We start from the raw sequence: 111,863 nt of genomic DNA, 5'->3' as shown, positions 1-111,863 counted from the left end.
CGCAGGGCATAGGCCGCGCCACCGCCTTCGAACTGGCGGCACTGGGTGCCAGCGTCACCCTGCTGTCGCGCTCGGCAGACACCCTGGCCGCCCTGGCCCGGGAACTGCCCGCCGGTCAGCCCGGCCAGTCCCATGAGCCCATCGCCGTGGACATGCTCGATACCGACGCGCTGGCCACCGCCGTGGCGCGCATCGTCGGCCTGCATGCCGTGCACGTGGTGGTGAACAACAGCGGTGGCCCGCCGCCGGGGCCGGCCTCCAGCGCCACCCCCGACGACTTCCTCACCGCCTTCCGCCAGCACCTGCTGGCCGCGCAGGTGGTGACCCGGGCCTGCCTGCCCGGCATGCGTGCCGCGCGCTACGGGCGCGTGGTCAATGTCATCTCCACGTCGGTCAAGGAACCGATCCCCAACCTGGGCGTGTCCAACACCGTGCGTGCCGCCGTGGCGGGCTGGGCCAAGACCTTGTCGTCGGAAGTGGCGCACGAGGGCATCACCGTCAACAACGTGCTGCCGGGTTACACGCGCACGCCCCGCCTTGAAGCCCTGGTCGAAGCCAGCTGCAAGGCGGGCCGCAGCCGGGAGGATGTGGAACGCGGCCTGCTGGCCAGCGTCCCGGCGGCGCGCTTCGGCGATCCGGCCGAGGTGGCGGCGGTGATCGCCTTCCTCGCCAGCCCGGCGGCCGGCTACGTCAACGGGGTCAGCCTGAGTGTCGATGGCGGGCGCACCCGCAGCCTCAACTGACGGCACGCATGATCGTCCTGGCCAACTTCATCGACGGCATATCGCGCGCACCCCACGGCGGGGCTTACCTCGATGTGGTCGATCCCGCCACGGGCACCGTGTTCGCCAGCTGCCCGGACTCCGACGCCACCGACGTCGCCGCCGCGGTGGCTGCGGCCGAACGCGCCGCACCGGGATGGGCTGCGACACCGGCCGATGTCCGCGCCGCCTGCCTGTCCCGCCTGGCCGACCTGGTCCAGCTGCGCCTGGATACCTTCGCCGCCGCGGAATCCCAGGACAGCGGCAAGCCCGTCGCCCTTGCCCGTTCGCTGGACATCCCCCGCGCCATCGCCAACCTGCGTTTCTTCGCCGCGGCCGCCACGCAGTGGAGCAGCGAGTCGCACGGCATGGCGCACGGCGCCATCAACTACACGCTGCGCCTGCCGCTCGGCGTGGTCGGCTGCATCAGCCCCTGGAACCTGCCGCTCTACCTCTTCACCTGGAAGATCGCGCCAGCGCTGGCCGCCGGCAACACGGTGGTGGCCAAGCCGTCGGAGGTGACGCCCTACACGGCGTGGCTGCTGGGCATGCTGGTCACGGAGGCGGGCTTTCCGCCGGGCGTGCTCAACATCGTGCAGGGCACAGGCGCCCGCGCGGGCGAGGCCATCGTCACGCACGAGGCGGTCAAGGCGGTGTCCTTCACCGGCAGCACGCGCACGGGCACGGCGATCGCCACGGCCGCGGCGGCCCGGTTGAAAAAAACGTCGCTGGAACTGGGCGGCAAGAACGCCACGCTGGTGTTCGACGATTTCGATATCACCGACGCGGCCATGGCCACGCTGGTGCGTTCCGGGTTCGCCAACCAGGGCGAGATCTGCCTCTGCGGTTCGCGCCTGCTGGTGCAGCGGGGCATCTACGAACGTTTCCGTGCGGCCTACCTCGATCGCGTCCAGGCCCTGCGTGTCGGCGACCCCGCGGATGACACCAGCGACCTGGGCGCACTCGTCTCTCGCGCGCATTTCGATAAGGTCATGGCGTGCATCGAGCGCGCCCGGGCCGATGGCGGGCAGGTGCTGTGCGGCGGCGATCGCGTTGCCATGGCCGGCCGCTGCGCCGCGGGCTGGTTCATCGCTCCCACCGTCATCGAAGGATTGCCTGCCGACGCGGCCGCCAACCAGGAGGAGATCTTCGGCCCGGTAGTGACGCTGCTGCCGTTCGACACGGAAGAAGAGGCGTTGGCGATCGCCAACGGCACGCCCTACGGCCTGGCCGCCTCGGTGTGGACCCGCGACGTATCGCGCGCCCATCGTGTCGCCGCCCGGCTGGATGTCGGCATCGTCTGGGTGAACTGCTGGATGCTGCGCGACCTGCGCACGCCATTCGGTGGCACCCGGCAATCCGGCATGGGCCGCGAGGGCGGCGTGGAAGCCATGCGTTTTTTCACCGAGGCCAGGAATGTCTGCATCGACCATGGGCACTGAGGTCATCCATACCGCGAACGCACCGGAACCGGTGGGCGCCTACCCGCATGCACGGCGCGTGGGGCCCCTGCTGTTCCTCTCCGGCATCGGCCCGCGCCGGCCCGACGACAACAGCATCCCGGGCAACGTCATGGATGCCGACGGACGGCTACTCCACTACGACATCGAAGCGCAGTGCCGCCAGGTGTTCGCCAACGTGCGCGCCGTGCTCGAGGCCAGCGGTGCCCGCTTCGAGGACCTGGTGGACGTCACGGTGTACCTCACCCACATGGCCGACGACTTCGCCACGTACAACCGGCTCTACGCGGAAGCGTTCGCCGGCGTGGACGCCTGCCGGACCACCGTGGAGGTGAACGCGCTGCCCACCCCTATCGCCATCGAACTCAAGTGTGTGGCGGCCGCGGTCAGCTGAGGCAGGCCTCGAGCATGTCGCCGATCAGCGTCTGCACGCCGGCGGCCTTGCGCGGAAGGTATTCGAACGAGTCTTCGTCCATGTAGTTGATCTGCGCGAGCTCCAGCTGGATCGCATCGATACCCTTGTCCGGACGCCCGTAGTGACGCGTGATATGGCCGCCCTTGAAGCGTCCGTTGACCGCGAAGCTGTACTCGTCCTGCGCCTGCAGCAACTCGACCACGCGTTGCTGCAACGCGGGCGAGCAACTGGCGCCGTCCGCCGTGCCCAGGTTGAAATCCGGCAGGCGGCCCTCGAACAGCATCGGCACCTCGCTGCGAATGGAGTGCCCTTCCCACAGCACCACGCGCCCGAACTGCTTGCGCAGCCGGGCGATCTCGTCGCCCAGGGCCTGGTGGTAAGGCTTCCACCAGCGGGTGACGCGATCCGCGATTTCCGCGGCATCCGGCTCCGCACCCGGCCGGTAGATCGGGCTGCCGTCGAACATCACCAACGGCGCCAGCCCGGTTTCGGTCTGGCCCGGATAAAGGGCGTGCCCATCCGACGGCCGGTTGAGGTCCACCACATAACGCGAGGCGAACGGCTTGATGATGCTCGCGCCCATGTTTCGGGCGAAGTCGTACAACTCGGCCACGTGCCAGTCCGTGTCCACCGATCGTCGGGCGCGGCGCTTCATCCGCGCACCGATGTCGTCGGGAATGGCGCTGCCGTTGTGCGGCAGGCTGATCAGGAGCGGCGCGTTGCCGCGATGCAGGGTGTACGGAATCATGGGGCCAGTGTAAACGCTCAACCGGGTACGCGGTCACCCATGGTTACCATCTCTTCCGCCGACGTGGGATGGATGGCCAGGGTGGCGTCGAAGTCGTCCTTGGTCGCGCCCATCTTGATCGCCACGGCAAAGCCCTGGAGGATTTCGTCGACGCCCGGGCCGAGCATCTGCAGGCCGACGATACGGGCATCCTCGCCCACGCAGATCAGCTTGAATCGCACCATCATCGGGCGCTGCGCCAGCGCCAGCTGCATGGGCACGAACGACTGCTTGTACAGCTGCACGTCGTCGCCGTACGCCGCGCGGGCCTGCTGCTCGGACATGCCGATGGTGCCGAGCGGCGGATGCGAGAAGACCACGCTGGGCACGTTGCGGTAATCCAGCCGCGCGTTCGGTTTGCCGCCGAACAGGCGGTCGGCCAGCTTGCGCCCCGCCGAGACGGCCACCGGTGTCAGCGCCAGCCGCTGGGTCACGTCGCCCACCGCATACACGCCGGGTATGGATGTGTTCTGGAAGTCGTCCACCTCGATGTGGCCCTGATCGTCCGTGTGCACGCCGATACGGTCGATGTCGAGCGAATGGGTATTCGCATGACGGCCGACGGCCCATATCAGCAGGTCGTACGGCCCGGGGTGGCTGCCCTGGTCGCAGTCCAGCATCAGCACGCCGTCCTTTTCGTGCACCGCGTCGATCTGGCACGTGTAGTGAATGCCGATGCCGTGCTTCTGCATCTCCTCGCCCAGCTGGTAGGACATCTCCTCGTCGAAGTCGCTCATCAGGCGGCCGCGGACATACAGGTCCACCTCGCTGCCCAGGGCGCGAAGCACGCCGGCCAGTTCCACGGCGATGTAACCGCCGCCGACGATGGCCGTGCGCTTCGGGCTTTCCCGCAGGCGGAAGAAACCGTCCGACGTGACGCCGCGATCGAAGCCGGGCTTGTCCAGCGTGTTCGGCGTGGAACCCGTGGCGATGACGATGTGCGGCGCCGTGAGTTCGCGCTCGCCGGCCAGGATGCGGTCCGCGGCAAGAAAGCGGCCGCGCTCGTGCACCAGGGTGACGTGCGCCTTGTCCAGCGACTGCCGGTAACTGCCATGGATACGCTCGATGTAGGCGTTGCGCCGGTCGATGAAACGCGGCCAGTCCAGGCGGCCCGGCGTTTCGTGGAAACCGTAGTCCACCGCGATGTACTGCGCCTCGGCCATCTGCGCCGCGAACCACATCGCCTTCTTCGGCACGCAGCCGGCGTTGACGCAGGTGCCGCCCAGGTCGGCCGGCTCCACCAATGCCACCCGGGCACCGTGTTTCCCCGCCCGGATGGCCGCCGCAAGGCCTCCCGAGCCGCCGCCGATGACGATGAGGTCGAAGGCTTCCACGGTCATACGGCACTCCATCAGGTCAAACCCGGAGGCTAGCCAGCCACCGGTGAAGATCGCGAATGAGCGCCAGCCTGTCCGCGAGATAAATTCGTGCGGTTTGGCAGGTATTCCGTGCAACCCCTTGATTTGTTAACCTCATGACCGCCTATTCTCTCAGGGGAACGATCCGTGGTGCCTGCCTTGCCCTCATCCTGTCGTCCGTGGCGCCTGTTCGGGCGGCTGACGCTAGCCGTGGGCATGAGCCTGATCGCCGCCTGCAGCAGCGCCCCGCCCAAGCGGTCCTCCTCGCAGCAACGCAATCCCGCATCGGCCGTGCCGCTGGCGAAGAACCTGGAGTGGTCGACGCGAGCCGCGGATGCGCCACCCGCCGACGCCGCCAACGATGTGCTGTTCCGTGCCATCGGGCTGGTCGGCACGCCCTACCGCTGGGGCGGCAACACCCCGCAGGGCGGTTTCGATTGCAGCGGCCTGATCAATTACATCTACCTGACATCGACGGGGCTACGCTTGCCCCGCACCTCGCAGGAGATGGCCGCGCTGGACAAGCCCAAGGTCGACGAATCCAGCCTGGCCAGTGGCGACCTGGTGTTCTTCGGTCGCGGCCACGTGACCCACGTCGGCGTGTATGTCGGCAAGGGCCGCTTCGTGCATGCGCCCAACTCCGGCGGCACCGTGCGCCTGGACGACCTGGACGGTTCGTACTGGAAACAGAATTTCGTCTACGGACGGCGCGTCCTCAACTGAACGAAACGCAACGGACATCGCATCATCACGCCAATTGAATTGTGTGCGATTTAATTGTGTGCTCTTATAACCCTCGTGGTCGGCCCGCCCGGCCTTCGCTTCCCTGACACGTCAAAGGACAACGCCATGAGCAACCTCTCGAAAGTGCAGAAGATCGTCTACACCGCCCACGCCAAAGTCGCCGGCGGCCGCGAAGGCCACGTTGAAAGCGACGACGGCCTGATCAAGCTCGACCTGCGCCTGCCGAAGGAAATGGGCGGCAACGGCGGCGGCAGCAACCCCGAGCAGCTTTTCGCCGCCGGTTATGCCGCATGCTTCGAAGGCGCCGTGCGCTTCGTCGCCGGCCAGAAGAAGGTCAAGGTGGACGATGCCTCGGTCGCCAGCAGTGTCGGTATCGGCCCGCGCGAAGGCTCCGGCTTTGCCGTGCAGGTCAAGCTCGAGGTAACCCTGCCGGGCGTCGACGACGCCGTGGCCCAAGAGATCGTCAAGACCGCGCACGAAGATGTCTGCCCCTATTCGCACGCCACCCGTGGCAATGTCGACGTGGACGTGTCGGTCAACGGCAAGCCGCTGGCGTAAGCGTCAGCCCGGCGACTTGATCGCCGGAAAACAGAACGGCGCCCCATGGGGCGCCGTTTTTTATGCCTGTGCCCCGGGGCTCAGTGCTCGCCGTCACCCTTGGGGTGCGCGTGGCCGTGGGTGATTTCTTCTTCCGTCGCGTCGCGCACGGTCTGCACATCGACGTGGAAGGTCAGGCGCTTGCCGGCCATGGGGTGGTTGAGGTCCACATCGACCACGCTGGAGCCGATCTTCTGCACCACCACCACGCGGTTGCCGCCTTCCTTCAGCGACAGCACGGTGGAATCGCCGACGGCCAGGCCCTTGCCCTGCTTCGGGAAATACTTCTTGGGCACGCGCTGGGTCATGCCTTCCTGGCGCGGGCCGTAGCCGTCTTCCGGCGCGATCTCGACGTCGAACGCGTCGCCTTCCGACTTGCCCTCGAGCCCGGCTTCCAGGCCCGGGATCAGCTGGCCATGGCCCAGCAGGATCCACAACGGCTCGCCGCCCTCGATCGAGCTTTCGACCTTCTCGCCGTCGACGGTAAGCGTGTAGTGGAACGAGATGACCTTGTCCTTGCCAGCCTGCATGTTGGTTTCTACCGGAGGAAAACGCGGCAGTTTACCGACCGGGACGGCCGTCGTCACGCGGCCCGCCCTTCCCGCCGAAGCCGACGCCCCGTGCCTCGGGGCCCAGCCAGGTCAGCAGGGCCAGCAACACGGCCACCACGGCGATCCAGGTGGACATGGCGAAAGCGAAGTCGCCGCCCCGCTGCCCCGCCAGCCAGGTCTGCGCGGTCGCGGTGATGGCGGCCAGCAGGTTGCCCATCTGGTAGGCGAAGCCCGGCAGGGTGCCACGAACGGCATCGGGCGACAGTTCGTTGAGGTGGGTGGGTACCACGCCCCAGGCCCCCTGGACCATCACCTGGATCAGGAAGGCGCCCAGGCCCAGCAGCAGCAACGAGCCGCCGTAGGTCCACAACGGAATCACCGGGAGCGCCAGCACCGCCGCGATGATGATCGCCCGCCGCCGGCCGATCCGCTCCGACAACGAACCGAAGGTGAGGCCGCCCACCAGGGCGCCTAAATTGAGCAGCGCGGTGAGCAGGAAGGCGGTACCCGAGCCGGCGGGAATCTTCAGCGTCTCCTGCACGAACGTGGGGTACATGTCCTGCGAGCCGTGGCTGAACATGTTGAACGCCGCCATCAGCAGCATGAGATAGACGAACAGCTTCCAGTGCCCGCGCATGGAGGCGAAGACACCCTCGCGCGCCTGCGACCGGCGTCCCTCCCACACCGGGGATTCGGGCACCTTGCGGCGGATATACAACACGAGGAATGCCGGCAGCGCGCCCACAATGAACAGGCCGCGCCAGCCGATGTGATCGACCAGCAGCCAGTTGACCAGCGCCGCGAGGAAGAAACCGCAGGGATAACCGCTCTGCAACAGGCCCGAGACGAGGCCTCGCGAGCGCGCCGGGATGGACTCCATGGCCAGCGACGCGCCGATGCCCCACTCCCCGCCCATGGCGATGCCGAACAGGAAGCGCAGGCCCAGCAGGACGCCGAGGCTGGGCGCGAAGGCGCAAGCCACCTCCAGCACCGAAAACAGCACTATGTCGAACATCAGTACGGGGCGACGACCGTAGCGGTCCGCGAGCCGGCCGAAGACCAGCGCACCGATGGGCCGGGCGGCCAGCGTAAGGAACAGGCCGTAGGTGACCTCCTGCTTGGGCACATTGAACTCGTGCGCCACGGCCAGGATCACGAAGGTCAGCAGGAAGTAGTCGAAGGCGTCCAGGGTCCAGCCGAGGAAACTGGCCAGCACCGTATGGCGCTGGGTGGCGTCCAGTTCGCGCAACGCGGCGGGAAGTGGCATCAGAATTTCCTCAAGACTCCGGGGCGGCGCCGAGGCTAGCACAGCGCACCGGATCGACAGGCAGGCCGGCGTCCTGCCCGCTAGACTGGAAGCGATGACCTGGGTGCGAGGCGCGGGACGGAACCGATGGTTTACCGGTGAAGTACACGACCTGCACATGCGCCGGGGCATCGTCCACAGCCCGCATCGGTCTCGATGCATCATCGACGGAGGGATTCATGAAGCACTCGCGTTTCATCGTTTCGATCGGCCTGGTCACGGCCCTGGCCGCCGGCGCCGTTTCCGCGCATCCCGCAACCGCACCGCAAACCGGCGACGACGCCCATGCGGCTCCGGCCTTCAGCGACCTGGACAAGGACGGCAAGGGCTACATCACGCGCAAGGACATGCCCAAGGATGTCGAAGCCCTCAAGACCCTGCGCGCCCATATCCAGGAGGCCGACACCAACCATGACGGCAAGGTGGACAAGAGCGAGTACGAGGCCTACATGAGCAAGAGCCCGACGCCCCAGCACTAGCGCTTCCCGCCGGGCACCTCGCGTGCCCGGCGTCTTTTTTCACGGACGGAGACGCCATGCATCCCGACACCCGGACCCGCCGCCGCATCGCCTCGCGCTTCAGCCGCTACGGCGACCGTATCTACATCCACGGCAAGCTGGCCAGCGATCCGGTATACGCCGCCGCCGCGCAGGCGATTCGCGGTCGGCCGCTGCCGTTGCTGGATATCGGCTGCGGGCTGGGCCTGCTGGGGCACTACCTGCACGCGTGCGATGTGCTCGAAGGTTACGTCGGCATCGACCACGACCCACGCAAGATCGCCAACGGCCGCGAAGCCGCGGAGCGAGCCGGACTGAGTGCGAGCATCGCGCTGCACGAGGCGGACGCCACGGCCAGCCAGTCGCTGCGCGGGCACGTGGCCATGCTGGACGTGCTGCACTACCTGCCCCGCGACCGTCAGGTCGACCTGCTCGGCTTTGCCGTGGATCACCTGGCCGACGACGGCGTGCTGATCCTGCGCAACGTCATCCGCGACGGCACCTGGCGCTACCGGGCCACGGTGCTGGAAGAAAAGTTCATCCATGCGGTCGGCTGGATTCCCGGCGGCGCGCAGTATTTCCCGACGGAATCGGATATCCGCGACGTGCTGGAGCCCCGCGGCATCCGTGTCGATTTCCGCCCGCTGTTCGGCCGCACGCCCTACAACAGCTACCTGATGACGGCCTCCCGCCAGGGTTGACCCGGGCGACGCCCATTGTGCGTCGCAATAAGGTATACTCACCCGGTCGAGAAGCGCTCCGACTCCCTTGCGGACCCCCGGCGCGGAGTTTTCTCCCGCCCGTTCCCCCACCCCCGGAAGCGCGCTCGACACCGGCCAGCCTGCTGTCTTCGTCATGGTTAGCGGCCGCCAATCCATAACTCGTAGCGCGGTTCCAGGGAACGCTCGAGTCAAGCAGGAGCTCCACCCCATGTCTTTTGATTCGCTGGGCCTTGCGCCCGCGTTGCTGCGTGCCCTTTCCGAAGCCGGCTACGAAAAACCGACGCCGATCCAGGCCGCCGCCATCCCGCAGGTCATCGCCGGCCACGACCTCATGGCCGCCGCGCAGACCGGCACCGGCAAGACCGCCGCGTTCGCCCTTCCCTTGCTGCAGCGCATCGCCAATGAAGTGCGCGGCGAGAAGGCCCGCCCCATCCGTGCACTGATCCTCACCCCCACCCGTGAGCTGGCCGCCCAGGTGCAGGACAACCTGCGCGACTACGGCAAGTACCTGCCCCTGTCCAGCACCGTCATCTTCGGCGGCGTCGGCATGGGCAACCAGCTGCACGCGCTGCGTCGCGGCGTCGACATCGTGGTGGCCACGCCGGGCCGCCTGCTCGACCACATGCAGCAGCGTTCTGTGAACCTGTCCAAGGTCGACGTGCTGGTGCTGGACGAGGCCGACCGCATGCTCGACATGGGCTTCCTGCCCGCGTTGAAGCGCATCCTGGCCGCCGTGCCGAAGGAGCGCCAGACGCTGCTGTTCTCGGCCACGTTCGCGCCCGAGATCAAGGCCCTGGCCCAGCAGTTCATGCGCAACCCGCGCGAGATCTCCACCGAACCGGCCAACACCGTCGCCAACACCGTGACGCACCGCGTGCATCCGGTGGACGCCGCCAAGAAGCGCGACCTGCTGCTGCACATCCTGTCGCAGGACAGCCGCCGCCAGACCCTGGTGTTCAGCCGCACCAAGCACGGCGCCGACAAGCTCGTGCGCCACCTGGAGCAGTCGGGCATCAAGTCGGCAGCCATCCACGGCAACAAGAGCCAGAACGCCCGCACCCGCGCGCTGTCCGACTTCAAGACCAACCGCATCACCGTGCTGGTCGCCACGGACATCGCCGCACGCGGTATCGACATCGACCAGCTGCCGGTGGTGATCAACTTCGACCTGCCCATGGTCGCGGAAGACTACGTGCACCGCATCGGTCGTACCGGCCGCGCCGGCTCCACGGGCGAGGCCATTTCGCTGGTCAGCCATGACGAATCCGGCCTGCTGCGCGATATCGGTCGCCTGCTCAAGTCCGACCTGGAAATCGTCAACGTGGCCGGTTACGAGCCCAGCACCCCGCTGCGCCTGGATGCCGGTGCACCGCGTCCGAAGCAGGGTGGCGGCCAGCAGCGCCAGCCGCGCGCACCGGGCTCCGGTGGCGGTGGCCAGGGTCGTGCCGCAAGCGGCAACGGCCAGTCGCGCCAGGGCGCCGGTGGCGGCAACGGTGGCGGTCGCCCGTCGTCGCATCGCCCGCATGGGCACTCGCCTGCCGGTACCGGTGAAAACACCGGCAACCACAAGCGTCGTCGCCAGGGTCGCGGTGGCCGTCCGGCCAGCAGCAACGCATAAGCATCGCTGCCACGCTGCGGCGTGATCGATGGGCCGCCCGGGCAACTCGCCCGGGCGGCCCATCGCGCTTCAGGGGTGTCGTCAGCCCTGGCTACGTATCCTGGCGGTGAGGACATGGTCCTCCCACACGCCGTCGATCTTCAGGTAGCGCCGCGCGTAACCTTCCTTCTCGAAGCCCAGCCGCGCCAGCAGTCGGCCGCTGCGCTCGTTGCGCGGCATGTGGTTGGCCATGATGCGATGGAAGTCCAGAGGGCCGAACCCGTAGCGGACCGCCGCGTCCAGCGCTTCGAACATCAGCCCCTGCCCCTCGTATTTCCGCGCGATGCCGTAACCGAGGTGACAGGCCTGGAACACGCCACGCACCACATTGGCGAAGGTGAAGCTGCCGATCATGTCGGACGCATCCGGCGTGAGTATCGCGAACGGATACCCGCGGTCGGCACGCGCCGCTTCCCCGCCGGCCTCGATGGCGGCACGGCACGCGTCCAGCGTGTAGTGCGAATCGCTGCGCAACGGTTCCCACGGCGCCAGGTGTTCGCGATTTTCCGCGCGATAGGTGCGCAATAACGCGGCGTCCTCCACGTCGAGCAATCGGATCACCGTGCGCGCGGTGCGCATCCGGATCGGCTCGTTCATGCGGACAAGGCTTTCGCGTGGTGACGCAGGTGATCTTCGACGAAGCTCTGGATGAAGTAGTAACTATGGTCGTAACCGGGGTGCATGCGCAGTTCGAGCTTCTGGCGCGCGTCCTCGCACGCGGCTTCGAAACGCTGCGGCTGCAACTGGCCGACCAGGAAGCCATCGGCCTCGCCCTGGTCGATCAGTATCCGGCCGTCGAAGTGCGCACCCGCGGCAACCAGTGCCGTGGCGTCGTATTTCGCCCAGGCCTTGCGATCGTTGCCGAGGTAGCGCGGAAACGCCTTCTCGCCCCACGGCACACTGGCCGGCGCGACGATCGGCGCGAAGGCGGAGACGGAGCGATAGCGCCCGGGATTGCGCAGTGCGACGGTCAATGCACCATGCCCGCCCATCGAGTGGCCGAAGATGCCCTGACGGCCCATGTCCAGGGCGAACCGCTCCGAAAGCACGCGCGGCAGCTCATCCACCACGTAGGTATACATGCGGAACCGCGAGGCCCACGGCTCTTCGGTAGCGTCGAGATAGAAGCCCGCGCCCTCACCGAACTCCCAGTCGCCGGTGGCACCGGGCAGACCCGTCTCACGCGGGCTGGTATCGGGCATGACCAGCGCGATGCCCAGTTCCGCGGCCACGCGCTGCGCACCGGCCTTGGTAGTAAACGTTTCCGCCGTGCAGGTCAGCCCCGCAAGAAAGTACAGGACCGGCACCGGCCCGTGTTCGGCGGCGGGAGGCAGGTAGACGGCGAAGCGCATGGGGCCGCCGCATGCGTCGGATATGTGGGAATAGAAGCCCTGGACGCCACCGAAGCACCGCTGTTCGGACACCGTTTCGACTGCCGACATGCCCTTCTCCTATCTGAAAGCTGACCGGGAAGTGTAACGCTGGCGTGACAAGTGGCCACATACCACAACGAACAGCGTCCATCGCTGCTACAATAACGCTACTGCCGGCGCGCGAATGTCGCCGTCGCGCCCCCTCTTCGAGGTCGCCATGTCATCCCCCGAAACAGACAACGCTCCGGCCCTGCCCGGTTTCAGCGCGCTCGCTCTCGACGCCAACGTCGTGCGCGCGCTGACCGAGGTAGGTTACGAGACCCCCTCTCCCATCCAGGCCGCCACCATCCCGGCCCTGCTCGAAGGCCGCGATGTCATCGGCCAGGCACAGACCGGCACCGGCAAGACGGCCGCGTTCGCGCTGCCCGTGCTGTCGCGCCTGGACCTGCGCGCCGGAAACAAGCCGCAGGCGCTGGTGCTCGCCCCCACGCGCGAGTTGGCCATCCAGGTGGCCGAGGCGTTCCAGAAGTACGCTACCTACCTGCCCGGCTTCCAGGTGCTGCCGATCTACGGCGGTCAGAGCTACGGCCCGCAGCTGCAGGGCCTGAAACGCGGCGCCCAGGTCCTGGTCGGTACGCCCGGGCGTGTCATCGACCACCTCGACAAGGGCACGCTGGATCTTTCCGCGCTGCGCTTCCTGGTGCTGGACGAAGCCGACGAAATGCTCCGCATGGGCTTCATCGACGATGTCGAAAAGCTCCTGCAGGCCACGCCGGAAGGTCGCCAGGTGGCGCTGTTCTCCGCGACCATGCCGGCGCCCATCCGCCGCATCGCGCAGACCTACCTGAAAGACCCGGTCGAAGTCACGATCAAGAACAAGACCACCACTGCGGCCAACATCCGCCAGCGTTACTGGTGGGTCAGCGGCGTGCACAAGCTGGACGCGCTCACCCGCATCCTCGAGGCCGAGAGCTTCGACGCCATGATCGTCTTCGCCCGCACCAAGTCGGCGACGGAAGAACTCGCCAGCAAGCTGCAGGCGCGCGGTTTCGCCGCCGCGGCGATCAACGGCGACATCGCGCAGGCCCAGCGTGAGCGCGTGATCGACCAGCTGAAGACCGGCAAGCTCGATATCCTCATCGCCACTGACGTCGCCGCGCGCGGCCTCGATGTCGAACGGATCAGCCACGTGCTGAACTACGACATCCCGCACGACACCGAGTCGTACGTGCACCGCATCGGCCGCACCGGTCGTGCCGGTCGCAGCGGCGAGGCGATCCTGTTCGTGACGCCGCGCGAGAAGAACCTGCTCCGCCAGATCGAGCGCGCCACGCGCCAGCCGATCGAGCAGATGCAGCTGCCGACCATCGAGGCGGTGAACGACACGCGCGTCAACAAGTTCAACCAGAAGATCTCCGACACGCTGGCGACGGGCGACCTCGGCTTCTTCCAGCAGATGGTCGAGAAGTTCGAGCAGGAGCACAACGTGCCGGCGATCGAGATCGCCGCCGCGCTGGCCAAGATCGCCCAGGGCGACCAGCCGCTGTTGCTCGAGCCGCCGGCCAAGCGCGAGTACACCGAGCGCCCGCCGCGTGATTTCGATCGCGAGCGTCCGCAGCGAGACTTCGACCGCGATCGCGGTCCGCGTGAAAGTGGTGGCGGTGACTTCAGCGACCGGCGCCCGGTCCGCGAGGGTATGCGCCAGCCGCGTCCGCACACCACGGAAGCGGGCAAGCGCACGTATCGCATCGAAGTGGGCCACGAGCACGGTGTGAAGCCCGGCAACATCGTCGGCGCCATTGCCAACGAGGGCGGCGTGGAAGCGAAGTTCATCGGCCGCGTGAGCATCCGCGACGATTACAGCCTGATCGACCTGCCGGACGGCATGCCCGCTGAGACCTTCACTCACCTCAAGAAGGTGTGGGTGGCTCAGCAGCAGCTGAAGATCGCCGAGTGGGACGGCAAGGAATCGCCACAGAGCAGCAGCGGTGGCGCCGGTGCCGGTGGCCCGGGCGGCGCATCGCGTCCGCCGTCGCGCGGCAACTTCCGCCCGTCGGGCAACCGCCCCAGCGGTGGACCCAGCGGTGGCAAGCCGCCACGCAAGAAACGCGATTCCTGATCGATGTGAAGAGGCCCCGGAAACGGGGCCTTTTTTTGTTGCGTTAGCGGCGTTGGAGCAAGAGCCGGCGGGTCGCCCCCTCGGTGCCACGCCTACGGCGACCCGCTAAGGAAGGGCCGCTGGCGCGGCCGTATTCTTATGGCCCTTCGGGCCCGGGTCGGGCTTCGCACAGGGGTTCTCGACTCGACATCCTGTCTCGCGAGAACGGCCGGCCGTCCTGGCCGGCCCCCTGCGGGCCTGATCTGTGCAAATCCCTCGCCTGCGGCTACCGGCACCGAGGGGGCGACCCGCCGGCTCTTCCGAAGACTGAGGCAGGTTGTGACGCGAGCGTCCGCAGACGTGCGGGGTATGGCGTCGCCGCTTCGTTGGCTTTTCGCCCACATCGTGGGCTCCTACCCCAAGGGTAGGCAGGTTGTTGCATATCCAACGCGTGATCTGCCGGCTTGGGGGTAGGAGCGCACGCACGTGCGCGAACCCTCAACGTATCTAAGGCGACCGATGCCATGCACACCAGGCAAGCGAGCGTTCCCAGCAACGAAGCGAAACCCAGCTCTTGGCTCTTCCCACACGCAACCTCACCGTTGGAAAGAGCCGGCGGGTGCCACCCTCGTGGCCGGTAGCCGAAGGCGAGGGATTCGAACGGACAAGGCCGCGCAGCGGGGCCGGCCAGGACGGCCGGCCATTTCCGCGAGACAGGATGTCGAGTCGGAAATCCCCGTTCGAAGCCCGACCCGGCCCGAAGGGCAATTAATAAACGGCCGCGCACGCGGCCCTTCATTGACGGGTCGCCGCAGGCGTGGCCACGAGGGTGGCACCCGCCGGCTCTTGCCCCGAAACGCTACACGAAATCCGCAGGCGTCAACGGCACCATCCCGTGCTTCAGCCTTGCCTTGTCGCACTGCGGGCTGGGCTGTCCGTTTTCCCACGCCGGTTGCAGGTCGTGACACGGGGAGGGACGAACTGCGTAGATACCGCAATGGGCCGCCACGCCCACCTCGCCCACCAGCGACCGGCACCGTGGCTCGTATGCATTGGTGCCGTGCATGTTCACCCTGTGCGGATCGAGGTGCTCCGTCAGCGCCGCCGGCACGATGCCGCCGGCGAGGTCGGTTTCCATCCAGTGGAACGCCACGCGATACGTGGCGCAGCACGCGCCGCAGAGCAGGCAGGGATGCGTCATGCGGAGGCGGTCAGAGCGGACCGGCGAACGTGTCGCACTGGGCCATGTCGCCCGAGGCCAGGCCGGTCTTGAACCAGTGCACGCGCTGCGCGGAGGTGCCGTGCGTGAACGAGTCGGGCACGACGCGGCCCTGCGCCTGTTCCTGCAAGGTGTCGTCGCCGATGGCGGTGGCCGCGTTGATCGCCGACTCGATGTCGCCGGCCTGTAGCCACTTCTGCCGCTGGTCGGAATGGTTGGCCCAGACGCCGGCGTAGCAGTCGGCTTGCAGTTCCTGGCGTACCGACAGGCCGGTGGCGCCTTCCATCGAGGCCCCACGACGCTTCGCGCCGTCGACCTTGTCGAACACGCCGGTGAGGTTCTGCACGTGGTGGCCGACCTCGTGCGCGATGACGTAGGCACGGGCGAAGTCGCCTGCCTCGTGGAAGCGCTGCTGCATGGTCTGGAAGAAACCGAGGTCGAGGTACACCTTGTGATCGGACGGGCAGTAGAACGGGCCGACGGCGGACGAGGCGGAGCCGCAGGCCGTGCGCACGCCGTCGCGGAACAGGACCAGCTTGGGCCGCTCGTACTGCTGCCCCTTCGCGGCGAAGATCTCGCCCCAGGTGTCTTCGGTCTCGCCGAGGATCGCCCGCACGAAGTCGGTCTGCGGATCGGCGGCCGAGGCTGCGTCGTCCACCGGGCGTGCCGGCTGCTGCTGGGTGGTCTGGCCGGTGCTGGCGCCCGGATCGCCCTGCCCGCCCAGAAGCGCGGTGGGGTCCTTGAAGAACACCATGCCGATGATCGCCAGCAGGATGATGCCGCCGATGCCCAGGCCGCGGCCGCCGAAACCGCCGCCACCGCCACTGCCGCGTCCGGCGTCTTCCACGTTGTCGCTTCTACGACCTTTCTGCCAAAGCATGCGGTGTCTCCTCCCATGGGGCGCCTCCAGCGAGACGCGGTCGGCATGATCGCATGGACGGTTGCCGGTAGACTCGCAGGTCATTCAGCCCACGGATCGCTTCATGACCAGCCAGCTACCCGCCGTCGTCACCCTGCTCACCCTGCTGCTCATGTTCTACACGGTCTGGACCGTCGGCATCGCACGCAAGCGCTACGGCATCAAGGCGCCGTCCATCTCGGGCGATCCCGCGTTCGAGCGCGCCTGGCGGGTGCAGATGAACACGCTGGAAAACGCCGTGATGTTCATCCCGGCGCTGTGGCTGGCGGCCCAGTACGTGGATCCGCTGTGGGCCGGCATCGCCGGTATGGTCTGGCTGGCCGGGCGCGTGTGGTACGCGGTGGCCTATGTGCGCGACGCCGCGCGCCGCGGCCCGGGCTACCTGGTGTCGATGATCGCCTGGGCGGCGCTCATGCTGATGGCGGCCGGCGGCATGGGCATGGCCATCATGGAGAACAACGCGTCGCCGCCGGTGGACGACGCGGCCGCAGGCTAAAGCCCCGGCTGCGGGCTAAGGCCTCAGGCCTCGTCCCGCGGTAGCGACAGCACCCGCACGCGCTGGATGCGCGCGCCGTCCATGGCGGTCACCTCGAAGTCGAAACCATCGACATCGAAGCGATCGCCGGCCGCTGGCAGGCGGCCCAGCTGGGACAGCACGAAGCCCGCCAGCGTGGAGAAATTGCCGTCGGCCGAGCCCGGCAGGCGGTGGCCCAGCAGGTGCTCCACGCGGCGTACGTCCAGGCTGGCGTCCAGCAGCCAGGCGCCGTCGGGCTCGCTGACCGCCGAGGGGTCGCCTTCGCGGCTCTCGTCGGGGAATTCGCCGGCGATCACTTCCAGCACGTCGGCCGGGGTGACCAGGCCGAGGATGCTGCCGTATTCGTCCACCACGAGTGCCATCTGCAGCGGCGCGCGGCGGAACTCGTCGATCAGGCGCAGCACGCTCAGCGATTCGAGCACCGTGATCGGCTTGCGCACGAAGTGCGAGGTTTCCAGGCGGCCGTGATCGGCCAGGCTGGCCAGCAGGTCGCGTGAGGACACCACGCCCACCAGCTGGTCGAGGTCGCCCTCGGCCACCAGCATCCAGTGGTGCGCCGACTCGCGGGCTTCCGTCAGCAGCGTGGTCAGGTCCTCGCCGGGGTCCACCCAGACGATCTCCGTACGCGGCGTCATGATGGAGCGCACCGGACGCTGGGAGAGGTCGAGCACGCCCTGCACCATCTCCAGCTCGTCCTTGCCGAACACCGGGGTGTCCGCGGCTTCGACGCCGGTGTCGTTCTTGCCGTTGTCCGGCTCGTCGTCGGAGCGGCCGCCGAGCAGGCGCAGCACGGCCTTGGCGGTGCGGTCGCGCATGGCGCGGCCGCCGACCAGCAGCGAGCGGTGGCGGTTGCGCCGCATCGTCTGGTTGAACACCTCGATCATGATCGAGAAGCCGATGGCCGCGTACAGGTACCCCTTGGGAATGTGGAACCCGAAGCCCTCGGCAATGAGGCTGAAGCCGATCATCAGCAGGAAGGACAGGCAAAGGATCACCACCGTCGGACGCGCGTTGACGAACGCGGTCAACGGCTTGCTGGCGGTGATCATCAGGGCCATGGCCACCACCACGCCGACCATCATGATCGACAGGTGATCCACCATGCCCACGGCGGTGATCACCGAATCCAGCGAGAAAACCGCGTCGAGGATGACGATCTGCGCCACCACCAGCCAGAAGCTGGCGCGACGACCGGACTTGCCTCCGTCGTCGTCGTCGGCCTCCAGGCGCTCGTGCAGCTCCAGCGTGGCCTTGAACAACAGGAAGCCGCCGCCGATCACCAGGATCAGGTCGCGCCAGGACAGGCCGAAGCCGTTCCAGTTGAACAGGGGGGTCGTCAGCGTCACCAGCCAGGACATGGCGGCCAGCAGGCACAGGCGCATGACCAGCGCGAGGCCCAGGCCCATCAGCCGCGCGTGGTCGCGCTGGCGGGCGGGAAGCTTGTCGGCGAGGATCGCGACAAAGACGAGGTTGTCGATACCGAGCACGATCTCCAGCACGATCAACGTGAGAAGACCCGCCCAGGCCGAAGGGTCGGCAAGCCAGTCGAATGCGAACATGGGTCGGCGCGGCGAAGCGCCCGGTTTCCTCCTGAAGGGACGAAATACTATACAGGTGCCACGTGACGGTCGACGCCACGCGCGCCGTTGCATTTGCCGCGGGGCCTCCGCTAGGGTGCCGCATGCCTCACGACCTACCCCTCGCCACACCTCCGCCCGTCCCGGTCGCCGCCCCTGTCCGCGCGCCCGGGCTGGTGGAGGCGATTCTCACGATCCTGGCCTACTTCGCCCTGCAAGTAGGCTTCGGCGTGGGGTTCAAACTCAGCACCGACCTGCTCGCCCGCTGGTTTCCGGACGCCATGCCGGATGCGCCGGACCGCATCATCCTGGTGGTGATGGCGACCGTGGCGCTGTCCACCTGGCTGGTCGTCCACGGCGTGCTGCGCCGCTGGGGTCCACTGGCGCGATCCGGCGACGCCCTCGGCCTCGGTTTCCGCGAGCCAGACGGCAAGTTCATCGCCATCGGCGCCGGGCTGGGCATCGCCGCGGCCATCCTCGGCGGGTTGCTCACCCAGTGGCTGGCGGGCGATCGCGCGGTCTCGCAGACCGTCACCGAGATCGCCGATAAAGCGCACCTGGGCATGCGCATGGCCCTGGTGCCTGTCGCCGTCCTGGTCGGGCCGCTGGTCGAAGAGGTGCTATTCCGTGGCGCGCTGCTGGCCCGCCTGCGCGTCCGCCTGGGCGACGGCTGGGCCATCGCGATATCCAGCGTGATCTTCGGCGCCGTGCACCTGCCCGACCTGGGCTGGCTCTGGTATGCCGTGCCCAACCTGATCCTGGTGGGCGTGTTCTGCGGGTGGCTGCGCGTTCGCAGCGGCTCGATCTGGCCGGCCTATGTGGCCCACGCGGCCAACAACGGCCTGGCCGTGATGGCGTGGTTTTCGGCCACCGCAGCGGGCTAGCAGGTCTCCAGCGCGGCCACGTGGCGCGCCAGCCGCGGGCTGGCGTAGCACTGCGACCCCACCGGGATCAGGCCGACGGCGTTGAACGCCTCGCGATAGAAACGGGCCGGCCGGCCGTGGAAGCCCACGCGATCGCCGCCGGGATCGTCCTCGCGCGTGTACACCTCGAGGAAGGCCAGGCCTTCGGTCATCTCGCCGATGCCGGTAAGCCCGGCACGGATCTCCGCCGGCTTGAGGTAGTGCAGTACGTCGGTGCACACGACCAGGTCGAAGCGGGTGTCGAAGCGCAGCTCGGCCAGCTGGCCGAAACGGGCCAGGCCGATCTGCCGGGAGCGGCCGTAGCGCGCCACGGCGTATTCGCTGGCTTCCAGGCCACGGTAGGCGATGCCCGGGCGCAACCGGCGCAGCACGGCGCGCCAGGGCGCCTCGCCGCAGCCCACGTCCAGCACGTTGCGCACCGGCCGACCCAGATAGAACTCCGCCTGGCCCAGCACCATCGACACCTTGCGGGTCAGTTCGGCGGGGGAGCGCACGGCGTGCTCCGCGCTGCGGTACCACTTGTCGAAATAGGCCTGGTCGTAGGTCTTGCTCATGCGCCGCACGCCACCGTAAAACCGCCATGGTAGCGGGCCGTACACCCGGGGCATACATCGATCGCCGCAGCATCGGGGTTCTTTGTTGCGAGGACCAGCCCATGCCCCTTATCCAGCTCCGTATCACCGGCGACCGCGACATCTTCGACGATGTGATGAACGCCATCCACGGCATCGACCGGGTCGAGCGGGTCGAGGAAATCGACGACCTGATGATGGGCGTTCGGGACGATTCCAGCTCCAGCGAGTTATCCGACGATGTCTCGTCGCGTACGTACGTGCTCGAGGTCGAGGTGCCGAACGACAAGGTCGGCGAAGAAGTGCGCAGCGTGGCCGAAGAGACCGCCGGAACGCGCGAGGCGGCCATCGAATTCGTCGATCCGGACGAAAGCGAAATCTGAACCGACCCGTGAATGCTGCATTTTCTTGCGGCATTCATGCGTAAACCCCTTGAAAGGGTCGCCGTTCTAAGGTGTTGCACGCACCGAGAACGGAGGTTCCATGCGATCGCTCGCTATCGCTACCCTGCTGGCCCTGACCGCCCTGCCCGCCGCCGCGCGTGATGCGCCGCTTTCCAGAGACGACGTGGCGTGGCTGAATCGCGTCACCTTCGGCGTGGATTCGGCCACCGTGGCGCGCTACCGCGAGCTGGGCAGGCGACGCTTCCTCGACGAACAGCTGCACCCCACGACCCAGGGCCTGCCTGAGGCGGTACGCGCCCAGATCGCCGCCTACGACGTGATGAAGGCGCCGCTGCCCCTGCGCATGGCGCAGCTTCGCCAACGCTACCAGTACATCAAGGCGATGCCCGACGGCGACGCCAAGGCCGAAGCGAAGAAAGAGGTACAGAAGGAAGGCAACCAGTACGCCCAGCAGGCACAGGCGATCGAACTGCTGCGCGCGGTATACGACGAGAACCAGCTGCGTGAGCAGATGGTCTGGTTCTGGCTTAACCACTTCAGCGTGTTCCAGGCCAAGGACCGCGTACGCTGGCTGGTGGCCAGCTACGAAGAAGACACCATCCGCCCGCATGCGCTGGGCAAGTTCCGCGACCTGGTCATGGCCACGCTGCGCAGCCCGGCCATGCTGGAATACCTGGACAACGCGCAGAACGCGCGCGACAAAATCAACGAGAACTACGCGCGCGAACTGATGGAACTGCATACGCTGGGCGTAGGCTCCGGCTATACGCAGGACGATGTGCAGAACCTGGCCCACGTGCTCACCGGCGTGGGCATCGACAACGACGGGCAGCCGCGGAAGATCCGCCCGGCTTTGCAGGCCTACTATGCCAAGGACGGCCTGTTCGAGTTCAATCCCAACCGCCACGATTTCAGCGACCAGCATTTGCTCGGGCAGACCCTGGCAGGCGGCGGCATGGACGAGGTGGAGAAAGCGGTCGACCTGATCGTCAGCCAGCCGGCATGCGCGACGTTCGTGTCCACCAAGCTGGCCAAGTACTTCGTCTCAGACAACCCGCCGCCGTCACTGGTCGAGGCCATGGCCAGGACCTTCCACCGCACCGACGGCGACATCGCGGCGGTAATGCAGACGATGCTCGAATCGAAGGAGTTCACCGCCTCGCTGGGCAAGCGCTACAAGGACCCGACCCAGTTCCTGGTGTCGACCATGCGGCTGGCCTACGACGGCAAACCCGTGAGCAATCCCCGTCCACTGGTGAACTGGATCAACCAGCTCGGCCAGGCGCCGTTCGGCCGCATCACGCCCGACGGCTGGCCCACCGCCGATACCGAGTGGTCCAGTTCGGGCCAGGTGGCCAAGCGCTTCGAGATAGCCCGCTCCATCGGTAGCGGCGCCAACCACCTGTTCGATGTGGACGACAGCGGCAAGGTGCAGGGCGGTGGTTTTCCGCAGCTGACCACGCCCACCTACTACGCCACCATCGAGCCGTGGCTGAGCCCGAAGACGCGCGACGCGCTGGCCCAGGCCACGTCGCAGCAGGAATGGAACACCTTCCTGCTGTCTTCCCCCGACTTCAATTACCACTGAGGCTTCCCATGGATCGCCGCCAGTTCCTGCTCGCCCTCGCCGCCACCGTGCCCGCCCTGACCCTGGGCGGACAGGTATTCGCCGCGCCCGCCGGCTCACCGCGTTTCCTGCTGGTGTTCCTGCGTGGCGGCTACGACGCCAACAACCTGCTGGTGCCTTATTCCAGCGATTTCTACTACGAATCGCGCAAGAACATCGCGCTGGCCCGACCCACGCCCGGCGATCCGAAATCGGTGCGCGCCCTGGACGCGAACTGGGGCCTCGCGCCGGCGGTCGCGGCCAGCATGGGCCCGCTGTGGGACACACGGCAGCTGGCCTTCGTCCCCTTTGCCGGCACAGACGACCTCTCGCGCAGCCACTTCGAGACCCAGGACAACATCGAGGCCGGCGCCTCCGGCAACAGCCGCGACTACGGCTCGGGCTTCATGGGCCGGCTATCGTCGGTATTGCGCGGCGTGCCGCCGATCGCCTTCACCGACGCGCTGCCGCTGACGTTCCGCGGCACGGGCGATGTGCCCAACATCTCGCTGAAAGGCGGCGACAAGGCCGTGTTCGACGACCGGCAGTCGAAGATCCTTGCCGACATGTACCAGGGCACCACGCTACAGGCGGCGGCCACCGACGGCCTGCAACTGCGCCAGCAGGTCGCGAAGGATCTGCAGACCGAGATGGTCGCCGCCAGCCGCGGTGCGGTGAACGCGCGCGGCTTCGCCCAGCAGGGACAGCGCATGGCTACCCTGATGCGCGATCGCTTCCGCCTCGGCTTCGTCGACGTGGGCGGCTGGGACACCCACGTCAACCAGGGCGGTGCCGACGGCCAGCTGGCTGGCAACCTCGACAACCTCGGCCAGGGCCTGGCGGCGTTCGCCGATGGCCTGGGTGAGGCGGAGTGGAACAACACCGTCGTGGTGGTCGTGTCCGAATTCGGCCGCACCTTCCGCGAGAACGGCAACAAGGGCACCGACCACGGTCACGGCACCACGTACTGGGTGATGGGCGGCAAGGTGAACGGCGGTCGCATCGCAGGGCAGCAGGTCGCGGTGGATGCGAAGAACCTGCTACAGAACCGCGACTACCCGGTGCTCAACAACTATCGCGACCTGCTCGGCGGCCTGATGCAGCGCATGTACGGCTTGTCCCAGGCGGACATCAACCGGGTGTTTCCCGATGCGAAACCCACCGACCTGCATCTGGTCTAGGGCTGCCACACCTGCCCGTCGGGATGGCTCAACTGACGATCCAGATAGAACGCGGCGCTGATGAAGGCCAGATGCGTCAGCGCTTGGGGGAAGTTGCCCAGCAGTTCGGCGCGCAGGCTCAGTTCCTCGGAGAACAGGCCGAGGTGGTTCGCGTAAAGCACGCCACGCGCCATGATCTCGCGCGCTTCGGTCAGGCGACCGGCGCGCGCCAGGCATTCCACGTACCAGAACGTGCACGTGGTAAAGGCACCCTCCCCGCCTTCCAGGCCGTCCTCGTTGCGATAACGGAACATCATGCCGTCGTCGGCCAGCTGGTCGTGGATCGCATCCAGCGTGGCCAGCCAGACCGGATCGGTAGCGGAGACGAAGCGCACCAGCGGCATCATCAGCAGCGCGGCATCCAGGTCCGTACCGCCTTGCGTCTGCACGAAGTAACCGTGCTCGGGGTGACGGAAGTTCGTCCAGATGTCATCGGCGATGCGGTCGCGCACGGCGGCCCACTCCACCACGGGACCCGGCAGCGAGCGCTTGCCCGCCAGCCGGACGGCGCGGTCCAGGGCCACCCAGCACATCAGCCGGGAGTGCAGGAAATGCTGCTGGCCGCCGCGGATCTCCCAGATGCCTTCGTCGGGGTCCTGCCAGTGGCGACACACGTGATCGACCATACGCACCACGTGCAGCCAGCCGGTGTGGCTGATCGCGCGGCCGTACTTGTTGGCCAGGTACAGGCTGTCCATCAACTCGCCGAAGATATCCAGCTGGGTCTGCGTGCGCGCTCCGTTGCCGATACGCACGGGGCGTGATCCGGCGTAGCCGGCCAGGTGGTCCAGCGTGTCTTCCTCCGCCGCTTCGGTGCCGTCGATGGCATACATGATGCGCAACGCGGTGTCCTCGTCCAGGTCCATCAGCCGGGCTTCCGTCCAGCGACGGAAGTGCTCCGCTTCGTCGATGTAGCCCAGGCGCATGAACGCGTACACCGTGAACGAGGCATCGCGTATCCAGGTGGCACGGTAATCCCAGTTGCGCCCCTGGCCGGTGGCTTCGGGCAGGCCGAAAGTCGCGGCGGCGGCCACCGAGCCGTGCGTGTGCGAGGTGAGCAGCTTCAGCACCAGGGCGGAGCGCTCGACACGCTCGCGCCAGCGACCGCGATAGGTGGACCGACGCGTCCAGCGGCGCCAGGCCTCGGCAGTATCCTCGCAGGCGGCACGGCACTCCGTTTCGTCGGGCGGATCGTGCGCCTCGTCGCCGAGGGTGAACCACACTTCCTCGCCGGGGTTGAGTTCGAACTCGGCGTGCGCGGCGCCCTCGCCCTCCTCGATCATCAGCGGCACCTTCGACGCCAGGCGCAGGGACTGCGGCCCGTCGTGGAAGACCACGCTGTCGCCGTACTCCTCCACCGCCGGCACACGCCGTGCGTAATCTAGCCGTGGACGGCAGCGCACGCGGATACGCACCCTGCCCCGCGGCACGCGGAGACAGCGCATCACGCAGGCGGTCACGCGCGGCTGCGTCTCGGGGTGGGGCATGAAATCGGTGAGTTCGACGCTGCCCGCCTCGCTCATCCAACGCGTGATCAGCACGTTGGTCTCGGGCACATAGAGCTGCATGGTGCGCGCATCGACCAGGTCGGGCGTCACCGTGAACTCGCCACCCTTCTCCGGGTCGAGCAAGCCGGCGAACACGGTGGGGCTGTCCATGTGCGGCCAGCACATGAAGTCGATGGTGCCGTCGCTGGCAACCAGTGCCGTGGTGTCGAGGTTGCCGACGATGCCGTGCTCGCCGATGGTGCGGCCGGGCACGGGGTTGGGCTGTGGGTTTTCCGGGGTCTTGACCATGGCTAATCCATGCCACAGCGCATGTGAAGGCGAAGCGGTAGGACCGCTCAGAACTCCATGCGGTAGGCCACCTTGACCAGGCCTTCCTGCACGTCCTTCAGGGAGAAACTGCGCCGGAACTGGGATTGAACGTCGTCGTCCACGTCGTCGGTGTAGCCGCCGCGGTTATAGACCACGTAGAGGTTGGACAAGGGCGCGATTTCGTAGCGGTAACGGATCTGGAAGCCCAGGTTGGCCACGCCCAGCCCGTCGATCGGCTGGTCGGTATCGACCGCGGCGCCCGATGGCGTGATCTCGAGACGGCGGCGCAGCGTCGCGCCCACGGCCAGGGTCTGCATCTTCACCCGCAGTTCCTGCTTGTTGCCCAGGTTCCAGTTGAGCCCGCCGTCCAGGCCCACCGTGCGTCCGTCATAGGCGCCCACCAGGTTGTCGTGCTGCCAGATCAGCCAGTTCGGGTCCCACTCGTAGCTGGCCCCGGCAAACACACTGAAGGCGTCGGTGATGAAATAGGTGGGCGTGAACTTGAAGTAGCCGCCAAGGCGGTGGTAACCCGTCAGCGCATTGCCGCCGATGAAGCCCTCGGCTTCCCAGGCCCAGCGGCCGACGCGCGGATGCGTGCGGTCGTAGCTGAGCTTGGCCGTGGGTGGCGTGCGCTGCTTGTTGCCGCCACGCGTGAGCAGGTCGTCGTAGGCCGCCGTGAGGGCGTCCAGCCGCCACATCTCCTGGCCGCCGTCGCGCCGCTGGCTGTTCCGCTGCACGCGGAAACGACGTCGCACGATCACGCCCTCCGTGTTGGTCTGCGCCGACACGCGATACCGCCACACGTGCGAAGCGTAGGCCGAGTCGGCCGGCAGACCGGTTTCGCGTTGCCGCACTTCCCAGTGCAGGTAGCGCATGTCGTTGCGCGGCAGGTAGCCGAAGTCGTCGATGTCCAGCCGCCGGCCGAAGTACATGCCCAGCCACTGCTGGCTCCATACGTCGTTCATTTCCCAGAACGCGATGCCGGTAGCGCCCAGCCCGGCGCTGTCGTTGCGCGGCTGGTCGATCTTGCTGCCCACCACGTTGCTGGTGAGGGTGAAGCTCTCGTTCGGCTGCCAGCGGTGATCCAGCCCCAGCACGTTGGCGTCGCGGTCCAGGTAGGGATGGTTCACCCGCGTGGCCAGCAGGCCGAAGGATTGCGTGCCTGCGTTCTGCAACAGGCGGAACGCACCGAAGGTGCGGCCGTCGTCGCCCTTCTCCTGCGCCGTGAGGATGCCATAGCTGGTCGAGCCAACGCTGCCGTTGACCTTCACCGCCGCGGCGATATCCGCGGCACCGTGGCCATCGTCCGCGGCGCCGCCCACGCGCCGCGTGTAGAGCAGTTGCGAGTCGTCGTCGAGCAGGCTGAAGTCGAAGATGCCCTGGCTTTCGGTGAAAAAGGGGCGCTTGTCGGTGAAGAACGTTTCCTGCGGCGAGAAGTTCACCACCAGGTCGTCGCTCTCCACCTGGCCGAAATCCGGGTTGATCGTGGCGGTGAGCTGCGTCTGGCCGTTCGGCTTCCAGAGGATGTCCGCGCCCTGTTCGAACGACGTGCCGCCGTGCGCGCGGTCCACCTTGCCGACGAGGTAAGGCGTCACGGCCACCAGCGATTGCGAATACGCCGGCACTTCCACGCGCTCGAAGCGCGAGAGGAAACGCCCGCGATCGAAGGCGACGGCCGGCCACGCCATGCGCTCGCCGGTGGCGGCTATCACGCGGTCGATGTACAGGCCGATGGTGCGTGTCTCGCCATCGGCCTTGCGCATGGGCGCGATGTACCAGGGAATCAACAGTTCGACGGAATAGCCTTCGGCATCCTCGCTGACCGCGTGGTCCCAGCGACCGTCCCAGTCGTAGCTGAAGTCGGATTCGTTGGTGATGACCTCGTCAGCCACGCCGCCCATGGACTTCACCTCGAAGTCGTAGCCGACGCGTCCATCCGCATCGAAGTCCACCATGACGTTGATCCGGTCGACCATGGCGTCCTCGTCGCGGCGGGTCTGTTGCCGCGAGCGGGGCACGTCGGCCGACTGGGTGACGCGGATGGCCACGGCCAGTCCCTTCGGCGTGGACATCACCCAGGCCTCGGTCGGCTGGCTGCCGGGTTTGCCGGTCATGGGCTGGGTGTCGCGAAAATCCGCGATGCGCCGCGCGCCCGCCCACTCGGCGGGATCGATGTGGCCATCGATGACCACCTCGGCCCGGGCGACCGCCGTGACGAGGAAAAGCAAGGCGAACAGGGCAAGGCGACGGTGCATGGGGGGTCCGGAGGATCGTGACATTCTGCGGATAGGATGCCTGCCGGTCGCAAAAGGTTGGGCATGACTATCGGCCTATGCGCAGCGGTGCCCGGCCCGGGAGGCGCCCCGAAGGCGGCGCGCTCTGCTACTTTCACGGCGTTCGCCATTTTCTTCCGGGGGTTTCATGCTCGCTCGTACCTGCCTCGCGCTCGCCCTTGCCTGCGCCCTGCCCGCTGCCGTGACGGCGGCCGACGCGCCGGCCAAGCCGCACACACCGACACCGAAGGAACTGCTCGCCAAGGCCGCTCCGGCCGAATGGCGCACGCCGGATCCGCAGAACCTGGTCTACATGGACCTGCCGCAGGGCCGCGTGGTGATCGAGCTGGCCCCGGACTGGTCGCCGCTGCATGCGGCCAATATCCGCACGCTGATCCGCGAACACTATTTCGACGGCACTCAGGTGATTCGCGTCCAGGACAATTTCGTCACCCAATGGGGCGACCCCGACGGCGACGACAAGAAGAAAGCCAAATCGCTGGGCACGGCGAAGGAGACCCTGCCGCCGGAGTTCACGCGCAAGGGCGGCAAGGCCTACCCGTTCACCCGGTTGCCGGATGGCGACGTGTACGCCCCCGAGGTCGGTTTCTCCGACGGCTTCCCCGTGGCCCGCGACAAGGGCGAGGCATGGATCGCCCACTGCTACGGCACCGTGGGCGTGGCCCGCGACGTCGGCGCGGAGACCGGCAACGGCAGCTCGCTCTACGCCATCATCGGCCAGGCCCCGCGCAACCTGGACCGCAACCTGGCCGTGGCCGGCAAGGTCATCAAGGGCATGGACCTGCTCTCCGCCTACCCGCGGGGCGGCGAACCCATGGGCTTCTACGACAAGCCCGCGCAGCGCGTGACGATCAAGAGCGTGCGCGTGGCCGCCGATGTGCCGGAAGCGGAGCGGACGCCGATCCAGGTGCTGCGGACGGACAGCTCCACCTTTGCGGCGCTGATCGAGGCCAAGCGCAACCGCAAAGATGATTTCTATACGCGACCGGCCGGGAAGATCGACCTGTGCAACATCAGCGTGCCGGTGCGGGATCCTTCGCAGAAGACGCCGTAGGCGCCTCGGTCCCGGACGAGACCACGTCCGGCTTGACCACTTCCTGCCGCAACGCGCGAAGCTTCGCTTTCAGCTTCGCCTCGTTGACCGGCCCGACGCGGATCATGAAGCGCTGCCCGGCCGAGAGCTGCTCGATGGCCGGGTTGGCGTAGATATAACCTTCCTTCTCCGGCAACAGCTGCAGGTTGCCCTGCGGCTCCGGCGCGGCCAGCAGGTCGTCGATCACCTGCACCAGCCGGTCGTTGAAATAGCCGCCGGTGCCCAGGTCGCGATAGGCCTGCTGGAACAACGGGTAGTTGTGCTTGTACCAGGCAGCCGCGGCCTTGGGGCTGATGCGGTCGGCGACATACATGTAGGTCGCGTAGCGCTCCGCATTTTTCTTCGAAGCGACGAAGCTGCCATCGTCCGAGACCACCTGGAAGCGGCCGGCCGGCGTATGCAGCGGCAAAACGTTCATGCCCACGGTGCGTTTCGGCAGTGCGTCGATCGTCGAGACCATGCGCGAGAGGATGGCGTCGGATTTGAGCAGCGACTTCAGCGCGTCGTCGCTGGTAAGGGCTAGCAGGCCCGAAAGTACCGCATCGTCGCTCTGGTCGAGGCTGGGCAGCGCCGCTGTGGAACCCGTCGCGGGGCCGATGGGGTGCTGGGGAAGCGCCGGCTCGTTCAACGCCGTGGACGTCGCGCTGGCGACCGACGACGCGGCGGCGGGCGCGGGCGTGGCGGCATCGCGCGCCTGTTTCTCCCGCCAGAAGAACACACCGGCCACCGCAACGATGGCGAGGATCAACACCCCGGCGATCCACTTCGAACCCGACGACTGACTACTCAATGTCCCGCTCCCGCAAGAAAACCGTCTCCATGGGACTACGGATGGGGGCGATGGTTCATGCGCTGCCTATCACTCCACTCAGAACGGCCCTTATCCCAATAGGCAAGCGAATCCGGTACCGCATGCTTCAACTGCTTACGCGCTTCATTCGCGAGAAGATATGCGCATTCACCGATTAACATGACAAGTAATCCGATACGATAAAACCAAACGTGATCCTCGAACACTATGCCATATAGAGCAAAAGCGGATCCTGAAACAAACAACGCCAAGAAAACAGCGGCTATAGTATCTATGTACTTCGCCAGTTTGAACATTTGATCCGTTGAAGCCATGGGAAGGGCCGAAAGTACACCCTTATATTCAACGCGGCGAAGACCCAGAACAGGACCAATAAGCTGAACCTTCGGATTTTTTTTCGGCGCATCCATAAATGCCAGGTCCACGATAAATCCGTGACGCGGTGTCAGCACGTCAAATGTAATCGAGGCCATTGATGATACGTCGTGCCCTGTCCCCACGGCCCATTCAGCCATTGACGCCATACGCGCCACCCTCACACCGCATGCACCATGAGAGACGCATGTCACCCCCATGACTCGAACTTCAGTCCCCGCCACGTGCACTGCAAGTGGCTTTGCTTCAAACAGGTCGGCTTCAGAAATGGTCTCGCTGCCTTGATTCCAGATGAACACACTCGCTTGTCGGCATGGTTGAACTTCATCTTTCCCGGGTCGCCAGAAGATCATTCGGCCTAGCAATTTCGCGAAGCGACCTCTTTGGTTGAAGTCATGAAACTTCACACTAACAGCGATCACTTTGCCCCCCGAACTGGACGCGCGACGTTCCGCGAAAAACTTTATGAGTGCCGCCAGCAAGGGCACCATAAGGCCTAACAGCTTCGGCAGAGCCACCGCATCCATAGAAAAACCCGTTTTAATTTGAGGAATCAGCTCATTGCAACGACTTTCGATATGTCATGACTCGCAGATCATGATAAATCTCGAAAAAATAGAAGTAACGATCTAAAGGGGCCCGTTCAACTTCGACGCTGTAGACCTATCGACCAAGCAAGTGACTAGCGTATCGTCAGGTTCAATCTCCGTCACCCTGGATGGGGCGGGCGCTTGATACCAAAGAGCCCCCAACACACATGGCAAGCGCCGCGCATTGTTGCCTGTGACTACGCGCCAGGTCCGCAACGCCATGAGCGCCGTCATCGCATAGCCTGGGTGCTGTCCATCCGCATGCGTCCAGGCCAACTTCGGCAACGTCGCCATCAAGTGCCGCCGGGTCTCGCTCACTTCGATCAGCGGCACTCCGGCCAGTTGCGCGATCCGGCGCTCTCCTTCCACTTCACCGGCGCTGGTGGCTGGGCTGGCGGATTGCCATGTGCCCAGGTAGTACACCCGCGAACCATCGGCCTTCGCGGCGTCGGCGAGGTCCATCGTTGCCTTGTCGGTGCGCGCGAACGATGCAAGCTGGTGCTCGCATCCGCCGACGCACGTGGCGTCACCACCGCGCTCTTGCAGGACCACGTCGGTATAGCCACCCGTGGCGAGCGCACGCGCCACCAGGGGATCGTGCTGGTAGTCCACCAGCGCCGCGCCGGCCCGCGCGATCATGTCCACATGCAGGCGCATGCCCGCCGGGGCGAGCGATGCGAATGCCGAAGGCAGGTTGTTGACGTAGGTGAGGCTGTTGCCGATGAACAACACCTTGCGTCTCACGCCCGGCTTCATCGGCGCGGGTCCGATGGCAGCAGACTTCAGCGGGGGATACGCCCAGCGCAGCGCGTAGTGCTCGGAGGCTCGATAGATGGTGTCGTGCTTCTGGTCCGGGCGGGGCACGTAAGTCCAGGTGAGGCCCGCGGGCGGTACGGCGGCGAGCACGTGATCCAGCTGCGCGACGTGCGGACCGATGGTGTCCTCGTCGGCGGAGGTGAGGAACAGACGCCGCGGGGTGGCAGGCATCGCGGCGAGCAGCGCGGGCGCCTCACGCACCAGTGCCGCATCGTTCCACCACAGGCTAGGGCTGATCGCGATCACCGTGTCGAAAAGCGTGGGCTCGCGCAGCAGGCTTTCCACGGCGAACAGCCCCGCCAGCGATTCGCCGATGATGCCGCGATGCCCGTCCACGCGGTAGCGTCGGGCGATCTCCGGCACCAGCTGTCGGGCGATGAAGGCCCGGAACGCGGCCGAGCCGCCCACGTGGGGGGCAATCTTCTTGTCCTCGGCCACCGTGGTCGGCCCGGTCATGTCGCGACGCCGCTCGGTGTTCTCGATGCCGACCAGGATCACGGGCCGGATCTCGCCCGCCCGGATGCCTTCGTCGAGGGTGGCAGCCACGTGCGGGAAATCTTCCTGCAACCCGCCATCGGGCATGTAGAGGACGGGGTAGCGGTCTTTCGAGGCGTCGTAGCCAGGAGGCGTGTAAACGTTGATGTGGCGCGTTTCGGCGGGGGCCTTGGCAACCAGCGTAAAGCTGTCGCTATGCGGAGCCACCTGGGGCGGCTGCACGACGAGCGTGACGTGCGCAACCTGCGTGTCTTGCGCGACCTGCGTGGCCTGCGTTCTCGGCGCCATGATCGCGAAAATCGTCAAACCCGCGGCGATGACCATCCGTTGCATGCGTGACTTCCCTGGACGTGTCGCACCAGCTTAGCGGCATGGACCCGACGAGACCAAGCCTCGCCGGGTTCATACGGGCACCTGCCGCGGCACCTGGCCGCAGCGCCGCTTACATATTGCGACGGTACTCGCCACCCACGTCATACAGCGCGTGGCTGATCTGGCCGAGGGAGTTGTTCTTTACCGCGTCCATCAGTTGCTCGAACACGTTGCGCCGGTCGCGCGCCGTCTTCTGCAACGTGACCAGACTTTCCGGGGCCAGGTTGTTGCGCGCCTTGCCGTAGAGCAGCACGTTGTCGATCTGCTGGCCCTTTTCCTCTTCGGTGGAGCGGATCAGCTCGATCTCCGTGGCGATCTCGCCGCCATGGTCCTTGGGCAGGAAAGTGTTGACACCGATCAGCGGCAGCGAGCCGTCGTGTTTGCGGTGCTCGTAGTACATCGATTCTTCCTGGATCTTGCCACGCTGGTACATGGTGTCCATGGCGCCGAGCACGCCACCGCGCTCGCTGATCGCCTCGAACTCCTTGTACACCGCTTCTTCCACCAGGTCGGTCAGCTCATCGACGACGTAGCTGCCCTGCCACGGGTTTTCGTTGAAGTTGAGGCCGAGCTCGCGGTTGATGATGAGCTGGATCGCCACGGCGCGGCGCACGCTTTCCTCGGTAGGCGTGGTGATCGCCTCGTCATAGGCATTGGTGTGCAGGCTGTTGCAATTGTCGAACAACGCATACAGAGCCTGTAGCGTCGTGCGGATGTCGTTGAACTGGATCTCCTGCGCGTGCAGCGAGCGGCCGGAGGTCTGGATGTGGTACTTCAGCATCTGGCTGCGCGCGGTGGCGCCGTAGCGCTCGCGCATGGCGCGCGCCCAGATGCGCCGGGCCACGCGGCCGATCACGGTGTATTCCGGGTCCATGCCGTTGGAAAAGAAGAACGACAGGTTGGGGGCAAAGTCGTCGATCTTCATCCCGCGGGCGAGGTAGTACTCGACGATGGTGAAGCCGTTGGACAACGTAAAGGCCAACTGGCTGATCGGGTTGGCACCGGCTTCCGCGATGTGATATCCCGAGATCGACACCGAATAGAAATTGCGCACCTTGTGGTCGACGAAATACTGCTGGATATCGCCCATCATGCGCAGGGCGAACTCCGTGCTGAAGATACAGGTATTCTGGGCCTGGTCTTCCTTGAGGATGTCCGCCTGCACCGTGCCGCGCACGTTGGCCAGGGTCCAGGCCTTGATGCGCGCATAGGTATCCGCATCGACCACCTCTTCGCCGGAAACGCCGAGCAACCCCAGGCCCAGTCCATCGTTACCCTCCGGCAGGTCGCCGTGGTACGTCGGGCGGTTGCCGTCGGGGTACAGGCGCGCGATGTGCGCGTTGGCGGCGTCCCAGCGCGAGGCGTCCTCGTTGAGGTACTTCTCGATGTTCTGGTCGATCGCGGTGTTCATGAACATCGCGAGGATGATCGGCGCGGGTCCGTTGATCGTCATCGACACGGACGTGGATGGCGCCGAGAGGTCGAAGCCCGAATACAGCTTCTTCATGTCGTCCAGCGTGGCGATGGACACGCCGGAGTTGCCGATCTTACCGTAGATGTCCGGCCGCGGCGCGGGGTCTTCGCCGTAGAGCGTGACCGAATCGAACGCGGTGGACAGCCGCGCGGCGGCACCGCCCAGCGACAGGTAATGGAAACGACGGTTGGTGCGTTCCGGCGTGCCCTCGCCCGCGAACATGCGGGTGGGATCCTCACCCGCACGGCGATACGGGAAGACGCCACCCGTATACGGATAGTGGCCGGGCAGGTTCTCCCGCATCAGGAACGACAGCAGCTCGCCCCAGTCCTTCGTCTTCGGCGGCGACACCTTGGGGATCTTCTGGTGGCTGAGCGACTCGCGGTAGTTCTCGACGCGGATCACCTTGTCACGCACCTGGTACTCGTTGAACTCCGCGGTGACCGCCGCGAAGCGTGACGGCCATTCCCTCAGCAGGTGGATGGCCTCGCTGGTCAGTTCGCGCACGGCCTCGTTGTAACGCTGGCGGAGCGTGACCAGCGAGCGATCGCCTTCCACGGTGAGCGCCGCGTGGTCGTAGAGGTCGAACGCCCGCGGCAGCGCGTCGTCACCGATGTCCTTGAGCGATTCGTAGTAGTGCTGCGCCTTGCGCGCCGCCTCGGCCTGCTTTGCGATGCCGTGGTTCACGCCGCGCCCCTGCTCGGCGATTTCAGCGAGGTAGCGCACGCGATTGCCGGGGATCAGCACGGTGGCGCGCGGCTCGCGCAGCGTGGTATCCACCACCGGCGTCCAGGTCGTGCCCGGCAGCGCCAGCTTCTCGCGCAGCAGCCGGCACAGGTTGTCGAACATCCAGGTGACACCCGGGTCGTTGAACTGGCTGGCGATGGTGGGATACACCGGCACGTTCTCGTCGGCCATCTGGAAGGCGGTGCGGTTGCGCTTCCACTGCTTGCGCACATCGCGCAGGGCGTCTTCGGCGCCACGCTTGTCGTACTTGTTCAGCACCACCAGCTCGGCGAAATCCAGCATATCGATCTTCTCGAGCTGGCTGGCCGCGCCGTATTCGCTGGTCATCACGTAGACCGGGAAATCGACCAGGTCGACGATTTCCGAATCGCTCTGGCCGATGCCGGCGGTTTCCACGATCACCAGGTCATACGCCTGCGATTTCAGAAAATCGATGCAGTCGTGCAGCACGATGGACGTGGCGGCGTGCTGCCGGCGCGTGGCCATCGAGCGCATGTAGACGCGCGGACTGCGCAGCGAGTTCATGCGGATGCGATCGCCCAGTAGCGCACCGCCGCTGCGGCGACGGGTGGGATCGACGGCCAGCACGGCGATGCGCATGTCCGGGAACGCATGCAGGAAACGCAGCAACAGCTCGTCCACGACCGACGACTTGCCCGCGCCACCGGTGCCGGTTAGGCCAAGCACCGGCGTCTTGCCGCCGGCCAGTTGCCAGGCCTTGCGCAGGCGCGCCAGCTCGGCTTCGGGAAGCTGGTCTTCCTCGATGGCGGACAGCATGGCGCCGATGGAAATCTCGTCATCCACCGAGGTGGCTTCCGGCGTGGTGACGGTGCGTTCGCGCGTGGCGTTGCGCGTGCGCGTCATCACGTCCTCGATCATCTCGGTGAGGCCGAGCTTCATGCCGTCGTTGGGATGGTAGATACGTTCCACCCCATACGCCTGCAGTTCGCGGATCTCCTCCGGCGTGATGGTACCGCCACCCCCGCCGAACACGCGCACATGGCCGGCGCCGCGCTCGCGCAGCATGTCGACCATATACTTGAAGTACTCCACGTGGCCGCCCTGGTACGACGACAGCGCGATGGCATCGGCGTCTTCCTGCAAGGCGGCGCGCACCACGTCTTCCACCGAGCGGTTGTGGCCCAGGTGGATCACCTCGGCGCCCTGGCTCTGGATGATCCGTCGCATGATGTTGATCGCGGCGTCGTGGCCGTCGAACAGGCTGGCCGCCGTGACGAAACGCAGCGGCGTCCCCTCCGCGTCGGTATGGCTGGCGGGGATAGGCTTGGGCTGCGAGCTCATGGAAACTCCGGGGAACGCGACGTCTGGGGAGGGAACCGGTCGATTCTATCCCCGCGGGCGCCGCCGGCTCTGACGCAGTGCAGCGAGACCCCTCCCCGGCCGCGCCGTGATCGGGTTTAATGCCCGTTGGACCGGGGATGGAGCGCCACGCATGGCCGACATACTGCACGCCTACCGCTACCAGGGCACCTCGGCGCTCGCCAACCGCGCCGGGCCGCACCTGACGCTGGTGACCAGCAGCCCGCTCGAGGCAGCCCCGCCCCGCTTCTTCGAGGGTCGCGTACACCGCCCTCGCCTGGTTGCCGATGCGCTCACCGCGGTGCACCTGGTCGTCGGCGCACGCTTCTTCACCCCGCCGAACACGCTGGCCAAACGCATCGCGCTGGCCGACCCGGTGGTCACCTCGGGCGGCGATCTGCTCCGCTTCGATGGCTTCTCGTCCTGTTGCAGTGCCTACATCCGCGTGGACCTGGGGCAGCGCGGCTACGAAGGGGACATCGTCGGCAAGGGAACCACCAACGTCGATTTCAACGCCCCTATGCGCGCCGCGCTTGCCCGCGTGCGCGACGATCATGGCCTGGGCTTCTCGGTCGGCACCGACGAAATGACGCTGACCAGCGGCGCAGGGTCGGTCACCGAACGCAAGGTCGCCCTGCCCGAACGCTGGGTGCGCGGCATGCTCGAAGTGCAGGCCTTCCAGTCGGCGATGACGCCACGACTGGAAGCCACCGCCATCGACGCGCTGCGATTCCTCCGCTCGCTGCCTCGCGCGTCCACCAGCCGCACGCCGCTGTGGATCGCCCGCGGTGCCTCGGGCCTGTTCACCACGACCCGCACCGTGGACGATGGCGTCCGCCTCACCGACAGCACGCGGCTGCGCGTGCTCGAACCGCTGCTGCCCTACGCCGAGCGGCTCACCGTCCACGCGGACCCGTCCAACCAGGCCAGTGCCTGGGTGCTCGACTTCGACGGCATCCGCGTCACCCTTGCACTGAGTGCGGAAACCTGGCGCGGCTTCTCCGGCGAGGGCCAATCGCTGCACGCGTTGATGCGCCTGCACACCGACGGCCATGCGCCCGTGCTCGATCGCGTCCGTGCCCAGTTGAACTGGCAGGGGCTGTTGCGTGCGGACGGGGTCTCGCTGGCCACCGGTATCGCCATCGAGCGCGTCGACGACGCGCTACGCGCACTCGGCGCAGCCGGCCTCGTAGGCTACGACGTCGCCGAACAGGCCTATTTCCACCGCGTACTCCCCTTCGACCTTTCGTTGCTCGATAACATGCATCCGCGGCTGGCCGCGGCAAAGGAACTGCTCGCCCGTGGCGCGGTACGCCTGGAAGGCGGCCCGGCGTTCGTCGCGGAGGTCGACAGCGACGGCATCGGGCATCGCGTCCGCGAGGTCGATGGGCAGGTGCGCTGCACGTGCCCATGGTTCGCCAAACACGGCGAGGAACGCGGGCCGTGCAAGCACGTACTGGCGGCCACCGCCCTGCGCGAGGCCCAGGCATGAACACGACCATTAGCGGCAGGCTGGACGAAGCCATCGAGCGCGGCGATGTCGAGGCCGTCACCGCCGCGCTGCGCGAGGTACCGCGCGGGCAACGCGCCCGCCTTGCGCCGGCTCTTCGGGAACGGGCCCGCGTGCTCCGGGAGCAGGACGACCCGCAGGTGCCGTGGAACGACAAGCAACCCCAACGCGACCGCGAGTTCGCCACGGGTGCGGCTCTTTTCGTTTGCGGCACCGCACGCGACGCCGCTGGCGCGTTCCTGCGCGCGGACGACGCCGCCATGTTGGCTCGCGAATTCGATCCGCCCAGCCTCGAAGGCCTGGGCGACGCGATGATGGCGCTCCCACGGGTTACGCTGAATTACCTGAATCCGTTCATCGAACGCGGGCTGGTGCCCCGGCCGGACAACGAGGCCCACACGCAGATGATGATGGACCTGCCGACCTACGCCGGCTGGGCCAAGAAGGTATCGATGGAAGCGTATGTGCAGGGCGATCCCACCTTGCACGATGTGATCCTGCGCGTCATGGAGATCGAAGGCACCCCGGACGCCAGCCTTGCCGCCGTGGACAAATACCGCCAGGACGCGTGGTCGATCTTTTTCGCCTCGCCGTGGTCGCAATCGCACTTCGGCCGCGATCTGCTGCTGGACAAGACCCTCGATGCGCTGGAGAAGGACTGGCCACAGTTCCGCTCGGGCTGGTTCTCGCGGTTCCACGAGCGTCTCGGCCCTGCACCCGGCGAACTCGTCGCGCGCCTGCCGCGTTACCTTGCACTGTGCCGTAGCCGAATCCCGCCCACCGTGGGCATGGCGCTGAAGGCGCTGGAAACGATCGACGCCTCCGTATCGATCGACGGGCATGACCTGCTCGACGCGCTCGCACCGGTCATGCACGCGGCGGCGAAGGGACAGGTCGAATCGGCGATGAAGCTGGCCGAGCGCCGCCTGCGCGCCGGTCCCGCGCTGGCGGACCGGATAGCGCGGCTTCTCGCCGATGCACTCGGGCACGCCGATGCGGGCGTGCAGGCGAAGGCGATCAAACGGCTGGGCGGCATGAGCCTCGACGAGACGTTACGCGCGACGCTCGCGACCCACCTGCCCGGCGTCGCCGCATCGAATCGCCCTGCGCTGGCCACACTGATCGGACTGTCGCCCACCGTGGAATGCCGACCGGTCGACCTCATCATCGACACGACAAAGCTGCCGGAACCATGCGATCCCTCGAGGGAACTGCCACGTATCGACGATGCCGACACGCTCGCCGAACGCGTAGCCTACGTCTTCGCGAACGACACGGACATCGACGCGTTCGAAGAGGTCCTCGCTGCGCTGACACGCATGGCGCCGCTCGATGCAACCGTCCGTGCGCGGCTGGCACCGGTGGCGAAACGGCTGTCGCGCCAGCGCAAGCCGATCGCCCAGGCACTGGCACAGGTCGTCGCCGTGCTGCTCGACCTCCCCACGCCGCTCTATGTACGCACCATGGACAACCACGGCGAGCACGCCGGTATCGACCTGCATGTGCTCGACCGCGTGGTCGACACCGTCGCCACCGCGCGACACGGCGCCGGCCTGGAGCCGCTCGACGCGGCAACCCATCGCGGCGGTTTCATCGATCCGCGCCGTCTCGCGCAGCGCATCGGCGCGCACAGCGCTGCCGGCGTACCGTGGGAACGACGCACGGCGGTGCGTGCGCTGCTGCGCCTGCCGTCCGCGGCGCCGATGCCGGACGAACTCGCGGCGTTGCCAGCGTCATCGCTGCGCCAGGCCTTGGACTATGCGCTAGGTGGCGCCCTCGGTCCCGGCGAGCCCGATAGCGCTCTCATGGCCGCGGCGGCGCGCATCCGCCACCCCGGTGCGGACGATCCGCTGATGCTTGCGCGACTGGGCGACCTAGGCCCCGACACCACACGCGCACCGGTGATGTCCTGGCACATCGAGACCCGGCAATCGCAGGTCGACGGCAAGACCTACACCTTTCACCATTTCGTCCTGGAAGACGACTGCGCGCCCGAGGGTGCCGATCCGCTGTTGATCGCCCTGCATCGCCACCAGCCCGCCGCCTTCAAGCCGCGCTATGCCTCGCAGCGATGGGGCTACGCCGGTATCGACGAAGGGTTGGTGCGTTACTCGGCCACGTTGCTGCCGTCGTGCATGGATACCTTTTTCGCCGGCGGCTGTCGCCTCGTCGGCAACAACCTGGGCTGGTACGAGGCGCAGTGGCAGAACCGCGCCTACCTTTCGCCCTTGCTCGAGCCGACGGTGACACCCGGACCGATGGGCACGCTGCTGCTTGCCCTCGCCCTGGCCGGAAAGGAGCCAGGACAGACGGCACTGGCCGTCGACGGTCTGGTTCAGTCCTCGCTCGAAGGGCGCATCGACCTCGACCGGCTCGGTGCGGACATGTGCGCGCTGCTGGCAAGCGACCACGTGCTTGCCGCGCGCTACGCGAAAGCCTTGGCCGCCGCCGCGCGCAACGCGCCGGGTATGCTGCCGGTGGTGACCGGACTGCTCGAGGCCCTGATCGGCGCACGTCCCGAGGATCCCCCGCGCGACACGGCGATGCTACTCGCCCTACTGCACGAGTCGCTGCTGGAGTCGGGCGGCCGGATCGGCGAGAACACGCGCACAGTGCTGTCCAGCCTCAAGCTCTCCGGGCGAGGCGCGTCGCTGAGGAAGACGCTGCTCGCCTGAGCGTCAGCCGGCCTTGAGACCGACCGAATATTCGCTGGCCCGGTGCGCGGTGATCCCGTGGCGCTGCTCCGCGCCCAACGAAAACGACGGATCGCGAACGAACACCTGCGGCCGCGTGGTCGGCCCCATCAGCTGTAGCAACAAAGCCTGGCCGAGGCTGTGCGGATGATGGCGCACCTCGTTCGCCAGGGTGGCTGACATCGGTGGCTCCACGGCCTGCGCGGGGTCGGTCCACAGCTTGCCGATGCGGTCGAAATCGGCCGGGGATACTTCCACCCACACGCCGATCTGGTAGCGGTCGTTGCGCCCCGTCAGCGGTAACGGCAACGTGGAGCGGACGAAGAAGCGACGCGCGTCGATCACGCAGAGGTCGTCGTTCTCGAACACGCTGGCCGCGCGGGTGGCCTCGTCGAGTTCCAGTACGGCATCCGGGCGGCGATAGCCCAGTTCGAGTGCTTCCGGGTCGTGCTCCGATCCACACACCGCGCAGGTGGTCGTCATGGCTCGCTCCTGGAAAGGGGGCTGGATAGGCGGGTCAACAAGGCATCGCGCCCGCGAGAAAGCGTATCGCCGCCGTCATGACGCCTGCGTCATCGACGATGCCACGGTGCCCGAGGCCGTGCGTCTTCAGCAAGGTCGCGCCGGGCCAGAGGCGTGCATACAGTTCACCCTCGCCGACCGGCACGTCACGGTCGGTATCGTCGTGCACTACCAGCAGGGGCTGCGTCCGTTGCGGCCCATGGTGCGCGATATGCAGGGCCTCGATGGCGACACCCGTGCGCCGCGCCAGGGCGTCGTGCATCGACGGACGCAGGTGCTGGCCCAGCCGCACGAAACGGGCGAATCGCGCGGTGGCGGCTTCCGGATCGGCCGCGGGCGCGATCAGTACCACGCGCTTCGTCGTCCAGCCACGCTCCAGAGCCAGCGTCGCGGCGGCGCCACCGAGGGAATGGGCGACCACGCCCTCCGGATCGCCGAAATGCCGGGCCACGGCGGTCAGGGTGCGAACGAAATCGGGCAAGGTGCACAGTTCGCCGCCACTGTGGCCGTGCGCCGGCTGGTCGAACGCCACAGCCGCCCAACCCTGGGCAAGCAGATGGGGTGCCCATGTCTCCCAACGCAGGCCGAGGCTGGACCAGCCATGGACAAGCAGGATGTAAGGCTGCGTGGACGGATCGCCCCAGACATAGGTCTCGATCGACTCACCGTCCAGGGACAACGTGCGGCGGCGTGCGGATGACGTGGCCACGGCATGCACCGCCCGCTGGCGGCTGCTGGCCAGCGGCGTCTGGAAGATACGCGTGGCGTGGGCGACCGTGCGACCGGGCGCGAGCCGGCTGCCCAGCCGATAGGCGAGGCGGATGCCAAGCAGGGTCGCGACGGTGCGCGCACTGAACCGGCGGGGAGGCTTCATGGACTCGGCAGGTCGATGGAGGAAAAGGCAAGCATGCGGGAATTCGAGCGCGGGCGGGGAACAAGGTTCCCGCAGCGCGGCGATTTCACGAACCTGAACGCGCCGCAGGCAAGGGTCAACCGACATCGGCACGCCCACGTTCTGGCACACGAATCCGCAACCGCGGAGCGTCGCGAAGGAGACCGTCCATGAAGCGTCCCATGCCCCTGCTCGCCACCCTGGCCGCCCTTGGCCTCACCTTCGGCGCCGCGAGCTACACCGCGCCCGCCGCGGCGCGCGAATACGTCAGCGTGACCGTGACCGACCGTCCGCCGCCGCCGCGCTTCGAGCGCATGCCGCCGCCCCGGGTGGGCTATGTCTGGGCCCCCGGTTACTGGAACTGGTATGGCGGCCGCTATGTCTGGGTCGGCGGTCGCTGGGCCGCGCAGCGCCCCGGCTACGTCTACCACCCGCCGGTCTGGCATCCCTACGGCCGCGGCTGGCGCGTCGAGCGCGAAACCTGGGTGCGCGACCCCCACTGGCACCGCTGAAACCGTCTGCTGCGCCGCACCTACACGAACCGGCGCAAGGGTTTAAACTAGGCGCCTGACACGACAGATCGCCCCCGCCCTTGCAGGCCGGGGCGATTTTTTTGGATGGTCATTATCGACCGGCGGTCCCCATTGCCGGTCATTCACCTAGAAGCGGCCCCACCGCCGCTTGCCACTGGAGTTTGCGTTCGATGATTTTCGAAACCATCGCCAACACGGGCCACGAAGAAGTCGTCTTCTGCCACAACAAGGACGCCGGCCTGAAGGCCATCATCGCGATCCACAACACCGTGCTGGGCCCTTCCCTCGGCGGCCTGCGCATGTGGCCGTACAAGACCGAGCAGGACGCCGTGAACGACGTGCTGCGCCTGTCGCGCGGCATGACGTACAAGAACGCGGTGGCCGGCCTGAACCTGGGCGGCGGCAAGGCCGTGATCATCGGCGACCCCTCCAAGGACAAGTCCGAGGCGCTGTTCCGCGCGTTCGGCCGTTTCGTCAACTCGCTCAACGGCCGCTACATCACCGCCGAGGACGTGGGAATCGACGTCAACGACATGGAATACGTCTACCGTGAAACCGAGTACGTGACCGGCGTGCACCAGGTGCACGGCGGCTCGGGCGATCCCTCGCCGTTCACCGCGTACGGCACGCTGCAGGGCCTGATGGCCGCGCTGCAGTCCAAGCACGGCAACGAGGACGTGGGCAAGTACAGCTACGCCGTGCAGGGCTGCGGCCACGTGGGCAGCGAGTTCATCAAGCTGCTGCGCGAGCAGGGCGCCAAGGTGTTCGTCACCGACATCAACAAGGATGCCGTGCAGCGCTGCGTCGACGAACTCGGCTGCGAGGCCGTGGGCCTGGACGAGATCTACGACGTGGACGCCGACGTCTACAGCCCGTGCGCCCTGGGCGGTACGGTCAACGAGCAGACCATCGACCGGATCAAGGCGAAGATCATCTGCGGCGCGGCCAACAACCAGCTGGCCACGGACGCGATCGGCGACGAGCTGGCCCGTCGCGGCATCGTCTACGCCCCGGACTACGCGGTGAACGCCGGCGGCGTGATGAACGTGTCGCTCGAGATCGACGGCTACAACCGCGAGCGCGCCATGCGCATGATGCGGACGATCTACTACAACGTGGGCCGGATCTTCGAGATCTCCGCCCGTGACAACATCCCGACCTACAAGGCCGCGGACCGCATGGCCGAGGAGCGCATCAGCGCCATCGGCAAGATCCGCCTGCCCCACATGGGCAACGGTGCGCCGCGGTTCCAGGGCCGTATGCGCGGGCAGTAAGCCCGGCGGGATGTGCGTGATGAAGAGCCGCCCGGGCGACCGGGCGGCTTTTTTGCGAGAGGGCGAGGTGGTCCAATAATGCAAATGTAGGAGCGGACGATGTCCGCGATCCCCCCTCGCCCCATCCATGCCCGGTAGGAGCGGACGATGTCCGCGATCTCCTCAGCCCCCCTCAACCTGGCCAGGGCGAACGGCCGAACCCCGAAAAGACACACCTCCCCGCCAGGGTGGCTTCGTTGGGCTCACGGAACCGCCTAGGGCGTTGGGGCGCATGGCGTCTTTCGTTGCGACCGAAGGTGAGGGTTCGCCCACATCGTGGGCTCCTACCTGGCCTTATGATCTGTTATGCTTTTCGCGCCCCTGGTTCTTGTAAGGCTTTGCCTACACGGCGCTTTTGGGGCCAAGGGGATGCCGCCCAAGGGGTGGCGACGACACGACACTTCCGATCACCTTCATCGCCTCGGTGATGCGCATCCATGACTGGCACGAGCCGTCGGTGGATCGCCCGTCCGGGGATGAAATGGACTTACCGAGCTATGAGCGCGATCCCAGCTGACACCCTCACCTACGACGACGTCCTGGTTCGGCTGCGCGCCGTGCTGCAGGAGACGTTCGAGATCGATCCGGCCAAGGTCACGCCCGAGGCCAACCTGTTCACCGATCTGGAGCTGGACAGCATCGACGCGATCGATCTGGCCATCCAGGTGCAGGACATGACCGGCACCCGGATCAAGCCCGAGGATTTCAAGAGCGTGCGTACGGTGGGCGACGTGGTCGCCACCGTGCAGACGCTGGTCGCCCGCTGAGCGGACCGATGGCGGGCCGGTACGAACCGCGCGACGACGCGGCGCCCTCCTTCGCGCCCTGCGCGGTCGTACCGATCTACAACCACGGATCGACCATCGCCGCCACGGCCGAGGCCCTGGCGGCCCATGGCCTGCCCGTGCTGATCGTGGATGATGGCTCCGAGGCCGCTACCGCCGATGTGCTGGACCGGCTGGTGGCCGGACGCGACGACCTCCGCCTGATCCGCCTGCCGGTCAACGGCGGCAAGGGTGCCGCGCTCACCGCCGGCTTCCTCGCCGCCCATGCCGCCGGCTACAGCCACGTGCTGCAGATCGACGCGGACGGACAGCACGACACCGCCGACGTGCCGCGCTTCCTGGCCGCCGCAGCCGCCGCGCCCGATGCCATGGTCTGCGGCAAGCCGATCTACGACGACTCCGTACCCCGGGCGCGTCTCTACGGTCGCTACCTGACGCATGCCTGCGTCTGGGCGGAAACGCTGTCCTTCGACATCGCCGACTCCATGTGCGGCTACCGGTTGTACCCGCTGGCCCCGACCCGCGCGGAAATCGCGCGCAAGCCGCTGCCCTCGCGAATGGATTTCGACACCGAGATCGCCGTGCGCCTGTTCTGGCGCGGAGTTCCGGTCATCAACCTGCCGACCCGGGTTATCTACCCCGAGAACGGCCTCTCCCATTTCCGCATGTGGCGCGACAATGCGCGCATCACCGCCATGCATACGCGACTGCTGCTCGGCATGCTGCCGCGCGCCCCGCGCCTGCTCCTTCGCACCTTCCACCACGGAAACCGCTGATGCGTCGTCTTTTCGCCTTGTTCGCCCTGTTCCTCGTCTCCACCGCCCAGGCCCAGGCCCCGTCGCTCGTCGACGACGTGCTGGGTCGCCTCGCGAAGCATCCCCAGGTGCGCGCCGAATTCACCCAGCAGCGCGACAACCCTGCCCTGGCCGCGCCGCAGGTGAGCAAGGGCGACCTGTTGTTCGTGATCGGACACGGCATGATCTGGCACACCCGTGAACCGTTCGACGACACGCTGGTGCTGACCTCCGGCAACAGCGCCCGCCTGAATGCGCAGGGCAAGCTGGAGCGCGTGCGCGACGGCAACCGCGGCGTCAGCCAGGTGTCCGGCATGCTGCAGTCGCTGCTGGCCGGCAAGTCGGACGAGGCCATGCGCCAGTTCACCATCACGGCCGAGGGCAGCCCCGAGGCGTGGTCGCTCCGCTTCGTGCCGCGCCAGGCGCGCGTCGCGCGCGTCCTCGCCGGTATCACGCTCAAGGGCGATGCCTTCCTCGAATCCATCGAAGTGAACCTCGCCAGCGGCGAGCGCACGCTGATCACCTTCACCGGCACGCGCGACGCCGACGCGCTCACCCCGCTCGAAGCGCAGGTCCTCGGCGTCAAATGAAGGCGTCGCCGACGACCCTGCGCGCCGGCCTGTTCGCCATCGCGGCGCTGGGCGTCTGCCTGCTGTGCGCGTGGCTGCTGTTCGGTCGCGCCACGTCGCCGTTGCAGACGGACATCCTGACCATCCTGCCGGCCACGGAGCGCCACCCCCTGGCCGAAGACGCCGTGGAGCGTCTGGCCCGCGCCAGCGGCGACCGGATGATCCTGCTGGTGGCCAACCGCGACGACGCCTCCGCCAAGGACGCCGCACGCGAACTGGGCGAGACGCTGGGCAAGGACCCGGTGTTCGCTTCGGTGATCGCCGAGCTGCCGCCGTTCGACCTCGACCAGCTGGTCACGCCGTTCCTGCCGTTCCGCTTCCACCTGCTGACGCCGGAAGATCGCGCCGCCGTAACCCTTCCGGGCTTCGACGCCGTCGCCACGCTGTCACGCCGGCTCAACGAGCCGTTCGGTGCCAATGTGGGCGCGAAGCTCACCGACGATCCGTTCGGCTGGATGCAGCACTGGCTGGACCGCCAGCCCTGGAACCGCTCGGCCCTCGTCCCCGAGGACGACATGCTGACCGCGCACCAGGGCGACACGAGCTATGTGCTGGTGATCGCCACGCTCAAGGGCTCGTCGTACGACGACACGGTGCAGCGTGCGGCGCTGGCCACGCTGGAGCACGCCGAGGCCGGCATGCTGGCGAAATACCCCGGCACCACGCTGCTGCGCACCGGGGCGATCTTCTACGCGGCGGCGGCGCGCGCCGGCGCCGAGCGCGACACCCATGTGGTCGGCATCGCCTCGTCGGTGGGCATCGCCCTGCTGTTGCTGCTGGTGTTCCGCTCGGCGCGACCGCTGCTGATCGCCTTCCTTTCCACGGCCCTGGGCGTGGTCGGCGCCATCGTCGCCACCGTGCTCGTGTTCGGCCAGCTGCACCTGCTGACCCTGGTGTTCGGCGCGGCACTGCTGGGCGAAGCGGTCGATTACTCGATCCAGTACCTCTGCGCGCGTGCGAACGCAGGCGCCGCCTGGAACGCCGAACGCGGCGTGCGCCAGGTGCGTCCGGCGCTGCTGCTGGCGCTGGGCACCTCCCTGCTGGGTTACGCGCTGCTCGGCGTGGTGCCGTTCCCGGCGCTGCAGCAGATGGCCGTGTTCGCCATGTCGGGCATGGCGGTGGCCTGCGCCAGCGTGTTCTGGCTGCTGCCGGCGCTGGCGCAGAAACCGGCGCGCGCGCCGCTGTCGCCGGCGCTGGTGCGCCTGGCGCTGGGCTGGCAGCGTGCCGCCTCGGGACGGCGCGCCCTCGTCGTGCTGGCCCTGCTCGCGCTGGTCGCGATACCGGGCTGGCTGCGGCTGGGCCACGACGACGACATCCACCTGCTGATCTCGCCGCCGAAAACGCTGGAAGCACAGACGAACGCGATCCGCGACGTCGCCGGCTTCGGCGGCGGCACCCAGTTCTGGCTGGTCGAGGGCGCCACGCCCGAGGACGTGCTGCAGCGTGAGGAAGCACTGACCGATCGCCTCCAGGCCTGGATCGCGCAGGGCAAGCTCACCGGCTTTACCGGCATCACCGCCATGCTGCCGTCGGCGAAGCGACAGGCGGCCAATATCGCCGCGCTCGATCCGCTGTTTATGCCGCGCGAGCGCATGACCGGCTGGCTGGGCGCGGCGGGCTTCCGGCCGGAAGGCACCGCCGCCTTCGTCGCCGCCTACCCGGGGCGCGCCTTCACGCTGGACGACTGGCGCGCCATGCCCGCCTATACGCCGTTCCGCTACCTGTGGCTGGAGGGCGAGCACGGCACCGGCAGCATCGTGGTGCCGCAGGGCCAGGACGACGTGGCGCTGTTGCGCGAGGCCTCCGCGGGCCTGCCGGGCGTATCGCTGATCGACAAGCCGGCCAGCATTTCCGCGCTGTTCGGCCGCTATCGCAGCTACGCCGACGTCTGGCTGGGTGGCGCGCTGGCCCTGGTCGGGCTGGCCTTCCTGTGGCGCTACGGCCCGCGTGCGGTGGGCCGCGTGTTGTTGCCGCCGATGGCCGGCATCGTCTTCAGCGTGGCCGCGCTGGGTTATCTCGGCCAGCCGCTCACGCTATTCCACATCATGGCCCTGATGCTGGTGCTGGGCGTGGGCGCGAACTACGCCGTGTTCCTGCGCGAGGGTGAGCCGCATGCGGCGCATATTCCCGGGGCGGCGTACGCGGGCGTGCTGCTGTCCGCCGTCACCGCCTTGCTGTCCTTCGGCCTGCTCGCGCTGAGTACGATGCCGGCCCTGCAACATTTCGGCCTCACCCTGTTACTTGGGATCGGCTTCACGGCGCTGGCAGCGCCCGTGAGCGTTCCCGCACCGAAGAAACCACTCGCATGAACAGCGCAGCACAGGTCACCGGCGGGCGGATGCCCCGGCGCGTCGTCGTCACCGGCTTCGGCGGCGTCACGCCGCTGGGCAACGACTGGGAAACCATCGAGGCACGCCTGCGCGGGTTCCATAACGCCGTGCGCCGCATGGGCGAGTGGGATTACTTCGATGCGCTGAACGGTCGCCTCGGTTGCCCCGTGGACGATTTCACCGTGCCGACGCACTGGGCCCGCAAGCACCTGCGCTCGATGGGCCGCGTGGCGCAACTGGCCGTGGCCGCTAGCGAGCGGGCGCTGGCCGATGCCGGCCTGCTCGACGATCCGGCCATCGGCGACGGGCGCATGGGCGTGGCCTATGGCTCGTCGGGCGGCAGCATCGCGCCGGCCCGCACCATCGGCCGCATGCTGGAAACCGGCTCCATGCAGGGCGTGACCGCCACCAGCTACATCCAGATGATGGCGCACACCACCGCAGTGAACGTGGGCGTGTTCTTCGGCCTGCGCGGTCGCGTCATCACCACGTCCAGTGCCTGCACCTCGGGTAGCCAGGCCATCGGCTACGGCTACGAGGCCATCCAGCAGGGCAAGCAGACGCTGATGCTGTGCGGGGGCGCGGAGGAATTGTCCGGCCCGGGCGCGGCGGTGTTCGACACTTTGTTCGCCACCAGCACGCGCAACGACGCGCCGGCCACCACACCGCGTCCGTTCGACGCGAAACGCGACGGCCTGGTGGTGGGCGAAGGCGCCACGACCCTGGTGCTGGAAGAATACGAGCATGCGCTGGCACGCGGCGCCACGATGTACGCCGAGGTGGTCGGCTTCGGCACCAACTCCGACGGCCAGCACATCACCCAGCCCACGCGCGAGACCATGGCCGCGGCCATGCGCATGGCGCTGGCCGACGCCGGGCTGCCGGCCGATGCGATCGGCTACGTGAGCGCGCACGGCACCGCCACCGATCGCGGCGACGTGGCCGAGAGCCACGCCACCGCCGACGTGCTGGGCGCGGGCGTGCCGGTCAGCTCGATGAAGAGCTACGTGGGCCACACGCTGGGCGCGTGCGGCGCGCTGGAATCGTGGTGGGCGATCGAGATGATGCGTCGCGGCTGGTTCGCGCCCACCATCAACCTGGAGACCCCCGATCCTGAATGCGCCGCGCTGGATTACCTGACCGGCCAGGGCCGGGAGATCCGCACCGGCTACGTGATGAACAACAACTTCGCGTTCGGCGGCATCAACACCTCGCTGATCTTCAAAGCCCTGCCCGAATGAGGCGCGTCGTCGTCACCGGCATGGGCGCCGTGTCCTGCCTCGGGCCGGATCGACGCGCCCTGTTCGACGGACTGCGCGCCGAACGCGCCGGCTTCCGCGACATGCCGGCCTTCGCGGCACTGGGCATGCGCTGCCGCGTGGCGGCGCCGGTGGACCTGGACGGCCTGGAACCGCCACCGCGCAAGCTGCGTCGCTACCTGCCGCCAGCCGCCGAATACGCCTGGCACGCCACGCGCGAGGCGCTGGACGAGGCCGGCCTGGAAGCCGCGCGCCTGCACGAGCGCGACACCGGCGTGGTAATGGGTGGCTCCGCCGCGCTGAGCGAATACGACGCGGGCCTGACGGTGTTCCAGGGCCGCGGCATCGCGCGGCTGTCACCGTTCATCGTGCCGCGCACCATGGGCAGCGCGATAGCGGCCACGCTGACGCATGCCTTCGGTTTCGGCGGCCGCGCCTTTACCGTCAGCTCGGCCTGCAGCAGCGCCACGCATGCCATCGGCCAGGCGATGGAACTGATCCAGCTGGGTCGCCAGGACATCGTGGTCTGCGGTGGCGCGGAAGAACTGCACGACAAGGCCGCCATGTGCTTCGACGTGATGCACGCACTGTCTGACGACAGCGTGGCCGGGCAACACGTGTCCGCGCCTTACGAAGCCGATCGCGACGGCCTGCTGCTGGGCGGCGGTGCCGGCGTGCTGGTGCTCGAATCGCTCGACCACGCCCTGGCCCGCGGCGCCACCATCCTCGCGGAAATGGCCGGTTACGGTGCCGCGTCCGATCCTGACGGCATGATCGGACCGGCGGCGGACGGCATGGCCGAAGCCATGCACCAGGCGATCGACCTGGCCGGCACCCTGCCCGACTACGTCAACACGCATGCGTGCGCCACGGTGCACGGCGACCTGGCCGAGTGGGAAGCGTTGCAGCGCGTGTTCGCCGATCGCGGGCAGGCAGTGCCGTGGATGTCCTCGATCAAGGGGCTGACCGGCCACGCGCCCGCGGCGGCCGGCGCGCTGGATGCGATCGCCGCCATCGCCATGATGGAAGCCGGCGTGATGCTGGGCGGCGCGCCCCTTCGCGAACGCGATGCCGCCTTCGCCGACGCGCCGCTGGTGGAAGGCGAGCGCGCCGCACGCATCGACAGCGTGCTGTCGAACACCTTCGGTTTCGGCGGCAGCTGCGCGGCCTTGCTGGTGCGCCGCTTCGACGAGGCCACCGCATGATCGCGCTGCGCGTGGACGACTGGCGTGCGTGGGCGCCCGGCATCGAGGATGCCGGCGCATGGGCACGCTGGGCGGCGGCACCGCATGTGCCCACGGAAACGGACGAACAGCCCGCCTGCGCGTTCGTACCGCCGATGCAGCGTCGCCGGCTCAGCCGGCTCGCCCGGATCGTGATGCATGCCGCCTGGCCGCTGTGCGGCGAGGACGAACAGCTGCCCTTCGTCTACGCGTCGCGCCACGGTGAGACCACGCACACGTTCGCGATGCTCGACGACATCGGCCGCGGCGTGCCGTTGTCGCCAACCCGCTTCGGCCTGTCCGTGCACAACGCAATTGCCGGGCAATGGTCGATCCTGCGCGGCCAGCGCGGCGAGTCCGTCGCCCTCGCGGGGGAAGCGGATACCTTCGAACACGCCATCGTCGAGGCGGCCACGCTGCTCGACGACGACGTGCCCGCGGTGATCGTCGTCATGGCCGAGGAGCGGCCGCCTGCCGCGTACGACGGCTGGATCGACGACGTGCCCTGCTCCTACGCCGTCGCATTGCGCCTGTCGCGCATCGACGCCCGGGGTGACGGACCGTGCTGGCAGTTGTCGCTGGGCAAGGCGGACACGCCCCCACTGCCGGTGCCTTCCGACTACCCGCATGCCTTGCGCTTCGTCCGCGCGCTGCACGATGGCGCTTCCTTCGCGCCTGCATGGAAGGCCCGGCAGTGGACCTGGCGACCGCTCCCGTGACGCGTCGTCGCGACGCCTGGGCCTGGCGCTTCGCCTGCACGGCGCTCAGCTTCGCGCTGTTCGGCGTGGGCGGCCTGCTGCTGCGCGGGTTGATCCTGCCCATCGTGCTGCACTGGCCGGGCGAACCCGCCGTGCGCCGCCGGCGCGCGCGACGCACCGTGGGCCGCGCCTTCTGGCTGCATTCGCGGTTCATGCAACGCATGGGCGTGGTCGACGTCAGCTTCGAGGGCCAGGAACGCCTGGGCAAGCCGGGGCAGATGATCGTCGCCAACCATCCGTCGCTGATCGACGTGGTGTACCTGCTGGGCCACGTGCCCGACGCCAACTGCATCGTCAAGCACGGGCTGTGGAAGAACCCGTACATGCGCGGCCCGGTGACCGTGGCCGAATACATCAGCAACGACGGCAGCGCCGAGATGCTCGACCGCGCGGCCGCCGTGCTACGCGAAGGGCAGACACTGATCGTCTTCCCCGAGGGCACGCGCACCACGCCCGGACAGGACCCCGTGTTCCACCGCGGCGCGGCCGCTATCGCCGTGCGCGGCGCGCGGGTGGTCACGCCCGTGTACATCACCGTCGAACCCACCACGCTGACCAAGGCCGATCGCTGGTACCACGTGCCCGACCGTCGCGTCCGCATGCGCCTGCGCGTGGGCGACGACATCGACGTGGCGGGCTTCAGCGAAGGCGTGCCCGCGCCGATCGCCTCGCGGCGCCTCAACGAACACCTCCACCGCCTTTACGCCAGGGAACGGACGTCATGAACGACCTCGAAAGGGATATCGCACAACTGATCATCGATACGCTGGCGCTGGAACACCTGCGCGTGGACGACATCGCGGTTGACCAGCCACTGTTCGGCCAGGGGCTGGGGCTGGATTCCGTGGACGCGCTGGAACTCGCCCTGGCATTGCAGAGCCGCTACGGCCTGAAGGTGGGCACCGATTCGCGCGAGGCGCGCAAGCACTTCGATACGCTGCGCAGCCTGGCCCTGTACGTCACCGCGGAAGGCACGCCATGCGCAAGCTGAGCTCCCTGGTGCTGCTGATCGTCGGCATCCTCTATCCGTTCATCGTCTACTTCGGCATGGACCATGTGTCCACGCCGATGTTCGGGCTGATCCTCGGCGCGCTGTGGCTGGTTCGCGCGCCGGCGCTGATGCGCCAGCCGGGCGGTCGCTGGATGCTGGCGATCACGCTGGTCTACTGCGCGGTGCTGGCGTTCGGCGGCGAGGAACACCTGCTGCGCTGGTACCCCAGCCTGATCTGCGCGCTGCTGTTCGCGGCGTTCGCACTCAGCCTGAAGTTCGGGCCGCCGATGATCGAGCGCATCGCGCGCGTGGCCGAGCCCGACCTGCCACCCGTGGCCGTGGCGTATACACGCAAGGTCACCTGGGTGTGGGTAGCGTTCTTCGTGGCCAACGGCACCGCATCGGGCCTGCTGGCCGCGTGGGGCCCGCTGTCGTGGTGGACGTTCTACAACGGCATCCTGGCCTACTCGGTGATGGGCGTGCTGTTCGTCGGCGAGTGGATCCTGCGCCAGCGCCTGCGCCGCCGGATCAACAAGGCACCGATGGACACCGCGGCCGCGCGACTGCACTCGCATCCGTGGGTGGACGGTGCCATGGGCGGCTACGCCGGGAAGAAGGGTCCCGGCATGGTCGTGGCCCTCTCCGCCGCCGGGCGCACCGCCCTGCTGCGCCACGGGCGCACGGGCCTGCTCAACGAACTCGGCCAGCAGGCGGCCGGCGACGATGCACTGTCCACCCCGCTGGTCTGGCGCTTCGTTTCCCGACTGCCGGAAAGCGCCGACGTGGACGACGTGCTGCGCGGCGCCCTGCCCGACGATCCGGTGATCCTGGCCGAACGCCGCGACGGCGACGACGTGGTCATCGACCTCGAACTGCCGCTCGACCTGGCCTGCTTCGCCGACCATTTCCCGGAAGCCCCGGTGCTGCCGGGCGTGACCCAGGTCGGCTGGGCGCTGGCCTTCGCCGCACCGCGACTGGGTACGTCGACGACCTGCCGCGCGATGGATGCGCTGAAGTTCCAGCGGCTGCTGAGACCCGGCGACTGTATACAGCTGACCCTCCGCCACGATGCCGAACGAGGACGGCTGCACTTTGCGTACCGCATCGACGGCGAACCGGTGTCCTCGGCATGGCTGTGCATGGGCGATGCGCATGCCTGACTCCGTCGCCGCCGGGCACTGGGCCACGCGCCGGGAGCGCGGCAGTTTCCACCTGCTCAAGCTCACCGCCATCGCCGTGCGGCTGCTCGGCCGCCGCCCCGTGGCGCCCGTCATCGGGCTGGTGGTGCTGTATTTCTTCGTCACCGGACGCCGGGCGCGCCGGGCGGTGGCCGACTACCAGCGACGGCTGGCGGCATGGAGCGGCCGGGACGACCTGTTCCCCCGCCGCCGTGCCGCGCTGGCCCAATACCGCGCCTTCGGCGAGTGCATGCTCGATCGCTTCGACCTGTGGCGCGGCCGGCTGACCCTCGCCGGCGTCGACATGCTGGACCCGGACGACGTGCGTGGCGCCCTGCTCGGCGGCGGCCGTGGCCAGATCCTGATCTGCACGCACCTGGGCAACCTGGACGTGTGCCGCGCCATGGCGCAGATCGGCGAGGGCGTGGCGCTGAACGTGCTGATGCACCTGCCGCAGGCCGCCCATTTCAACCGCCTGCTGGCCCAGTCGGGCGATCCGCGGCTGCGGCTGATGCATGTGGGCGACCTGGATACGGCGACCATGCTGGACCTGTCGCAGCGGCTGGACCGCGGCGAGTGGATCGCCATCGCGGGCGACCGCGTGCCCGTGCATGGTGGCCGTACCGTGGCCGCCGACTTCCTGGGCGCTCCGGCGCCCTTTCCGCAGGGCCCGTGGCTGATGGCCGCCCTGCTGCGTTGCCCGGTCAACCTGGTGTGCTGCCTGAAACAGGGCGGGCGCTATCGTATCCACCTGCGCCGTTTCGACGACGCGTCCGGCTGGGACCGATCGCACCGCGAACGTATCATCGGCGAATCGGTGCAGCGCTATGCCGACTGGCTGGCGCAGCGCTGCCTCGACGCACCCCTGCAGTGGTTCAACTTTCACCCGTACTGGCAAGGTACGAACGGAGCGTCGCATGCGCGCTAGCGGTGTGCTCGGCACGCAGATCGAACTGGTGGTGCCGTTCTTCGACGTGGATTCCATGGAGGTGGTCTGGCACGGCCACTACGTGAAATACCTGGAGCTGGCGCGCTGCGCGCTGCTGGACGACGTGGGCCACAACTACGTACGCATGAAGGAGACCGGCTTCGTCTGGCCGATCATCGACATGCAGTTGCGCTATGCGCAGGCGGCGCGCTTCGGCCAGACGCTGATCGCGCGCGCCGACCTGGTGGAATGGCAGAACCGCCTGAAAATCCACTACACGCTGAGCGACGCCGCCAGCGGCGAGCGCCTTACCCGCGCCAGCACGGTGCAGGTGGCGGTCAGCCTGGCCACGGGCGAGATGCAGCTGGTCTCGCCCCGTGTCTTCACCGACGACGTGGAACGACGCCTGGCGCGTTCGCCGTCGACCGAACCCGTGGATGGCCCGCGATGAAATACGCCAGCGCCACGTATGTGGAAGAAACCCGCCTCGGCTTCGTCTTCCTGCGCACCCACACCTGGCAGCACCATGTGCTGCGCGTGGCTATCGACGACCTGAAACGCCTGATCGGATCGCCGCTGCCGCAGGGTGGCACGCTGCTGGACGTGGGCTGCGGCCAGGGGCGCTCGTTCCGCTACCTGCGCGATGGGTTCCGGCCGGATCGCCTGATCGGCCTGGATGCGGATCCGCACAGCCTGGAGCACTCGCAGGCGGAGGCGTCGCGCGAAGGCATCCAGGCCACCCTGCTGCTGGGCGACTGCGCGCGCATCGACCTGCCCGACGCCAGCGTGGACGTGCTGTTCTGCCACCAGACCTTCCACCACCTGGTGGAACAGGAACGCGCGCTGGACGAATTCTGGCGCGTGCTGAAGCCGGGCGGCCTGTTGCTGTTCGCCGAGTCGACGCGGGCGTATATCGATACCTGGGTGATCCGCTGGTTCTTCCGGCATCCGATGCACGTGCAGAAGAGTGCCGATGAATACCTGGCGATGCTCCGTGGCCGGGGCTTTCGTTTCGACGCGCACCAGGTTTCGCTGCCCTACCTGTGGTGGAGCCGCGCGAAAGACTTCGGCCTGCTGGAGCGCTGGGGCATCCGCCGGCCACCGCCGCCGGGCAAGCGCGACGAAACGCTGGTGAACGTCGCCGCGCGCAAACCACTCGACCCCGCATGACCACCTTCCTCAACGCACTGGGCGTGGCCTGTTCGCTCGGCGCCGGCAAGGCGGCCGTGGCCGAGGCCCTGTTCGGCGGCGCGATGCACGGCCTGCGTGACAGCGCCGACTGGGTGCCCGGCCGCACGCTGCCGGTGGGTGGCATCGACGCAGCACTGCCGTCGCCGCCGCCGGCAATGGCCGATCGCGACACGCGCAACAACCGCCTGCTTTTACTCGCCGCGCAGGAGATCGAGGACGAACTGCGCGCCGCGGTGGCGCGCTACGGTGCCGATCGCGTGGGCGTGGTCATCGGCACCAGCACCACGGGCATCGAGGAAGCCACCGCACACATCGGAACGCGGGGCGCCACGGGCACGTGGCCGGCCGCGTACCGCTACACCGACCAGGAACTGGGCGCACCGGCGGCCTTCCTGGCCGAATGGCTGGGCACCGCCGGGCCGGCCTACGGCATTTCCACGGCCTGCACCTCGGGAGCGCGCGCCTTGCTGAGCGCGCGACGCCTGCTGCGCCTGGGCCTCTGCGACGCCGTGGTCTGCGGTGGCGTGGACACGCTGTGCCGGCTGGCCACGCAGGGCTTCGCCGCGCTGGAGGCGATCGACGACCGGCGCTGCCTGCCGTTTTCGCAGGCACGCCGGGGCATCAACATCGGCGAGGCGTCCGCGCTGTTCCTGATGACGCGCGACACCGGGCCGGTGGCCTGCGTGGGCGGCGGCGCCAGCGCCGATGCCCACCATATGTCCTCGCCGCTGCCCGACGGCAGCGGCGCCGCCGACGCGATGCGCCGCGCCCTCGCCGATGCCGGCCTTCCAGCGGCGGCCATCGACTACGTGAACCTGCACGGCACCGCGACGGAGCACAACGACGCCATGGAAAGCCACGCGATGGCCCGGACCTTCGGTCACCCCGTGCCTTGCTCGTCCACCAAGGCCCTTACCGGCCACACTCTGGGCGCGGCCGGTGCACTGGAAGCGGCGTTCTGCTGGCTGGTGCTGACCGATCCCGCGCGCCGGCTGCCGCCGCATGTGTGGGACGACGATACCGACCCCGCCCTTCCGCCGCTGCTTTTCACCGCACAAGGCCACCGCCTGGCGGACGGCACACGGCACCTCATGAGCAACTCGTTCGCGTTCGGCGGCAACAACGCGAGCCTGATCCTGGCGAACGCGACATGACCCTCTGGCCTATCGAAACCCTGCTGCCCCACGCCGGGCGGATGATCCTGCTCGATCGCCTGGTGTCGTGGGATGCCGAAAGCGTGGTCTGCGAGCGCCTGGTCCGCCGCGGCGATCCCTTCGTCGACGCCAGCGGCCTGCCCGCGTGGGCGGGCGTCGAGCTGATGGCCCAGGCCATCGCCGCCTGGAACGGCTGCGGCATCCTCGCCGCCGGCGGCAGCGTACGCCCGGGGTTCCTGCTGGGCACGCGCAGCTACCGCGCCGACGCCGACGCCTTCGCCCACGGTGCCCTGCTGCGCATCGAGGCGGTCCGCCATTTCCACGACGAGGACGGCATGGGCGCGTTCGCCTGCCGCATCGACAGCGACACGGCACACGCCGAAGCGCGCCTGACCGTCTTCAGTCCGGTCGACCCGACACCGTTCCTCGATCCCCGCCATAACCGTCTCGACTCCAGGGGTACCGCACCATGACCGACACCGTTCTCGTTACCGGCTCCAGCCGCGGCATCGGCCGCGCCATCGCGCTCAACCTCGCCGACGCGGGCTACGACCTCGTGGTGCACTGCCGGTCGCGTCGCGAGGAAGCCGATGCCGTGGTCGCCGAAATCCTCGGCAAGGGCCGCGCGGCACGCGCGATCCAGTTCGACATCGCCGACCGCGCGGCCTCCGCCGCGGCGCTGGAATCCGATGTGGCGGAACATGGTGCGTATTACGGCGTGGTCTGCAACGCCGGCCTGACGCGCGACGGTGCGTTCCCCGGACTGACCTCCGAAGACTGGGACCAGGTGCTGCGCACCAACCTCGACGGTTTCTACAACGTGCTGCATCCGCTGGTGATGCCGATGATCCGTCGGCGCAAGGCGGGGCGCATCGTCTGCATCACCTCGGTGTCGGGCCTGATCGGCAACCGCGGCCAGGTGAACTACAGTGCGTCCAAGGCCGGCGTGATCGGCGCGGCGAAGGCACTGGCGGTGGAACTGGCCAAGCGGAAGATCACCGTCAACTGCGTGGCGCCGGGCCTCATCGACACCGACATGCTCGATCCGGAGGTGCCGGTGGAACAGATCCTCAAGGTGATCCCGATGGAGCGCACCGGCACGCCGGAGGAAGTGGCCGCCGCGGTGCGCTTCCTGGTCAGTCCGGAAGCGGGCTACATCACCCGCCAGGTGCTGGCCGTCAACGGCGGCCTCTGCTGAGGCCACGCATGCGCCGCCTACGCGAACTCGCCGAGTCCGACCGCTTCGCCGACGTCGTGCGCGTGCTGTTCGCGCTGACCGGCATCGCCGCGTGGTGCACGATGGCCGGCCCGGCCGACGCCATCGTGCCGGCGCTGCTCGGCGCCATCGCCTGCGCGCTGGCCGAAACCGACGATGCATGGCGCGGACGCCTGCGCGGCCTGCTGGTCACCCTGGTGTGTTTCGCGGTGGCGGCCGCCGCCGTGAAGGCGTCGATCGGCACGCCCGTTATCTTCGCGCTGCTGCTTCCGCTGGGCACCTTCGCGCTGGTGATGCTGGGCGCGGCCAGCGGCCGCTACGCCACCATCGCCACGGCGACGCTCATACTTTCCGTGTACACGATGATCGCCAGCGACGGTGCCGGCGCAACCGTGGACGGCTGGCGCGGCACGCTGGCGATCCTGGCCGGGGCTGCCTGGTACGGCTCGCTGTCGCTGCTGTGGAGCGCGCTGGCGCCCCAGCGCGCGGTGCGCCATGCGCTGGCCCGGCTGTTCGCCTCGCTGGCCGACCTGATCGAGGCCAAGGCCGCGCTGTTCGAACCGGTGCGCGGCCTGGACCGCGACGCGCTCGACCTCGCCGTGTCCCGGCGCAACCTGCGCACGGTGGAAGCGCTGACCGCCGCGCGCGGCGCCCTGCTGGACCGGATCGGCCGGCGGCAGCCGCGTGGCCGCGCCGCCGCACGACTGGGCATGTTCTTCGTCGCCCAGGACATGCACGAGAGGATCAGTTCCTCGCACTATCCCTACGACGAACTGGCGGGCGCGCTCTACCACAGCGACCTCATGTTCCGTTTCGGTCGCCTGCTGCGCCTGCAGGCCATGGCGTGCCGCGAGCGCGCCGACGCCATCCGCCGGGTGGCGCCGCTGCGCTCCATCGCCCTGCCCCGCGCCGCGCTGGACGATGTGCGCGAGGCGATGGCGTACCGCCGCCGCCACGACCCGCCCGACCAGGCCGTGGACGATGCCCTGTCCGCGCTGCTGACCAACATGCAACGCCTGCAGGAAGGCATCGAGGACGAAGGCAGCCTGCGCGAGGATGCGGACATCGCCTTGCAGGGCAACGAGCCCGCGTCGCTGCGTGAAGCCCTGGCACGTGTCCGGCTGCGGCTGGACCGCCGCTCGATGCATTTCCGTCACGCCATGCGACTGGCCGTCGGCATGCTGTGCGGCTACGCGCTGATGCTCGCGCTGCATCCGCGACACGGCTACTGGATCCTGCTGACCACCCTGTTCGTCTGCCAGCCCGGCTACGGCGCCACCCGGCGGCGCCTGATACAGCGCGTGGCCGGCACCACCGCGGGGCTGGTCGCCGGATGGGCGCTGCTGCGCCTGCTGCCGCCGGGCGACTGGCGCCTGCCGGTACTGGTTGCCAGCGGCGCCGCCTTCTTCGCTTTCCGGCTGCGCCGCTACACCCTGGCCACGGGTGTCATCACCCTGTTCGTCCTGCTCTGCTTCGACCGGGTGGGCGCCGGATACGACGCCATCGGTCCGCGTCTGCTCGACACGCTGCTCGGTGCTTTGGTGGCGGCCGCCGCCATCCGCTGGGTGCTGCCCGACTGGCGCGTGCGGCGGCTGGACGACATCGTGGCCGATGCCCTGCTCGCGCAGGGACGCTATCTCGCGCGCATCGCCGACCAGTACACGCGCGGCAAGGCCGACGACCTGCCCTACCGTATCGCGCGACGCGACGCGCACGCCGCGCTGGCCGCGGTGGCGGGCAACGTGGCGGAACTGCTGGCCGAACCCGGCCACCCACGCGACCGCGGCGAACGCTCGCTGCGACGGCTTACCGCGCTGCAAGCAGGGCTTTCGCACCTTTCCACGCTGGGCGCGCATCGCCAGCGCCTCGCCGGGGTCGATGCCGACGCGTTCCGGCAGCAGGCCCGACGCATCACCGACAGCTTCGACACGCTGGCCGCCCATGTCCGCGCGGGAACGCCCACGCAGGCCCTGCACGGTATCGACGATAGCGAACGCATCGCGCCGGAGGGCGACTCGCCCGACGAGACCCTGCGGCTGGTCCATCGCCAATGCCGTCTGCTGGTCCGCGTGCACGACCGCATGGCGGCCATCGAACCGGCCTGATTGCTGCGTCGCGCCGTGGCTTGACCCCCTCCGCACGCTAGGATGGGCGGGTTTCCCCATTCCCTTCCCCGGAGTTGCACCATGCGCCCGTTCTCCCTCGGCGACGACCTCGACCTCCTGCGCGAAAGCGTCCGTGCGTTCGCCGAAAAGGAAATCGCCCCGCGCGCCGACCGCATCGATCGCGAAAACGTCTTTCCGGAAGACCTCTGGCGCAAGTTCGGCGACATGGGCCTGCTAGGCATCACCATTCCCGAGGAATACGGCGGCTCCGGCCTGGGCTTCCTCGCCCACATGGTGGCGATGGAGGAAATCTCGCGCGCATCGGCGTCGGTCGGGCTGTCCTATGGCGCGCACTCGAACCTGTGCGTGCAGAACATCTACCACAACGGCAACGACCAACAGCGCCGCACGTATCTCCCCAAGCTGGCCAGCGGCGAGTGGGTGGGTGCGCTGGCGATGAGCGAACCGGGCGCAGGATCCGACGTGGTCGGCTCGATGAACTGCCGCGCCGAGCTGGTGGACGGCAAGTGGATCGCCAACGGCACCAAGATGTGGATCACCAACGGCCCGGACGCCGACGTGCTGCTGGTCTATATGCGCACCGCGCCGCGTCCGGCCGGCAGCCGCTGCATGACCGCTTTCATCATCGAGAAAGGCATGCCGGGGTTCACCACCGCGCAGAAGCTGGACAAACTGGGCATGCGCGGTTCCAACACCTGCGAGCTGGTGTTCGACAACTGCGAGATTCCCGCGGAAAACATCGTGGGCGAGGTGAATGAAGGCGTGCGCGTGCTGATGGGCGGCCTGGACACCGAGCGCCTGGTGCTGTCCGGTGGTCCGATCGGCATCATGCAGGCCGCGCTGGACCTGGTGCTGCCGTACGTGCGCGAGCGCAAGCAGTTCAATGCCCCGATCGGCACCTTCGGCATGATGCAGGCCAAGGTGGCCGACATGTACACCGCGCTGCAATCGTCGCGCGGGTTCGCCTACATGGTGGCGCAGCAGCTGGACAACGGGGTGAAGTCGCGCATCGACCCCGCCGCCTGCCTGCTCAACGCCTCGACCAATGCGGTCAAGGTGGCACTCGAAGCCATCCAGTCACTGGGCGGCAACGGCTACATCAACGAGTTTCCCGCCGGTCGGTTGCTGCGCGACGCCAAGCTCTACGAGATTGGCGCCGGCACCAACGAGATCCGGCGCATGCTGATCGGCCGCGAACTGTTCCACGGCAAATCCTGACTCACCAGGCCATGCGGAAACTCGCGTTCGCCGAACGCGAGTGATCGCGGTCCGCGAAGCGCTGGTCCACGTTGAAACCCAACTGGGTGCTCGCGGTCATGTCCCAGCCCAGCGCCATGCCGGCGGTGCCGGCGCGACGCGACAGACCGATGCCGTCGACCGGAGCCCACTGGGCAAAGCCGGTGTAGCGCGCAGCGAATACCTCACCCTTGGTCGCGAAGGCGTTCTGCCAGCCGAGCTTCGCATCCAGGTGCAGCGTGCCGCGCGAGGTCAGCCACGAACTGCCGGCACGCAGGCCGAAACCCGCCTGCCAGCGCGAGGTGGTGTGACCGTCCGCCGCCAGGCCGAAGCCCTGGCCGCCGCTTTCGGAGAAGCCGTCACGATGGATGCTGGCGTATTCCACGTTGGCGAACGGCGTGAGCGTGAAGGCACCCGCATGGCCGCGGAAACCGATTTCGCCGTACGCCGAATCGTAGCTACCGTTCTGGTCGCTGCCCGAGAACGCCACCTGGTCGCCGAACTGCAGCATGCGGTTCATGCTGCCACGGAAACTGCCGTAGCCGACCTGGCCCACGCCGTACCAGTTCGCGCCCCGCGAGCCCGCATAGAGCATGCCGGCGGTCGAACGGCTGCGCTGGCGGTCGAAGCTGCCGTTGAGCTGGCCGTTGCTGGACATCTGCGCGACCGCGACACCGGCGAACCCGTTCAGGCCCAGGCGGACGTCGTGACCGGCCAGGCCGCCATTGAGGTTGAAGCCGACGTTGCCGAAACCGCCGCGGCTCAGCCCACCCTGGTAGCCCAGCGACTGCGTCCAGCCACCGGTGCCCCGCTGGTCGAGATGGGCGATCAGCGCATCGTTGCTGGCGTCGATACCGGCCAGCGTGACGGCGGTGCCGGCGGCGTAGAGCTGCCCCGACAGCGACTCGAGCGACGCCTGTGCCTGCTGGGTGGTACGCGACTGCTGGATGTTCCCCGCAGCCGTCAGCGTGCCGTTGGCGACGGCGCCGGTGTTAGTGCCGGAGACGTTCTGGTTGATCTGGTTGAACGCGCTGTCGAGTCGCGGCGCGGACGAGGCGGCGGCAAGCGAGGACGGCATGCTGGCCGCGGCAACCTTGATGACGCTCAGCTGCGAGGTATCCACCCAGACTTCCGACGGCGCGTACTGCAGGCTCGCGCTAAGGAAAATGCCCGTGGCAAGCGTCGTGGAGGTGAACTGGCCCAGCACCGCCCCGGCGGAAAGTACCTGCTGGTGCGAAGTCTTGACGTAGCCGTCGGTCACGCCGGCGATGTAGAAGTTGCCGTTGAGGTTCGCCGTACCGTTCACGATCAGCGGCGCGCCGAGCACCTGCGACACGACCGAGGTCGGGTAGAGCGTCAGGTCGCCGTTGATATGCGTGCTGGTCGAGGTGGTCTGGAGGCGGCCGGCAGTCTGCAGGGAGCCACCGATGTCCTTGCGCGCAAGCAACGCGGCACCCTGGTCGATCGTCACGTTGCCAGGCAGCGTACCGACCGAATCGATACCCGTACCGGCGCCGATGAACGTGCCTCCCGTGTACGTGTTGTTCGTATTGCTGAGCGTGAGGACGCCAGAGCCCTGGGTACGGATATTGCCTGCGCCCGAGATGGCGTTCGAGAAAGTGATCGCGCCCTGCACCGGCTGGCTGCCGGTGGTGTCGCCCAGGTCGACGGTGAACTGGTTCCAGTCGAGCTTGCCGGGGCCACCGATCGCGCGGCCGACATTGAGGCGACCGTAGCCGTAGATGGCGTCCGGACCCGGCGCGCCGAGGTCGTCGGCCGTGCCCAGCAGAATCTGCCGCACCGACTGCATCGACAGGGTCGGGAAGACACCGGCGACCGCCGCCGCACCGCCGGCCACCTGCGGGGCGGCGAACGAGGTGCCTTCCCACACGGCGTACGTCGGCGTCGTCGCCGACGAATTCGTCGTCAGGGTGACCACCGAACCCGGCGCGGCCAGGCAATAGTTTTGCGCCACGCCGCAACGGTTCGAGTAGGAAGCGATGGTGTCCGGATGAACGCTGTCGAGCGCGACGACGGTCAGCCAGCCGCTCTCGAGGCTCTTCCCCAGGGACGTCGAGATCGTCAGCGCGCGGGTCGGCAGGATGGCGACATCGGAGGGATCGGCCGCACCCTTGTTGCCTGCCGCGAATACCTGCAGGGTCCCGCTGGCGGCGGAGCTGTACGCGCTGGCGAAGCTCTGCGTCGTCGCCGTCGAGCTGGCCGACCAATACAGGCCGTCCCATGAATTGTTCACGATCCGGGCGCCTGCCGTGATCACATCGGCATTGACCTGACCGAGTGGACCGGCACTGGTCACCAGGTTGCCCTGGCCCGTGCCGTCGTCAGCCGGGGACTTGTCGGCGATGATGCGCGCGGAAACGATGCTGGCCGCCGGTGCGATACCGCCGGCGAACGATTTGACCGGTACGCCAGCGGCCACCTGGGCTACGGCGGTACCGTGCCCGACGACGTCGTCCACACCGGTGTTGTTCACCGTGGGATCGACATAGGTCAGGCTGGTTTTCACGTGATCGGCCAGGGCCGGGTTCTTGGTCGCTACGCCGGAATCGACGACGGCGATCGTGACACCGGCGCCCTTGGCACCCGCGGCCTGTGCCGCCGCGGCGTTGGTACCGCTGAGCTGGATGTCATAGGGAAAGCCGACGGTCGGCGGTGGCGGCGTGCCGGGCAGCGTCGGATTCACCGTCACCGGCGGCACGTTGTAGCTGGTACCTGTTGCACGTGTTCCGCCGCTACCACCACCGCCGCACGCGGTCAGGCCCAGGCTCACGCACACGGCTAGCGCAAGCTCGCGCTGACGCAAGAAATTCGTCGAATTCACGGTTGATCCCCTTGATGACATCAATGTCTCGCGCCCGCGGTCCGTGGGAGCGTTAAGAGAATGTTGCCATAAGAAGTTGAGAAAAGTCTCACTCTTTTTGCAAAAAATAGGGACGACCGGGGGCGACGGTGGTCGGCACCTTGCGGCGGCGCAGATTGCCCCTCCCCGAGCCCACTGCGATACTCGACGAGTTTCCGTCCCGCAAGGGGTGGCCATAACGATGTCCCACGGAGTCTCCATGTCTGAGATCGTCATCGCGGGCGCCAAGCGCACCGCCATCGGTTCCTTCCTCGGTCAGTTCACCGGCGTGCCCACGCCCACGCTCGGCGCCGTCGCCATCAAGGCGGCGCTGGAACAGGCGGGCGTCGCGCCGGCCGACGTCAGCGAGGTGATCATGGGCTGCGTGCTGCCCGCCAACCTCGGCCAGGCCCCCGCGCGCCAGGCGTCGCTGCAGGCGGGGCTGCCCACGTCGGCGGGCTGTACCACGATCAACAAGGTGTGCGGTTCCGGCATGAAGGCCATGATGCTGGCCCACGACCTGATCAAGGCCGGGTCCGCCGCCATCGTGGTGGCCGGCGGCATGGAATCGATGACCAACGCGCCACACATGGTCAACGCGCGCACGGGCATCCGCTACGGCGACGGCCAGCTGGTCGACCACATGGCATGGGACGGCCTGACCAACCCGTACGACGGCCAGTCGATGGGTGTGTTCGGCGAGCAGTGCGCCGACAAGTACCACTTCACCCGCGAGGAACAGGACGCCTTCGCCATCGCTTCCGTCGAGCGCGCCAAGGCCGCCCAGGCGTCCTCCGCCTTTGCCGGCGAGATCGTTCCGGTGACCGTGCAGGGCCGCAAGGGCGCGCAGGATTTCGTCGAGGACGAGCAGCCGGGACGCTCCGATACGGCAAAGATCCCCACCCTGCGCGCTGCGTTCCGCAAGGAAAACGGCACGATCACGGCGGCCAGTTCGTCCAGCATTTCCGATGGCGCGGCGGCACTGGTGCTGCTTTCGGCCGATGACGCGAAGGCCCGTGGCGTCACCGCGCTGGCCCGCGTCGTGGCCCACGCCACGCATTCGCAGGCGCCGGAGTGGTTCACCACGGCCCCGGTCGGCGCGATTTCCAAGGTGCTGGAAAAGGCCGGCTGGTCGGTGGGCGACGTAGATCTGTTCGAGATCAACGAGGCGTTCGCCGTCGTGCCGATGGCCGTCATGCGCGAGCTGGATGTCCCTCACGAGAAGGTCAACGTCAACGGCGGTGCCTGTGCGCTGGGCCATCCGATCGGCGCCAGCGGCGCCCGGATCGTGGTCACCCTTCTCAATGCGTTGACGGCCCGTGGCGCAAAAAGGGGCGTCGCCGCGCTGTGCATCGGTGGCGGCGAGGCAACGGCAATCGCCATCGAAGTGGTGTAAAACCGGGGTCGACGCATTATTTCCAGGCATGGAACCGCAATCACGCCAAATACATGGGCTTTAATGCCCACTGAAGCGGCACGATGAGGTTTCTAGCTAAGTTACGATAACTAGGCTTTAATACGCCCGCCTCACGGCATTCCACGGCTAAGGAGAAACATAATGAATTTGACGCGTACCCTTCTCGCCTCTGCGCTCGTCGCGCTTCTGGCAGCTTGCAGCAACGGCGCGCAGGATTCCGCGCAGGACGCCCAGAAGTCGGCTTCCGACGCCCAGCAGCAGGCTGACAAGGCCCAGCAGGCCGCCGACCAGTCGGCCAATGCCGCCACCACGCAGGCTGCCGACCAGGCTCAGCAGTCCGCCGACCAGGCCAAGGCTGCCGCCAACCAGGCTTCGCAGGCTGCTTCGGCCTCCACGGCCGGTGGCACCCCGGAAGCTGCCAAGGACGCCGCTGCCAACGCTGCTGATCAGGCCGACAAGTCGGCTGACCAGGCGAAGGACGCTGCTTCCAACGCGGATAGCGCCAAGGACGACAGCACCAAGAAGTAAGCCGCAAGGTTTGCCTCGCTGTCGAAACGGCCACCTCAGGGTGGCCGTTTTTTTTTGGCGCGTTGCAGCGTTTGCCCATCCCGCGCGACCGCTATCATGGTCGTTTCGTCATAGCGCGAACGCCCACCATGCCCATCCTCGATTCGCAGCTCGATACCCGCTCGGCCGAGTTCCAAGCCGCCAGCCAGCGCCTGCGCGCACTGACCGACGACCTGCGCGCCACGCTGGCCCGTACCGCCGAGGGTGGCGGTGCCAAGGCCCGCGAGAAGCACGTGGCCCGCGGCAAGCTGCTGCCCCGTGAGCGCATCGCCGCCCTGCTCGACCCCGGTTCGCCCTTCCTCGAGATCGCCCCCCTGGCCGCCCATGGCATGTACGACGACGCCGCGCCGGCCGCGGGCGTCATCGCCGGCATCGGCCGGGTGAGGGGGCAGGAGGTGGTGGTGCTGGCCAACGATGCGACGGTCAAGGGCGGCACGTATTTCCCGATGACGGTGAAGAAGCACCTGCGCGCGCAGGAAGTGGCGATGGAGAACCGCTTGCCCTGCGTCTACCTGGTGGATTCCGGCGGCGCGTTCCTGCCGCTGCAGGACGAGGTGTTCCCCGATCGCGAACATTTCGGTCGCATCTTCTACAACCAGGCGCGCATGAGCGCCCAGGGCATTCCCCAGATCGCGGTGGTGATGGGCTCGTGCACCGCGGGCGGTGCGTACGTGCCGGCCATGAGCGACGAGACCATCATCGTGCGCGAGCAGGGCACGATCTTCCTCGGTGGCCCGCCGCTGGTGAAGGCCGCCACCGGCGAGGTAGTGGATGCCGAAGCGCTGGGCGGTGCCGACGTGCATACGTCGGTATCGGGCGTGGCCGATCATTTCGCCGAGAACGACGCGCATGCGCTGGCGATCGCCCGTGACATCGTCGGCGCACTCAACCGCGTGAAGCAGCAGCCGCTGGCCGTGCGTGCGCCGCGCGAGCCGCGCTTCGCCGCGGAAGAACTGTATGGCGTGATCCCCGAGGACACGCGCCGCCCGTTCGATATCCACGAGGTGATCGCGCGGGTGGTCGACGACTCCGAGTTCCACGAATTCAAGGCACGCTACGGCAAGACGCTGGTCACCGGCTTCGCGCATATCCATGGCTACCCCGTGGGCATCGTGGCCAACAACGGCATCCTGTTCGGAGAATCCGCGCAGAAGGGCGCGCACTTCATCGAACTGTGCAACCAGCGCAACGTGCCCCTGGTGTTCCTGCAGAACATCACCGGCTTCATGGTCGGACGCAAATACGAGAACGCCGGCATCGCCAAGGACGGCGCGAAGATGGTCACGGCAGTGGCGTGCTCGCACGTGCCCAAGTTCACCGTGGTGATCGGCGGGAGCTTCGGTGCCGGCAACTACGCGATGTGCGGGCGAGCGTATGGCGCGCGCTTCCTGTGGATGTGGCCCAACGCGCGGATCAGCGTCATGGGCGGCGAACAGGCCGCCTCGGTGCTGGCCACCGTGCGCCGCGACGGCATCGAGGCCGGCGGCGGCCAGTGGAGCGCCGAGGAGGAAGAAGCCTTCAAAGCGCCCGTGCGCGACCAGTACGAACGCCAGGGGCATCCCTACTACGCCAGCGCGCGCCTGTGGGACGACGGCATCATCGATCCGGCGGATACGCGCCGCGTGCTCGGGCTGGCCATCTCGGCCTCGCTCAACGCGCCGATCGAGCAAGGCCGCTTCGGCGTCTTCCGCATGTAATGCGTTAAGCGTCCGGCGTAAACCGTTAGGCGATAAGGCATTCGGCGCGCGCTAGCGCTTTACGGTTCACGGTTGACGCTTTACGCTTCACGGTCCATGTCCGCCTTCGACGACCGCGCGCCCCCCGAGATATTCACGCCCTCCGGCCTGAACCGGCTGGTGCGCGACCTGCTGGAAGACGCGCTGCCCATGGGCGTGTGGATCGAGGGCGAGCTGTCCAACGTCGCCCGCCCCGCTTCCGGCCACGTCTATTTCACGCTGAAGGACGCCAGCGCCCAGGTGCGCTGTGCGATGTTCCGCACTGCCGCCTCGCGCCTGCGCTTCCGTCCCGCGGACGGCATGCACGTGCTGATGCGGGCCAAGGTCGGGCTGTACGAGGCACGCGGCGAGTTCCAGCTGGTCGCCGACCACATGGAGCCCGCGGGCGAAGGCGCGTTGCAGCGCGAGTTCGAGCAGCTCAAGGCGCGATTGGGTGCCGAAGGCCTGTTCGATGCGGAGCGCAAGCGCGTCCTGCCGGCGTTCCCGCGCCGCATCGGCGTCATCACCTCGCCCTCGGGCGCGGCGGTCCGCGACGTGCTCAGTGTCCTGGGCCGGCGCTTTCCGCTGGCCGAAGTGGACGTGCTGCCCGTGCCCGTGCAGGGCCGCGAGGCCCCGCCCGCGATCGCCGCCATGCTGCGCAAGGCCTCGGCCTGCGGACGCTACGACGCGCTGCTGGTGACCCGTGGCGGCGGCTCCCTCGAAGACCTCTGGGCGTTCAACGACGAGGACGTGGCCCGTGCCATCCATGCCAGCGCGGTGCCGGTGGTCTCGGCCGTGGGCCACGAGGTGGACTTCACCATCGCCGACTTCGTGGCCGACCTGCGCGCGGCCACCCCCTCGGCCGCGGCGGAACTGCTGGTGCCGGACGGTGCCGACCTGGAACACCGCCTCGACCGCCTGCGCCAGCGCATGACCACCCTGGCCACGCGTCGCCTGCAGGCGGCCACGCAACGGGCGGACCACTGGCAGGCGCGGCTGAACGCGCAACGCCCGCAGGCCCGACTGGCGCGCGACGACCAGCGCCTGGAAGCGCTGCACCGACGCCTCGTGATGACGGCCGGCCAAGCCGGCGCCTTGCGTCGCGCACGGCTGGAACGCCTGCAGGCGCGGCTTGCCGCGCAACACCCGCGCCTGCGACTGGCGCCGTCGCAGCGACGCCTCGCCGACCTGCGCCAGCGGCTGGCGGCGTCCATGGCACGACGCCTGGAACGCCAGCGCGCCCGCCTGACGGAACAGGCGCGCACGCTGCATGCGGTCAGTCCGCTGGCTACGCTGGAACGCGGCTACGCCATCGTATTCGACGAACGCGACGGCATCGTGCGTCGCGCCGGCGATGTCGCCGTGGGCGAGCGGCTGCGCGTGATGCTGGGCGACGGCGAGCTGCGCGTACGCCGCGACGACTGATCCCGCCCGGGCCTATACGGTCATTGAACACCGCCGACGGCATCATGGCGGATCGCTCACGACGAGGCCCGCGCCATGCTCGAGAAGAGCTACCCCTACTACGTGGCCAACAAGGCCCGTAAGACCGGCAAGAAGCTGGATGTTCTGGACAAGTACACCGGCAAGGTCGCGACACGCGTCGCCCTGCCCGACGCCGCTGCGCTGGAACAGGCCATTGCGGCGGCCCATGCGGCCACCCGCCCGATGAAACAGTTCAAGCCCTACCAGCGCCAGGCCGTGCTGGAGCATTGCGTGCGTCGCTTCGGCGAGCGGCGCGACGAGCTGGCCTATGCCCTGTGTGTGGAAGCGGGCAAGCCGATCAACGATGCGGCCGGTGAGGTCACGCGGCTGATCGAGACGTTCAAGATCGCCGCCGAGGAAGCCGTGCGGATCAACGGCGAGACGATCAACCTGGAGATCTCCGCGCGCGCCGCCGGTTACCACGGCTACACGCGGCGCGTACCGCTTGGTGCGGTGTCGTTCATCACGCCGTTCAATTTCCCGCTGAATCTGGTCGCGCACAAGGTCGCGCCGGCCATCGCCGCCGGCTGCCCGTTCGTGTTGAAGCCGTCAGAACGCACCCCGCTGGGCGCCCTGATCATCGGACAGATCCTGGCCGAGACCGATCTGCCGAAAGGCGCGTTCTCGGTGCTGCCACTGGACGGCAAGCATGCCGATCCACTGGTCACCGACCCGCGGTTCAAGCTGTTGTCCTTCACCGGCGGCCTGATCGGCTGGGACCTGAAAGCCCGCGCCGGCCAGAAGAAGGTGACGCTGGAACTGGGCGGCAACGCGGCGTGCATCGTGGATGGCGACCAGGCCGGCCAACTGGACGCGGTCGTCGAACGGCTGGTGTTCGGCGCGTTCTACCAGTCGGGGCAGAGTTGCATCAGCGTGCAGCGCATCCTCGTTCATGATGACGTGTACGACGCGCTGCGCCGCAAGCTGGTGGCCCGGGTGCGCACGCTCAAGGCCGGCGATCCGAAGAAGAAAACCACCTTCCTCGGGCCGATGATCGACGAGGCCGCAGCGGCGCGCCTGGAAGGCTGGGTGAAGGAAGCCAGGCAAGGCGGCGCACGGGTGCTGTGCGGCGGCGGCCGCAAGGGCGCCATGCTGGAAGCGACGCTGCTGGAGAACGTGCCGCACGACGCGAAGCTGCAACGCATGGAGGCGTTCGGCCCGGTCGCGTCGATCCAGCGCTTCCTCTCCTTCGACGAGGCGCTGGCCACGGTGAACGACTCGGACTTCGGCCTGCAGGCGGGCATCTTCACCAACGACCTGCGCCATGCGATGCGCGCGTGGGACGAACTCGAGCAAGGCGGCGTCATCGTCAACGACGTGCCCAGTTTCCGCGTGGACAACATGCCGTATGGCGGCGCGAAGTCTTCCGGGATCGGCAGGGAGGGCGTGCGCTACGCCATCGACGACATGAGCGAGACACGCCTGATGGTCATCCGCGACGTCTGACGAGGAAACGGGCATGACGACCCTGGTTTTCGTACACGGGTGGAGCGTCACCAACACATCGGCCTATGGCAGGCTGCCGGAAGCCCTGGCCACCCACTCGGCGCAGTCCGGGGGATCGCTGCACATCGTGGACATCCGGCTCTCCGAGTACCTCACCTTCGACGACCGCGTCACCATGGACGATATCGTGCGCGCGTTCGATCACGCGCTGCGCGGACTGCAACTGGCCGACGGCACGTTCGACTGCATCACCCACTCCACCGGGGGCCCGGTGGTCGTCGCCTGGCTGAATGCGCAGCGCGACCGCCCTGCCCTCTATGCGCCGGTACGACTGCGCCATCTGGTCATGCTGGCCTCCGCGCACTTCGGCTCCGCCCTGGCCGCCTTGGGCAAGGGCGTGGTCGGTCGATTGAAAGCCTGGTTCAACGGCGTCGAGCCGGGACAGCGCATCCTCGACTGGCTGGAGCACGGCAGCCCCGAATCGCTGGCCCAGGCACTGAATATCGTGCACGGCCCGGACTACGCCGCACGCGGCACCTTTCTTTTCGACCTGATCGGCGACCGCCCGGATCGCAAGCTCTACGACTACGTCAACTCTTACACGGGCGAGAACGGCTCAGACGGCGTGATCCGCCTGCCCGCCGCCAACCTCAACGCACGCCACGTGGTGCTGACGCAGGACCGCACCGGCGGCGCGCTGTCGATGACGATCGCGAAAGCACCACGCACGGCATTCAAGCTGCTGGCCGGGCTGTCCCACTCCGGTGGCGACCACGGCATCATGGCCGCCGAGCCGCCGTCGCCGCTTACCGTCGAGGCGATCATGCGTTGCCTCGCCGTGGATTCACCGGCCGCCTACGTGACACTGTGCGATGCGTTCGCCGCGGAAAACATCCAGCGCGACCGTGACAAGGTCGAGGTGGAAACCAAGCTACTCACCACGCGCACGCATATCCACGATCCGCGCAGCCTGCTGATCTTCCGGCTGCTGGACGACCGCGGCGAGCCGCTGCCGCAGGCGAACTTCCTGCTGACCGCCGGACCGACCGCGTCGCCCAACGACCTGCCGCCGGGCTTCTCCACCGACCGGCAGGCCAACTCGCGCAGTCCGGCCACAGTCACGATGTTTCTCAACCATGCGCTGCTGACGGGCGACGGCGCGGTAGTGGACCCACGCGACAGGCGAACGGTGCTGCGCGCGGCACAGCCTTCGCACGCGCCCTACGGCGTACGCATCGTCCCGGTGGATGTCACCGGGCTGGTGCGGCACGCCATCGCCGCCACCGCGAACGGCAACGACCTGCTGGACGTATTGGGCGCCCATGAAACCACGATCCTGGATGTGGTGCTGTCCCGCCACGTGGCGGAAGGGATGTTCCGGCTTACCGCCGACCTGAAGCCGGCGGATTTCCGCACGCCGGTACCCGGTGCGGATATTCCCTAGATGGTGACCCCGGCCCGATTCGAACGGGCGACCTTCCCCTTAGGAGGGATTCGGTATATTTGGCCCAAGGCTTGGGGCTCAAGGGCTTGCGCGATTTGCCGATACAATTGGGACAAAGCTGGGGCAAAGCGGCGAAGGTGTAAGTGGTGCCCCCGGCCCGATTCGAACGGGCGACCTCGCCCTTAGGAGGGGCGCGCTCTATCCAGCTGAGCTACAGGGGCAACAGCCTCAAAGGATACCGGAATGACGAAGGCCAAGACAAAGAAGCGCACGGAACCCGGCGTCTACAAGCGAGTCGACGGCAGGCCCCGCTACGAAGTCCGCATCCGGTGGACTGACCGGGACGGAAACAAACGCTTTCTTCCGACCGTTGTCTACCCCTTCGACCCCAACGCAAAGGCGGGCCCCAGCTGCGAGGCTGCGGCCATCGCCAACGCAAACGCTTATGCAATCCAGGAATGGGCCGCCATCCGCTTTTATGACAAAGCCCGTGCCCAGCTGGCCGAATCCTGGACACTCGGCCAGTTGCTTGAACGGCTGCTCAATGAAGCGGCAACGTCCATCGCGGAAGCCAAGGCCAAGGGCCTCCCCTCCCCCAAGACTGACCAGAAAAATGCCGCGACGTGCCGCATGCTGCTCGGCCTGAGCAAGCCCACGGACACGCCCAACCATGCCGGTTTCCCGGACCTCTGCGCACGGGCTCTCACCGCCCTGAAGCCGGAGCATTTCTCCGGCGCTCCCAACTCCCTGGCATCCCGATTGCTGGGTCGGGGTGACGTGCCCGCACCGGGTGATTCCGTGCGGCGTCTGATGTCTTTTTTCGGGTCTTTGTTCAACAGGGCAAAGACGGAATGGCGCCTTGAGTTCGTTAATCCGCTGGCCGATTGGGGGGACCTGAACCTTCCGCCTGCCAGTCCAGGCCGCGAGCGCACCCTGTCGGCCGAGGAGTGGGAAAAAGTCCGGGCCGCCCTGCGGGGCAATCGGGGCAAGACAAAGCGGTTGCGCACTTCCATTGCAATCCGCCTTGCCATTTACACGGGGCGGCATACCGCTGCCAGGCGCGAAGAGGTCGTCAAGCTCGACTGGGAGGACCTGGACCTTGCGAACGCCACGGCGCACCTTCGTGATACCAAGGCCAAGAACAAGAACAAACAGGGGCATACGCCCAAAAGCCGGACCATCCCCCTCCCGCCTCACGTGGTCCGGCGGTTGGTCTGGATAAAGCGACGCATTGAGGCGCAGGGCGTCGTCGCAACCGGGGCGGTGTTCCAGGCGAAGAAAGGCAAGCGTGTCTCCAAGGACTCGCTGACCAACACATGGTCAAAAGCGTGCGAGAGAACGGGCGTGGCGGGCGCCCGACTCCATGACCTCCGCCACACGCGGATTACGGAAATTGGCAACGTCCTCAAAAGCCCCTACCAGGTCGCGGCAATCTCCGGTCACGACGACCTCAACGTTGTAGGCCGCTACTACAACCCGAAGGCCAAAGACCTGGGCGCCGAACTCGACAACGCGGAGCGCCGGAAGAGGCAGGGGAAAAAGCCCGGAGCAACGACAGCGCGCACGGTCGACGCCGCTGTTGAAGCCCTCAAAGGACTGACGGCCGAGCAAAAGCTTGCAGCCCTGCAACGGGCGATGGCCGAGGACTGAGCCCCGGCATTGCCTCATTGCAGGAACCCCATCCTCATGGACGACGATGGCGGTAGGCTGCGAGTGAGCTGGTTCGCGGTAGACGGTAGACTGGGTGCCCCACATATGGAAGCGTGCTGATGAGAACACCCTTACGGCTTTTGAGCGCAACCCTGGCCCTGCTGGTTCCCGTCATGGCGCTCGGCGCAACGCCCCCTGCCGCCCCTGCCGAGGTCACGGCAGCTGCTCCGCCCGGTACAACTCTCCTTGCATTTTCGGCAAGCGGTGAACAGCCGAACGCGGACGCTGTGGCGGTGTTTCAAACTGCGCCCGACAAAGACAATGTGCGCCATCGCACGCTTGTCCTTTTCGGCAAGAAAGACGGCAAGTTTGTGCCGGATGTCTCCAACGACAAGGTCATCGCTTGCTCGCTGTGCAGCCAGTTCCACGATGACCAGTTTTATGCGGGTGGCGTCAAGGTGACCCCGGGACACGTCCATATCGACCAATCCGACGCGGGCGAAAAACCGTCGGAGACAGCGCTGGATTTTGTTCGGAAAAAAGACGGCTGGCATGTGACCAAAGCGACCCGTCGAACGGTCGTGGCCGGCTACGGCGCGGATACATCCGCTGCCCTCCCGTTACCGCCATCCGGACTTGCCAAGGACATGGATGCGAAGTGGACCGTTCCGGTTTTCTACAACACAGTCCTGTTCAACCGGCGCAATGGAAAGTTCATGTTCATGCACCAGAACAGCACGCCGGACGCTGTCTGGGCGGCCGCCAAGGGCGATTGCAACAAGGACGATTGCGACGTCCTCGTCCAGCAGCAGGACGGCTGCATTTCCCTTGTGCGGGATGCGACGGGCCGACCGTTTGCGGCGGGAACCCCGAATCCCAAGGACAAGAAGGCTGCTCTCGCCAAGGCCATGGACGCATGCAGTGCGGCGGGAGGGACAATGTGCAAGGAAGCCAACACGGACTGTAATACCGGAATTTTTTGAAGCTGTTTTGTCGGCCCCAGAGGCCTTTGAAAGGGAATGGATATGGACGTTGTTTCAGACAAGAAGGTAGACAGGCTCGTCGCCGCGTATGGCATGACGCGCATCTACGAGCTCGATGACAAATCATGGGTGACGGCTCAGGACGGTACAGCAGCCTGGCGACACAACAATCCCGGCAATCTCAAGCTTGAATTTGCCGGCAGCGAACAAAATTCTTCGGTGCACCGTACGAAGGAGCGTGCCCTGGAGAACGCCAAGCATAGCTACGACGGCGTCGTCGACCTGGACCAGCATGGCAACATCGTGTTTGAAAGTTATGAGGCTGGCCGCGCCGCACAACAGAAATACGTCGAGCTTCGTCATGCGGACCATACCGTTGAAGAGCTCATCAAGGATTATTCGAAGCCTGACTACAGCGGCGCTGTCCACTACGACGCGCAGGCAAAGGACATCCATTCTGTCGCTGCGGCCGAAGGCCAGGACCTGCATGGAAAAAAGGTCCGGGACATGACGGTCGCGGAAAGAGGCGCCCTGCTCGACGGAATCTCCCATTACGAACACTGGAAACCCGGAACCGTTACACCGACGCCGGTCATGACCGAAGAGCAGGTCACCGCTCTCAAAGCCTCACACCCTGCCCCTCATCCGGCGCCTGCTGCCCACGGTGCTCATGCTCCCGGCGGCCACGCCCACGCCTACAAGCAAGGCGACCACGGAGCCGCAGTTGGCGCGCTCCAGTCCGACCTCGCCGCTCTCGGCATCACGGCACGCGACGGCACTGCCATCCATCCCGACCAGCACTTTGGGCCACACACCAAAGAAGCCGTCGAGGCGTTTCAGACGGCGCGCGGACTCCATGCCGATGGTGTTGCAGGGCCGGCGACCATGGCCGCCATCGGTGAGGCGAAGAACCACGCGCAGGCAACCAGCCAGCAAAGCGTCCCCACGCTGCTCGATGCCCGTCATCCCGCCAACGGCATTTACGAGCAGGCCCACACCTGCGTTGCGCGCATTGACCAGGAGCAGGGCCGCACGCCGGGCCCGCACACGCAGAACTTCGCCGGCTCCCTGACTTCCGCCGCCACGGCTGCCGGTTTCAGCCGCATCGACCATGTGGCCTTGTCGGACGACGCCAACCGGGGCTATGCAATCCAGGGCGAACTCAACTCCCCCTTCAAGAAGTTCGTGGAAGTCGACGTCATGCAAGCCGTCCAGACTCCGATTGCACAGAGCAGCCAAGAGGCGGCGGTCAACGTGCAAAACAACACCCAGCAGCAGGCACAGGCCCAGCAACAGGTCCAGCAGCAGGTGGCGCCGGACGTCCAGCAAGCGGCCGGGCCTTCGATGACCCGGTAACGGTAGGACCGGTGTCGATGGCACCGGTTCTCTCATGGGGTGATACGCGACCGGGGCATTATCGCCACATGCCCGAGTCCACGCCCGAAAACCCCATTCTCACGGACGACGATGTCCGCTGGCTCCTCGTCCAGACCGCCGCGTCCCTGAGTCGCTTGTGGGCGCGGCTGGACGGCATTCGCACACCGAACCCCATGCATGTCCCAGTCTCCCAGGACATCGCCCCGCCTGAGCCCTGGCTCGACGTCCTGCCGCGCAATGTGGCGTTGTCCGGCGTGGTTCGGGCAGTGCTGCTTTCAAAAGCCCTGCTCATTGAAGAGGCGGTGGTCAAACGGCCACCCGACCGGCGGCAAATCTGCTTGATGGTTCAGCACATCCAGTGCGGTGCTACCGAATGGTCGGCGAACACCCTCGCCCTTGCCCGAAAGCTTGAAGTCACCCTGGCCGACACCGTGATTGGGGAGACCAACGGCCGCTCGATGCACAGCGACATCAACCAGCTTGATGGCACCCAGGCACGGAGCACGGGCACCGCGTCGGGGCCGATTTCGAAGGGCTGACGGCGAATTAAGAACCCAGATACACGGCCGCACTGCTCTGGTACTTCTTCAGCAGGCCTTCGAGAAAGCGCACGACGGCGGTTTCGTCGTGAAGGAAGGCCATGACGTCCTGGTCTTCCCGGTCGTCCTCGGGAAGCTCCCCGTCGCGATACTGGAGCACCATTTGCCACTTCACATCGTCGTCTTCAGTGATGCCATACGTCGACTCCAACCACGCATATTCATCTGGCTCACCGTGCAATCCGGACTCGCCCCACACCCTCGCCATTTCGGCCAAGATGGCAGTAATCAATTCATCTTCGGTCACGCTCTTGCTCCTCCTTGTTTGGGTTTGCTTCGAGTGCTCGCCCGCGTCTCTTCGACCGATGCCAAAACCAGTTGCTCGAATGCGTCGGGTTTCAACGGCCAGGGGAATCGGAGAACGGACTTCATGGCGTTCGGCTGTCGATGCGCCTTCGCTTCTCCCCAGGCTTTTGCAGCGGCAGGCTGAAGCTTCGAGAAAACCTCAACCTCGCGCGCGGTGGGCCTGAAAATGGCCCGCACCGCAATCCCCGCCATGTCGCCATTGGCCTGCCGTCCCAGAGCGATTCTGGGCTCCGGCCCGCCCGTCATCGGAATGACATCGCAAGCCAAGGCATGCCGTGCCGCTATGGACATGCAAAGCTCTTCGAGTTTCACATCTTCGAAAACGGGAGCACGCCGGGTATCGACACGCCTGACCTTGCCAGCTCTTGGCGCCGTGACCGGAGGCGCCGGCTTCCACACGTGGCCCCCGGCTGTGTTGCAAACCGGAAGCCTGCCGTGTGCGCGGACGTACTGCTCCAGCAAAACCTCTTCCGCAAAAGACACGACCGAACCGTTCACGCCATCCATCGGCGCCGCGACGAACCAGTGATTTTTCGGGTCGTGCCCGACGCGCTCCCTGTACGCCTGGATGGCGCGGCTTGTCTTGATTTTGAAGCCGCCTTGCGCGTTGACGGCACCGGTCATGTTCGCCAGGTGCTTCGCCGACCGGCGGGCAATGCCTTCGCCGATGCCCTTGCCGATATAGACGACGTTGACGGGAAGTGCGCCGACATCAAGCCCGTCCGGCTTTCCTTCAGTCAGCATGTACACGCCCCACGAATCGAACCGCTCGGCGTGCTTCAGGACTTCGAGAAGCGGCACAGGTTCAAGCAGACGAATGAGGGCAAGGACTTCGCTTTCCAGATTCGTGGTGATGTGGGCCTTGGAACTTTCCATGTTGCTGCTCTGAATGTTGGGAAGCGAAAAATGTTCCGACCGGCCGTCGCACGGTTTGCGACGTCCGGTCCGGTCCAAGAATTCACCTTGGGCCATCTCTCCTGGCGTCAGGGCGCTTTCTTACCCGCCTTGCACCATTCCTGCCATTCCTGGAGCTGGTCTGCCGCAATGGGCGCGTCTGCGCCCTGCTCTTTATGAAAAGCAGTAACCCATCCGTCGACGCACGCACCGGTCGCCGGGTCGGTGTCCGCTACAGCAGGCGCATCGGCGAAGCTCGCGGCATCCGTGGCCTCGGCCTTCGGAGGAGCGGCGACAGCCAGCGGTGCCGGGGGCGTTGCGGGGGCCTTGGCTTCCGGCGGCGCGGCCGGTGCGGGGGCTGCCTCGACTGGCAAGGTTGCCGCGTCCGGCGAAGCGGCCGGCTTTACGGGCTGCCGTACCTCGGCAATTGCGCGGTTGACCTCAGATTGCCAATCCTGGGCTTTTTCGATTTCCGCAATGCGGGGGTCAGGGGTGCGCGGTGTATTTGGCCCGCGCACTGCGGCGGCGTCAATTCGCAACTGCTGCAAATCTTCCGGGACTTGCCAATTTACGGCGGCGATGACGGCGGAATCCTCATAGGTCTCCTTCCGCGCGGATGCCGGGTCAAGCCGCTTGATGGGCCCCTTGATGGCGTCGTTTTCGACGACGAACGACAAGAGCACATGGTCATCTTTGTCGAGCACGGTCACCGGTCCGGACAGGTGCCCCTTGTCGAACGTGACAGTCTTGGCCGCACTGTCGTTGAGACTGGTTAGCGCCATCATCTTCCTGCCGGGAGCACCTGGCAGGACATCGTTGAACGCGACGAACGGAATAGTGGACGGCTCCCCATGGTACTTCCACTCCCCGTCCTTCTGCCCATCCTTGTACTGGCCTTCCAGGATTACGTGCTTGGAGCCGAACCCGTAGTTCCAGAAGTAGGGCCCGTCCTTCTCGTTGTCGTCATATGTCGTTATCTCGTAGTAGCTGTCGAAGTTCGGCGTGGCAAGACCGCTGCCGTTGAACTTACCGTCGCTTCCCCAGCTGCCTTCCGCGAGCTCGTCACCGTTCTGTGCACGCCACAGTTCCTTGCCACGCCGGTGCCCGTTTTCGAGCTTGAATGAGTGGGTGACATACTTTCCATCCGCCGAATAGAACGTCTGGCTGCCATCCATGGACCCGTCCTTCCAGTTTGTTTCGGAGAGCTTGTCGCCATTTTTGTTGTAAGCAATGGCCTCCCCGTCGAGGCGGTTGTGGTGGATGGTGAGCGTCAGTGCTTTGACGCCATCGCGCGACGCACAACGCACGTCACCTTCTTCGACACCCTTTTCAAACGCAACGTCACACGCATCTGCGTAAATGGTGGAGTTGAACCCAGGGGAGTGCATCGCCAGCCCCATCAGGGAACGGCTTATGAAATCAGGAGCGGGTTCGTAATGGGCGACGCCCTTGAACGGGTCTGTTTCGCCGTGCAGATAGGCCAGGCCGTTGTTGTAATCCAGCTGCTGACTCGGAACAGTCGAGTGGCCGCAGGCGGCCAAGAGCGCCGTGGTGACAAATGCTGTAAGCAAACGGGCAGCGCGGCTGCCTGCCCGTGCATTGCCGGACGTCGAAGAAAGATTCACCGATTTTCCCCTGTAAGAATGCGGCCCCGTGGCTTCCAATGCCATGGCTCACCGCCGGGGAGTCGCCATACTAGCTAATCCATCGGTGGTGCCGCTACAGAAAAACGGTGTGCGCCAATCCGCAAAACTGACATCGGAATTTATTTCGATTCCGGCGCGATTGGCTTCCTGGATTCTGCCCATCATGCCAACACTTCCGCCTGCAAGCGTGAGTTGCCCTTACCCTTTGTTCCTGGACTCCCGTCGGTCGTCCGGCGAGTTGTCCGACTTACCCAGGCGCCAACACGACAAACCCATGATGCTCCAACACGCGCCGACTGAGCGCGATGAACTCGGCCGTGGAAAGGTCATGCTTCGCGTCGTTGGTGCGCCAGGCGCAGATGCGAATTTCGGCGACGGTGGCAGCGGCATCAAGGTGGTCTACCGACGGCAGGAGCCCGAAACCTTTCTTGTAGGCATGACGCCCCAGTTTGGATTCCGCGTTGTTGTACGTCCCAATCAAATGCCAGTCGAGCATTTCGCCGGTGTAGCAATCAAGGCCGTTCGACGCCACCACGGCGGCGTGAATGAGTCGCCGGTAGTTTCTTTTTGTCGCCTCCGTGTGGCCTCGCTTGAGGTCCCGCTTGACATGCGCATCGGCCCTGTTCCGGACCCAGCGGACGTAAATTTCTGCCGACAGCTTTCCCTCCAGGAAAGACGGCAATGGATACGACTCCGCCAGTGGCGTTGCCAAATCCATCGCGCTCAATGAATTCCCTCTTTCTCAACAAGCCGCGCGAGGAGGTCATCCGGGTCGCGGTAATCATCCTCGTCCACGTCGAGCCCGGACAAGAGGCTGCAAACGGCGAAAAACTCGACCCAGGCCTGGAAGGCATATTTGTACTGGAGCCCGCCCTCACGTCCGCAGCGCCCATATTTGTGGGCCAGCTGCGGCAGGACGGATTGGAGCTCGGCGAGGTCGCCGGTCCGGACGGCGATATCCAGGGACGCGAGCAGGAGCCATTCCCGTTGCGGGCTGAAGACCGGAATACGTTCGAAGGCCCCGAAGGCCGGCGCATGGTCATGCAGCTTGCCCAGGGTGATACCCGCCATGTAGCGGTCCCAATCCGGTTCTTTTTCGGTCATGTCCGTTGCCCCTGCTAAAGAGCGGGCATTGTCGACCCCTCTCCCGGGGTAATCAATCGCCGGCCACACCCACCCAACCGGCTACTCAGCCATTCACGCGCGCCCCGGTGGCCGGGTGGTTGTTCACCGGCCAAGCCCCCCGGCCGACCTCAGCTTGGGCCCAACGGTCGGCGGGATGCCATGCGCTTCATCAGCACGGCGAGAAGGTCTTCCGAGCTGCGAGGGCGCCTGGAGGTGTCAGTAAGCAACTGAGCAGCCCATTCCCTGTCCGCTTGCTCAGCCTCGGGGCCGTCGGCGTCCGTCCAATCCGCCAACAAATCCAATAGAAAGCCGTCCATTTTCCGCTCACTTGCCGACATGCGCCTCCGCACCATTTTTTTACGGTCAGCCTCATGAGCTTCGAGTTGCTCCAGCGCTCGACTCAACTTGATTTCAAGCTTGTCGATGGTGCGCTGCATTCTTTTTTCCACCCGTTCGACCGCCGCCTCCCGCCGAGCCTTTGCCTTCAGCTTCTCGGCCTCCAACCTCTCAAGGACCCGAGAACGCACCTCCTGCGCACGCGCAGCTTCACGCTTCGTCGCCTCATCACGAAGCGCGTCAACAATTTCGCAGTCAGCTTCTTTCCCGAGCCTAGAGATTGCCTCTCGGGGGTCGGGCTCTCTTGCAACGATGAGGCGAACGTTTTCGACACCGTTCCCCAGCACATGTTCTACGAATTGCCGCCATGTTTTCGGGGGACCGCCCTTGCGGGCGCTCGGGGAAACGACCTTCCAGATTCGCGGCTCGCCGTCGAAGTCGACGAGCAAACCATAGCTAGTCCAGAGGCGGAGGATGAAATTTTCTTTCGTCTTTTCCATGCGCACCCTCAAATGTCGACGCCGTATCGGACGTGCATTATATGCACATTGTGCCCTTGTTGCACACCTAATATGATGTCGTCAGTCCCAGCTACCGGAATCGTCCGATGCAAATCACTCCGCATGGCACCCCGGCTCATCCGCCATCAGCTCCCCCCGGAGTGCTGTACGCGTCAGTGGCGGGGGAAGTCATCCGCCTCCTGCGGATGCTCCAGGGACGCGGGCGAAGGACTCAGGCCGCAGTGGCCGACAGGCTGGGGTTCGCGGGACACTCCACTCTCGCTCGTATCGAGCGGGGCACTGTCCTTCCTAACATCGAACAGTTGGCGTCACTCGCCAAACTCTTCGGGACAACGCCCTCCCTTCTTCTCGCCGACGCAGATGCACTGGCCTTAATGCTGGTGAGAAACCGCGTTGTGGTCGCGCCCTCCAAGCGCGACCTGGACGTGGCCGTCGAGCGCGGTGACTGCGAGCCCTGGAAGGGCCGCATCCATGACCTGCTTGTCCTCGCCTCCCCCGACGCGTGGTCCTTTCAAGGAGAGCAGGGTTGGGAAATCCGCTCTATCCGGCGGTTTGCAGCGAGCCTGCCGTCGCCCGGGTGACCTTTCCCTGACCGACGCCCCGAACGGGCGAACGAGCACGACGTGCTTAGGATGTCAGACCGGCATTTCCCACTGCCTGACCCACTCCTGCATCTTGGGTTTCAGCTCCCGCCATTCCCACTCAGCCCACAGCACTGTCGCCGCCCCTGCCCCCAGCAGGAGGCACACGCAATGGCGGTGTCGGTTGGTTGACCCCTTCGCTGCGCGCATGAGGGACTCCGAGCGCCGCTCTTTGGGGTCAGCGCCGGCCCTCAGGAGCAACTCGACGATGTGCGGGTGGCCCCGGTGTGCCGCATGCATGAGGGCGCACGACCGGTCCGCTCGTGGGTCGGCCCCGGCCGCCAGCAGCGCTTTGGCCCCGTAAAAGTCACCGTCCCAGGCCGCGTCTTGCAACTCCCGGTCTCTCATGTACCCTCTTTTTTCGAGTTAAAAGACCATCCTGACGATTCTTTTCATTTAGTCAAGGAAGAGGGGTTGACAGGCGGCGGTTTTCCTGGACTGTATATGAGAGACCACCTAAGAAAAGGGCTGGGCTCAAACCCCATCCCCCACTTTTTAGGAGTTCTTTCATGTCTTTCCCCAATCGCCGCTTTTTGCTCGGGCTCCTGGCCCTGGCTCCCCTCTCCGCGTTTGCCCAGACTTTCGCCGCGCCCGTCTGTGATGGTTTTTTCTGCGCCACACCCATCACCCTCCCCGCTCCTGTCATCGACCCGGAGAGCACAAATTCCGTGGCTGTCGGCCCCGGGGCAACCATTCGTTTCCCGTCAGCCCTGGAGGGACTGAGCGGCGGCGAATCAGCCGCCTTCGGTGCCGGCGCAACCGTGATTGGCATCGGTTCCAATTCATTCGGCGCCTTCTCCCAGGCGCTTGCCAGCGATGCTGTCGCAAACGGCTGGCACGCCACCGCGAAGTCCAACGGCGCCATTGCCATCGGCTCGCAGTCTCAAGCCGGTGACCCAGTGCTCTACCCCGGAAACCAGCCCAACGGCGTGGTCGGCGCACAGATTGCCATCGGTGACCAGTCGCAGGCCGTTGGTGGCAGCAGCGTTGTCGTTGGCCCGCAAGCGAGTGCAGACGGGATGTTCGGAACTGCCATTGGTGCAGGCTCGCATGCAGATGGGTTCGGATGTCTCGCCCTGGGCTCGGGCTCGGTTTGTACCCAGCAAAACACGGCAGCACTCGGCAACCGCCGCATCACTGGCATTCTCTACGGACAGGATAACTTTGACGGCGCCGCAGTGGGTCAGCTTCGACAGGTGACCAACGGCTTTGGTGCCGGTGCAGGCGTCGACGCAGGCGGGAATTTTCAGTCGCCGCAATTCGTATTGAGTGGTGGCACATATTCCGACGTCAATTCAGCACTCCTCTACCTGGACGGCCGTTTCAACGACATCGGAACTGGCCCCGGCCAGCCCGGCGAGGCGGGCCCACAGGGGCCGAAGGGTGACCAAGGCGTTGCCGGTCCTCCGGGCGCCGGCAACGGTCGCGATGATGCCGCCGTGCATTACGACACGCGCGCAGATGGGTCGACCGACACGGGCAACGTGACGTTACAGGGCCAGGGCGGGACTGGCATCCACAACCTCCGTGCGGGTGTTGCGACCGATGACGCTGCCAATGTCGGCCAAGTCCAGCAGGGCGTGGCTGATGCAAAGAACTATGCCGATAAAGGCGACGCCCGGACGTTGAATTGGGCGAATTCCTACACCGACGCCCGCATTGCAGCGATGAGCCACGTTCTCAACCGTCGAATCGCCCAGGCAGGCGCGGTAGGCTCCGTGATGGGCTCCATGGCCCTCTCCGCCGGCTCGGTGCAGCAGCAGTCCAAGCTCTCCATGGGTGCCGCCGGATATCGTGGTCAATCAGCAATCGGTCTCGCGTACACGTATCGTTTTGAGAACGAGCGGGTCGCGGTGGCCGTTGGAGGCGCGTTCTCCGGCGAAGGGTCCGCCGTGGCGGTTTCCGTCAGCGTTGGCATCGGGCAGTAACCGTTCAAGAACCCGTGTCCCGTGACTCCTTCGAGACACGGGCAGGCCGGTTGGGACCGGCCGGGAACAGGCTCCTTCGGGAGCCTGTTTTTTATGCTGAGCGTACACGGGTGCTGAGCACGAGTTGCGGTCGCACACGCGCCTGGTCTCCGGGAATTGGAGCGCGTACAACGGAGAGGCGCCGAGCGCCGAGGCTCAGGTAGAAACCCTCTGCATTGGGGTCCGAGTCCACATCGACATCAGGGATTCCAGAGGCCGCCAGCAGCGCCATGGCGTGACCTACGAGAGCCTGTCCGATGCCTCTGCCCATCCGCGCTGGAGAAACCCACAGATGGGCGAGCTCATATCCGGCCCGCACTTTACTTCGCAATTGATAGAAGCCGGCTGGCTCATCATGCCTGACCAAAAACGTGGGGCAATTCTCGATGGAGACAGCGGAAAGGACAAGTTCCTGACGCCAGCGCCTCATCTGGTCCACCGGATAACCCCATGCAGCCTTCGCAGCCCATGCAATCTCCGACAGTCCTGGAGCGTCCGTGGGCACCGCGCGGACAACATCCACCATTATAAGGTCTTCCTGAATGACGGGCCCGTGGCTCAGGCCGGGCCGAAGGTTCCCGTGATGTTCCAGAGCGTCGAGACGTGGTCTACAAACGTTCCCCCGATGTCCAGACCTGCATCCTTTGCCGACGCTTTCAGTGACGCATTGACCTGAAAATCGTCATCATAAGAGAGCGACAATGAAAACTCCTGCATCCCGCTTTTCAATCGCATCCTGGCGACCGCGTCCCAGGTAGATTCGTGCTCATACCACACCATGTTTTCGGGCAACGTCGGTGTGTCGTGTCCCTTCAGCCGAACGTGGAGGACAATCCGGTCGGTCTTGCTGTTCTTCGATGAAAACGACGCTCCCGCATTTGCACCGGACGCTTCCAGTGGCACTGAGAGATTCGCCGCAAAGTCCTTGCCCCAACCCCGTGCGCACTCTGCACGAATTTCCCGTGCGCCGAGTGATGCGAGCAGCAGGCAAACTTCAGCGAGCTTGTGCTCAAACACCTTCCGGTGAAAGACGGCGGCGGGATAGAAGAGCACTTTCTCGGTTGGATGCCTCGCATACACGCCCCTCACAAGCGGGTGTCCGGGAGGGAACCTTAGAGACGTCTTTGCCCTTGACAGCCCCACCGGCACCAGGCCAGCACCGAACTCTTTTTCCTTTGTCAGATGTTTGTAGACACCATAAGCCGCCTCTGCCCCGATAAAAATGAAGTTCATGCGGGCCGATGCGAGCATCGCAATCCTTGCCACCCTGAGCCAATCGTCCGTGACCGAAGGCGGCGCCGTCGGTTGCTTTCCTGCACGTGCCGTGGCGTCATCGACGACGGCAATCAACGGCCCGACTTCATCCTCTTCCAGCATCACATGTCCTCAATTTGCATTCGCCTCGGCGGACTCCCGCCGCCCAGGCTCGATGCCCGGAATTCTAGTACACGCCAGTGGTCGGGTCTCGCCAACATTGCGAGTATGTACGGCGAATGGCTGGCCCAAGAAAAAGGCCCCTGCTCGGGGCCTGCTTTTCTTTTCTCGTCGGGGTGGCTTGTAATCAGAAATCAACGGTCATCAAAACGGCGCCGGAATACGAACCATCCGGCACGCGACTGCCTGCCGGAATCCGCACAGTCATCGGGACATTGGTTGCAGCAAGACCCGTGGCGCTCGTAAAAGACGGGCCCTGCATGGCATTGATGACCTGGCCGTTGGCGTCGGTGATGGTGTACGGCAGCGTGTTGCCCTTGCCGTCAGACAGCGCCGTCGGGCCACTCAGGTGAACCGTTGCCGCCGTGCCCTTGGTGCATGTGACGCCAGCGGCGGTTTGCATGCTGGAGCCCTTGGCCGAATCCACACTTTGAAAAGTCATGGTCGGGGATTGGGTGATTGCACAGGCGGCTTCGACGCGTGCGGTGACGATGAAAAAGCCGGTTGCAGTCCCCGCAAAAGCGGGTGCGGCGGCGACGAGGGAAACCAGGGCGAGGGAGAGAATGGTCTTCATGCCAGTGCTCCTGCAATCCAGGCCGCCGGGATGGCGAGGAGGGAGAGAGCGAAGGCGGTGTAGATGCCGCCCGAAAAGCACGTGTCGCACAAGTCAACGATGGCTTCGATGGGGGCTGCAATGGCGTCGGTCATGGGAAACTCCTGTGGGATATTGGGATTTGGGAAAGAGCTGTTTCTGTCTCTCTTTCAACCACAGTACGAGCGTTTTAAGTTTTGGCAAGAGCAAAAATGCAAATAAATGAAAATATATTTTAGGGAAATAAAGTCAAATCGGGAGGCAAAAAAAAGGCCCCATTCCGGGGTCTGGGCGGTGTCGCTTTCATGCAGCCTTCCTCTTTAATCGGGGTGCCCTGCGCGCCCGGGCAACAGCCTGCTTTCCCATCCGCTCCTCCACCTCGCGCCATGTCCGGCCGGCCCGGTGAAGGGCCGATGCAGCCGCTGCATTCAGCCGCCCCTCGTCCTGGCCCGGGAGCAGTTCAAGGGCTTCAGCATGGCGTGCGCTCCGCCCTTCATTGATGAGCCGGCTTGCCACGGCCGGTGAGGTGGAAAGGACCAGTGCGATGGCTCTCAGGGACTCCCCTGCGTCCTGCATGCGGACAGCCGTTGCCTGGCGGTTGAGGCGATGGCGGTCCCGGGTCGAAAGGCTGGAGCGGGACGCTGCCCGGCGTTCCGGCAGCGCGGTACCGGTCTTCTGCGTGTGTCGGTGGGCAAGAAGCTGGGCTGCTGTCCCGCTGATGCCCATGACTTCGCCCACCGCTGCCCACGTCAGGCCTGAAAGGCGCAAGGCAAAGGCCTTCCGTCGCCGACGTGCGGCAACTGCCGGACTTCGGGTTGGGTTTTTGTCGTTGCTTTTCACTTTCATCGTGTCATTCCCCGTTGCTGGTTTTTGAGTTTCTGGTTCTGGATTTGGATGTGGTCCGGCGCAGTGGAACCAAAGAGTCGGTCGACCATTTCGGCCGTTGCGGTTTTGAGACGTGCGACCTGGTCTGTCAGGTTCGATGCCCAGGCACGCACTTGGTGTGCGCCCTCTTCCAGGGCGTTGGCTTTGAAGGAATGACGGCCGAGGGTCGACGCGAAGCCCGAAGCGGTCTCTTTGTCAATGAATACGTCAAGGCGGTGTTTCGCACGTGTGGCGGCAACAAGGCCAAGGTGGTGATTACTGGCCGCACTGCCAAGCCAAAAGCATTCATCGGTGGTCTGCCCCTGGCTTTTGTGTGCAGTCGTCGCGTAGCTGTAACCCCAGTTGTCATGCTCGTAACTGTCAAACACAAATATCCGTTCCGAGCCGTTCTCCGCCAGCTCGTCCATCCTTACTTTGATGTTGAGACCACCGAGCTGGTTCCGCTCAATTCCAAGAATGGTGGCATCTTCATTTGTCGCAGCTTTGTCGCCCCTGTGGTCCCCAACCTTGCTGAAAAACCGGATGCGGTCGTGGACTGCGACGGGCAAACGCTGTTGGCCGCCGGCAGCCGTGACCACGGTGGCGTTGTAATCGTCGCCGTCGAGCTCACCCCGGTCTTTGAGGCCCTTCCGGATGCCGCGTGCAATTTCGAGGACGTCGACGTTGGTCGCTGCGATGGCGAGTTTCTCGCTGGATTTTTTTGGGGACGCAAGATAAGCCTTCACCAGCCCGTCAATCGCGGCCTTGCCGTCGTCGAACTGGTGGAGCGCCCCCATGTCGTCCATCTTTTTGTAGAGCGCGCGGCCATGCGCCAGTGCCTGGCGTCCCGTCCGCTCTCCGCGCTTTTGGTGGCTGCCTTCGTAGAACGCGTTGGCGAGGTCCAGGCCCTCCGCTGTTTTCTGTCTGGTGATTTCTGTCAGCCGGGCAAAACCGAATTTTTCGGTGAGGGCACGAAAAGGCGAGCCCTGGTCAATCGCCTGGATTTGCAAGTTGTCTCCAAGCAAAACCAGCTTGCCTCCGGCCTTCAAATACGCCTTCTGCACCACGTCAAACGACCGGGTCCCCACCATCGAGGCCTCGTCCAAAATCAGGACGGATTTTGCATCCGGCATCCATTCGGGATTTTTCTTCTCGATGCGTTTTGCCAGTGCTGCAAGCGCGATGCCCTCCACCCCGCTTTCGGCTTGGAGTTTTTTTGCGGCCTTCCACGACGTGGCGGCACCCTGGACCTTGAGGCCCTCAGCGTGCATGACCTCGACAAGCCCCTGGCAACTCGTGGTCTTGCCAGTGCCTGCAAATCCCAGAACACACGCAATCGCACCGGTGCCGTGTGCGCAGTGCTCAATCATTTTTCTCTGTTCGTCTTTGAGCTTGAACGGTGTGCCGAGCTCTGCGGATTTCTTGGCTTCGAAGCGCTCGATGCCGGCCGTCACCCGCGCCATGGGCACCTGGTGGCGCATGTCCTTTGCAGCCTGGTCAGCCATGGTGAGGACCGCTTTTTCCCGGGCAATGGTTTCAAGGTTTGCATACCGGGTTTCCCGGTGTTTGAGGTCTGGCCGGCTGGACCACTCGTGTGGCTCCCCGGACTGGCGTTCCGGCTTGATGTGAACAATGTCGGCGCGCCGCGAAAAAGCTTTTTCAGCCTGGAGCGTGTGCTGAATTCCCTTCCCAACACTGTTTTTCGCCAGTCGCTCAAGCAGTGCCGGCCGGGTGATGACCGCTTCCATCTCGTGCAGCTGCTCGATGACTTCGGCGGTGTCCCGTTCGCGGGAGACGTTTTTCTGGGCTTTCAGGCCTTCAATCGTCGGCACCCACTCCGGGTGCTTGGACCGCAGGTCTGCCAGCGTTTCATCCCAGGCCTCGGTGAGCTCGGAAAAAGTGGGCTCGTCTTTTTTCTTGCGGGTCGCGACAGCGGCATTGTGGGCGTCCGGATGGGCTTTCTTGTATTCAGCCACTTCCTGCGCGCGTGTGGAAAAGTGGTCCCGCAGTTGCTTGGGCACGCCGGCAATCTCAAAAGCGTCCCGGCCATTGGCTTCACCCAATCCGTTGTGACCAAGCGTGTGCTCGATGCCGTAACCGAGCTCCTGGAGATTGGCAGCCAGCTGGCTGCGATACAGCGCACTGAGGGCTTGCGTGTAGCGGAAGATTTCCTTTGTTTCGACGCAGCACAGCTGCCCGTCCTCTCCCCGGGCCACGTTGTACAACAGCGTGTGTGTGTGGAGTTGGGGTTCCAGGTTTCTGTTGGAAAAGTGGTTGTGCGCACTGGCAACCACGCCTTCGGTTCCAATCGAATCGACGCCGGCATGTCCACGGCGGGCGCGCAGCAAGCCTTCCTTTTCAATGAATTCGAGCACCGCGCCGACGGCGTGTTGCTGGGCCCGGAGAATGGCATCGCGGTCCTCGCCGCTTGCCAGGGCATAAGCCACAGAAACTGATTTCGGCGCTGAAAAAGTTGCATCCAGGCCAATGCAGCGCCGGGCTCGACCCGCATTTGGTGTGAGAGGCTTCCTCCGCGTGCTGTTCGGGTCAAAGCCTGCCGCCAGCCGCTCCATCTGTTCGGCGGTCGGCTCGCCGCTCAGGCTGAGGTCTTCGGCACCTTTGCCAATCCAGGCGGATGCGGAGCGCACTTCGCCGTCTGCGGAACGGTAATACTCCGTGCTCTGAAGGTAGGCCACCACATTGCCGCCTTTCTTCCCGCCATTTGTCAGCCTGGTCAGTGAAAGCATTAGAGCCTCCTCCGCATCGAGGGCGCGGGCGCCATGGCAAGCGGAAGGTCCAGGGAAAGCTCGAACGCTTCGAGGTACGTTTTGGACTCTGTGGGCATAACTGCCCGGTCATACAGGCTCCACGCCGACGACTCCCCGAAGCGCGGGAAAAGGTGCGACATCACCGCGAGATTCCCGGCATGGGCGGCACGCCTGAGAGCCTTGGGTCCGTCGTAACCGGGCGTGATGCCGGGGAAGTCCGCCAGGAGCTCGTCAATGACGGCGAGGTGCCCGTTCTGGAATTCGTCACTGATGACGCTGTAGAGCAGTGCCGCATTTTCACGCTGGTCCCGGGCATGCGCGCGGTATGCCCTGATTTCCGCGACGTCGCCCATGAGTGCAAACATCGACACACCGATGAGCGCAGGAGATGGGGAGACGTCATCGAAGACATCGGGGTCCCTGTCGTCGGGCTTGGCTTCCGGCATCGGTGCCTTGGGCATGGGTGGGTCGTACTGTTCGGTTCGGCGGGCCATGAGGGATGTCCTTGAGAAGGGGATATCCTTTCAGAGTGCGTCAAACCGGCTTCCTGTCAACCCCAAAAGGGGAAATAAAAGGTTCTTTTCCGGTATCTTTTTAAAGTCGCCGGGCACGGGGTTTTTCCTGCATCGGCTCCGCCGCGTCGGGGAGGGACTCGACAAGGGCCTGGCGCTCGGTGAGGGCATCAATAAAGTGCCTGGAAGCCGCCGGGACCGTCTGCCACGTGCGGTCGTCCCACTCTTTGACGGCGTGGCCGTATCGCGTGAAGAGATGGCTGATGACCTCCAGGTGGGTGGTCGTGGCGGCGACATGAAGGACTTCCGGGCCGCACACGTCTGCATCCACACCAGGATATGTGCCATCCAGGAGCACATCCATTGCCTTCAGGCGCCCGGGCGTGCCCGAGGCCAATGCCAGCTGATTCAGCAGCGGCCACCCGTCGGGACGGAAGAGGAAGCGCGGGTTGCAAGGGGTTTCCCGATATTCGAGCACTACACCGAGCGGGTCGTCGCCATGGCGGACCTGGTATTCAGCAATCCTGGTAGCACGGGCGATATCATCGACGCCGATGTTGTTGTTGCGGTTGTGGTTGCGGCTCATGGGGCTCTCCTAGGGATGTGGTCACCTTCCAGCCTGGGAAAGAACCGCCGTCTGTCAAGCCCCTTTCAGCCACAAAACAAAGCCCCGATAAGGGGCCTTCGTCGCTTTCTCCAAAAGCTGCTTTTAAAGCCTTCGGGCTCGTGGTTTTTCCTCCGCCGGCTCCACGGGTGGGGGAACGGATGCCGACAACGTCCGCTTCTCGATGACGGCCGTAATCAATTGCCGCGAAGCCAGGGGCAACGGCTCGTCGATGTCTTCGTCGGGCTCGTCCCACGCATGGAAATTGTCCCAGTCGACCAGGGCGCCGTACCTTTCAAACAGGTGCGCCACCGCTTCGAGATTCTCATCGCGTGCCGCATGCTTGAGCGCGTTGGGTACCTGTTCCCGGCTGTCAATCCGGGGGTAGTCGTCCAGGAGCTCGTCGAGCGCGGCCAGGAGCTCCGGCGTCATGAGGCCCCGCTCTCCCATCACGATGTCGTAAGGCCAGTCCACGTGTCCGTTTGATGCGCACACAGGCCCGCAGCGGAGGACGTGCGACGGTACCGTACTTTCTGGAGGAGGTTTGGAAAGAGTGGTGCACGGCGGATGCAGTATTCAATGTCCATGGGTTTTAGAGCCTTCGGAGCCGGGGCTTTTCCTTCACCGGCTCGACCGCTTCGGGCAGTGTCTGGGCAAAGGCCTGGCGCTCGGACAGTGCCTCGATAAGACTGCGGGAAGCGATGGGGAGACTGCTCATAAGCTCCGGTGTCCAGTCCTTGAAACTCGTCCCGAAGCGCGGAAAAAGATGGCCCACCACCTCCAAGTTGCCCGCCTTGGCGGCGACCACCAGCGCGTACGGCCCGTACTGTTTGGCGTCCACACTCGGATATGTACCGTCGAGCATTTCATCGATGGCTGTCAGCTGGTCCGGGGTCGTGGCGAAGTGGCATCCCGCGATTTCTTGCACCACGCGGCCGTTGAAAAAGTCGTCGCCGCTGCCCCGGCGGCTCCGCACGCTCTTGAGCATTGCTTCGTAATAAGTTTCGGGAGTCCAGGGTTTGCGGCGGCGGGTCACGGGGGATGTCCTTTTTGTGGGGAATGGAGGGAGGCTGTTTTGCGCTCTCTTTCATAAACCTAACGACGTATTGGCATCTGTCAACCCCCCCCCTTTACACACCCCTTTCTGGCCTTTTTTTCAGCGCCCGCATGGCTTCCGCCAACCGCTCCCCGCCCAGCCGTTGGGCTGCGTCTTCGGCGACTTGCTGGGGCACGCCTGAGAGCTCCGGGACGTGCACGCGCTGCGGCAAAATGACCGTCACGCCCCTGTCTTCATTGGGCAGTGTCCAGGCCGCCGGGACTTGACCCGGGCGGAGGACGGACAGGTTCTGCGGCGGCCACAGGAGTTCCAGGTAATCCCCGCCGGTCGTGCAAAGCGCTTTGATGCCCTGGAATTTTCCGCGACGGAAGACAGGACCCAAGGATGTCAGGTCTTCACCGGTAAGGACATTTTCTTCCTGCGCTGACGTGCTTGAGCTGCCGGCTACACCGTCGCGGAACCCGCCCGAGCTTGTCACCGACGTGACTGCAACGCGTTTCTTTCCGGCGTTTTGGATGAGTCGTTCCCGTGTTTCGCCGGGCATGGTTCGACAAAGAATCTGCGTCCCCACCATTGCACTCAGCGCACCAGCCAGGTTGCTTCCGTACCGCTCTATGAGCTGCCCGCCATCCTGCACGGCGAGTACACAACTTGTGCCTTTGGATCTGCCTTTATCAATCAAGCTGGGCAGTTGCTCGATGCGGCGCAGGCTGGTGAATTCATCGAGCACGAAGAACAGATGACGCCCATCCTGGTCATCCGGCAGGCTTGGAGAAATAATGGCCGTTGCCAGCACAGACACCTGGGCAGTAATGATAGCGCTGCCCAGGTCCGCATCTGCCCCCATTTGCACAATGATTTGGCGGGGGCCTTTGTAGTCGTCTGCAATCCACCGGGTCAGGGAAATGGAGCGCTTTGGCACGGGACGGGGCCACGCCAGCGCCAGTTTTTCGATGGATGCTGTGTAAGCCGAAAGGGTTCCCAGTACGCTGGATGTGGCGCTGGAATCCGGGTCGGAAATGAGGGCCTCGGCTTTCTTGAAGTGCACCGCCATGAGCGCCGCAAACTCGGCCTGAGCCAGCTGGAGCCGGTCCCGCAAATCCGCAAAGCCCCACGTTTTCGGCATGTCGTGCTGGAGACTCACAATGGTCCCCTCAAGCAGCATTTGAGCTGCCTGGGACCAGTAGCGGCCCCCTCCGCTGTCGGACTCCACCGGAATAAAGGCCTGGGCCATGGCGGCAGCTTGCAAACCGGTTTGGACGTCCAAAGCCACATGCCACACGAACGACCGCTCATCGAATGGTGAAAGGATTGCGGCTTTGGGAAAGCGCTGGGTGAAGTCGCCCTTGATGTCGACAAGAAACAGCTTCCGGTTGTCGGCAAACAACTGCTTGACCAGCCCCATCAAAATTACGGTTTTACCAGACCCGACCCCACCGACGATGAGCATGTGTTTCTTCCAATGCCCTGCCGGCCACATTGCTGCAGGGTGCAGCGATGCGAGGGCGTTCTTGGCAGTCAGCCCCATCCGCCTTGCTTCCATCTGGAATGCTTTTACGGCTTCCCTGCCCCGGACCACGCGCTGCCCGTCGATGTGCCGCACACCAAAGCGCGGTTTCAGGCCCGAGCCAAAAACCAAAACGCCGGGGATGAGGGCGACCAGAGGCAAGAGCATGCCGGGGTGGAAAGGTGGCGAGGTTGTCACCGTGTGGGGCAACAGCATGTTGCCGACGACCCACAGGGCGTCCAGGAGCTGCGACCGCGTCCAAGGGCCACCGAGTAGTGCGCCAAGCAGGAGGACGCCCACGACGACCAGCAGGGCGGCGATGAATGCACTGTCCCACCTACGCAGTCCGGCGGTCGGTGGCAGTTGTGGAAGTGGCCCAAAGAAATGGTCCACGACCTCGCCCCGTTTTTCGGGGGCGGGGGTGGCCTTCTGGAACAGCTTCTTATTTGCCACGACGAAACACACCCGTCAGCTGCATGAGCAAGACCCGGCGACGCGCGCGTCGGCACAGGGGGTGGACCCTCGTCCACAACGTTTCCTGCTCCCGCTCAAATGCCACCATCGCGGCTTCGCCGAGGAGCTTCTCAAACCACGCACGTTGCTTGGGCGGAAGGCGATGAATCGCCGACCGGTCTAATCGGGTTGCAGGCACACCCGCAAATGCTGCATCACGCTCAGCGCGCTGTGTCTCGATGATGAGGCTGTCGATGTCATGGACCAGGTTTGTCATGCGCGTGCCCTCCCCTTCTCCCGGCCGCCGCTCTTGCCCCTGGCCTTAGGGCTTTGGGCTTTTGCGCTCTCCTGTTTCGGGGCTTCGTCCTCGACATCGGCTGTGGGCACGGGTGTTTCCCGTCGACGTGCAAGGTTCTCTTCAACCTTCGCCGCGAACCGGGAAATGTCGGTGCTGGCTTCGCCCTGCTGAATTGCTTCATGACCCAGTGCGACCTTCAGTTTGTCGATGGCTTCGTCCCACCGCTCCCAGCGCAAGTCCTGTGCGGCATCCGCCAGAAACGCCTTTGCTGTGGCCGTGTCTTTCTTGTCTGCAAGGTTCAACCCTGCCGCGAGCCGGTCCGCTTCGTCCGCAAGCATGGCCGGCGACTGCACCCAAGTGCGCTCCATCGACAAGACGAAGTCCACGGCCTTTGCCGCTTTGGATGCTGCACGGAAGATTTCGCGGTGGTCCTCCTGCAAAATCTTTATCCAGTGACCGACATAGGCGGCATGCGAGTCGCCGGTGTGAGGGATGCCGAGCTGCGCCCCCGCGAAAAGGCTGGACAGCTCAGCCACAAGCTCCTCGCGCGCATAACTCTCGGAACCAAAGGTCCCGCTCAAATCCCGGTCAAGGCGCGAGGGGTGACCCGTCGCGTGTCCGAGCTCGTGCAAAAGGACTTCCGAATATCCTGCAAGGGTCGGGAACTGCGCACGCGCTGGCAAATGGATGGAATCGGTCGCCGGCCGGTAGTAAGCCTGGTCCCGCGTGTCGTGGAATTTCCGGACCCCGACGTCATCAACGAGCGATTCCAGACGCGCATGGGCAACGACTGGGGAGGGGATGCGGGTTGGCTCCAACGGCGGTGCACCGTCGATTTGGTCGCCGACATTGAACACGTAAAAAATCTTTGCGATGAAGCGCTTTTTGGGCTCTGCCTTGTCGGTGTCGCCTGCGCCTTCCTCGCCGGGCTTTGCATCGACACGCTGCCAAAACTGGATTGGCGTTCCCTTCTCACCCTTGCGCACTGTCCACCCTTGTTGAAGGGCTTGATTGAAAGTAACCCAGCGGGGGTCCGGGCGGTCCTGTAGCCACAACTGGAGGATGTTTCCGCCGCTGTACCTGCGCCCGGTCAGCGCGTTGTACGGAAGACGGGTTCCAGGTTGTCCTGGCCCCCAAGGCTTTTGCCACGGCGCCGTTCCGGCTTTCAGTTTCTCGATCATGTGGGTGTTGACCAGCGGCTCATAATCAATGTTCTTCATGAGGCCCCTCCGCTTCGTCGACGTCGGCAGCGGTCACGGCCGGCTCGAAGAACAGGCCGTGTTTCATGGCCTCCTTCTCGGTCATGGTGGGTTCGACGGCCTTCTCCACGGAAGCGCTCATACGCGCACTGCCGGTCTTGAAGAGGTCTGCCATTTTCAGCAATTCTGCAAACATGTTTTGTTCCCCTTTTTATGTGTGTGTAGTTGTGTGTTTTTTCAGGTCGAGCAGGACGGCGCAGGCGCACCCGGTCCATCAATCCAAAGCGCGGTGTTGTCCATGCCGCCGTCAGTCACTGCCCGGAAGTCTTCAGGCATCAGTGCCGGACACCCGAGGCTCCTTCCACCAGTGGCGACATACGGCGCAGGGTGCAAGACCACGGCACGTGCATACGCTGTGGCATTGGTCGATGACAGGCCCGTAAGGTGGAAGCTCTGGCCGTGTTTCCCGGTGTATGCGCTGCCGACGGAGTACAGCCCCAATGACGTCATCCCGCTGCTTGAGGTGTCACCAAAAGCCACCGGCGTACCGGTGTGCTTCGGGTCACTGCCACGGCCATGGGCAACCTTCGCTTGCCGAATCAAAACCGGCGTTTCCCCGGACACATCGAACGCCCAAAACCTCCGGGCGCTCGACGGCTGGGACATGTCAGCAACAAGAAGCTTCGTGGGGCGTGTCGACATGCAGGACGTTGCTGCCACCGCCCGCTCCAGGACTGGAACAGGCGCGCTCGGTGCTGCTGTATGCAGTGCCAGAGCAAGGGTGAGAAGATGCGGTGTCATGCATCCTCCTCACATCGCCAAGCCGCGACGGGCGGCCAGGCGTTCTTTCACGCCTTCGCCGATGCTGAGCTGCGGCTGCTGGGTCAGCGCTTGAAACGTGGCCATCTTCGGGCCCTCCGGGTCGAGGGACGGGCGCGGGTCGGGGAGGCTTTGGGGCATCACAGCATTGGGGCCGGGGCGAAACCATTCGCCTTTCATGCCCGGCGGATTGAGCTTGTGGTGTTCGCCTGCCGACCTCGCTGCGTAGATGCCGGCGTCCGCCTGGTAATGCTGCTCTTCACTGTTTAGCTCGCGGCCATCCCGCAGCATCCACGCGGCCTGCTCACCAGCCGTCACCGGATGGACGTCCAAATCACGAGTCTGGTCGGCCACGGGATGGCCCATCTCGCGGTCATGTTCGACCAGCTTTCCAAGTTGCTCAGCAAACGCCAGTTCGCTTGCACGGTCTTTGCGGTCCCTGTGCCATGCCACGGCGGCGTTTTCGGTGGCAAGAGTCAGTTCGAGCCGCTCGATATCCTGGGGGCTCGCGGTCTGCATTGCGGACCTGATATTGCTGTGGCGCTCACTGAGAGGCTCTGTCCCGGCACCGCCCTTTACGGCCGGCAGGCGAAGACCAGCGTCGCCACACTTCGGGAAGCGGTCCAGCAAATTGTCGTTGTCGGGCGTCATGATGGGCTTGGCCTGGGCGTAGCGCTCCGCCCAGTGGGCCATGACCTGCCGGCGGTCCTGGTCGTCTTTGATATCTGAGAAAATACTCATGAGGTTTCCTTTGTGTGTGGAGGGATGGGGTTCGGTTTTGGACGCGATGGCCGCGCTCAGGCGGCCTGCTTCATATGCAACGGGTGCTGGGGATTGGCGGTGTCAAACAGTTCTTCGGGAATGTCGACAAGATGCTTGCAGTCGACGAAGTCGTGAATTTTTTCCCCTCCCCGAAGCGATTGGACGAGGGCGCGCCCCATGATTAGCAGGTCGTGCCAGTCTTCCGACGTGACCCAGTGACCTTCTTTCTTGACCAGGTTCTCCACTGTCGGGACCTTTGAGAACACGACCGCATTGAGCTGCCCCACTTCGTACTGACCGTGGCGCTGCTTGTGCATCTTGACGTCCGATTTCTGCACTTCGAACGAGCCGCCCCCGTCCCGAATCACCGTGGAGAACCGGTCGTGGTCCGGGTGGTTCTGGTCGTAGATGGGAGACGTGGCAGCGAGGCGAGCCGTGCGGACAAGGTTGAGCGTTCGGGTCGGCTCCGCCCAGTGGGTCACCGTGCCCTTGCCAACCGTTTCCATCGCGTCTTCAAGTGTCGACAACGAGTTCGGATTAGAGAACCAGATTCGGGTCTGGAAGTTAGAGAGGAGCGCCCGGGCCGTGTCAGCGCCCAGTGCGTCGATGAGCACGTCCTGGGTCTGCGTCGCAAAGACCAGAATTCCACCCCACGAACGGCACTTGGAGGAGAACTCAAGGTCTGTGGGACTCGCCATGACATGGTATTCGTCTGCAACGATGGCGACTTTCGTGGCGGTCGGATCACGTTGCTGCCAATCGTTAGGCCTGCGCTTCATGACCGACGTGATGCGGCCCTTGACCAGATTCGAGTAGACCAGACCGGAGCCACCAACGAAGCGTTCAGGCGGGAGGTAGAGACCACAACTCTCTCCGTGGCAGACCCGCTCCGGTTGGTAGCCGCCCGATTCAACAGTCGTCCAGTGCAGGAGGTCCTCGGCCGCAAACAGCGGGTTAATCCACTGGGCAAGATTGGCGTCCACGCCGGTGCGGGTTTCGGATGCCAGCAAGCCGTGAGATACAACGTCCTGGAAGACGTTGTTTAGGTCTTGCCGCCGGAGGTCCATCGCGCGTCCGAGCACGTCGTCGACGAAGCCGGAGCGCTCGCGGAAGGCCGGGTGGTTGGCCTTGATGAATTCAACATAGGTCGCTGCTGTACCGGTCGGGGTCTCAGCTTTTTCGCGCCAGTCGCCGAGAGCCTTTGCAACGCGGCGGAGACAGTCCGGAGTAATGAACCACTTCTGCGGCGGCGGCGTCTCGCCGGAGTAGTTCCGGATGGTGGCAATCATTTCACGGTCGGCGTCCCTCATTGCGAACATGAGTTTGGACGCGACGGTGAGAAGGTAAATTGCTGATTTGACGAAGAAGTCACCGCTGCCCTGCCCCTCACGGCGGACAGCATTGGCATCAAGCAGCGCTGTGCAGATTTCGTCCACACCAAGGCCTTCAAACGGTGCAAAGTCGATATGCTCGTCGATGACGGTGAAGAAGCCTCTTGCTCCCCGTGTGCCGCGCAACCGGTTTGCATTGACGAACTTGCCGTCGAGAACGAGGAGACCACCCACACCCTGCTGCATGTAATCGCAGCAATATGGCTCCAGGTAGCTGGAAGATTTGCCACCACCCGTCTTGCCGTAAATCATGGTGTGGACCTGCGCCGTCTTGGCGCTGATGTAGGCGGGATGGCCTTTGGGAATGCCGTGCTGCGAACCGCGCTCCGCCAGCGTTCCGGTGCTCACCCCAAATTCGAAGACGGGGCTGGTGTCTGCAACAGCGGCTTTGATTTGGGCGACTTTGCCGGCCCGGATTTTCTCGTAGCTCTTCCGCAGGGTCCGCTGGGCACCTGCCCCGTACGTCATACCCTGGTGCAACAGCTTGAGGCTGAGAGAGCGTTGGTAGCGGTATGCATACCGCCATGGGCCGAGTGCGACGCCTGCAAGCCATGGAATGGTCAGGGCGATGGGGAAGAGCGTGTGCCGGGCAATCCAGCTGGAGCCATTCCCTTCATATGCGAGCAATGCGGCAGCGATACAGGCGACGGTAAAGAAAGTGGTCGTCAAACTGACAGACTCACACATCTGAAGCTTATGACCTCGCGGGGCCTGCCACAGGCACGTTACTGCCAGGAACACCGCAACAAGAATGCCCACCACCGCCATGCCGCCTACCCACTGGAGAACGCCCGGCAGGAGGTCGGCCGGCAGGACCCGGGCCGCCGCGCGGGTAATGTCGCCGGACAGGAGCCTGGTCATGATGAGCGGCGCGGCGAAGCTCACGGCCCAGCCTTCGACTGCGTCAGACTTTGCTGGCATCGCAAACGACAGCGAGCCCGCCACCACGACCGATGCAAGGCCGAGAAGCACAGCCAACGGGGTCAGGATGCCGAAGTGCAGCGCGAAGCCCGTAAGGACTCCAAGGACTGGCAGGAGCGCAAAGAGCAGTGGAATGGATGGAGAGCTAAAGCCCCGAAAGAAGTCCTCCAAATGCAGCAGGCCGGCAACGGGACGTCCGTCTGCGGCGATTTGCCAATCTGGTGTGTCTACCAGCAGGTCGCGGACCTTTTGCTGGTCCTCGGTCGACAGGGCAAGCTCCTGTGCCGTCGGCACGTCCGGCCGGGTTGAGGCCAAACGGGTGAGGCTGACTGCGCGTTTCAGAATTTCCGCCGTCGGAATGAAGGATTCGAGAATGCTCATCGGTCACCCCTCCATGCCAAAGAAGAGTCCCTGCGCGAGGGCGACAACGACCACCACGAATGCGGCGGCACCAACGGTGACGTCGGAGACCGACTCGAACAGGCCAGAACGGAAGAGGTTGAACGTCGCAAGGGCGCGCTGCCCGTCAGGCTGGTCCAGCATCTCTTCGGTGGCGTAGTTGCGCACTTCGAGACTGCCGAACATCCAGAGGCGGCTTTGTTCGGGATTGCGACTGTCAAAGACCCAGTCAGTCCCAAGGCTGCCGAGGAACACCCGGGCGGCCCAGACCCACAGGCCCGTGGTCAAAAGATAAGTAAGACGTTTGAACATTTTAGAACTCCTATTTTGGGGATGGGAAAGGGCGGTACAAAAGAAAGTGTTTCTACTGCTGTGAATTCCAGCCTGGAGAAGAACCGCCGTCTGTCAAGTGGGCGAGAGCCATATTTCTTCCTTATTTCCCTACTCTCTTTTGGAAAGCGTCGAGTGCATCGGATTGGGACCGGTAAATGTCATTGACGCCGCCCGTCTTTTGCCCAGGCACCACCTCTTTGCGCTGGAACTGCGCATTCACGCCCTGCCCCGGACCCGGAGCGGTCATGCCGTGACTGGCAGCGAAGTTGTCAATCTTTTTCAGCGTGGCGGCTGTGGCTGGGTCGGGCTTTTGGGGTTTGGGTTTTGGTGAAACCGGGAGGGCTTTTGGTTCGGGCTTGGGGATGGGCGCAATGGCGGGTGGGGGCTTGGGTGCTTCTTGCTGGACAGGTGGTGCCACGGGCTGCGTTGTCGGCTTCGGTTCGGGCGCAACCACGGCAACCGAGGCCGCGACTGGAGCCGGAGAAACAACAGGCGGAGGCGGACCCACCGTGGGCACCGGCAGGGGCTTGGGCTGCACGACCGCACGGACAGGCGCAGGCAGAGGAGGCGGTACCGGCTTGGGTTGCTCAGCTGCAACGCGCGCCAGGTAGTCGTCTTGTGCCGATGAAATCGGCGGCGTCGAAGGCCAAAGCCGGAAGACCAAAAAGCCGAAGAGCGCGAAGAGCAAACCGGTGAGGTGGAAAAGGTTCTTTTTCATTTCGCACCCCCTGCCGCGCTGCCGCTGGGGAGGTGGACGTATTGGCTACCGTCCATCTTGTCGGGGAGTCCCCGGTCGATGAAGGCAAGCGGCGTGCCGCAATCCAGGCACACCGTCGCAGTCATGCCGTCCTGATGCACGCCGACCACGGACACAGTCCGGTTGTCGGTCTCGCGCGCACCCGCGCGCACGTGCGTATAAGAAAGAGCGCACGCCCACTGCTGGCTCGCATCACCCGCCCGGTCGTCGGTGACTTGCCGGCGGCACGAGCCCACACGCACGTCACCCACGCCTTCCACCGGTTCGCCCTTCGCCGTCTTGTTTGCCATTGCAATCGCATTGAAGACGGCGGAGTCCGTCGGGACATCCGCCGACATCACCCGGGACGCAAGGAACCCTGCGCCGGTGATGAAGCCGACGGCGAGGGTAAGGAAGTGGAGCTTTCCTTTGAGAAGGCCCCCCACGATATGGAAGGGAGATGGGCCGGTGCGCTTCGGGGGGCGTGGAGCCTGGGGAACCGGAGATGATGTCGGTACCCCCGCCCCGCTGCTGCCGTTGCTGTTGTAAAGGTCACTGAGTGCCATTGTCAGTGCCCTCCCACAAAGCAAACCGTGAGAACGGAGGCTTCAGCACCGGCCGCCACCAATGCAGCGATGAAAAGGAATTTGGCGAAAAGAGACATGATTACCTCCCCTCCGTCGAACCCGGGCCGAAAACTTGCGTGTAGGACTGCTCCCGTCCTTTGCTCTCGCCGACGGCTTCACCGAATTTCTCGATGCAGCAGACGCAGGCGAGGAGTAGCAAGAGCCACACAGTAGGATGGAGGTACCTCTTCATATCAGTGCGCTCCCTTGCCGATGCGGGCGTCGGGGTTGGAAGCCGGCGCAGCGGCGACCGTCGGCACAGGCGAGAGCTCGATGCGCGGGGTGGTGGCTTCGACTTCAACGAAGCTCCCGGCATTGCCGACAAGCGGCGACATGACCGAGCGCATCCATTCGCGGGCCTGCTTAGAACCCGCGAGGGTAATGGTGATGTGCTGTCCCGCCGTGTCCGCGCTGGCAATGGTCGCTGCCTTCGTCAGTAGCGCGGCGGTCTGCTTCCCGTGAGAGGCAGTGTCTTTGGCATCGAGCGGCAAGACCAAGCGCTCCAGTGCCGGCTCCGGCGTCGTGGAGTCCAAGGGGGTTACGTCCTTGGTCGTGACAACCGGGTTGAGGCCTTGGGCCTTTGCCGCGTCGGCGAGCTGGCGGGTCTCCTTGAGCTGCGCGCGGTATGCCAGTGCGCCCTTCACCACCGCTCCGGTCGCGCAACCCGCTGCGCCGAACTTGAGGGCGTTCATACCCCCTCCTTTCGCGAAGCCAACGGCGGCACCAATGACCGCACCGACGCCGCAACCCTTGAGCGCGGCGGCCTTGGTTTCGGATGAGAGCGCGGGACGGTCGGGGTTGCCGCCGCCGGGCATGGAAGCACAGCCCACGATGGAAACGGAGAGGAAAGAAACAAGCGCGAGACGGAAGACGTTGTGCATGGGGGAACTCCTGGGGATGTGGGGAAAGGGGGAAGAGCAAGGGGACAAGCGAAAAAAGAAAGCTGGGGCATGTGGGGTTGTTATTCGGGCGCCTCCGTCCACCGGCGCCGACTGCTGTCGGTGCTCGTGTGCGGCTGTGAGGCGGAAGGCTTCAACATCGGCACGAAAGAGGCAGACAGTCGGGCCGCTTCTTTCATCAGCCGCTCCTGTGCTTCCCGTTGCTCGCGCGATGCCGCGAGCTGCTCGCGGAGCTCAGCCAGAAGAGCCCGGGCTTCGGCAAGCACCATGGACAGGGATTCGATGTCATTGACGGTGTTCATTCGGGCGCCTCCGTCCAGCGACGCTGCTGCGAGGGGATGGCAACGGTGCCCGTGAACTGCGGGAGGCTTGCGAGGCGGTCGAGCGCTTCACGCATTTTGTCGGCTTGAGTGATGGCGAGGCCGGACACTTCCGTCGCCACGTTGCGGGCGACGTCTTCAACCTCAGTCATGACTTCGCTCGCGACCTGTCGCAAATGCGCACCGGCCCCGGAAATCATCGCCGTGACTTTCAGTTCGAAGAGAGAAAGGCGGTTCTGCTCGTCGAGCTGAGCCTGGAGCGCGTCCCGGTAGAAATCGGACGGCCGAATTTTTTGCTCAGCGCACGCCGCCATGATTTGGGCGTGCATGCCCCCGTCGACGCGAAGGGAAAGAATCTTTTGGGTGAGGATTTTGGAGGTCATTTCCTACGCTACGGCAGCGCGGAAGTCTGTCAAGAATGCAAACCGAAAAAAGATGAAAATAATTTGAAGTAGTTGAGGAACGGGGTCGGGTGCCAAGGGTTCTGGCGGTTTACTGCGCGAATTTGTGGGACGAAGGCTCCAGATTTGTTTACGTGCGGAGCCGGCAACGCTACGGACTTGGCGGGGCTTGAGAGCTTGAAAACACCACCGGAGGCGGTGCGTGACGTATATGGCTACCCCCTAAGCAGCACGCCGCCTTCGGCTTCAGCAGGCCCCGCCCTTCCAGCCACGAGGCTTTTCGCTTTGCCGCCCCCGCCGTTTCTTTTGCTCCGGATTTTGTTTTGCCCAACCAGCCCCTTTACCCCCCCCTCCGCCTCTTCCCTCCCACTTGACAGCCATCCTTTCCTTGCGAAGCTGAAGTCATCCCACCCGGTAAAGGACCCCCATGACTTCCCCAGCCCACCCCATCCCCGTGCACGAATGGCGGACTTTTTTTGCAGCGTGTGCAGCCCATCCGCTCTCCGCTGGCAGTCGAATGCGGAACGGAAAAGACATTGCATGGAAGCTGAGGGGGGCGGCGTGTGAGTTCTGCGGTGAGGCGTTGGCCCGGGAAACTTTTGAGCTCGTGCCCGTGATACCTGCCCCGCTCGGGGGTCATGCCGGGTTTGATAACAGCATGAACTGCTGCCCGGATTGCTCGGCTCAATGCCGGCTTATAGATGCGTTGCCCTGCGTCGAGACGGCACCGGAGAACACACGGGCGCGGCTGATGGAGCGGAGGGAAGCCGTGCTTGCGGGGTCGCTGAATGAGCCCGTGCCCGGTCGCCTCAACCGCGATGGTCGGGAGGCTGTGTTGCGCGAGCGCTGGCAGTACCCCCGCAGCGTCGCCCATGTTGACGCCGGGCGGGGCATGGTGGGCTTCCAGCGGGTGTATGCGCCCGATGCCCTTGTGGGCGTGCTGGGCATGGTCATCCGGTCAGCGACGGGCGTGACCGGGCAAATACAGGAGCGGCGGTGGGTCGGCTTGTCGGTCGACCCGGGCGCCTTTGATGGGGTCGCCCGTGCACTGGTGGAGCGGAATGTTTTGTTGCGCATCGTCCCATAGCCACGCGCGCTGACCCCGCACTTCCCTGACTACTCGACAGCCCCCGCCGCCTTTGCCAGTGCCACTGCTGCCGCTGCACCCTTCCGCTCGGAATACCGGTCAACCAGATGCTCCGACCGGCCCCGAACCAGCAGCGTGAACTTGACCAGTTCTTCCATGACGTCGACCACGCGGTCATAAAACGCACCGGGCTTCATGCGGCCGTCCTTGTCGAACTCCCGCCAGGCTTTTGCCACGGACGACTGGTTCGGGATGGTCACCATCCTCATCCAGCGGCCGAGGACCCGGAGGGCGTTGACCACGTTGAAGCTCTGAGACCCACCGCTGACCTGCATGACAGCAAGGGTCCGGCCCTGCGTCGGGCGCACGCTGCCTTCTTCCAGGGGCAGCCAGTCGATTTGATTCTTGAAGACGCCCGTAACCGACCCGTGTCGCTCTGGGCTCACCCACACCTGCCCTTCCGACCACGTTGACCACTCCCGGAGTCTCTGCACCTCGGGGTGAGACTTGTCGACGCTGTCGAGCATGGGCAACTGGTGGGGGTCAAAAACACGGGTCTCGGCCCCGAGGTGGCGGAGGATGCGTTCGGCTTCCAGCGCCAGTTTCCGGCTATAAGACTCCGGGCGAAGGGACCCGTAGAGAATCAGGATGCGGGGCGGATGGCCGCCGTCGCTCCCCGCCCGCAGCAGGTCGCCGTCGGGTCCGGTGAGGTGGCTGGCGTCGAGGTTCGGCAGGTTGGTCATGGCTTGTATCCGGTAAATTGATTCGACTATTCTAGTTTCATGGAAATGAATGCTGCAATCAGTGCCCTCACCGCCCTCGGCCACGCCACCCGCCTTGCCATCTTCCGCCAGCTGGTCGTGGCAGGTCCCAATGGGCGCATGGCGGGCGATATCGGGGCAGCGCTTGGCGGGGTGCCCGGGGCGACGTTGTCGTTTCACCTGAAAGAACTCGTCCACGCGGGCCTCATCCATGGGGAACAGCAGGGACGTTTTGTCTGCTACCGCGCCAATTTCGACGCCATGTCCGGCCTCATCGGCTATCTCACCGAAAACTGCTGTGCGGGAAGCGCCCTCGAAGGCTGCGAACCCGTGTCCTGTGACTGCACCCCCACCTGAGTCCCCATCCCATGTCCCAGCGTGTCCTGTTTCTCTGTACCGGCAATTCCGCCCGCAGCGTTCTTGCCGAAGCGACCTTGAGAGCCTGGGCGGGTTCCCAGTTTGAGGTGTTCAGTGCCGGAAGCCGACCCGCCGGCCAGATTCATCCCCTCGCCATCCAAACCCTGCAGGCCGATGGCATCTCCACGGCCGGTCTTCGCAGCAAGTCGTGGGATGAATTTGCCACCGACGGCGGCACCCCCATCGACGTGGTGGTCACCGTCTGCGACAGCGCAGCCGCCGAGCCCTGCCCCGTGTTTTTTGGTGACTTCGTCCGCACCCACTGGGGATTGCCTGACCCGGCAGCAGCGACTGGCACAGGCGAGGAACGCGCCACGGCTTTCCGGGACGCGCATGCCGTCATTAAGGCACGGCTGATGGCCTTCCTGACCCTCTCCCCGTCGACCTGGTCGGACCGCGCTGAGCTCAAAACCGCCCTTGACCGCATCGGGTTCATTGAGTCCACAGACGGGACGGAGCGACCGGGCGCATGAACCGGTTCGAGCGCTACCTGACACTGTGGGTGCTCCTGTGCATGGGGCTCGGCATCGTGGCCGGACACCTCTGGCCTGCACCCTTTGCAAGCCTTGGCGGCATGGAAGTGGCCCATGTCAACGTGCCGGTCGCCGTCCTCATCTGGCTGATGGTCGTCCCCATGTTGTTGCGGGTCGATTTCCGGGCCCTTGGCGAAGTCCGCCGGCAATGGAAGGGCGTCGGTGTGACGCTGTTCGTCAACTGGGCGGTCAAGCCGTTTTCCATGGCGTTTCTCGGCTGGCTGTTTTTGCGGCACGTGTTTGCCGACGCATTGCCGGCAGGTCAAACGGACGGCTATATCGCAGGACTCATCTTGCTTGCGGCCGCACCCTGCACGGCCATGGTGTTTGTGTGGAGCAACCTTTGCCGGGGCGAGCCTGCGTTTACCCTGAGTCAGGTCGCCATCAACGACACCATCATGGTCGTGGCCTTCGCTCCGCTCGTGGCTTTGCTTCTGGGTGTCTCGGCCATCACCGTGCCATGGGCAACCTTGACCGCGTCGGTCATCCTCTACATCGTCCTGCCAGTCGCCGGCTGTGCGGTAGCCCGCACGCTCATTTTGCGGCGTGGCGGTGAGGCAAGACTCACCCGCCTGCTAAAGGTGCTCTCCCCTGTCTCGATGGCAGCCCTGCTCCTGATGCTGACCCTGCTCTTTGGCTTTCAGGGCCAGCGCATCATCGAGCAACCGCTGGTGATTGCCATCCTTGCGGTGCCCATCCTCATCCAGGTGTATTTCAACGCCGGCCTCGCCTACCTGCTCGGCAAGTGGCTGCGGGTGCCGCATTGCATCGCAGGTCCTGCCGCCCTCATCGGTGCCAGCAACTTCTTTGAACTGGCGGTGGCAACAGCGGTGGGTCTTTTTGGCATCCACTCAGGCGCGGCGCTTGCCACCGTCGTGGGCGTGTTGGTGGAAGTGCCGGTGATGCTTTCGGTGGTCGCCATCGTCAACCGGAGCCGGGGCTGGTATGAGCGTCGAACCGACATCCCGAACAATTGCTGAGCGGAATGTAATAGTCCGCCCTGTTGTGTAGAGTGCTGACGGGAACCCACAGGGACACAGGGAAATGAATTTCTTCAAAGGCCACCGGCCGTTCTGTCTGCTCCTCGGAGCGCTCCTGATTCCCCTGTCCGGCCACGCCGGGGCAAGCCCGATGTCTCAGGAGGAGTTTGCCGCCGCCCATCCCCACCTCATCGAGTGCGGGCCCGCGCGCACGATGACGATGGACAAGAAGGGCGTCATCCACATCGTCAACGTGTGCTCGCCAGACGCCATGCATGAGCCCATGACGTCGGAGGCCTACAACGCTTGGCAGGCCGCGAGGGCGAAGGCGGTAGCAGATGAAGAGTGGGAGCGTCACCACAACGAGGGCCTGGAGCGTCAGAAGCTCGGAAGGCTGGCAGATGGGTATGAGGAAGAGCTTTCCCACTTGCCGCCCATGCGGGCCGCATGGTTCAAGTCACTTCCGAAGTCGGACCAGCACTTCATGATGTGCGCGATGTTTCTCGGCGACAAGAAAACCGTTGAGGCCGACCTGGAAGGATGCGGGGACGTGTACGCACTTCCCGACTCTGAGCAGACCGCAACCGGGGCCCGGTTAAATGCCTCGATGGCGACATGGGAGCAGACCCACGTTGTCATCAACGCCCACGTCGGCGAACCCTGTGTCTTTGGTTTTCAGGAAGGGCACCCTCCGAGTGCTGGCGACCGGGAAGACATGACCAAAGCCTGCGACAGCGGAAACCGTGGCAAGGCCGTCACCGCCGTCGTCGGACCGACGCCCCGCGACATGGCCACGATGTCGCCCATGGAAAGGCAGCACCGGGTGTGTGCGCAGATACGGGCAAAGATTTCGGTACAGAAGGATTTGCAGGCAGGTGGTTCGACCGGCTACTACAACCTTGACGCCCTGCGCGGCATCGAGCTCGCCAACTGTGGCTCGAATCGGGACCCCTGAACCCATCCCGCTTTTCAGCAAGGAGCCTTTTTATGGTCACCTGGGTTTATATCGATTCCTGCGCGTGGAATCGCCTGTGCAAATGTGGCGTCGACCTCGCTGTGGAACTGCCTGCGGACAGGTATCAGCTCGCCATCACTCGGGAAGTGCAGATTGAGCTTCAGCGGTTCCGGGAATCCAAACCCGAATCCGAGGTCCTCCCTTATATCGAGCAAGCGCTCGGTGCCTCGCAGGTCGAGACATCATCTTGGTTCGGTTTCGCAATGCACGACTCCGACGGCAATTTATCCGCTTATCAGCCCTATGGCGGTTTCGACGTGGGCACTTGGCAGTCGGACAAAGAGAGGACCTGGCTGTCACAAGCCGCCGTGCTGGCGATGCTCGCGAAGTCCCCAAACAAGAAAGGCCCCCTCGGGGCGAATCAGGCGGACGCCTCCCAGGGCGCCCGGGCATTCGATGCCGTCATCGTCACCAACGAATTGAAAGTGCGGAAACCCAAAGGCCCCTTACAACTGGCGTGGGAGCAAGGCGGTCACGTCGTCTTCCTGCGGGAAGTCGAGGCCAGCGGGCTGGGGCTCGACGCATTCATTGCGGGAGGTCACGCGTTCGCTCGCATAGCCCTGTAAGACAATCAGCGCGGTAAAGGGGAGCGTCTGTCCCGGTGGCCTTGAACGTCCTGGCGGTAGTGGTAGGGTCCGCTCATCCGACCGGGACACTGACATGCCAAAGCCCTACCTGCGGGACCTGCGCGCCGATGCTGAGAGCCTCCAACGCGAAGCTGGCGAATGGGTCATCGTCGGTGTCGAGACTTCGGCACCGTGGCCCACCACTGCCCAAGTTGTCCCATACCTCGGGCATGACTTTATCCTTCGGCCCGGCACACCGGACCGCGCGCCAACGGTTTGTCTCAACGCGCGGGCCCACGGCTTGACGGCAACCGAAGCCCGGGATGCCATCCACCGCTTCGGCAGCTCGATGGCATGGGCTGGAGACTGGCGATTCGAAACGACGATGTGGATGAGCGGGACGCACCCCTTCGGCATCGGCCGGATGCTGGGCGGCATTGCCCAGGACTTCTTTGACGTCGAGGAACTCTCCGCCATTGCCGACGAAGACGCGGCGACGGCACTGGCGTTTTTCCGCGAGGGCATTTCCGCACACAGTCCGTTTTATGGCTTCCTCAATCTCTACAAAGTCATAGGGTTCATTCACCCGGACGGGACACGGCGCGGGGCGTGGTTCGATGCTGCACTGCCGGCCCTTACGGAAGCGAATGCTGCGGCCAGACTCGCTGAACTGGCCGCCGCTGGAATCAACGCATCGACATATCTCCGGGATGAAGGGCGCCACGCCATAGCTCACGCCGAGCGGGGCACTTATGTAAATCCTGACCGTGGCATCGACCACCTTCGCATCACCCGCGACCTCCCCATCATGCAGGCTCTTGCACGCCGGGCGATTGAGGAACGGTTTGATATCCACCACCGGCTGTCCCGGGCACGACACGAGCCCTCCCCTACCGCAGGATTTCTGAAGCTCTTCGGCGATGACGTCGTGAGCAACGCACTCGATGGCGTCGACATCACCGGGCTTGTCATCCAGACGCCGGACAACATTGATGTCGTGGTCCGGCGAGGAGCCACAACGATTGCCCTGGAGGGCCTCGCGGTGTCCGGCCTCAAGCAAGTGCAGGGTGGCATTGCCCTGTGGCTCCGGAATGCGACAGAGACCGTGCAAGCAAACTTTGTCGTCGACCTCGTCAACGGAACGCTGGAGCTTGGGCCCGAAGACATCGAATGCCTCACCAATGCTTCTAGCCGCTCAAGCATCGAGCAGGCTCTGCGCGTCCACGAATTTGTGTGGACGTATCTTCTTAACGGCGTTGTCGAAGTCTGGGACGCTGAGACCGGGAGCCTGCTGGGCAAGACTGCCGTGTTTTTCCCGGTCAATGCTATGGCAAGGCCGCAATGGCATGAGGACACCGTTGCACGACTGACCGGACTTCTGGAAAACGCGATTGCGGATTGAGCATGGCGGCACACAAATCGCACCTGTTGCATCAATGCAAAAGAGCAAAAATCTTTCCAGCCTCATGCACTAACGCCGGGAGCTTCTCAACGGCGCCGACTGCATTAAGAATTACCGTCAACGTGCTCACAAGTGAAGAGATTGAACCACCTTTCTTAATCTCTTCCTTTACGTTCGGGACAGCCAAGGTACGCCCGGCGAGCGCCACTGACGCGTCAGCAATACCGTCAACGCCCGTAATGAAATATTCGTCGATAGCCTCGATGAGGAATCGGATACCACGCATGAGCTCCTTCTTGAGCTTTTCATTTAGAGAACTGTCCGACAGGATACGTTCGAGGACACCTGCGAGCTCAGTTTTGTACTTATCGAGCTGCTCCTGCTCCAAGACACTGCGATTGTAGTTCTGTTTGATGAGAGCGGCACTTGTCTTCAGGCCGCTGATGCATTGAGCATCGATGTGACCAATGAAGGACGACCATTGCCCATTGAGGTTCTGCGCCTTGAACGCGTTAAGAAGCGTGTGATGCCAGTGGCTCCAGAGGTCAGGGTCGGGGTCGTGGTGTTCCTGGATAACCTCAACGACCTCCTCTGACAGCGCCATGACTTTGGATAGCCGGTCGTATAAGGCCCGTTCGCCACCCACTCTCAACAATTCGCACCACGTGGCGCGACACTTTTCAGCGGCGGACATCGTCTGGCCTTGGACGATGATGCGAAGCAGGCGTTCAGCAGGATTGTCGTGTCGCATGGTCTATTCAGTGCCAGTGGATGTTGTGGAACGATAGCAGAGGTTGTGTGCATGCTCAGACCCGCAACCATTCGGCGGGCACATCCTTCCTGCGAGGCTGCGCGAAACCTGTCTCGTTGACGTCCAGCACCTGGCAATACCGAAGCAGGCGACAAGCCCGATTGCCACCGCCGCAGGGGCATCCCCGAAGAGATTCGTCACAAGAGTGCTTCCTTTGCTTGTAGTGGGGCTTGTCGTGGTTGCCCATGTCCGTGGCATTTCTCATAAGCCACCGCCGGGAACGGGTCATCACCGACCGAGCGCTATATCCGATTCAGGCTGAAGGTAATCGGCACAGTTACGGTCGAGTTGACCGGCCGGCCGTTCGAGCGTCCAGGTGAATACAGCGCGGACCGAATCGCTAAAAGGGCCGACCGGTCCAGCTCGGGAAAACCACTTGATTCCAGAACGCGTGCTTCAGATACGCGACCGTCCGTCCCGATGGAAACCTCAAGCCGCACAGTGCCCTCATGATGCTGACGAACAGCTTGAGGCGGATACATCGGAGTTGCCTGCCGAAGAACTTCGGCACGGACAACCTCAACGGCTTGGGCTTCCCCTTGGGACGCGCCGGTAGGGCCGAGGGTCGCTCCTGCGACTTCCCTCGGTGGCGCGGCTTTCTCTGCGTCGTTGTACGTTACCGGGAGCGCCTGCGACGACGCCGTCCGCGATTTCTCAGTGGGGACAGAGGGAGGCACATTCACGGACGATGCCAAATCCGTGGTGGCCGACGTTCCGCCGTCCTGCCGTGGCGGCTTTACGCTCGACTCACCCAGGTACCACAGGAATCCGATGATGCAGAGACCAAAGAAGATGCTACCGGGCACCACGCTTTGATTGCTCTGCTCCTCCCGGTTTCGACGGTCCTTGTCGAGTTGTCTCTGCACCCGGGCAAACGCTTCAGCGTCTATCTTCGCCTTCTGCTCGTACTCTTGCCGCTGTCTCGAATCCATCGAGCCCGCCTCCGTGTCGGTCTGTGTCAGGCTACGTTAGTGGGCAAACTCTGCGTAGTTGCTTGCGCGATTCGCCGCAATCAGCTGAAAGATGAAATTCGCACTCGAACCCCAACTTTCTAGAGGTTTTCCGTCTTCTTTTTCAACGACCGTGCCCACACCAATCAGCACCACAGTATCGTCGTCGGCCACGCTCCAGCGAAACACTTGAGTGTAGCCAATGGAAGGGTTCGATTTGAGGTCACTGACAGCCTTGTGCGTTTTCTCGTCAATTGCGGAAAGGGCATCGCTCCTCTGTGCCTTCAGCTCGTCGAGTCGCTTTGCAGCACTCTCCGAACCTTGCTGCACGTTCGATGACGTCTGCTGCATTTGCTGAGCATTGTCAGCCTGGAAGCGCTCTATGTTCCGCGCGAGAGCCGGCTCTCCCGACTCCTTCTCGTCCTGCATTGCGTTCGCCGCATCAGGGGCTTCTTTCGCCAACAAGTCATCGCACCCTGGGACATCAGTCATCCCACGGGCTTGGGCGTTCGCATAGCAGCTCTGCGCGTAGGAGAGCCCCCTACCCACTTGCAGCTGAGCCATCTTGAGGGCGGTTTCTTTGACAACATTCTTGTCAGGCGACCGGAGCCCAGCGATGAACCCATCGTACGAGTCTAGCTTGGCTTTCTCACTCAAAATCCAGTCTGGGAGTTCCGGAGCCTTGGATTCGGTCGAGAATT

At 65.4% G+C, this 111,863-nt stretch carries 109 protein-coding genes and 1 tRNA gene (2 of these 110 cut by a window edge); 56 read left to right on the top strand and 54 right to left on the bottom strand.

The window, feature by feature from the left end:
* The 3 genes in view from AB8808_RS06425 to AB8808_RS06415 are tightly spaced (at most 8 nt apart) and all read left to right on the top strand, a layout consistent with a single transcriptional unit that may run on beyond the window.
* Positions 1–743 carry the 3' portion of an SDR family oxidoreductase gene (locus AB8808_RS06425; RefSeq protein ID WP_369927739.1) on the top strand. 46 nt of this gene lie to the left of the window's left edge, so the window shows 743 of its 789 coding nt (coding positions 47–789); its start codon lies off the left edge, out of view; its stop codon occupies positions 741–743.
* A gap of 8 nt (positions 744–751) precedes the next feature.
* A complete protein-coding gene (locus AB8808_RS06420) occupies positions 752–2,203 on the top strand; it encodes an aldehyde dehydrogenase (protein ID WP_369927737.1) in 1,452 nt (483 codons plus the stop codon).
* The gene (locus AB8808_RS06415; RefSeq protein ID WP_369927735.1) at positions 2,193–2,615 is read left to right on the top strand and encodes a RidA family protein; all 423 of its coding nucleotides are present in this window, start codon (positions 2,193–2,195) and stop codon (positions 2,613–2,615) included. The genes AB8808_RS06420 and AB8808_RS06415 overlap by 11 nt, the downstream gene beginning before the upstream one ends.
* Here AB8808_RS06415 and hutG read toward each other — a convergent pair.
* On the bottom strand, positions 2,608–3,384 hold the full coding sequence (hutG, locus tag AB8808_RS06410; protein ID WP_369927733.1) for an N-formylglutamate deformylase: 777 nt from the start codon (positions 3,382–3,384) through the stop codon (positions 2,608–2,610). The genes AB8808_RS06415 and hutG overlap by 8 nt on opposite strands.
* A gap of 17 nt (positions 3,385–3,401) precedes the next feature.
* Positions 3,402–4,763: a glutathione-disulfide reductase gene (gene gorA / locus AB8808_RS06405; RefSeq protein ID WP_369927731.1), complete on the bottom strand. Its 1,362-nt coding sequence runs from the start codon at positions 4,761–4,763 to the stop codon at positions 3,402–3,404.
* Between the two features lie 234 nt (positions 4,764–4,997).
* Between gorA and AB8808_RS06400 the strand changes: the two genes are divergently transcribed.
* Positions 4,998–5,504: a C40 family peptidase gene (locus tag AB8808_RS06400; protein WP_369927729.1), complete on the top strand. Its 507-nt coding sequence runs from the start codon at positions 4,998–5,000 to the stop codon at positions 5,502–5,504.
* A 126-nt stretch (positions 5,505–5,630) separates the two neighbouring features.
* Positions 5,631–6,083, top strand: coding sequence for an organic hydroperoxide resistance protein (locus AB8808_RS06395; protein WP_369927727.1), 453 nt, complete (start codon positions 5,631–5,633; stop codon positions 6,081–6,083).
* An 80-nt stretch (positions 6,084–6,163) separates the two neighbouring features.
* Here the strand turns inward: AB8808_RS06395 and AB8808_RS06390 are convergent, their stop codons facing one another.
* Complete coding sequence (locus AB8808_RS06390) at positions 6,164–6,652, bottom strand: FKBP-type peptidyl-prolyl cis-trans isomerase (protein ID WP_369931333.1); 489 nt, start codon at positions 6,650–6,652, stop codon at positions 6,164–6,166.
* Between the two features lie 31 nt (positions 6,653–6,683).
* A complete protein-coding gene (locus tag AB8808_RS06385) occupies positions 6,684–7,940 on the bottom strand; it encodes an MFS transporter (protein ID WP_369927725.1) in 1,257 nt (418 codons plus the stop codon).
* Between the two features lie 218 nt (positions 7,941–8,158).
* Here AB8808_RS06385 and AB8808_RS06380 point away from each other — a divergent pair, with 218 nt between their 5' ends.
* The 3 genes from AB8808_RS06380 to AB8808_RS06370 all read left to right on the top strand — a co-directional run bounded on the left by AB8808_RS06380 (position 8,159) and on the right by AB8808_RS06370 (position 10,816).
* Positions 8,159–8,458, top strand: coding sequence for an EF-hand domain-containing protein (locus tag AB8808_RS06380; RefSeq protein WP_369927723.1), 300 nt, complete (start codon positions 8,159–8,161; stop codon positions 8,456–8,458).
* Positions 8,459–8,514: 56 nt separating this feature from the next.
* Positions 8,515–9,177 (top strand): class I SAM-dependent methyltransferase, encoded by a 663-nt coding sequence (locus tag AB8808_RS06375; RefSeq protein ID WP_369927721.1) that lies wholly within the window; start codon positions 8,515–8,517, stop codon positions 9,175–9,177.
* 229 nt (positions 9,178–9,406) lie between these two features.
* Positions 9,407–10,816 carry a DEAD/DEAH box helicase gene (locus tag AB8808_RS06370; protein ID WP_036143031.1) on the top strand — a complete coding sequence of 470 codons (1,410 nt, stop codon included), beginning with the start codon at positions 9,407–9,409 and terminating at the stop codon, positions 10,814–10,816.
* A gap of 81 nt (positions 10,817–10,897) precedes the next feature.
* Here the strand turns inward: AB8808_RS06370 and rimJ are convergent, their stop codons facing one another.
* Both rimJ and fghA read right to left on the bottom strand, forming a co-directional pair.
* Positions 10,898–11,452, bottom strand: a complete 555-nt coding sequence (gene rimJ, locus AB8808_RS06365) for a ribosomal protein S5-alanine N-acetyltransferase (protein ID WP_369927718.1) — start codon at positions 11,450–11,452, stop codon at positions 10,898–10,900.
* Positions 11,449–12,297, bottom strand: coding sequence for an S-formylglutathione hydrolase (gene fghA, locus AB8808_RS06360; protein ID WP_369927716.1), 849 nt, complete (start codon positions 12,295–12,297; stop codon positions 11,449–11,451). The genes rimJ and fghA overlap by 4 nt, the downstream gene beginning before the upstream one ends.
* A gap of 148 nt (positions 12,298–12,445) precedes the next feature.
* Between fghA and AB8808_RS06355 the strand changes: the two genes are divergently transcribed.
* Positions 12,446–14,347 (top strand): DEAD/DEAH box helicase, encoded by a 1,902-nt coding sequence (locus AB8808_RS06355; protein ID WP_369927714.1) that lies wholly within the window; start codon positions 12,446–12,448, stop codon positions 14,345–14,347.
* Between the two features lie 838 nt (positions 14,348–15,185).
* Here the strand turns inward: AB8808_RS06355 and AB8808_RS06350 are convergent.
* Both AB8808_RS06350 and ypfJ read right to left on the bottom strand, forming a co-directional pair.
* Positions 15,186–15,527: a YkgJ family cysteine cluster protein gene (locus AB8808_RS06350; RefSeq protein ID WP_369927712.1), complete on the bottom strand. Its 342-nt coding sequence runs from the start codon at positions 15,525–15,527 to the stop codon at positions 15,186–15,188.
* A 10-nt stretch (positions 15,528–15,537) separates the two neighbouring features.
* On the bottom strand, positions 15,538–16,425 hold the full coding sequence (gene ypfJ / locus AB8808_RS06345) for a KPN_02809 family neutral zinc metallopeptidase (RefSeq protein ID WP_369927710.1): 888 nt from the start codon (positions 16,423–16,425) through the stop codon (positions 15,538–15,540).
* 103 nt (positions 16,426–16,528) lie between these two features.
* Between ypfJ and AB8808_RS06340 the strand changes: the two genes are divergently transcribed.
* Positions 16,529–16,960 (top strand): MAPEG family protein, encoded by a 432-nt coding sequence (locus tag AB8808_RS06340; protein WP_369927708.1) that lies wholly within the window; start codon positions 16,529–16,531, stop codon positions 16,958–16,960.
* A 23-nt stretch (positions 16,961–16,983) separates the two neighbouring features.
* Here the strand turns inward: AB8808_RS06340 and AB8808_RS06335 are convergent, their stop codons facing one another.
* On the bottom strand, positions 16,984–18,558 hold the full coding sequence (locus AB8808_RS06335) for a hemolysin family protein (protein ID WP_036143042.1): 1,575 nt from the start codon (positions 18,556–18,558) through the stop codon (positions 16,984–16,986).
* A 122-nt stretch (positions 18,559–18,680) separates the two neighbouring features.
* Between AB8808_RS06335 and AB8808_RS06330 the strand changes: the two genes are divergently transcribed.
* A complete protein-coding gene (locus AB8808_RS06330) occupies positions 18,681–19,460 on the top strand; it encodes a CPBP family intramembrane glutamic endopeptidase (RefSeq protein ID WP_369927706.1) in 780 nt (259 codons plus the stop codon).
* Here the strand turns inward: AB8808_RS06330 and AB8808_RS06325 are convergent.
* On the bottom strand, positions 19,457–20,053 hold the full coding sequence (locus AB8808_RS06325) for a methyltransferase (protein ID WP_036143044.1): 597 nt from the start codon (positions 20,051–20,053) through the stop codon (positions 19,457–19,459). The genes AB8808_RS06330 and AB8808_RS06325 overlap by 4 nt on opposite strands.
* Positions 20,054–20,154: 101 nt before the next feature.
* Between AB8808_RS06325 and AB8808_RS06320 the strand changes: the two genes are divergently transcribed.
* The 3 genes from AB8808_RS06320 to AB8808_RS06310 all read left to right on the top strand — a co-directional run bounded on the left by AB8808_RS06320 (position 20,155) and on the right by AB8808_RS06310 (position 23,262).
* Entirely contained in the window at positions 20,155–20,454 is a 300-nt protein-coding gene (locus AB8808_RS06320) for a hypothetical protein (protein WP_285405057.1), read from the top strand.
* Between the two features lie 100 nt (positions 20,455–20,554).
* A complete protein-coding gene (locus tag AB8808_RS06315; protein WP_369927703.1) occupies positions 20,555–22,063 on the top strand; it encodes a DUF1800 domain-containing protein in 1,509 nt (502 codons plus the stop codon).
* A gap of 8 nt (positions 22,064–22,071) precedes the next feature.
* The gene (locus AB8808_RS06310) at positions 22,072–23,262 is read left to right on the top strand and encodes a DUF1501 domain-containing protein (protein WP_369927701.1); all 1,191 of its coding nucleotides are present in this window, start codon (positions 22,072–22,074) and stop codon (positions 23,260–23,262) included.
* On the opposite strand, the gene AB8808_RS06305 is transcribed toward AB8808_RS06310, so the two are convergent.
* Both AB8808_RS06305 and AB8808_RS06300 read right to left on the bottom strand, forming a co-directional pair.
* A complete protein-coding gene (locus AB8808_RS06305) occupies positions 23,259–25,097 on the bottom strand; it encodes a glycoside hydrolase family 15 protein (protein ID WP_369927699.1) in 1,839 nt (612 codons plus the stop codon). The genes AB8808_RS06310 and AB8808_RS06305 overlap by 4 nt on opposite strands.
* A 47-nt stretch (positions 25,098–25,144) precedes the next feature.
* On the bottom strand, positions 25,145–27,373 hold the full coding sequence (locus tag AB8808_RS06300; protein ID WP_369927697.1) for a DUF5916 domain-containing protein: 2,229 nt from the start codon (positions 27,371–27,373) through the stop codon (positions 25,145–25,147).
* Positions 27,374–27,539: 166 nt separating this feature from the next.
* On the opposite strand from AB8808_RS06300, the gene AB8808_RS06295 reads away from it, so the two are divergent.
* Positions 27,540–28,466 (top strand): peptidylprolyl isomerase, encoded by a 927-nt coding sequence (locus AB8808_RS06295; protein WP_369927695.1) that lies wholly within the window; start codon positions 27,540–27,542, stop codon positions 28,464–28,466.
* Here AB8808_RS06295 and AB8808_RS06290 read toward each other — a convergent pair.
* The 4 genes from AB8808_RS06290 to AB8808_RS06275 form a co-directional block, all read right to left on the bottom strand.
* On the bottom strand, positions 28,426–29,295 hold the full coding sequence (locus tag AB8808_RS06290) for a DUF3014 domain-containing protein (protein ID WP_369927693.1): 870 nt from the start codon (positions 29,293–29,295) through the stop codon (positions 28,426–28,428). The two genes, AB8808_RS06295 and AB8808_RS06290, sit on opposite strands and share 41 nt — an antisense overlap.
* A 35-nt stretch (positions 29,296–29,330) precedes the next feature.
* Complete coding sequence (locus AB8808_RS06285) at positions 29,331–30,218, bottom strand: hypothetical protein (protein ID WP_369927691.1); 888 nt, start codon at positions 30,216–30,218, stop codon at positions 29,331–29,333.
* 102 nt (positions 30,219–30,320) lie between these two features.
* The gene (locus AB8808_RS06280; protein ID WP_369927688.1) at positions 30,321–31,916 is read right to left on the bottom strand and encodes an alpha/beta hydrolase; all 1,596 of its coding nucleotides are present in this window, start codon (positions 31,914–31,916) and stop codon (positions 30,321–30,323) included.
* Between the two features lie 118 nt (positions 31,917–32,034).
* Positions 32,035–35,487 (bottom strand): methylmalonyl-CoA mutase family protein, encoded by a 3,453-nt coding sequence (locus AB8808_RS06275; RefSeq protein WP_369927685.1) that lies wholly within the window; start codon positions 35,485–35,487, stop codon positions 32,035–32,037.
* Positions 35,488–35,638: 151 nt separating this feature from the next.
* On the opposite strand from AB8808_RS06275, the gene AB8808_RS06270 reads away from it, so the two are divergent.
* Positions 35,639–36,997: an SWIM zinc finger family protein gene (locus AB8808_RS06270; RefSeq protein WP_369927682.1), complete on the top strand. Its 1,359-nt coding sequence runs from the start codon at positions 35,639–35,641 to the stop codon at positions 36,995–36,997.
* Positions 36,994–39,690: a DUF6493 family protein gene (locus AB8808_RS06265; RefSeq protein ID WP_369927680.1), complete on the top strand. Its 2,697-nt coding sequence runs from the start codon at positions 36,994–36,996 to the stop codon at positions 39,688–39,690. The genes AB8808_RS06270 and AB8808_RS06265 overlap by 4 nt, the downstream gene beginning before the upstream one ends.
* 3 nt (positions 39,691–39,693) lie before the next feature.
* Here AB8808_RS06265 and AB8808_RS06260 read toward each other — a convergent pair whose 3' ends face one another.
* Both AB8808_RS06260 and AB8808_RS06255 read right to left on the bottom strand, forming a co-directional pair.
* Positions 39,694–40,191, bottom strand: coding sequence for a DUF2199 domain-containing protein (locus tag AB8808_RS06260; RefSeq protein ID WP_369927678.1), 498 nt, complete (start codon positions 40,189–40,191; stop codon positions 39,694–39,696).
* A 34-nt stretch (positions 40,192–40,225) separates the two neighbouring features.
* On the bottom strand, positions 40,226–41,104 hold the full coding sequence (locus tag AB8808_RS06255; protein WP_369927676.1) for an alpha/beta hydrolase: 879 nt from the start codon (positions 41,102–41,104) through the stop codon (positions 40,226–40,228).
* 188 nt (positions 41,105–41,292) lie between these two features.
* Between AB8808_RS06255 and AB8808_RS06250 the strand changes: the two genes are divergently transcribed.
* The 20 genes from AB8808_RS06250 (at position 41,293) to AB8808_RS06155 (ending at position 60,748) form a co-directional block, all read left to right on the top strand.
* Entirely contained in the window at positions 41,293–41,634 is a 342-nt protein-coding gene (locus AB8808_RS06250) for a hypothetical protein (RefSeq protein ID WP_369927674.1), read from the top strand.
* Positions 41,635–41,825: 191 nt separating this feature from the next.
* Positions 41,826–42,929, top strand: a complete 1,104-nt coding sequence (locus AB8808_RS06245) for a Glu/Leu/Phe/Val dehydrogenase dimerization domain-containing protein (protein ID WP_369927672.1) — start codon at positions 41,826–41,828, stop codon at positions 42,927–42,929.
* 536 nt (positions 42,930–43,465) lie between these two features.
* Positions 43,466–43,735 carry an acyl carrier protein gene (locus AB8808_RS06240; protein ID WP_036143061.1) on the top strand — a complete coding sequence of 90 codons (270 nt, stop codon included), beginning with the start codon at positions 43,466–43,468 and terminating at the stop codon, positions 43,733–43,735.
* An 8-nt stretch (positions 43,736–43,743) separates the two neighbouring features.
* The gene (locus tag AB8808_RS06235) at positions 43,744–44,529 is read left to right on the top strand and encodes a glycosyltransferase family 2 protein (RefSeq protein ID WP_285405042.1); all 786 of its coding nucleotides are present in this window, start codon (positions 43,744–43,746) and stop codon (positions 44,527–44,529) included.
* Complete coding sequence (locus tag AB8808_RS06230) at positions 44,529–45,137, top strand: LolA family protein (protein ID WP_369927669.1); 609 nt, start codon at positions 44,529–44,531, stop codon at positions 45,135–45,137. Before AB8808_RS06235 ends, AB8808_RS06230 begins: the two co-directional genes overlap by 1 nt.
* On the top strand, positions 45,134–47,485 hold the full coding sequence (locus AB8808_RS06225; protein WP_369927668.1) for an MMPL family transporter: 2,352 nt from the start codon (positions 45,134–45,136) through the stop codon (positions 47,483–47,485). The genes AB8808_RS06230 and AB8808_RS06225 overlap by 4 nt, the downstream gene beginning before the upstream one ends.
* The gene (locus AB8808_RS06220; RefSeq protein ID WP_369927667.1) at positions 47,482–48,747 is read left to right on the top strand and encodes a beta-ketoacyl-ACP synthase; all 1,266 of its coding nucleotides are present in this window, start codon (positions 47,482–47,484) and stop codon (positions 48,745–48,747) included. The genes AB8808_RS06225 and AB8808_RS06220 overlap by 4 nt, the downstream gene beginning before the upstream one ends.
* Positions 48,744–49,970 carry a beta-ketoacyl-[acyl-carrier-protein] synthase family protein gene (locus AB8808_RS06215; RefSeq protein ID WP_369927666.1) on the top strand — a complete coding sequence of 409 codons (1,227 nt, stop codon included), beginning with the start codon at positions 48,744–48,746 and terminating at the stop codon, positions 49,968–49,970. Before AB8808_RS06220 ends, AB8808_RS06215 begins: the two co-directional genes overlap by 4 nt.
* A complete protein-coding gene (locus tag AB8808_RS06210; protein ID WP_369927664.1) occupies positions 49,967–50,707 on the top strand; it encodes a beta-ketoacyl synthase chain length factor in 741 nt (246 codons plus the stop codon). The genes AB8808_RS06215 and AB8808_RS06210 overlap by 4 nt, the downstream gene beginning before the upstream one ends.
* A complete protein-coding gene (locus AB8808_RS06205) occupies positions 50,704–51,471 on the top strand; it encodes a lysophospholipid acyltransferase family protein (protein WP_369927662.1) in 768 nt (255 codons plus the stop codon). Before AB8808_RS06210 ends, AB8808_RS06205 begins: the two co-directional genes overlap by 4 nt.
* Complete coding sequence (locus AB8808_RS06200) at positions 51,468–51,737, top strand: phosphopantetheine-binding protein (protein WP_369927660.1); 270 nt, start codon at positions 51,468–51,470, stop codon at positions 51,735–51,737. Before AB8808_RS06205 ends, AB8808_RS06200 begins: the two co-directional genes overlap by 4 nt.
* Complete coding sequence (locus AB8808_RS06195) at positions 51,725–52,897, top strand: ApeI family dehydratase (RefSeq protein WP_369927657.1); 1,173 nt, start codon at positions 51,725–51,727, stop codon at positions 52,895–52,897. Before AB8808_RS06200 ends, AB8808_RS06195 begins: the two co-directional genes overlap by 13 nt.
* The gene (locus AB8808_RS06190; RefSeq protein ID WP_369927654.1) at positions 52,890–53,843 is read left to right on the top strand and encodes a lysophospholipid acyltransferase family protein; all 954 of its coding nucleotides are present in this window, start codon (positions 52,890–52,892) and stop codon (positions 53,841–53,843) included. The genes AB8808_RS06195 and AB8808_RS06190 overlap by 8 nt, the downstream gene beginning before the upstream one ends.
* On the top strand, positions 53,833–54,294 hold the full coding sequence (locus AB8808_RS06185) for an acyl-CoA thioesterase (protein WP_369927653.1): 462 nt from the start codon (positions 53,833–53,835) through the stop codon (positions 54,292–54,294). Before AB8808_RS06190 ends, AB8808_RS06185 begins: the two co-directional genes overlap by 11 nt.
* Positions 54,291–55,013 (top strand): class I SAM-dependent methyltransferase, encoded by a 723-nt coding sequence (locus tag AB8808_RS06180; RefSeq protein WP_369927651.1) that lies wholly within the window; start codon positions 54,291–54,293, stop codon positions 55,011–55,013. The genes AB8808_RS06185 and AB8808_RS06180 overlap by 4 nt, the downstream gene beginning before the upstream one ends.
* Positions 55,010–56,188: a beta-ketoacyl-ACP synthase gene (locus AB8808_RS06175; protein WP_369927649.1), complete on the top strand. Its 1,179-nt coding sequence runs from the start codon at positions 55,010–55,012 to the stop codon at positions 56,186–56,188. Before AB8808_RS06180 ends, AB8808_RS06175 begins: the two co-directional genes overlap by 4 nt.
* Positions 56,185–56,661, top strand: a complete 477-nt coding sequence (locus AB8808_RS06170) for a hotdog family protein (protein ID WP_369927647.1) — start codon at positions 56,185–56,187, stop codon at positions 56,659–56,661. Before AB8808_RS06175 ends, AB8808_RS06170 begins: the two co-directional genes overlap by 4 nt.
* Complete coding sequence (gene fabG / locus AB8808_RS06165) at positions 56,658–57,386, top strand: 3-oxoacyl-ACP reductase FabG (RefSeq protein ID WP_369927645.1); 729 nt, start codon at positions 56,658–56,660, stop codon at positions 57,384–57,386. The genes AB8808_RS06170 and fabG overlap by 4 nt, the downstream gene beginning before the upstream one ends.
* Positions 57,387–57,394: 8 nt before the next feature.
* Positions 57,395–59,509: a YccS family putative transporter gene (gene yccS, locus AB8808_RS06160; protein ID WP_369927643.1), complete on the top strand. Its 2,115-nt coding sequence runs from the start codon at positions 57,395–57,397 to the stop codon at positions 59,507–59,509.
* An 81-nt stretch (positions 59,510–59,590) separates the two neighbouring features.
* Positions 59,591–60,748, top strand: coding sequence for an isovaleryl-CoA dehydrogenase (locus AB8808_RS06155; protein ID WP_369927641.1), 1,158 nt, complete (start codon positions 59,591–59,593; stop codon positions 60,746–60,748).
* A gap of 1 nt (position 60,749) precedes the next feature.
* Here the strand turns inward: AB8808_RS06155 and AB8808_RS06150 are convergent, their stop codons facing one another.
* On the bottom strand, positions 60,750–63,608 hold the full coding sequence (locus AB8808_RS06150; protein WP_369927639.1) for a S8 family serine peptidase: 2,859 nt from the start codon (positions 63,606–63,608) through the stop codon (positions 60,750–60,752).
* Positions 63,609–63,846: 238 nt separating this feature from the next.
* Between AB8808_RS06150 and AB8808_RS06145 the strand changes: the two genes are divergently transcribed.
* The 6 genes from AB8808_RS06145 (at position 63,847) to AB8808_RS06120 (ending at position 71,700) form a co-directional block, all read left to right on the top strand.
* Complete coding sequence (locus AB8808_RS06145) at positions 63,847–65,022, top strand: thiolase family protein (protein WP_369927637.1); 1,176 nt, start codon at positions 63,847–63,849, stop codon at positions 65,020–65,022.
* Between the two features lie 162 nt (positions 65,023–65,184).
* Positions 65,185–65,571, top strand: a complete 387-nt coding sequence (locus AB8808_RS06140) for a hypothetical protein (RefSeq protein ID WP_036143086.1) — start codon at positions 65,185–65,187, stop codon at positions 65,569–65,571.
* Positions 65,572–65,699: 128 nt separating this feature from the next.
* Positions 65,700–67,307 carry a carboxyl transferase domain-containing protein gene (locus AB8808_RS06135; RefSeq protein ID WP_369927634.1) on the top strand — a complete coding sequence of 536 codons (1,608 nt, stop codon included), beginning with the start codon at positions 65,700–65,702 and terminating at the stop codon, positions 67,305–67,307.
* A 96-nt stretch (positions 67,308–67,403) separates the two neighbouring features.
* Entirely contained in the window at positions 67,404–68,750 is a 1,347-nt protein-coding gene (gene xseA, locus AB8808_RS06130) for an exodeoxyribonuclease VII large subunit (RefSeq protein ID WP_369927632.1), read from the top strand.
* A 75-nt stretch (positions 68,751–68,825) separates the two neighbouring features.
* Positions 68,826–70,256: an aldehyde dehydrogenase family protein gene (locus AB8808_RS06125; RefSeq protein ID WP_369927629.1), complete on the top strand. Its 1,431-nt coding sequence runs from the start codon at positions 68,826–68,828 to the stop codon at positions 70,254–70,256.
* 13 nt (positions 70,257–70,269) lie between these two features.
* Entirely contained in the window at positions 70,270–71,700 is a 1,431-nt protein-coding gene (locus tag AB8808_RS06120) for an esterase/lipase family protein (protein WP_369927628.1), read from the top strand.
* A gap of 144 nt (positions 71,701–71,844) precedes the next feature.
* On the opposite strand, the gene AB8808_RS06115 is transcribed toward AB8808_RS06120, so the two are convergent.
* Positions 71,845–71,921, bottom strand: a tRNA-Arg gene (locus AB8808_RS06115).
* 22 nt (positions 71,922–71,943) lie between these two features.
* On the opposite strand from AB8808_RS06115, the gene AB8808_RS06110 reads away from it, so the two are divergent.
* From AB8808_RS06110 to AB8808_RS06095, 4 genes are all read left to right on the top strand, one after another.
* The gene (locus AB8808_RS06110; protein ID WP_369927626.1) at positions 71,944–73,350 is read left to right on the top strand and encodes a tyrosine-type recombinase/integrase; all 1,407 of its coding nucleotides are present in this window, start codon (positions 71,944–71,946) and stop codon (positions 73,348–73,350) included.
* Between the two features lie 119 nt (positions 73,351–73,469).
* Positions 73,470–74,333, top strand: coding sequence for a DUF4189 domain-containing protein (locus AB8808_RS06105; RefSeq protein ID WP_369927624.1), 864 nt, complete (start codon positions 73,470–73,472; stop codon positions 74,331–74,333).
* A gap of 36 nt (positions 74,334–74,369) precedes the next feature.
* Positions 74,370–75,689 (top strand): XVIPCD domain-containing protein, encoded by a 1,320-nt coding sequence (locus AB8808_RS06100; RefSeq protein WP_369927622.1) that lies wholly within the window; start codon positions 74,370–74,372, stop codon positions 75,687–75,689.
* 17 nt (positions 75,690–75,706) lie between these two features.
* A complete protein-coding gene (locus tag AB8808_RS06095) occupies positions 75,707–76,249 on the top strand; it encodes a hypothetical protein (protein ID WP_369927620.1) in 543 nt (180 codons plus the stop codon).
* A 7-nt stretch (positions 76,250–76,256) separates the two neighbouring features.
* On the opposite strand, the gene AB8808_RS06090 is transcribed toward AB8808_RS06095, so the two are convergent.
* The 6 genes from AB8808_RS06090 to AB8808_RS06065 all read right to left on the bottom strand — a co-directional run bounded on the left by AB8808_RS06090 (position 76,257) and on the right by AB8808_RS06065 (position 81,116).
* On the bottom strand, positions 76,257–76,556 hold the full coding sequence (locus tag AB8808_RS06090; protein WP_369927618.1) for a hypothetical protein: 300 nt from the start codon (positions 76,554–76,556) through the stop codon (positions 76,257–76,259).
* On the bottom strand, positions 76,553–77,491 hold the full coding sequence (locus AB8808_RS06085) for a hypothetical protein (protein WP_369927617.1): 939 nt from the start codon (positions 77,489–77,491) through the stop codon (positions 76,553–76,555). The genes AB8808_RS06090 and AB8808_RS06085 overlap by 4 nt, the downstream gene beginning before the upstream one ends.
* A 107-nt stretch (positions 77,492–77,598) precedes the next feature.
* Positions 77,599–79,179 (bottom strand): toxin-antitoxin system YwqK family antitoxin, encoded by a 1,581-nt coding sequence (locus AB8808_RS06080; RefSeq protein WP_369927615.1) that lies wholly within the window; start codon positions 79,177–79,179, stop codon positions 77,599–77,601.
* A gap of 223 nt (positions 79,180–79,402) precedes the next feature.
* Positions 79,403–79,882, bottom strand: a complete 480-nt coding sequence (locus AB8808_RS06075; protein WP_369927613.1) for a hypothetical protein — start codon at positions 79,880–79,882, stop codon at positions 79,403–79,405.
* Entirely contained in the window at positions 79,879–80,259 is a 381-nt protein-coding gene (locus AB8808_RS06070; protein ID WP_369927611.1) for a hypothetical protein, read from the bottom strand. Before AB8808_RS06070 ends, AB8808_RS06075 begins: the two co-directional genes overlap by 4 nt.
* A gap of 149 nt (positions 80,260–80,408) precedes the next feature.
* Positions 80,409–81,116 carry a hypothetical protein gene (locus AB8808_RS06065; RefSeq protein WP_369927609.1) on the bottom strand — a complete coding sequence of 236 codons (708 nt, stop codon included), beginning with the start codon at positions 81,114–81,116 and terminating at the stop codon, positions 80,409–80,411.
* Between the two features lie 242 nt (positions 81,117–81,358).
* On the opposite strand from AB8808_RS06065, the gene AB8808_RS06060 reads away from it, so the two are divergent.
* Complete coding sequence (locus AB8808_RS06060) at positions 81,359–81,718, top strand: helix-turn-helix domain-containing protein (RefSeq protein WP_506193244.1); 360 nt, start codon at positions 81,359–81,361, stop codon at positions 81,716–81,718.
* Positions 81,719–81,772: 54 nt separating this feature from the next.
* Here AB8808_RS06060 and AB8808_RS06055 read toward each other — a convergent pair whose 3' ends face one another.
* Positions 81,773–82,126 carry an ankyrin repeat domain-containing protein gene (locus tag AB8808_RS06055; protein WP_369927606.1) on the bottom strand — a complete coding sequence of 118 codons (354 nt, stop codon included), beginning with the start codon at positions 82,124–82,126 and terminating at the stop codon, positions 81,773–81,775.
* Positions 82,127–82,287: 161 nt separating this feature from the next.
* On the opposite strand from AB8808_RS06055, the gene AB8808_RS06050 reads away from it, so the two are divergent.
* Positions 82,288–83,706, top strand: a complete 1,419-nt coding sequence (locus tag AB8808_RS06050; RefSeq protein ID WP_369927604.1) for a YadA-like family protein — start codon at positions 82,288–82,290, stop codon at positions 83,704–83,706.
* 91 nt (positions 83,707–83,797) lie between these two features.
* Here the strand turns inward: AB8808_RS06050 and AB8808_RS06045 are convergent, their stop codons facing one another.
* The 23 genes from AB8808_RS06045 to AB8808_RS05935 form a co-directional block, all read right to left on the bottom strand.
* Positions 83,798–84,175, bottom strand: a complete 378-nt coding sequence (locus tag AB8808_RS06045; protein WP_506193267.1) for a GNAT family N-acetyltransferase — start codon at positions 84,173–84,175, stop codon at positions 83,798–83,800.
* 128 nt (positions 84,176–84,303) lie between these two features.
* Entirely contained in the window at positions 84,304–85,122 is an 819-nt protein-coding gene (locus tag AB8808_RS06040; RefSeq protein WP_369927600.1) for a hypothetical protein, read from the bottom strand.
* A 184-nt stretch (positions 85,123–85,306) separates the two neighbouring features.
* Complete coding sequence (locus tag AB8808_RS06035) at positions 85,307–85,753, bottom strand: spore coat protein U domain-containing protein (RefSeq protein ID WP_369927598.1); 447 nt, start codon at positions 85,751–85,753, stop codon at positions 85,307–85,309.
* The gene (locus AB8808_RS06030) at positions 85,750–85,887 is read right to left on the bottom strand and encodes a hypothetical protein (RefSeq protein ID WP_369927596.1); all 138 of its coding nucleotides are present in this window, start codon (positions 85,885–85,887) and stop codon (positions 85,750–85,752) included. Before AB8808_RS06030 ends, AB8808_RS06035 begins: the two co-directional genes overlap by 4 nt.
* A gap of 187 nt (positions 85,888–86,074) precedes the next feature.
* Positions 86,075–86,617, bottom strand: coding sequence for a hypothetical protein (locus AB8808_RS06025; protein WP_369927594.1), 543 nt, complete (start codon positions 86,615–86,617; stop codon positions 86,075–86,077).
* Complete coding sequence (gene mobF / locus AB8808_RS06020; protein ID WP_369927592.1) at positions 86,614–89,382, bottom strand: MobF family relaxase; 2,769 nt, start codon at positions 89,380–89,382, stop codon at positions 86,614–86,616. The genes AB8808_RS06025 and mobF overlap by 4 nt, the downstream gene beginning before the upstream one ends.
* Positions 89,382–89,897 (bottom strand): hypothetical protein, encoded by a 516-nt coding sequence (locus AB8808_RS06015; RefSeq protein ID WP_369927590.1) that lies wholly within the window; start codon positions 89,895–89,897, stop codon positions 89,382–89,384. The genes mobF and AB8808_RS06015 overlap by 1 nt, the downstream gene beginning before the upstream one ends.
* 100 nt (positions 89,898–89,997) lie before the next feature.
* Positions 89,998–90,501 carry a hypothetical protein gene (locus AB8808_RS06010; RefSeq protein ID WP_369927589.1) on the bottom strand — a complete coding sequence of 168 codons (504 nt, stop codon included), beginning with the start codon at positions 90,499–90,501 and terminating at the stop codon, positions 89,998–90,000.
* Between the two features lie 123 nt (positions 90,502–90,624).
* Positions 90,625–90,951, bottom strand: a complete 327-nt coding sequence (locus AB8808_RS06005) for a hypothetical protein (RefSeq protein WP_369927587.1) — start codon at positions 90,949–90,951, stop codon at positions 90,625–90,627.
* A 160-nt stretch (positions 90,952–91,111) separates the two neighbouring features.
* On the bottom strand, positions 91,112–91,555 hold the full coding sequence (locus tag AB8808_RS06000; RefSeq protein ID WP_369927585.1) for a hypothetical protein: 444 nt from the start codon (positions 91,553–91,555) through the stop codon (positions 91,112–91,114).
* Between the two features lie 94 nt (positions 91,556–91,649).
* Entirely contained in the window at positions 91,650–93,536 is a 1,887-nt protein-coding gene (locus tag AB8808_RS05995) for a type IV secretion system DNA-binding domain-containing protein (protein WP_369927583.1), read from the bottom strand.
* On the bottom strand, positions 93,526–93,813 hold the full coding sequence (locus AB8808_RS05990) for a hypothetical protein (RefSeq protein WP_369927582.1): 288 nt from the start codon (positions 93,811–93,813) through the stop codon (positions 93,526–93,528). The genes AB8808_RS05995 and AB8808_RS05990 overlap by 11 nt, the downstream gene beginning before the upstream one ends.
* The gene (locus AB8808_RS05985) at positions 93,810–95,054 is read right to left on the bottom strand and encodes an ArdC family protein (protein WP_369927580.1); all 1,245 of its coding nucleotides are present in this window, start codon (positions 95,052–95,054) and stop codon (positions 93,810–93,812) included. The genes AB8808_RS05990 and AB8808_RS05985 overlap by 4 nt, the downstream gene beginning before the upstream one ends.
* Positions 95,041–95,229, bottom strand: a complete 189-nt coding sequence (locus tag AB8808_RS05980) for a hypothetical protein (RefSeq protein ID WP_369927578.1) — start codon at positions 95,227–95,229, stop codon at positions 95,041–95,043. The genes AB8808_RS05985 and AB8808_RS05980 overlap by 14 nt, the downstream gene beginning before the upstream one ends.
* Before the next feature lie 41 nt (positions 95,230–95,270).
* Complete coding sequence (locus AB8808_RS05975; RefSeq protein WP_369927576.1) at positions 95,271–95,834, bottom strand: murein L,D-transpeptidase catalytic domain-containing protein; 564 nt, start codon at positions 95,832–95,834, stop codon at positions 95,271–95,273.
* 9 nt (positions 95,835–95,843) lie between these two features.
* The gene (locus AB8808_RS05970; RefSeq protein WP_369927575.1) at positions 95,844–96,593 is read right to left on the bottom strand and encodes a hypothetical protein; all 750 of its coding nucleotides are present in this window, start codon (positions 96,591–96,593) and stop codon (positions 95,844–95,846) included.
* A gap of 56 nt (positions 96,594–96,649) precedes the next feature.
* Positions 96,650–99,307 (bottom strand): TraM recognition domain-containing protein, encoded by a 2,658-nt coding sequence (locus tag AB8808_RS05965; protein ID WP_369927573.1) that lies wholly within the window; start codon positions 99,305–99,307, stop codon positions 96,650–96,652.
* Positions 99,308–99,310: 3 nt separating this feature from the next.
* Entirely contained in the window at positions 99,311–99,637 is a 327-nt protein-coding gene (locus AB8808_RS05960; RefSeq protein WP_369927571.1) for a hypothetical protein, read from the bottom strand.
* A 121-nt stretch (positions 99,638–99,758) separates the two neighbouring features.
* Positions 99,759–100,376, bottom strand: a complete 618-nt coding sequence (locus tag AB8808_RS05955) for a hypothetical protein (RefSeq protein WP_369927569.1) — start codon at positions 100,374–100,376, stop codon at positions 99,759–99,761.
* A complete protein-coding gene (locus tag AB8808_RS05950; protein ID WP_369927567.1) occupies positions 100,373–100,960 on the bottom strand; it encodes a hypothetical protein in 588 nt (195 codons plus the stop codon). The genes AB8808_RS05955 and AB8808_RS05950 overlap by 4 nt, the downstream gene beginning before the upstream one ends.
* A 254-nt stretch (positions 100,961–101,214) precedes the next feature.
* On the bottom strand, positions 101,215–101,901 hold the full coding sequence (locus AB8808_RS05945) for a hypothetical protein (protein ID WP_369927565.1): 687 nt from the start codon (positions 101,899–101,901) through the stop codon (positions 101,215–101,217).
* A gap of 80 nt (positions 101,902–101,981) precedes the next feature.
* On the bottom strand, positions 101,982–102,221 hold the full coding sequence (locus tag AB8808_RS05940) for a hypothetical protein (protein ID WP_369927563.1): 240 nt from the start codon (positions 102,219–102,221) through the stop codon (positions 101,982–101,984).
* A complete protein-coding gene (locus tag AB8808_RS05935) occupies positions 102,218–102,622 on the bottom strand; it encodes a hypothetical protein (RefSeq protein WP_369927561.1) in 405 nt (134 codons plus the stop codon). The genes AB8808_RS05940 and AB8808_RS05935 overlap by 4 nt, the downstream gene beginning before the upstream one ends.
* A gap of 676 nt (positions 102,623–103,298) precedes the next feature.
* On the opposite strand from AB8808_RS05935, the gene AB8808_RS05930 reads away from it, so the two are divergent.
* The gene (locus AB8808_RS05930; protein WP_369927559.1) at positions 103,299–103,727 is read left to right on the top strand and encodes a hypothetical protein; all 429 of its coding nucleotides are present in this window, start codon (positions 103,299–103,301) and stop codon (positions 103,725–103,727) included.
* Between the two features lie 29 nt (positions 103,728–103,756).
* Here the strand turns inward: AB8808_RS05930 and arsH are convergent, their stop codons facing one another.
* Positions 103,757–104,470, bottom strand: a complete 714-nt coding sequence (gene arsH, locus AB8808_RS05925; RefSeq protein WP_369927557.1) for an arsenical resistance protein ArsH — start codon at positions 104,468–104,470, stop codon at positions 103,757–103,759.
* 39 nt (positions 104,471–104,509) lie between these two features.
* Here arsH and AB8808_RS05920 point away from each other — a divergent pair, with 39 nt between their 5' ends.
* The 6 genes from AB8808_RS05920 (at position 104,510) to mauJ (ending at position 109,401) form a co-directional block, all read left to right on the top strand.
* Complete coding sequence (locus AB8808_RS05920) at positions 104,510–104,845, top strand: ArsR/SmtB family transcription factor (protein ID WP_369927555.1); 336 nt, start codon at positions 104,510–104,512, stop codon at positions 104,843–104,845.
* An 11-nt stretch (positions 104,846–104,856) separates the two neighbouring features.
* The gene (locus AB8808_RS05915; protein WP_369927553.1) at positions 104,857–105,378 is read left to right on the top strand and encodes an arsenate reductase ArsC; all 522 of its coding nucleotides are present in this window, start codon (positions 104,857–104,859) and stop codon (positions 105,376–105,378) included.
* Entirely contained in the window at positions 105,375–106,418 is a 1,044-nt protein-coding gene (gene arsB, locus AB8808_RS05910; RefSeq protein ID WP_369927551.1) for an ACR3 family arsenite efflux transporter, read from the top strand. The genes AB8808_RS05915 and arsB overlap by 4 nt, the downstream gene beginning before the upstream one ends.
* Before the next feature lie 64 nt (positions 106,419–106,482).
* Positions 106,483–107,373, top strand: a complete 891-nt coding sequence (locus AB8808_RS05905; RefSeq protein ID WP_369927549.1) for a hypothetical protein — start codon at positions 106,483–106,485, stop codon at positions 107,371–107,373.
* A gap of 32 nt (positions 107,374–107,405) precedes the next feature.
* The gene (locus AB8808_RS05900) at positions 107,406–107,999 is read left to right on the top strand and encodes a hypothetical protein (RefSeq protein ID WP_369927548.1); all 594 of its coding nucleotides are present in this window, start codon (positions 107,406–107,408) and stop codon (positions 107,997–107,999) included.
* A 94-nt stretch (positions 108,000–108,093) separates the two neighbouring features.
* Entirely contained in the window at positions 108,094–109,401 is a 1,308-nt protein-coding gene (gene mauJ / locus AB8808_RS05895) for a methylamine utilization protein MauJ (protein ID WP_369927546.1), read from the top strand.
* 31 nt (positions 109,402–109,432) lie between these two features.
* Here mauJ and AB8808_RS05890 read toward each other — a convergent pair whose 3' ends face one another.
* The 3 genes from AB8808_RS05890 to AB8808_RS05880 all read right to left on the bottom strand — a co-directional run.
* Positions 109,433–110,152, bottom strand: a complete 720-nt coding sequence (locus AB8808_RS05890) for a hypothetical protein (RefSeq protein ID WP_369927544.1) — start codon at positions 110,150–110,152, stop codon at positions 109,433–109,435.
* A gap of 302 nt (positions 110,153–110,454) precedes the next feature.
* Positions 110,455–111,144, bottom strand: coding sequence for an energy transducer TonB (locus tag AB8808_RS05885; protein ID WP_369927542.1), 690 nt, complete (start codon positions 111,142–111,144; stop codon positions 110,455–110,457).
* 36 nt (positions 111,145–111,180) lie between these two features.
* Positions 111,181–111,863 carry the 3' portion of a hypothetical protein gene (locus AB8808_RS05880; RefSeq protein ID WP_369927540.1) on the bottom strand. The gene runs 409 nt beyond the window's last position, so only the last 683 of its 1,092 coding nucleotides appear in the window; its start codon lies off the right edge, out of view; it ends in the stop codon at positions 111,181–111,183.

The sequence above is a fragment of the Xanthomonas sp. NCPPB 2632 genome, assembly GCF_041228075.2.
In the GTDB taxonomy this organism is placed as follows: Bacteria; Pseudomonadota; Gammaproteobacteria; order Xanthomonadales; family Rhodanobacteraceae; genus Luteibacter.
Note: the sequence above shows the minus strand (reverse complement) of the source record. Positions and strands in the feature narration are given on the sequence as shown.

Excerpts from the sequence above, each read along its gene's own strand:
- AB8808_RS06415 (WP_369927735.1), top strand. The coding sequence starts at position 2,193 with ATGGGCACTGAGGTCATCCATACCGCGAACGCACCGGAACCGGTGGGC.
- AB8808_RS06320 (WP_285405057.1), top strand. The coding sequence starts at position 20,155 with ATGCCCCTTATCCAGCTCCGTATCACCGGCGACCGCGACATCTTCGAC.
- AB8808_RS06095 (WP_369927620.1), top strand. The coding sequence starts at position 75,707 with ATGGCACCGGTTCTCTCATGGGGTGATACGCGACCGGGGCATTATCGC.
- AB8808_RS06260 (WP_369927678.1), bottom strand. The coding sequence starts at position 40,191 with ATGACGACCACCTGCGCGGTGTGTGGATCGGAGCACGACCCGGAAGCA.
- arsB (WP_369927551.1), top strand. The coding sequence starts at position 105,375 with ATGAACCGGTTCGAGCGCTACCTGACACTGTGGGTGCTCCTGTGCATG.
- AB8808_RS06155 (WP_369927641.1), top strand. The coding sequence starts at position 59,591 with ATGCGCCCGTTCTCCCTCGGCGACGACCTCGACCTCCTGCGCGAAAGC.
- AB8808_RS06275 (WP_369927685.1), bottom strand. The coding sequence starts at position 35,487 with ATGAGCTCGCAGCCCAAGCCTATCCCCGCCAGCCATACCGACGCGGAG.
- AB8808_RS06245 (WP_369927672.1), top strand. The coding sequence starts at position 41,826 with ATGATTTTCGAAACCATCGCCAACACGGGCCACGAAGAAGTCGTCTTC.
- AB8808_RS06170 (WP_369927647.1), top strand. The coding sequence starts at position 56,185 with ATGACCCTCTGGCCTATCGAAACCCTGCTGCCCCACGCCGGGCGGATG.
- AB8808_RS06385 (WP_369927725.1), bottom strand. The coding sequence starts at position 7,940 with ATGCCACTTCCCGCCGCGTTGCGCGAACTGGACGCCACCCAGCGCCAT.
- AB8808_RS06390 (WP_369931333.1), bottom strand. The coding sequence starts at position 6,652 with ATGCAGGCTGGCAAGGACAAGGTCATCTCGTTCCACTACACGCTTACC.
- ypfJ (WP_369927710.1), bottom strand. The coding sequence starts at position 16,425 with ATGCTTTGGCAGAAAGGTCGTAGAAGCGACAACGTGGAAGACGCCGGA.
- AB8808_RS06145 (WP_369927637.1), top strand. The coding sequence starts at position 63,847 with ATGTCTGAGATCGTCATCGCGGGCGCCAAGCGCACCGCCATCGGTTCC.
- AB8808_RS06140 (WP_036143086.1), top strand. The coding sequence starts at position 65,185 with ATGAATTTGACGCGTACCCTTCTCGCCTCTGCGCTCGTCGCGCTTCTG.
- gorA (WP_369927731.1), bottom strand. The coding sequence starts at position 4,763 with ATGACCGTGGAAGCCTTCGACCTCATCGTCATCGGCGGCGGCTCGGGA.
- AB8808_RS06315 (WP_369927703.1), top strand. The coding sequence starts at position 20,555 with ATGCGATCGCTCGCTATCGCTACCCTGCTGGCCCTGACCGCCCTGCCC.
- mobF (WP_369927592.1), bottom strand. The coding sequence starts at position 89,382 with ATGCTTTCACTGACCAGGCTGACAAATGGCGGGAAGAAAGGCGGCAAT.
- AB8808_RS05890 (WP_369927544.1), bottom strand. The coding sequence starts at position 110,152 with ATGCGACACGACAATCCTGCTGAACGCCTGCTTCGCATCATCGTCCAA.
- AB8808_RS06125 (WP_369927629.1), top strand. The coding sequence starts at position 68,826 with ATGCTCGAGAAGAGCTACCCCTACTACGTGGCCAACAAGGCCCGTAAG.
- AB8808_RS06180 (WP_369927651.1), top strand. The coding sequence starts at position 54,291 with ATGAAATACGCCAGCGCCACGTATGTGGAAGAAACCCGCCTCGGCTTC.
- AB8808_RS06325 (WP_036143044.1), bottom strand. The coding sequence starts at position 20,053 with ATGAGCAAGACCTACGACCAGGCCTATTTCGACAAGTGGTACCGCAGC.
- AB8808_RS06305 (WP_369927699.1), bottom strand. The coding sequence starts at position 25,097 with ATGGTCAAGACCCCGGAAAACCCACAGCCCAACCCCGTGCCCGGCCGC.
- AB8808_RS06175 (WP_369927649.1), top strand. The coding sequence starts at position 55,010 with ATGACCACCTTCCTCAACGCACTGGGCGTGGCCTGTTCGCTCGGCGCC.
- AB8808_RS06335 (WP_036143042.1), bottom strand. The coding sequence starts at position 18,558 with ATGTTCGCATTCGACTGGCTTGCCGACCCTTCGGCCTGGGCGGGTCTT.
- AB8808_RS06030 (WP_369927596.1), bottom strand. The coding sequence starts at position 85,887 with ATGACCGACGCCATTGCAGCCCCCATCGAAGCCATCGTTGACTTGTGC.
- AB8808_RS06240 (WP_036143061.1), top strand. The coding sequence starts at position 43,466 with ATGAGCGCGATCCCAGCTGACACCCTCACCTACGACGACGTCCTGGTT.
- AB8808_RS06015 (WP_369927590.1), bottom strand. The coding sequence starts at position 89,897 with ATGGCCCGCCGAACCGAACAGTACGACCCACCCATGCCCAAGGCACCG.
- AB8808_RS06185 (WP_369927653.1), top strand. The coding sequence starts at position 53,833 with ATGCGCGCTAGCGGTGTGCTCGGCACGCAGATCGAACTGGTGGTGCCG.
- fghA (WP_369927716.1), bottom strand. The coding sequence starts at position 12,297 with ATGTCGGCAGTCGAAACGGTGTCCGAACAGCGGTGCTTCGGTGGCGTC.
- AB8808_RS06230 (WP_369927669.1), top strand. The coding sequence starts at position 44,529 with ATGCGTCGTCTTTTCGCCTTGTTCGCCCTGTTCCTCGTCTCCACCGCC.
- AB8808_RS06255 (WP_369927676.1), bottom strand. The coding sequence starts at position 41,104 with ATGAAGCCTCCCCGCCGGTTCAGTGCGCGCACCGTCGCGACCCTGCTT.
- AB8808_RS06395 (WP_369927727.1), top strand. The coding sequence starts at position 5,631 with ATGAGCAACCTCTCGAAAGTGCAGAAGATCGTCTACACCGCCCACGCC.
- AB8808_RS05920 (WP_369927555.1), top strand. The coding sequence starts at position 104,510 with ATGGAAATGAATGCTGCAATCAGTGCCCTCACCGCCCTCGGCCACGCC.
- AB8808_RS05960 (WP_369927571.1), bottom strand. The coding sequence starts at position 99,637 with ATGTTCAAACGTCTTACTTATCTTTTGACCACGGGCCTGTGGGTCTGG.
- AB8808_RS06135 (WP_369927634.1), top strand. The coding sequence starts at position 65,700 with ATGCCCATCCTCGATTCGCAGCTCGATACCCGCTCGGCCGAGTTCCAA.
- AB8808_RS06080 (WP_369927615.1), bottom strand. The coding sequence starts at position 79,179 with ATGGCATTGGAAGCCACGGGGCCGCATTCTTACAGGGGAAAATCGGTG.
- AB8808_RS05940 (WP_369927563.1), bottom strand. The coding sequence starts at position 102,221 with ATGAACACCGTCAATGACATCGAATCCCTGTCCATGGTGCTTGCCGAA.
- xseA (WP_369927632.1), top strand. The coding sequence starts at position 67,404 with ATGTCCGCCTTCGACGACCGCGCGCCCCCCGAGATATTCACGCCCTCC.
- AB8808_RS06375 (WP_369927721.1), top strand. The coding sequence starts at position 8,515 with ATGCATCCCGACACCCGGACCCGCCGCCGCATCGCCTCGCGCTTCAGC.
- AB8808_RS06210 (WP_369927664.1), top strand. The coding sequence starts at position 49,967 with ATGATCGCGCTGCGCGTGGACGACTGGCGTGCGTGGGCGCCCGGCATC.
- AB8808_RS06220 (WP_369927667.1), top strand. The coding sequence starts at position 47,482 with ATGAACAGCGCAGCACAGGTCACCGGCGGGCGGATGCCCCGGCGCGTC.
- AB8808_RS06110 (WP_369927626.1), top strand. The coding sequence starts at position 71,944 with ATGACGAAGGCCAAGACAAAGAAGCGCACGGAACCCGGCGTCTACAAG.
- AB8808_RS06225 (WP_369927668.1), top strand. The coding sequence starts at position 45,134 with ATGAAGGCGTCGCCGACGACCCTGCGCGCCGGCCTGTTCGCCATCGCG.
- yccS (WP_369927643.1), top strand. The coding sequence starts at position 57,395 with ATGCGCCGCCTACGCGAACTCGCCGAGTCCGACCGCTTCGCCGACGTC.
- AB8808_RS06370 (WP_036143031.1), top strand. The coding sequence starts at position 9,407 with ATGTCTTTTGATTCGCTGGGCCTTGCGCCCGCGTTGCTGCGTGCCCTT.
- AB8808_RS05935 (WP_369927561.1), bottom strand. The coding sequence starts at position 102,622 with ATGACCTCCAAAATCCTCACCCAAAAGATTCTTTCCCTTCGCGTCGAC.
- AB8808_RS06280 (WP_369927688.1), bottom strand. The coding sequence starts at position 31,916 with ATGGTCATCGCCGCGGGTTTGACGATTTTCGCGATCATGGCGCCGAGA.
- AB8808_RS06285 (WP_369927691.1), bottom strand. The coding sequence starts at position 30,218 with ATGGATGCGGTGGCTCTGCCGAAGCTGTTAGGCCTTATGGTGCCCTTG.
- AB8808_RS05975 (WP_369927576.1), bottom strand. The coding sequence starts at position 95,834 with ATGACACCGCATCTTCTCACCCTTGCTCTGGCACTGCATACAGCAGCA.
- AB8808_RS06055 (WP_369927606.1), bottom strand. The coding sequence starts at position 82,126 with ATGAGAGACCGGGAGTTGCAAGACGCGGCCTGGGACGGTGACTTTTAC.
- AB8808_RS05885 (WP_369927542.1), bottom strand. The coding sequence starts at position 111,144 with ATGGATTCGAGACAGCGGCAAGAGTACGAGCAGAAGGCGAAGATAGAC.
- rimJ (WP_369927718.1), bottom strand. The coding sequence starts at position 11,452 with ATGAACGAGCCGATCCGGATGCGCACCGCGCGCACGGTGATCCGATTG.
- AB8808_RS06400 (WP_369927729.1), top strand. The coding sequence starts at position 4,998 with ATGAGCCTGATCGCCGCCTGCAGCAGCGCCCCGCCCAAGCGGTCCTCC.
- AB8808_RS06300 (WP_369927697.1), bottom strand. The coding sequence starts at position 27,373 with ATGCACCGTCGCCTTGCCCTGTTCGCCTTGCTTTTCCTCGTCACGGCG.
- AB8808_RS05990 (WP_369927582.1), bottom strand. The coding sequence starts at position 93,813 with ATGACAAACCTGGTCCATGACATCGACAGCCTCATCATCGAGACACAG.
- AB8808_RS05930 (WP_369927559.1), top strand. The coding sequence starts at position 103,299 with ATGAACTGCTGCCCGGATTGCTCGGCTCAATGCCGGCTTATAGATGCG.
- AB8808_RS05980 (WP_369927578.1), bottom strand. The coding sequence starts at position 95,229 with ATGTTTGCAGAATTGCTGAAAATGGCAGACCTCTTCAAGACCGGCAGT.
- AB8808_RS06010 (WP_369927589.1), bottom strand. The coding sequence starts at position 90,501 with ATGAGCCGCAACCACAACCGCAACAACAACATCGGCGTCGATGATATC.
- AB8808_RS06190 (WP_369927654.1), top strand. The coding sequence starts at position 52,890 with ATGCCTGACTCCGTCGCCGCCGGGCACTGGGCCACGCGCCGGGAGCGC.
- AB8808_RS06045 (WP_506193267.1), bottom strand. The coding sequence starts at position 84,175 with ATGAGGCGCTGGCGTCAGGAACTTGTCCTTTCCGCTGTCTCCATCGAG.
- mauJ (WP_369927546.1), top strand. The coding sequence starts at position 108,094 with ATGCCAAAGCCCTACCTGCGGGACCTGCGCGCCGATGCTGAGAGCCTC.
- AB8808_RS05900 (WP_369927548.1), top strand. The coding sequence starts at position 107,406 with ATGGTCACCTGGGTTTATATCGATTCCTGCGCGTGGAATCGCCTGTGC.
- hutG (WP_369927733.1), bottom strand. The coding sequence starts at position 3,384 with ATGATTCCGTACACCCTGCATCGCGGCAACGCGCCGCTCCTGATCAGC.
- AB8808_RS06070 (WP_369927611.1), bottom strand. The coding sequence starts at position 80,259 with ATGACCGAAAAAGAACCGGATTGGGACCGCTACATGGCGGGTATCACC.
- AB8808_RS06200 (WP_369927660.1), top strand. The coding sequence starts at position 51,468 with ATGAACGACCTCGAAAGGGATATCGCACAACTGATCATCGATACGCTG.
- fabG (WP_369927645.1), top strand. The coding sequence starts at position 56,658 with ATGACCGACACCGTTCTCGTTACCGGCTCCAGCCGCGGCATCGGCCGC.
- AB8808_RS06295 (WP_369927695.1), top strand. The coding sequence starts at position 27,540 with ATGCTCGCTCGTACCTGCCTCGCGCTCGCCCTTGCCTGCGCCCTGCCC.
- AB8808_RS06005 (WP_369927587.1), bottom strand. The coding sequence starts at position 90,951 with ATGACGCCGGAGCTCCTGGCCGCGCTCGACGAGCTCCTGGACGACTAC.
- AB8808_RS06265 (WP_369927680.1), top strand. The coding sequence starts at position 36,994 with ATGAACACGACCATTAGCGGCAGGCTGGACGAAGCCATCGAGCGCGGC.
- AB8808_RS06235 (WP_285405042.1), top strand. The coding sequence starts at position 43,744 with ATGGCGGGCCGGTACGAACCGCGCGACGACGCGGCGCCCTCCTTCGCG.
- AB8808_RS06035 (WP_369927598.1), bottom strand. The coding sequence starts at position 85,753 with ATGAAGACCATTCTCTCCCTCGCCCTGGTTTCCCTCGTCGCCGCCGCA.
- AB8808_RS06025 (WP_369927594.1), bottom strand. The coding sequence starts at position 86,617 with ATGAAAGTGAAAAGCAACGACAAAAACCCAACCCGAAGTCCGGCAGTT.
- AB8808_RS06195 (WP_369927657.1), top strand. The coding sequence starts at position 51,725 with ATGCGCAAGCTGAGCTCCCTGGTGCTGCTGATCGTCGGCATCCTCTAT.
- AB8808_RS05950 (WP_369927567.1), bottom strand. The coding sequence starts at position 100,960 with ATGGCACTCAGTGACCTTTACAACAGCAACGGCAGCAGCGGGGCGGGG.
- arsH (WP_369927557.1), bottom strand. The coding sequence starts at position 104,470 with ATGACCAACCTGCCGAACCTCGACGCCAGCCACCTCACCGGACCCGAC.
- AB8808_RS05985 (WP_369927580.1), bottom strand. The coding sequence starts at position 95,054 with ATGAAGAACATTGATTATGAGCCGCTGGTCAACACCCACATGATCGAG.
- AB8808_RS06105 (WP_369927624.1), top strand. The coding sequence starts at position 73,470 with ATGAGAACACCCTTACGGCTTTTGAGCGCAACCCTGGCCCTGCTGGTT.
- AB8808_RS05945 (WP_369927565.1), bottom strand. The coding sequence starts at position 101,901 with ATGCACAACGTCTTCCGTCTCGCGCTTGTTTCTTTCCTCTCCGTTTCC.
- AB8808_RS06050 (WP_369927604.1), top strand. The coding sequence starts at position 82,288 with ATGTCTTTCCCCAATCGCCGCTTTTTGCTCGGGCTCCTGGCCCTGGCT.
- AB8808_RS06330 (WP_369927706.1), top strand. The coding sequence starts at position 18,681 with ATGCCTCACGACCTACCCCTCGCCACACCTCCGCCCGTCCCGGTCGCC.
- AB8808_RS05970 (WP_369927575.1), bottom strand. The coding sequence starts at position 96,593 with ATGAGTATTTTCTCAGATATCAAAGACGACCAGGACCGCCGGCAGGTC.
- AB8808_RS06380 (WP_369927723.1), top strand. The coding sequence starts at position 8,159 with ATGAAGCACTCGCGTTTCATCGTTTCGATCGGCCTGGTCACGGCCCTG.
- AB8808_RS06340 (WP_369927708.1), top strand. The coding sequence starts at position 16,529 with ATGACCAGCCAGCTACCCGCCGTCGTCACCCTGCTCACCCTGCTGCTC.
- AB8808_RS06100 (WP_369927622.1), top strand. The coding sequence starts at position 74,370 with ATGGATATGGACGTTGTTTCAGACAAGAAGGTAGACAGGCTCGTCGCC.
- AB8808_RS06310 (WP_369927701.1), top strand. The coding sequence starts at position 22,072 with ATGGATCGCCGCCAGTTCCTGCTCGCCCTCGCCGCCACCGTGCCCGCC.
- AB8808_RS05915 (WP_369927553.1), top strand. The coding sequence starts at position 104,857 with ATGTCCCAGCGTGTCCTGTTTCTCTGTACCGGCAATTCCGCCCGCAGC.
- AB8808_RS05905 (WP_369927549.1), top strand. The coding sequence starts at position 106,483 with ATGAATTTCTTCAAAGGCCACCGGCCGTTCTGTCTGCTCCTCGGAGCG.
- AB8808_RS05965 (WP_369927573.1), bottom strand. The coding sequence starts at position 99,307 with ATGAGCATTCTCGAATCCTTCATTCCGACGGCGGAAATTCTGAAACGC.
- AB8808_RS06085 (WP_369927617.1), bottom strand. The coding sequence starts at position 77,491 with ATGGAAAGTTCCAAGGCCCACATCACCACGAATCTGGAAAGCGAAGTC.
- AB8808_RS06270 (WP_369927682.1), top strand. The coding sequence starts at position 35,639 with ATGGCCGACATACTGCACGCCTACCGCTACCAGGGCACCTCGGCGCTC.
- AB8808_RS06355 (WP_369927714.1), top strand. The coding sequence starts at position 12,446 with ATGTCATCCCCCGAAACAGACAACGCTCCGGCCCTGCCCGGTTTCAGC.
- AB8808_RS06420 (WP_369927737.1), top strand. The coding sequence starts at position 752 with ATGATCGTCCTGGCCAACTTCATCGACGGCATATCGCGCGCACCCCAC.
- AB8808_RS05955 (WP_369927569.1), bottom strand. The coding sequence starts at position 100,376 with ATGAAAAAGAACCTTTTCCACCTCACCGGTTTGCTCTTCGCGCTCTTC.
- AB8808_RS06350 (WP_369927712.1), bottom strand. The coding sequence starts at position 15,527 with ATGACGCATCCCTGCCTGCTCTGCGGCGCGTGCTGCGCCACGTATCGC.
- AB8808_RS06120 (WP_369927628.1), top strand. The coding sequence starts at position 70,270 with ATGACGACCCTGGTTTTCGTACACGGGTGGAGCGTCACCAACACATCG.
- AB8808_RS06065 (WP_369927609.1), bottom strand. The coding sequence starts at position 81,116 with ATGGAAAAGACGAAAGAAAATTTCATCCTCCGCCTCTGGACTAGCTAT.
- AB8808_RS06215 (WP_369927666.1), top strand. The coding sequence starts at position 48,744 with ATGAGGCGCGTCGTCGTCACCGGCATGGGCGCCGTGTCCTGCCTCGGG.
- AB8808_RS06040 (WP_369927600.1), bottom strand. The coding sequence starts at position 85,122 with ATGCTGGAAGAGGATGAAGTCGGGCCGTTGATTGCCGTCGTCGATGAC.
- AB8808_RS06250 (WP_369927674.1), top strand. The coding sequence starts at position 41,293 with ATGAAGCGTCCCATGCCCCTGCTCGCCACCCTGGCCGCCCTTGGCCTC.